Origin of the sequence: Nocardia sp. CA-128927 (genome assembly GCF_050955855.1) — a bacterium.
GTDB lineage: Bacteria > Actinomycetota > Actinomycetes > Mycobacteriales > Mycobacteriaceae > Nocardia.
This window is the reverse complement of sequence record NZ_CP192087.1, coordinates 6,985,328-7,098,455: the sequence shown is the minus strand read 5'-3', so window position 1 is coordinate 7,098,455 and position 113,128 is coordinate 6,985,328. Positions and strand designations below refer to the sequence as shown.

The 113,128-nt window shown below is 66.7% G+C and carries 114 protein-coding genes and 2 pseudogenes (2 of these 116 cut by a window edge); 59 read left to right on the top strand and 57 right to left on the bottom strand.

The genetic code is table 11. The features are described from left to right. Both ACQPW1_RS32590 and ACQPW1_RS32585 read left to right on the top strand, forming a co-directional pair. Positions 1-192 carry the 3' portion of an Ada metal-binding domain-containing protein gene (locus tag ACQPW1_RS32590; RefSeq protein ID WP_433655675.1) on the top strand. 93 nt of this gene lie to the left of the window's left edge, so 192 of the gene's 285 nt are visible here — the last part of the coding sequence; its start codon lies off the left edge, out of view; the stop codon is at positions 190-192. A gap of 63 nt (positions 193-255) precedes the next feature. Then, positions 256-765 (top strand): methylated-DNA--[protein]-cysteine S-methyltransferase, encoded by a 510-nt coding sequence (locus tag ACQPW1_RS32585; RefSeq protein ID WP_433655673.1) that lies wholly within the window; start codon positions 256-258, stop codon positions 763-765. Positions 766-803: 38 nt separating this feature from the next. Here ACQPW1_RS32585 and ACQPW1_RS32580 read toward each other — a convergent pair whose 3' ends face one another. Then, positions 804-1,196, bottom strand: coding sequence for a hypothetical protein (locus ACQPW1_RS32580; protein WP_433655671.1), 393 nt, complete (start codon positions 1,194-1,196; stop codon positions 804-806). A 112-nt stretch (positions 1,197-1,308) separates the two neighbouring features. Between ACQPW1_RS32580 and ACQPW1_RS32575 the strand changes: the two genes are divergently transcribed. After that, positions 1,309-1,956, top strand: coding sequence for a TetR/AcrR family transcriptional regulator (locus ACQPW1_RS32575; RefSeq protein WP_433655669.1), 648 nt, complete (start codon positions 1,309-1,311; stop codon positions 1,954-1,956). 55 nt (positions 1,957-2,011) lie between these two features. Here the strand turns inward: ACQPW1_RS32575 and ACQPW1_RS32570 are convergent, their stop codons facing one another. Further along, the gene (locus tag ACQPW1_RS32570; protein ID WP_069166293.1) at positions 2,012-2,215 is read right to left on the bottom strand and encodes a cold-shock protein; all 204 of its coding nucleotides are present in this window, start codon (positions 2,213-2,215) and stop codon (positions 2,012-2,014) included. A gap of 999 nt (positions 2,216-3,214) precedes the next feature. On the opposite strand from ACQPW1_RS32570, the pseudogene ACQPW1_RS32565 reads away from it, so the two are divergent. The 6 genes and pseudogenes from ACQPW1_RS32565 (at position 3,215) to ACQPW1_RS32540 (ending at position 7,725) form a co-directional block, all read left to right on the top strand. Further along, positions 3,215-4,109 (top strand): annotated as a pseudogene (locus tag ACQPW1_RS32565) (alpha/beta hydrolase). A 145-nt stretch (positions 4,110-4,254) separates the two neighbouring features. Beyond that, positions 4,255-4,851: a TetR family transcriptional regulator gene (locus ACQPW1_RS32560; RefSeq protein WP_433655667.1), complete on the top strand. Its 597-nt coding sequence runs from the start codon at positions 4,255-4,257 to the stop codon at positions 4,849-4,851. A 107-nt stretch (positions 4,852-4,958) separates the two neighbouring features. After that, positions 4,959-6,161 (top strand): cytochrome P450, encoded by a 1,203-nt coding sequence (locus ACQPW1_RS32555; protein WP_433655665.1) that lies wholly within the window; start codon positions 4,959-4,961, stop codon positions 6,159-6,161. Positions 6,162-6,173: 12 nt separating this feature from the next. Beyond that, a complete protein-coding gene (locus ACQPW1_RS32550) occupies positions 6,174-6,404 on the top strand; it encodes a ferredoxin (protein WP_433655663.1) in 231 nt (76 codons plus the stop codon). Between the two features lie 128 nt (positions 6,405-6,532). Further along, a complete protein-coding gene (locus tag ACQPW1_RS32545) occupies positions 6,533-6,892 on the top strand; it encodes a hypothetical protein (protein WP_433655661.1) in 360 nt (119 codons plus the stop codon). A gap of 53 nt (positions 6,893-6,945) precedes the next feature. Then, entirely contained in the window at positions 6,946-7,725 is a 780-nt protein-coding gene (locus tag ACQPW1_RS32540) for a MerR family transcriptional regulator (RefSeq protein WP_433655659.1), read from the top strand. Between the two features lie 28 nt (positions 7,726-7,753). Here ACQPW1_RS32540 and ACQPW1_RS32535 read toward each other — a convergent pair whose 3' ends face one another. The 6 genes from ACQPW1_RS32535 to ACQPW1_RS32510 all read right to left on the bottom strand — a co-directional run bounded on the left by ACQPW1_RS32535 (position 7,754) and on the right by ACQPW1_RS32510 (position 11,133). Next, positions 7,754-8,263: a DUF6879 family protein gene (locus tag ACQPW1_RS32535; protein WP_433655657.1), complete on the bottom strand. Its 510-nt coding sequence runs from the start codon at positions 8,261-8,263 to the stop codon at positions 7,754-7,756. Between the two features lie 56 nt (positions 8,264-8,319). Then, positions 8,320-8,766, bottom strand: coding sequence for an NUDIX hydrolase (locus tag ACQPW1_RS32530; RefSeq protein WP_433655655.1), 447 nt, complete (start codon positions 8,764-8,766; stop codon positions 8,320-8,322). A gap of 4 nt (positions 8,767-8,770) precedes the next feature. Then, on the bottom strand, positions 8,771-9,355 hold the full coding sequence (locus ACQPW1_RS32525; RefSeq protein WP_433665391.1) for a DUF5753 domain-containing protein: 585 nt from the start codon (positions 9,353-9,355) through the stop codon (positions 8,771-8,773). 74 nt (positions 9,356-9,429) lie between these two features. Continuing rightward, on the bottom strand, positions 9,430-10,272 hold the full coding sequence (locus tag ACQPW1_RS32520) for a helix-turn-helix domain-containing protein (RefSeq protein ID WP_433655653.1): 843 nt from the start codon (positions 10,270-10,272) through the stop codon (positions 9,430-9,432). Next, entirely contained in the window at positions 10,269-10,799 is a 531-nt protein-coding gene (locus ACQPW1_RS32515) for a DUF6879 family protein (RefSeq protein ID WP_433655651.1), read from the bottom strand. Before ACQPW1_RS32515 ends, ACQPW1_RS32520 begins: the two co-directional genes overlap by 4 nt. Next, positions 10,780-11,133, bottom strand: a complete 354-nt coding sequence (locus tag ACQPW1_RS32510) for a hypothetical protein (RefSeq protein ID WP_433655649.1) — start codon at positions 11,131-11,133, stop codon at positions 10,780-10,782. Before ACQPW1_RS32510 ends, ACQPW1_RS32515 begins: the two co-directional genes overlap by 20 nt. A 354-nt stretch (positions 11,134-11,487) precedes the next feature. Between ACQPW1_RS32510 and ACQPW1_RS32505 the strand changes: the two genes are divergently transcribed. The 3 genes from ACQPW1_RS32505 to ACQPW1_RS32495 all read left to right on the top strand — a co-directional run bounded on the left by ACQPW1_RS32505 (position 11,488) and on the right by ACQPW1_RS32495 (position 14,619). Further along, positions 11,488-11,823 carry a hypothetical protein gene (locus ACQPW1_RS32505; protein WP_433655647.1) on the top strand — a complete coding sequence of 112 codons (336 nt, stop codon included), beginning with the start codon at positions 11,488-11,490 and terminating at the stop codon, positions 11,821-11,823. A 221-nt stretch (positions 11,824-12,044) separates the two neighbouring features. Then, positions 12,045-14,072 (top strand): TerD family protein, encoded by a 2,028-nt coding sequence (locus tag ACQPW1_RS32500; RefSeq protein ID WP_433655645.1) that lies wholly within the window; start codon positions 12,045-12,047, stop codon positions 14,070-14,072. 235 nt (positions 14,073-14,307) lie between these two features. Further along, the gene (locus tag ACQPW1_RS32495) at positions 14,308-14,619 is read left to right on the top strand and encodes a hypothetical protein (RefSeq protein WP_433655643.1); all 312 of its coding nucleotides are present in this window, start codon (positions 14,308-14,310) and stop codon (positions 14,617-14,619) included. Positions 14,620-14,719: 100 nt separating this feature from the next. Here ACQPW1_RS32495 and ACQPW1_RS32490 read toward each other — a convergent pair. After that, positions 14,720-15,472, bottom strand: a pseudogene (locus tag ACQPW1_RS32490) (nucleotidyltransferase domain-containing protein). Between the two features lie 150 nt (positions 15,473-15,622). Beyond that, positions 15,623-16,216 carry a helix-turn-helix domain-containing protein gene (locus ACQPW1_RS32485; RefSeq protein ID WP_433655641.1) on the bottom strand — a complete coding sequence of 198 codons (594 nt, stop codon included), beginning with the start codon at positions 16,214-16,216 and terminating at the stop codon, positions 15,623-15,625. Positions 16,217-16,292: 76 nt separating this feature from the next. Here ACQPW1_RS32485 and ACQPW1_RS32480 point away from each other — a divergent pair, with 76 nt between their 5' ends. Then, entirely contained in the window at positions 16,293-17,318 is a 1,026-nt protein-coding gene (locus tag ACQPW1_RS32480) for an NAD(P)/FAD-dependent oxidoreductase (protein ID WP_433655639.1), read from the top strand. An 88-nt stretch (positions 17,319-17,406) separates the two neighbouring features. On the opposite strand, the gene ACQPW1_RS32475 is transcribed toward ACQPW1_RS32480, so the two are convergent. The 8 genes from ACQPW1_RS32475 to ACQPW1_RS32440 form a co-directional block, all read right to left on the bottom strand. After that, a complete protein-coding gene (locus ACQPW1_RS32475; protein WP_433655637.1) occupies positions 17,407-17,745 on the bottom strand; it encodes a DUF6247 family protein in 339 nt (112 codons plus the stop codon). 480 nt (positions 17,746-18,225) lie between these two features. Continuing rightward, a complete protein-coding gene (locus ACQPW1_RS32470; protein WP_433655635.1) occupies positions 18,226-20,340 on the bottom strand; it encodes an MMPL family transporter in 2,115 nt (704 codons plus the stop codon). Beyond that, positions 20,337-21,536, bottom strand: coding sequence for a peptide synthetase (locus ACQPW1_RS32465; protein WP_433655633.1), 1,200 nt, complete (start codon positions 21,534-21,536; stop codon positions 20,337-20,339). Before ACQPW1_RS32465 ends, ACQPW1_RS32470 begins: the two co-directional genes overlap by 4 nt. Before the next feature lie 27 nt (positions 21,537-21,563). Beyond that, complete coding sequence (locus ACQPW1_RS32460; protein WP_433655631.1) at positions 21,564-22,610, bottom strand: NAD-dependent epimerase/dehydratase family protein; 1,047 nt, start codon at positions 22,608-22,610, stop codon at positions 21,564-21,566. Then, positions 22,607-22,882, bottom strand: a complete 276-nt coding sequence (locus ACQPW1_RS32455) for a hypothetical protein (protein WP_433655629.1) — start codon at positions 22,880-22,882, stop codon at positions 22,607-22,609. The genes ACQPW1_RS32460 and ACQPW1_RS32455 overlap by 4 nt, the downstream gene beginning before the upstream one ends. Then, positions 22,879-24,552: a fatty acid CoA ligase family protein gene (locus tag ACQPW1_RS32450; RefSeq protein WP_433655627.1), complete on the bottom strand. Its 1,674-nt coding sequence runs from the start codon at positions 24,550-24,552 to the stop codon at positions 22,879-22,881. The genes ACQPW1_RS32455 and ACQPW1_RS32450 overlap by 4 nt, the downstream gene beginning before the upstream one ends. Beyond that, positions 24,549-25,451 (bottom strand): hypothetical protein, encoded by a 903-nt coding sequence (locus tag ACQPW1_RS32445; protein WP_433655625.1) that lies wholly within the window; start codon positions 25,449-25,451, stop codon positions 24,549-24,551. The genes ACQPW1_RS32450 and ACQPW1_RS32445 overlap by 4 nt, the downstream gene beginning before the upstream one ends. Positions 25,452-25,459: 8 nt before the next feature. Continuing rightward, positions 25,460-26,509 carry a 3-oxoacyl-ACP synthase III family protein gene (locus ACQPW1_RS32440; protein WP_433655623.1) on the bottom strand — a complete coding sequence of 350 codons (1,050 nt, stop codon included), beginning with the start codon at positions 26,507-26,509 and terminating at the stop codon, positions 25,460-25,462. 561 nt (positions 26,510-27,070) lie between these two features. On the opposite strand from ACQPW1_RS32440, the gene ACQPW1_RS32435 reads away from it, so the two are divergent. Further along, positions 27,071-28,564, top strand: a complete 1,494-nt coding sequence (locus ACQPW1_RS32435; protein WP_433655621.1) for a flavin-containing monooxygenase — start codon at positions 27,071-27,073, stop codon at positions 28,562-28,564. Here the strand turns inward: ACQPW1_RS32435 and ACQPW1_RS32430 are convergent. Next, positions 28,561-29,226, bottom strand: a complete 666-nt coding sequence (locus ACQPW1_RS32430; protein WP_433655619.1) for a TetR/AcrR family transcriptional regulator — start codon at positions 29,224-29,226, stop codon at positions 28,561-28,563. The genes ACQPW1_RS32435 and ACQPW1_RS32430 overlap by 4 nt on opposite strands. Positions 29,227-29,363: 137 nt before the next feature. Here ACQPW1_RS32430 and ACQPW1_RS32425 point away from each other — a divergent pair, with 137 nt between their 5' ends. Together ACQPW1_RS32425 and ACQPW1_RS32420 are read left to right on the top strand one after the other, a co-directional pair. Continuing rightward, positions 29,364-30,239, top strand: a complete 876-nt coding sequence (locus ACQPW1_RS32425; protein WP_433655617.1) for a metal-dependent hydrolase — start codon at positions 29,364-29,366, stop codon at positions 30,237-30,239. 41 nt (positions 30,240-30,280) lie between these two features. Continuing rightward, positions 30,281-31,306 (top strand): PDR/VanB family oxidoreductase, encoded by a 1,026-nt coding sequence (locus tag ACQPW1_RS32420; protein ID WP_433665390.1) that lies wholly within the window; start codon positions 30,281-30,283, stop codon positions 31,304-31,306. 224 nt (positions 31,307-31,530) lie between these two features. Here the strand turns inward: ACQPW1_RS32420 and ACQPW1_RS32415 are convergent, their stop codons facing one another. Next, positions 31,531-32,205 (bottom strand): TetR/AcrR family transcriptional regulator, encoded by a 675-nt coding sequence (locus tag ACQPW1_RS32415; protein ID WP_433655615.1) that lies wholly within the window; start codon positions 32,203-32,205, stop codon positions 31,531-31,533. A 172-nt stretch (positions 32,206-32,377) separates the two neighbouring features. Here ACQPW1_RS32415 and ACQPW1_RS32410 point away from each other — a divergent pair, with 172 nt between their 5' ends. Both ACQPW1_RS32410 and ACQPW1_RS32405 read left to right on the top strand, forming a co-directional pair. Then, a complete protein-coding gene (locus ACQPW1_RS32410; protein WP_433655613.1) occupies positions 32,378-33,949 on the top strand; it encodes a succinic semialdehyde dehydrogenase in 1,572 nt (523 codons plus the stop codon). Positions 33,950-33,980: 31 nt separating this feature from the next. After that, entirely contained in the window at positions 33,981-34,811 is an 831-nt protein-coding gene (locus ACQPW1_RS32405) for an SDR family oxidoreductase (RefSeq protein WP_433655611.1), read from the top strand. 3 nt (positions 34,812-34,814) lie between these two features. Here the strand turns inward: ACQPW1_RS32405 and ACQPW1_RS32400 are convergent, their stop codons facing one another. Together ACQPW1_RS32400 and ACQPW1_RS32395 are read right to left on the bottom strand one after the other, a co-directional pair. After that, positions 34,815-35,612: a putative protein N(5)-glutamine methyltransferase gene (locus ACQPW1_RS32400; RefSeq protein WP_433655609.1), complete on the bottom strand. Its 798-nt coding sequence runs from the start codon at positions 35,610-35,612 to the stop codon at positions 34,815-34,817. Positions 35,613-35,738: 126 nt separating this feature from the next. Continuing rightward, the gene (locus ACQPW1_RS32395; RefSeq protein WP_433655607.1) at positions 35,739-36,608 is read right to left on the bottom strand and encodes a YdcF family protein; all 870 of its coding nucleotides are present in this window, start codon (positions 36,606-36,608) and stop codon (positions 35,739-35,741) included. Positions 36,609-36,847: 239 nt separating this feature from the next. Here ACQPW1_RS32395 and ACQPW1_RS32390 point away from each other — a divergent pair, with 239 nt between their 5' ends. Further along, positions 36,848-37,699 carry a bifunctional 5,10-methylenetetrahydrofolate dehydrogenase/5,10-methenyltetrahydrofolate cyclohydrolase gene (locus ACQPW1_RS32390; protein ID WP_433655605.1) on the top strand — a complete coding sequence of 284 codons (852 nt, stop codon included), beginning with the start codon at positions 36,848-36,850 and terminating at the stop codon, positions 37,697-37,699. Between the two features lie 177 nt (positions 37,700-37,876). Here ACQPW1_RS32390 and ACQPW1_RS32385 read toward each other — a convergent pair whose 3' ends face one another. After that, positions 37,877-38,080, bottom strand: a complete 204-nt coding sequence (locus ACQPW1_RS32385; RefSeq protein WP_433655603.1) for a hypothetical protein — start codon at positions 38,078-38,080, stop codon at positions 37,877-37,879. A 25-nt stretch (positions 38,081-38,105) separates the two neighbouring features. Between ACQPW1_RS32385 and ACQPW1_RS32380 the strand changes: the two genes are divergently transcribed. The 5 genes from ACQPW1_RS32380 (at position 38,106) to ACQPW1_RS32360 (ending at position 42,593) form a co-directional block, all read left to right on the top strand. Then, a complete protein-coding gene (locus tag ACQPW1_RS32380; protein WP_433655601.1) occupies positions 38,106-38,825 on the top strand; it encodes a GntR family transcriptional regulator in 720 nt (239 codons plus the stop codon). A 126-nt stretch (positions 38,826-38,951) separates the two neighbouring features. After that, the gene (locus tag ACQPW1_RS32375) at positions 38,952-39,494 is read left to right on the top strand and encodes a thiamine pyrophosphate-binding protein (protein ID WP_433655599.1); all 543 of its coding nucleotides are present in this window, start codon (positions 38,952-38,954) and stop codon (positions 39,492-39,494) included. Between the two features lie 2 nt (positions 39,495-39,496). Then, a complete protein-coding gene (locus ACQPW1_RS32370) occupies positions 39,497-40,087 on the top strand; it encodes a thiamine pyrophosphate-dependent enzyme (protein WP_433655597.1) in 591 nt (196 codons plus the stop codon). Next, entirely contained in the window at positions 40,084-41,463 is a 1,380-nt protein-coding gene (locus ACQPW1_RS32365) for an aldehyde dehydrogenase family protein (protein WP_433655595.1), read from the top strand. Before ACQPW1_RS32370 ends, ACQPW1_RS32365 begins: the two co-directional genes overlap by 4 nt. Further along, positions 41,460-42,593: a mandelate racemase/muconate lactonizing enzyme family protein gene (locus tag ACQPW1_RS32360; protein WP_433655593.1), complete on the top strand. Its 1,134-nt coding sequence runs from the start codon at positions 41,460-41,462 to the stop codon at positions 42,591-42,593. The genes ACQPW1_RS32365 and ACQPW1_RS32360 overlap by 4 nt, the downstream gene beginning before the upstream one ends. Before the next feature lie 9 nt (positions 42,594-42,602). Here ACQPW1_RS32360 and ACQPW1_RS32355 read toward each other — a convergent pair whose 3' ends face one another. Both ACQPW1_RS32355 and ACQPW1_RS32350 read right to left on the bottom strand, forming a co-directional pair. Next, the gene (locus tag ACQPW1_RS32355; protein WP_433655591.1) at positions 42,603-43,361 is read right to left on the bottom strand and encodes a hypothetical protein; all 759 of its coding nucleotides are present in this window, start codon (positions 43,359-43,361) and stop codon (positions 42,603-42,605) included. A gap of 170 nt (positions 43,362-43,531) precedes the next feature. Next, positions 43,532-43,957: a MarR family winged helix-turn-helix transcriptional regulator gene (locus ACQPW1_RS32350; protein ID WP_433655589.1), complete on the bottom strand. Its 426-nt coding sequence runs from the start codon at positions 43,955-43,957 to the stop codon at positions 43,532-43,534. 84 nt (positions 43,958-44,041) lie between these two features. On the opposite strand from ACQPW1_RS32350, the gene ACQPW1_RS32345 reads away from it, so the two are divergent. Next, a complete protein-coding gene (locus ACQPW1_RS32345; protein WP_433655587.1) occupies positions 44,042-45,799 on the top strand; it encodes an ABC transporter ATP-binding protein in 1,758 nt (585 codons plus the stop codon). Between the two features lie 6 nt (positions 45,800-45,805). On the opposite strand, the gene ACQPW1_RS32340 is transcribed toward ACQPW1_RS32345, so the two are convergent. From ACQPW1_RS32340 to ACQPW1_RS32330, 3 genes are all read right to left on the bottom strand, one after another. Further along, positions 45,806-46,708: an alpha/beta hydrolase gene (locus ACQPW1_RS32340; protein ID WP_433655585.1), complete on the bottom strand. Its 903-nt coding sequence runs from the start codon at positions 46,706-46,708 to the stop codon at positions 45,806-45,808. A 203-nt stretch (positions 46,709-46,911) separates the two neighbouring features. Next, positions 46,912-47,631 (bottom strand): L,D-transpeptidase, encoded by a 720-nt coding sequence (locus ACQPW1_RS32335; RefSeq protein WP_433665389.1) that lies wholly within the window; start codon positions 47,629-47,631, stop codon positions 46,912-46,914. Between the two features lie 317 nt (positions 47,632-47,948). Then, positions 47,949-48,386, bottom strand: coding sequence for a winged helix-turn-helix transcriptional regulator (locus ACQPW1_RS32330; protein WP_433655583.1), 438 nt, complete (start codon positions 48,384-48,386; stop codon positions 47,949-47,951). Positions 48,387-48,452: 66 nt separating this feature from the next. Here ACQPW1_RS32330 and ACQPW1_RS32325 point away from each other — a divergent pair, with 66 nt between their 5' ends. Next, positions 48,453-49,373: an NADP-dependent oxidoreductase gene (locus ACQPW1_RS32325; protein WP_433655581.1), complete on the top strand. Its 921-nt coding sequence runs from the start codon at positions 48,453-48,455 to the stop codon at positions 49,371-49,373. Between the two features lie 4 nt (positions 49,374-49,377). Here ACQPW1_RS32325 and ACQPW1_RS32320 read toward each other — a convergent pair whose 3' ends face one another. Together ACQPW1_RS32320 and ACQPW1_RS32315 are read right to left on the bottom strand one after the other, a co-directional pair. Then, entirely contained in the window at positions 49,378-50,343 is a 966-nt protein-coding gene (locus ACQPW1_RS32320) for a TIGR03557 family F420-dependent LLM class oxidoreductase (RefSeq protein WP_433655579.1), read from the bottom strand. 68 nt (positions 50,344-50,411) lie between these two features. After that, entirely contained in the window at positions 50,412-51,071 is a 660-nt protein-coding gene (locus tag ACQPW1_RS32315; RefSeq protein WP_433655577.1) for a cyclodeaminase/cyclohydrolase family protein, read from the bottom strand. Positions 51,072-51,215: 144 nt separating this feature from the next. Between ACQPW1_RS32315 and ACQPW1_RS32310 the strand changes: the two genes are divergently transcribed. Further along, complete coding sequence (locus tag ACQPW1_RS32310; RefSeq protein ID WP_433655575.1) at positions 51,216-52,253, top strand: LLM class F420-dependent oxidoreductase; 1,038 nt, start codon at positions 51,216-51,218, stop codon at positions 52,251-52,253. Positions 52,254-52,347: 94 nt separating this feature from the next. Here ACQPW1_RS32310 and ACQPW1_RS32305 read toward each other — a convergent pair whose 3' ends face one another. The 8 genes from ACQPW1_RS32305 to mftR form a co-directional block, all read right to left on the bottom strand. Then, positions 52,348-52,686: an STAS domain-containing protein gene (locus ACQPW1_RS32305; RefSeq protein WP_433665388.1), complete on the bottom strand. Its 339-nt coding sequence runs from the start codon at positions 52,684-52,686 to the stop codon at positions 52,348-52,350. Positions 52,687-52,938: 252 nt separating this feature from the next. After that, complete coding sequence (locus ACQPW1_RS32300; RefSeq protein ID WP_433655573.1) at positions 52,939-53,568, bottom strand: flavin reductase family protein; 630 nt, start codon at positions 53,566-53,568, stop codon at positions 52,939-52,941. Between the two features lie 63 nt (positions 53,569-53,631). Next, complete coding sequence (locus ACQPW1_RS32295) at positions 53,632-55,977, bottom strand: SpoIIE family protein phosphatase (protein ID WP_433655571.1); 2,346 nt, start codon at positions 55,975-55,977, stop codon at positions 53,632-53,634. Between the two features lie 13 nt (positions 55,978-55,990). Beyond that, positions 55,991-56,626 carry a SpoIIE family protein phosphatase gene (locus ACQPW1_RS32290; protein ID WP_433655569.1) on the bottom strand — a complete coding sequence of 212 codons (636 nt, stop codon included), beginning with the start codon at positions 56,624-56,626 and terminating at the stop codon, positions 55,991-55,993. Then, on the bottom strand, positions 56,619-57,032 hold the full coding sequence (locus ACQPW1_RS32285; RefSeq protein ID WP_433655567.1) for an ATP-binding protein: 414 nt from the start codon (positions 57,030-57,032) through the stop codon (positions 56,619-56,621). The genes ACQPW1_RS32290 and ACQPW1_RS32285 overlap by 8 nt, the downstream gene beginning before the upstream one ends. Then, positions 57,022-57,411 carry an STAS domain-containing protein gene (locus ACQPW1_RS32280; RefSeq protein ID WP_433655564.1) on the bottom strand — a complete coding sequence of 130 codons (390 nt, stop codon included), beginning with the start codon at positions 57,409-57,411 and terminating at the stop codon, positions 57,022-57,024. The genes ACQPW1_RS32285 and ACQPW1_RS32280 overlap by 11 nt, the downstream gene beginning before the upstream one ends. A gap of 15 nt (positions 57,412-57,426) precedes the next feature. After that, on the bottom strand, positions 57,427-58,332 hold the full coding sequence (locus tag ACQPW1_RS32275; protein WP_433655562.1) for an STAS domain-containing protein: 906 nt from the start codon (positions 58,330-58,332) through the stop codon (positions 57,427-57,429). Between the two features lie 127 nt (positions 58,333-58,459). Further along, positions 58,460-59,053 (bottom strand): mycofactocin system transcriptional regulator, encoded by a 594-nt coding sequence (mftR, locus tag ACQPW1_RS32270; protein WP_433655560.1) that lies wholly within the window; start codon positions 59,051-59,053, stop codon positions 58,460-58,462. A gap of 77 nt (positions 59,054-59,130) precedes the next feature. Between mftR and mftE the strand changes: the two genes are divergently transcribed. Further along, complete coding sequence (gene mftE, locus ACQPW1_RS32265) at positions 59,131-59,889, top strand: mycofactocin biosynthesis peptidyl-dipeptidase MftE (protein ID WP_433655558.1); 759 nt, start codon at positions 59,131-59,133, stop codon at positions 59,887-59,889. Continuing rightward, a complete protein-coding gene (gene mftD / locus ACQPW1_RS32260; RefSeq protein ID WP_433655556.1) occupies positions 59,886-61,115 on the top strand; it encodes a pre-mycofactocin synthase MftD in 1,230 nt (409 codons plus the stop codon). The genes mftE and mftD overlap by 4 nt, the downstream gene beginning before the upstream one ends. 4 nt (positions 61,116-61,119) lie before the next feature. Here mftD and ACQPW1_RS32255 read toward each other — a convergent pair whose 3' ends face one another. After that, positions 61,120-61,590 carry a MarR family winged helix-turn-helix transcriptional regulator gene (locus ACQPW1_RS32255; RefSeq protein ID WP_433655554.1) on the bottom strand — a complete coding sequence of 157 codons (471 nt, stop codon included), beginning with the start codon at positions 61,588-61,590 and terminating at the stop codon, positions 61,120-61,122. Positions 61,591-61,886: 296 nt separating this feature from the next. Between ACQPW1_RS32255 and ACQPW1_RS32250 the strand changes: the two genes are divergently transcribed. Then, a complete protein-coding gene (locus ACQPW1_RS32250; protein WP_433655552.1) occupies positions 61,887-63,563 on the top strand; it encodes a fumarate hydratase in 1,677 nt (558 codons plus the stop codon). Between the two features lie 24 nt (positions 63,564-63,587). Here the strand turns inward: ACQPW1_RS32250 and ACQPW1_RS32245 are convergent, their stop codons facing one another. Next, positions 63,588-64,679, bottom strand: coding sequence for an alkane 1-monooxygenase (locus ACQPW1_RS32245; RefSeq protein WP_433655550.1), 1,092 nt, complete (start codon positions 64,677-64,679; stop codon positions 63,588-63,590). Positions 64,680-64,970: 291 nt separating this feature from the next. Between ACQPW1_RS32245 and ACQPW1_RS32240 the strand changes: the two genes are divergently transcribed. The 5 genes from ACQPW1_RS32240 to ACQPW1_RS32220 all read left to right on the top strand — a co-directional run bounded on the left by ACQPW1_RS32240 (position 64,971) and on the right by ACQPW1_RS32220 (position 68,487). Beyond that, positions 64,971-65,849 carry a class I SAM-dependent methyltransferase gene (locus tag ACQPW1_RS32240; RefSeq protein ID WP_433655548.1) on the top strand — a complete coding sequence of 293 codons (879 nt, stop codon included), beginning with the start codon at positions 64,971-64,973 and terminating at the stop codon, positions 65,847-65,849. A 361-nt stretch (positions 65,850-66,210) separates the two neighbouring features. Further along, entirely contained in the window at positions 66,211-66,678 is a 468-nt protein-coding gene (locus tag ACQPW1_RS32235) for a hypothetical protein (RefSeq protein WP_433655546.1), read from the top strand. Positions 66,679-67,323: 645 nt separating this feature from the next. Continuing rightward, entirely contained in the window at positions 67,324-67,584 is a 261-nt protein-coding gene (locus ACQPW1_RS32230; RefSeq protein ID WP_433655544.1) for a hypothetical protein, read from the top strand. 71 nt (positions 67,585-67,655) lie between these two features. Further along, positions 67,656-67,904 carry a hypothetical protein gene (locus ACQPW1_RS32225; RefSeq protein WP_433655541.1) on the top strand — a complete coding sequence of 83 codons (249 nt, stop codon included), beginning with the start codon at positions 67,656-67,658 and terminating at the stop codon, positions 67,902-67,904. Between the two features lie 52 nt (positions 67,905-67,956). Next, complete coding sequence (locus tag ACQPW1_RS32220) at positions 67,957-68,487, top strand: M15 family metallopeptidase (protein ID WP_433655539.1); 531 nt, start codon at positions 67,957-67,959, stop codon at positions 68,485-68,487. Between the two features lie 6 nt (positions 68,488-68,493). On the opposite strand, the gene ACQPW1_RS32215 is transcribed toward ACQPW1_RS32220, so the two are convergent. Then, a complete protein-coding gene (locus ACQPW1_RS32215; RefSeq protein WP_433655537.1) occupies positions 68,494-69,372 on the bottom strand; it encodes an NAD(P)-dependent oxidoreductase in 879 nt (292 codons plus the stop codon). 63 nt (positions 69,373-69,435) lie between these two features. On the opposite strand from ACQPW1_RS32215, the gene ACQPW1_RS32210 reads away from it, so the two are divergent. After that, complete coding sequence (locus ACQPW1_RS32210) at positions 69,436-69,576, top strand: hypothetical protein (protein ID WP_433655535.1); 141 nt, start codon at positions 69,436-69,438, stop codon at positions 69,574-69,576. A gap of 140 nt (positions 69,577-69,716) precedes the next feature. Continuing rightward, positions 69,717-70,886, top strand: coding sequence for a serine hydrolase domain-containing protein (locus ACQPW1_RS32205; RefSeq protein WP_433655533.1), 1,170 nt, complete (start codon positions 69,717-69,719; stop codon positions 70,884-70,886). Here ACQPW1_RS32205 and ACQPW1_RS32200 read toward each other — a convergent pair. Then, positions 70,866-71,426, bottom strand: a complete 561-nt coding sequence (locus ACQPW1_RS32200) for a YybH family protein (RefSeq protein WP_433655531.1) — start codon at positions 71,424-71,426, stop codon at positions 70,866-70,868. The two genes, ACQPW1_RS32205 and ACQPW1_RS32200, sit on opposite strands and share 21 nt — an antisense overlap. 358 nt (positions 71,427-71,784) lie before the next feature. Here ACQPW1_RS32200 and ACQPW1_RS32195 point away from each other — a divergent pair, with 358 nt between their 5' ends. The 3 genes from ACQPW1_RS32195 to ACQPW1_RS32185 all read left to right on the top strand — a co-directional run bounded on the left by ACQPW1_RS32195 (position 71,785) and on the right by ACQPW1_RS32185 (position 73,294). Then, a complete protein-coding gene (locus ACQPW1_RS32195) occupies positions 71,785-72,015 on the top strand; it encodes a hypothetical protein (protein WP_433655529.1) in 231 nt (76 codons plus the stop codon). Positions 72,016-72,060: 45 nt separating this feature from the next. Beyond that, positions 72,061-72,462 (top strand): nuclear transport factor 2 family protein, encoded by a 402-nt coding sequence (locus ACQPW1_RS32190; RefSeq protein ID WP_433655527.1) that lies wholly within the window; start codon positions 72,061-72,063, stop codon positions 72,460-72,462. A 310-nt stretch (positions 72,463-72,772) separates the two neighbouring features. After that, a complete protein-coding gene (locus ACQPW1_RS32185; RefSeq protein ID WP_433655524.1) occupies positions 72,773-73,294 on the top strand; it encodes a GNAT family N-acetyltransferase in 522 nt (173 codons plus the stop codon). A 43-nt stretch (positions 73,295-73,337) separates the two neighbouring features. On the opposite strand, the gene ACQPW1_RS32180 is transcribed toward ACQPW1_RS32185, so the two are convergent. Beyond that, positions 73,338-74,132: an SCO6745 family protein gene (locus ACQPW1_RS32180; RefSeq protein ID WP_433655522.1), complete on the bottom strand. Its 795-nt coding sequence runs from the start codon at positions 74,130-74,132 to the stop codon at positions 73,338-73,340. A 407-nt stretch (positions 74,133-74,539) separates the two neighbouring features. Between ACQPW1_RS32180 and ACQPW1_RS32175 the strand changes: the two genes are divergently transcribed. The 5 genes from ACQPW1_RS32175 to ACQPW1_RS32155 all read left to right on the top strand — a co-directional run bounded on the left by ACQPW1_RS32175 (position 74,540) and on the right by ACQPW1_RS32155 (position 81,045). Beyond that, entirely contained in the window at positions 74,540-75,757 is a 1,218-nt protein-coding gene (locus ACQPW1_RS32175; protein WP_433655520.1) for an MFS transporter, read from the top strand. 427 nt (positions 75,758-76,184) lie between these two features. Further along, positions 76,185-78,098, top strand: a complete 1,914-nt coding sequence (locus tag ACQPW1_RS32170) for a M61 family metallopeptidase (protein ID WP_433655518.1) — start codon at positions 76,185-76,187, stop codon at positions 78,096-78,098. 362 nt (positions 78,099-78,460) lie between these two features. After that, complete coding sequence (tnpC, locus tag ACQPW1_RS32165) at positions 78,461-79,852, top strand: IS66 family transposase (protein ID WP_433655073.1); 1,392 nt, start codon at positions 78,461-78,463, stop codon at positions 79,850-79,852. Positions 79,853-79,889: 37 nt separating this feature from the next. Continuing rightward, entirely contained in the window at positions 79,890-80,345 is a 456-nt protein-coding gene (locus tag ACQPW1_RS32160) for a hypothetical protein (RefSeq protein WP_433655516.1), read from the top strand. Positions 80,346-80,415: 70 nt separating this feature from the next. After that, a complete protein-coding gene (locus ACQPW1_RS32155) occupies positions 80,416-81,045 on the top strand; it encodes a PAS and ANTAR domain-containing protein (protein ID WP_433665387.1) in 630 nt (209 codons plus the stop codon). Between the two features lie 60 nt (positions 81,046-81,105). On the opposite strand, the gene ACQPW1_RS32150 is transcribed toward ACQPW1_RS32155, so the two are convergent. Together ACQPW1_RS32150 and ACQPW1_RS32145 are read right to left on the bottom strand one after the other, a co-directional pair. After that, on the bottom strand, positions 81,106-81,357 hold the full coding sequence (locus ACQPW1_RS32150; protein ID WP_433665386.1) for a winged helix-turn-helix transcriptional regulator: 252 nt from the start codon (positions 81,355-81,357) through the stop codon (positions 81,106-81,108). Next, on the bottom strand, positions 81,358-81,486 hold the full coding sequence (locus ACQPW1_RS32145; RefSeq protein WP_433655514.1) for a winged helix-turn-helix transcriptional regulator: 129 nt from the start codon (positions 81,484-81,486) through the stop codon (positions 81,358-81,360). Positions 81,487-81,608: 122 nt separating this feature from the next. Between ACQPW1_RS32145 and ACQPW1_RS32140 the strand changes: the two genes are divergently transcribed. Beyond that, complete coding sequence (locus tag ACQPW1_RS32140) at positions 81,609-82,442, top strand: enoyl-CoA hydratase/isomerase family protein (protein WP_433655512.1); 834 nt, start codon at positions 81,609-81,611, stop codon at positions 82,440-82,442. A 137-nt stretch (positions 82,443-82,579) separates the two neighbouring features. On the opposite strand, the gene ACQPW1_RS32135 is transcribed toward ACQPW1_RS32140, so the two are convergent. Further along, the gene (locus tag ACQPW1_RS32135) at positions 82,580-82,990 is read right to left on the bottom strand and encodes a hypothetical protein (protein ID WP_433655510.1); all 411 of its coding nucleotides are present in this window, start codon (positions 82,988-82,990) and stop codon (positions 82,580-82,582) included. 53 nt (positions 82,991-83,043) lie between these two features. Further along, positions 83,044-83,706, bottom strand: a complete 663-nt coding sequence (locus tag ACQPW1_RS32130) for a TetR/AcrR family transcriptional regulator (RefSeq protein ID WP_433655508.1) — start codon at positions 83,704-83,706, stop codon at positions 83,044-83,046. A gap of 145 nt (positions 83,707-83,851) precedes the next feature. On the opposite strand from ACQPW1_RS32130, the gene ACQPW1_RS32125 reads away from it, so the two are divergent. After that, positions 83,852-84,658 carry an oxygenase MpaB family protein gene (locus tag ACQPW1_RS32125; protein WP_433655506.1) on the top strand — a complete coding sequence of 269 codons (807 nt, stop codon included), beginning with the start codon at positions 83,852-83,854 and terminating at the stop codon, positions 84,656-84,658. 173 nt (positions 84,659-84,831) lie between these two features. On the opposite strand, the gene ACQPW1_RS32120 is transcribed toward ACQPW1_RS32125, so the two are convergent. Both ACQPW1_RS32120 and ACQPW1_RS32115 read right to left on the bottom strand, forming a co-directional pair. Beyond that, the gene (locus ACQPW1_RS32120; RefSeq protein ID WP_433665385.1) at positions 84,832-84,900 is read right to left on the bottom strand and encodes an FAD-linked oxidase C-terminal domain-containing protein; all 69 of its coding nucleotides are present in this window, start codon (positions 84,898-84,900) and stop codon (positions 84,832-84,834) included. A gap of 36 nt (positions 84,901-84,936) precedes the next feature. Continuing rightward, positions 84,937-86,106: a hypothetical protein gene (locus ACQPW1_RS32115; RefSeq protein WP_433655504.1), complete on the bottom strand. Its 1,170-nt coding sequence runs from the start codon at positions 86,104-86,106 to the stop codon at positions 84,937-84,939. A 133-nt stretch (positions 86,107-86,239) separates the two neighbouring features. On the opposite strand from ACQPW1_RS32115, the gene ACQPW1_RS32110 reads away from it, so the two are divergent. Next, positions 86,240-86,821, top strand: a complete 582-nt coding sequence (locus ACQPW1_RS32110; RefSeq protein WP_433655502.1) for a TetR/AcrR family transcriptional regulator — start codon at positions 86,240-86,242, stop codon at positions 86,819-86,821. Between the two features lie 28 nt (positions 86,822-86,849). Here ACQPW1_RS32110 and ACQPW1_RS32105 read toward each other — a convergent pair whose 3' ends face one another. The 5 genes from ACQPW1_RS32105 to ACQPW1_RS32085 all read right to left on the bottom strand — a co-directional run bounded on the left by ACQPW1_RS32105 (position 86,850) and on the right by ACQPW1_RS32085 (position 96,089). Next, entirely contained in the window at positions 86,850-87,242 is a 393-nt protein-coding gene (locus tag ACQPW1_RS32105; protein ID WP_433655500.1) for a hypothetical protein, read from the bottom strand. A 164-nt stretch (positions 87,243-87,406) separates the two neighbouring features. Then, the gene (locus ACQPW1_RS32100) at positions 87,407-91,591 is read right to left on the bottom strand and encodes a TIGR02680 family protein (RefSeq protein WP_433655499.1); all 4,185 of its coding nucleotides are present in this window, start codon (positions 91,589-91,591) and stop codon (positions 87,407-87,409) included. A gap of 4 nt (positions 91,592-91,595) precedes the next feature. After that, a complete protein-coding gene (locus ACQPW1_RS32095) occupies positions 91,596-93,008 on the bottom strand; it encodes a TIGR02678 family protein (protein ID WP_433665384.1) in 1,413 nt (470 codons plus the stop codon). Next, positions 93,008-94,684, bottom strand: a complete 1,677-nt coding sequence (locus ACQPW1_RS32090; protein ID WP_433665383.1) for a TIGR02677 family protein — start codon at positions 94,682-94,684, stop codon at positions 93,008-93,010. Before ACQPW1_RS32090 ends, ACQPW1_RS32095 begins: the two co-directional genes overlap by 1 nt. A 172-nt stretch (positions 94,685-94,856) precedes the next feature. Then, positions 94,857-96,089 carry an XRE family transcriptional regulator gene (locus ACQPW1_RS32085; RefSeq protein WP_433655498.1) on the bottom strand — a complete coding sequence of 411 codons (1,233 nt, stop codon included), beginning with the start codon at positions 96,087-96,089 and terminating at the stop codon, positions 94,857-94,859. A 235-nt stretch (positions 96,090-96,324) separates the two neighbouring features. Between ACQPW1_RS32085 and ACQPW1_RS32080 the strand changes: the two genes are divergently transcribed. Continuing rightward, on the top strand, positions 96,325-96,630 hold the full coding sequence (locus ACQPW1_RS32080; RefSeq protein ID WP_379290330.1) for a hypothetical protein: 306 nt from the start codon (positions 96,325-96,327) through the stop codon (positions 96,628-96,630). Here the strand turns inward: ACQPW1_RS32080 and ACQPW1_RS32075 are convergent. Together ACQPW1_RS32075 and ACQPW1_RS32070 are read right to left on the bottom strand one after the other, a co-directional pair. Further along, the gene (locus tag ACQPW1_RS32075; RefSeq protein WP_433655497.1) at positions 96,577-99,189 is read right to left on the bottom strand and encodes an AMP-binding protein; all 2,613 of its coding nucleotides are present in this window, start codon (positions 99,187-99,189) and stop codon (positions 96,577-96,579) included. The genes ACQPW1_RS32080 and ACQPW1_RS32075 overlap by 54 nt on opposite strands. A gap of 91 nt (positions 99,190-99,280) precedes the next feature. After that, complete coding sequence (locus ACQPW1_RS32070) at positions 99,281-100,165, bottom strand: PAC2 family protein (protein ID WP_107657725.1); 885 nt, start codon at positions 100,163-100,165, stop codon at positions 99,281-99,283. A 149-nt stretch (positions 100,166-100,314) separates the two neighbouring features. Here ACQPW1_RS32070 and metH point away from each other — a divergent pair, with 149 nt between their 5' ends. The 6 genes from metH to ACQPW1_RS32040 all read left to right on the top strand — a co-directional run bounded on the left by metH (position 100,315) and on the right by ACQPW1_RS32040 (position 110,636). Next, positions 100,315-103,911 carry a methionine synthase gene (metH, locus tag ACQPW1_RS32065; protein WP_433655496.1) on the top strand — a complete coding sequence of 1,199 codons (3,597 nt, stop codon included), beginning with the start codon at positions 100,315-100,317 and terminating at the stop codon, positions 103,909-103,911. A gap of 478 nt (positions 103,912-104,389) precedes the next feature. Further along, positions 104,390-106,126, top strand: a complete 1,737-nt coding sequence (locus tag ACQPW1_RS32060; RefSeq protein ID WP_433655495.1) for a protein kinase domain-containing protein — start codon at positions 104,390-104,392, stop codon at positions 106,124-106,126. A 116-nt stretch (positions 106,127-106,242) separates the two neighbouring features. Then, entirely contained in the window at positions 106,243-106,914 is a 672-nt protein-coding gene (locus tag ACQPW1_RS32055; RefSeq protein WP_433655494.1) for an HAD family hydrolase, read from the top strand. A 149-nt stretch (positions 106,915-107,063) separates the two neighbouring features. Then, positions 107,064-107,927: a HalD/BesD family halogenase gene (locus ACQPW1_RS32050; RefSeq protein WP_433655493.1), complete on the top strand. Its 864-nt coding sequence runs from the start codon at positions 107,064-107,066 to the stop codon at positions 107,925-107,927. A 61-nt stretch (positions 107,928-107,988) separates the two neighbouring features. Then, positions 107,989-108,825: a class I SAM-dependent methyltransferase gene (locus ACQPW1_RS32045; RefSeq protein ID WP_433655492.1), complete on the top strand. Its 837-nt coding sequence runs from the start codon at positions 107,989-107,991 to the stop codon at positions 108,823-108,825. Then, entirely contained in the window at positions 108,822-110,636 is a 1,815-nt protein-coding gene (locus ACQPW1_RS32040) for a choline/carnitine O-acyltransferase (protein WP_433655491.1), read from the top strand. The genes ACQPW1_RS32045 and ACQPW1_RS32040 overlap by 4 nt, the downstream gene beginning before the upstream one ends. Here the strand turns inward: ACQPW1_RS32040 and ACQPW1_RS32035 are convergent, their stop codons facing one another. After that, complete coding sequence (locus ACQPW1_RS32035) at positions 110,637-111,611, bottom strand: NAD(P)H-dependent flavin oxidoreductase (protein WP_433655490.1); 975 nt, start codon at positions 111,609-111,611, stop codon at positions 110,637-110,639. 71 nt (positions 111,612-111,682) lie between these two features. Between ACQPW1_RS32035 and ACQPW1_RS32030 the strand changes: the two genes are divergently transcribed. From ACQPW1_RS32030 to ACQPW1_RS32015, 4 genes are all read left to right on the top strand, one after another. Next, positions 111,683-111,964, top strand: a complete 282-nt coding sequence (locus ACQPW1_RS32030) for a phosphoribosyl-ATP diphosphatase (RefSeq protein ID WP_174412539.1) — start codon at positions 111,683-111,685, stop codon at positions 111,962-111,964. A 48-nt stretch (positions 111,965-112,012) separates the two neighbouring features. Beyond that, the gene (hisG, locus tag ACQPW1_RS32025; protein WP_433655489.1) at positions 112,013-112,864 is read left to right on the top strand and encodes an ATP phosphoribosyltransferase; all 852 of its coding nucleotides are present in this window, start codon (positions 112,013-112,015) and stop codon (positions 112,862-112,864) included. Positions 112,865-112,990: 126 nt separating this feature from the next. Continuing rightward, complete coding sequence (locus ACQPW1_RS32020) at positions 112,991-113,125, top strand: hypothetical protein (RefSeq protein WP_433655488.1); 135 nt, start codon at positions 112,991-112,993, stop codon at positions 113,123-113,125. Next, on the top strand, positions 113,125-113,128 hold the beginning of the coding sequence (locus ACQPW1_RS32015; protein WP_433655487.1) for a YeiH family protein. It continues 1,211 nt past the right edge of the window; 4 of the gene's 1,215 nt are visible here — the first part of the coding sequence; the start codon lies at positions 113,125-113,127; its stop codon lies off the right edge, out of view. The genes ACQPW1_RS32020 and ACQPW1_RS32015 overlap by 1 nt, the downstream gene beginning before the upstream one ends.

Sequence of the window (113,128 nt, the reverse complement as noted above, 5' to 3'; positions counted from 1 at the left end):
CGCGGCAGAATCTACGGTCGCCTGGACTGCCCGTCCGCCCTGCGTGCCCTGTCTCGCGGTGCTTACCGCGCCCACCGCGTCTTCTTCGCCGACGAACCCACCGCGATCAGCGCGGGCTACCGACCTTGCGCGGTCTGTTTGCCGGAGCAGTACGCGGCCTGGAAAGTCACCCAGCACAACAATTCTCAGTAGATCTCACGTTTGCGCCTCGGCCGTCGTCTACCAGATGACAAGAACGCCGAACAGGAGCACACCATGCAGACCTCCGCAGCCCGCACAGTTCACGCCTCGACACTCGGCAACCTCCGCATCGAAGCGAGCGCGACGGGCGTCACCCGGGTCGTATTCACCGATGACGCGCCCACCCCGCCGACTGCCGAGAACTCTTGTGCGCTCGAATATCTCGTCACCGCGATCGCCCAGATCGACGGATACCTGGCGGGCACCCGCCACGAATTCACGGTCCCCATGGACCGGTCCGCGATGAGCACCTTCGACCGCCAAGTCCTGGAAACCCTCGAAACCACAACCGGTTACGGCGATACGACGACCTACGGCGCACTCGCCCGCGCACTGGGCCGTGGACCCGAGGATGCCCGCAAAATCGGCGGCGCACTGGCCCGCAACCCACTGCTGATCCTGATCCCGTGCCACCGAGTCCTCGGCGCGGGCGGCGCCCTCACCGGCTACGCGGGCGGACTCCCCGCTAAGCGCACCCTGCTGGATCTCGAGTCCGCCGATCTCCTACTGCCCCTGGCCATCTGACCGACGACAGCTCGGCGAGGACAACTCGCCGGGCTCGTTCAGAAAATAACCCCGTAAGCGGTGGTGAGCAGCGCGATGGCCATCAGCAAGCCACCGACGGCGCTCAGCGTGTTCGCGGCCGACCACTTGCCCGGCTTGCCGATCGCGAGATTGAGGAACATGCCGCCGGATTGGGCGATCACGCCGACCGCCAGCAGCGTGCACACGACCCACAGCACACCATCGCCGAATCCGGTGTCCGCCAGAATCGCGAGCGTCGCCAGTGTCATCACCAGCAGCACGCCCGCGTGCGCGTGTCCGGCCCGGAAGTAGGTGCGCTGGTACTCGGTCAGCTTGTCGGCGGCGAGCAGGCGCAAGGCCATGACTCCGCCGTACATCACAGTGGGCAGCGAGATCAGCGCGATCGCGGTGAACAGTTTGATGGGGTCCATGGTCGTCCCTCGGTAGTTGTATCCGTTCCACTAATCTGAACGGCGTACAGAACGTAGGTCAGTATCTGGATGCCGTACAGATGATGTGGTGCGAATCACATTGAGGGGTTTTATGACTGAGCGCAGTTCGCAGGCCGCCCGGCGCACTACCTACCGGCACGGCGCACTCAAACCCGCGCTGATCGAGGCAGGCCTGCGTCTCGCGCGCGCCGGCGGTGGTCCGGACGCGATCGTGCTCCGTGCGGCGGCTCGACAGGCCGGTGTGGCGCCGAACGCGGCGTACACGTACTTCGCCGACCGGAATGCTCTCGTCAATGCCGTGGCGACCGCTGCGCTGGCACAGATGGCGACCATGATGGCGGCGGAGCAGGAGAATCTCACCCCGAGCGTGGATCCCGCGGTGGCCGCGCGACAGCGGTTCCGCAGTGCCGGCGTTGGTTACTTGCGATTCGCGCGTACCGAGCCCGGACTGTTCCGTACCGCGTTCACGAGCGGGCGGGATGCCACCGCGATGGGTGTGCCGGATGCGGCGGGTCCGACCGGCAGATCAGGCATCGAACTGCTCGGAGACGCGCTCGACGAGCTGGTCGAATCGGGGAGTCTGCCGCCGGAACGCAGGCCCGGCGCGGAGTACTTGGTGTGGTCGGCGGTGCACGGGATGGCGTTTCTGGCCATCGACGGACCGCTGCGAACCTTGCCGGACGATCAGCTCGACGCTATCGGTGAGCGGATGCTGGACATGATCGACCGGGGTATTTGAAGCAGGTGTGCCCCTCCCACCCGAAAAGTGGGAGGAGCGTCAATCCGGCCTGAAATCAGATGGCGCGGACGTCCGTGGCCTGCGGACCCTTCTGGCCCTGGCCGACCTCGAACTCCACACGCTGTCCCTCATCGAGGGACTTGAACCCGGACCCGCCGAGAGCCGAGTAGTGGACGAAGACGTCGGGACCGCCGCCGTCCTGCGCGATGAAGCCGAACCCCTTCTCCGCGTTGAACCACTTGACGACGCCCTGTGTCATATTTTCTCCTTGTACTCAGTGATGTTTCAGTCCACAGAAATGTTGCAAAATTACGGACTCAGTGGACAGCATTCCATGCGCGCTGGCCGCATGGTTAACGCGGGCGAGCGGAATGTGTGCAAAAGCATTCTCCGCTCACTGCTCTGCCAGCCTACTGCCGACAGCACTAGCGCCGCGTCAGCCTACCTTTTTCCCGCCGATTGTGGGTGGCTGCGCCTAGGCGGCTCGACGTACAACCGATGTCACCGTTCGGCGCGCCGCGGAATCTGAGGAGGGCCTGTGCGCGATTCGCGTGTCGGCGCGGCGGTGATCCGGGGTCATTTTCGCCGTCTGCGCAGCTAGTGCGGGGGTGTCGCGGGTGCCGTGCCCTGCGGACTCATGGTGGTGGGTATGTCCGCTTGTGCAATTTGACACGAAACCGCAGGGATTGAGTGTGATTTGTTCACCGTGTAGTCCGGCGCGGGTTCGCACGCCGACGGTGGCGCGCGCCAGCAGAATTTCGTGGTATGCGAATTGGCATCTGATGCAGGAGCGTTCGCCGGGCGCGTGCAGCTTATACGCGCTGAATACCTGGGTGTCCAGCTTGTGCGGATTTCCGGCGGAAATCGGTCGGGGATCGAATTCGTCTTGATCGGGGCCGGGGCGGTGACTGCGCGGCGGTACGGGGGCGGGTGGCCGTCGGTCGCTGCGATCCGGGGCATGGGTCAACGGGCGCGCTGCTGCTCGCGGATCATGCTGGGTATTCGCTGGACCCTTGATATCGCTGAATCAGCCAGTCGTGCTGCGGGTTCCGATCGCACTGTCCGGCTTCGCTCGATAGTGTTTGTCCCCGTTCAGGTTCGGCGTCATCAGGGCTGGTGAGCCAGCCGAAGGGGCATGCCTGCCCCGCTGTCAAGACCCGAATCTTGGTTCTCCACTTCAGGTTTTACCCCGGTCTTCCGGCGGTATAACGGAATAGTGGCGGCTGCAAAGTATTTGGTTTCGCTCGTCGGTGTGGTGATGGTTTCGGTCTTGTCCGTCGGGTCGGCCGCGTCGGCCCCGACGGGGGCGCGGTTGGTCGAGGAGGCTTCCCTTGGCGGGTCGGTCTCGCAGATGGATGTCTATTCGCCGTCGATGGATCGGGTGGTGACCAACAGGGTGATTCGAGCCGCGGGTGGTCCGGCGCCGACGCTGTACCTGCTCACCGGGATCGGTGGTGGCCAGGACGGCATCTCGTGGTGGGACGACACCGATGTTCGGGAGTTCTTCGCCGACAAGCACGTCAACGTGGTGATGCCGGTCGGTGGCGCGTACAGCCTGTACACCGACTGGCTCGCCGACGACCCGGCGGTCGGCCGCAACAGGTGGACGACCTACCTCACCCGGGAACTGCCGGGTGTCCTCGACGCACAGCTCCGCAGCACCGGACGGAACGCGATCGCCGGGGTATCGATGAGTGCGGGGTCCGCGGTCGACCTGGCGATCCAAGCGCCCGATGTGTACAGCGCCGTCGCCGCGTACAGCGGATGTCCGTGGACCGCTGACGCTCTCGGCGTAGCGATGGTCAGCGCCCAGGTGGTGCGCGGTGGCGGCAACACCGCGAACATGTGGGGCGCGCCGGGCGATGCGATCTGGCGGGCGCACGACGCGTTCGCCAATGCTGCTGTGCTGGCTGGAAAACGATCTATCTATCCGCCGCTACCGGTACCCCGGCGCGATCGACGAAGGCGGACTGCCGTTCCCGCCGATCGAGGCCATCGCGAGCGCGTGCACGGCCGCCTTCGCGGGCCGGCTCGACCAGCTCGGACTGCCCGCGGTGCACGTCAACCGGCCCGAGGGCGCGCATACCTGGGGTCAGTTCGAGACCGACCTGCACGATTCCTGGCCGCACCTGGCCGGGGCACTCGGCGCGTGAAACACCTGGCCTCGCCAAAGTGGTCGAAGTAGACAATCCTTAGCGGCAGTTGCGGACCGCTCGGTCGCGTCCGCAACTGGTGTCAGCGAAGGATCGGTTGCCTGCTTTACGCTGCTCTTCCGGAGATTTGGCAACCGGAGGATGCATGTCTACTGAGCACGAAACGGTCAGCCGCAAAAGGGATTCGACCGCCACCAGAGCCGCGATTCTCGCCGCGGCACAGGAGTTGTTCGCCGAGCGCGGGTACGAGCGCGCCACGGTGCGCGACATCGCGGCGCGCGCCGGGGTGAATCAGGCATTGCTGTTCCGGTATTTCGGCAACAAGGACGAGCTGTTCCGGGCGGCGATCGCGGATCAGGGACGCCGCAGACTGGAGGAGGGGCCGGTCGACGGGCTGTTGAGCAGGCTGCTCGCGGGCATGCTCGAGCCGAGCGGTTCTGTGGCGCAGGAACATTGGCTGCAGGCCGCACTGCGGTCCACCGGACACGATGAAGGCGCGTCGGCGATTCGCCGCGAACTGGGGGACGAGTACGTCCGTGCGATGTCCTCGCTCGGCGACGGCCCGGATAGCGAGCTGTGTGCCGACCTGCTGCTCGCCTGGTTGCTCGGCATCGGTCTGCTGCGCACGGTGCACCGCAGAGAGCCACTGGCCAGCGCGGAACCGGCCACAGTTGCCCGCCATGTGCTGCACGCCGCCCAAGCGCTGCTGCCCCGCACGGACGCGAATTTCCCGCCGCCGTAACGGAATCCGACCGTTGACGGAGCAGTGTGACCTCCCTAACATGAGGTGTTGTAAGCAATTGCTTACATCGCTACCGCGCCAGTCGGCGTCGGCCAAGGGAGACCCGCATGACCGTGAAAACTGAGGTGCGCCAATACCCTTTCGGTGAACCCATCCGCCTGGACATGGACCCGCTCTTCGCCAAGCTGCGCCGCGAGGAGCCGGTCTCCCGTGTCCAGTTGCCCTACGGCGACGAGGGCTGGCTGGTCACCCGTTACGCGGACGCCAAACTGGTGCTCGCCGACCCGCGGTTCAGTCGCGCGGTGACGGTGGACCGCGAGGACATTCCGCGGACCACACCGAACCCGTCGCGCCAGAACTCGTTGCTCAGCATGGATCCGCCGGAGCACAGTCGGCTGCGCAAGCTGGTCGCCAAGGCGTTCACCAGCCGCCGGGTCGAGCAACTTCGCCCGCGCGCACAGGAGATCGTGAACGAGCGGCTCGACGAGATCGAATCGGCCGGGCCGGTGGCCGATCTGGTGCAGAGCCTCGCCCTGCCGCTGCCGGTCACCGTGATCTGCGAGATGCTCGGCGTGCCAACGCAAGACCAGCATCGGTTCCGGGATTTCTCCGACACCGTGCTGTCCACCACCGCGCACACCCCCGAGCAGATCGATGACGCGCGTGCGGCACTCGAGGCGTACCTCGCCGAGGTGGTGGCGCAACGCAGGGAGCGTCCGGCCGACGACCTGCTCGGCGCGTTGGTCGCCGCCCGCGACAACGATGACCGGTTGAGCGAGGACGAGCTGGTCAATCTGGGTATCGGCCTGCTGATCGCGGGCCACGAGACGACCGCCAACCAGATCGCCAACTTCACCTATGTCCTGCTCAGCGAGCCGCGGCACTGGGAATTGCTGCGTGGTCGACCGGAATTGGTACCCGGCGCGATCGAGGAACTGCTGCGCTACGTCCAGCTGGGTTCCGGCGGATCGTTCGCCCGGGTAGCCACCGAGGACGTCGAACTCAGCGGTGTCACCGTCCGGGCAGGCGAGTCGGTAATCGTCAACACGCAGGCCGCCAATCGCGACGAGGGCGTGTTCGGCAACTCCGACGAGCTGGATCTCACCCGAAACAACAACCCGCACATGGCGTTCGGCCACGGTGTGCACCACTGTCTCGGTGCCCAACTCGCCAGACTGGAGTTGCAGGTCGCGTTAGGCTCACTGCTGCAACGCTTCCCGACGCTGCACCTCGCGGTCCCGTTCGAGGAAGTACCGTGGAAGACCGGCTTGCTGGTACGTGGGCCGAAAGCGCTTCCAGTGAGCTGTTAAGGGGAAACTGGTATGGCAGAACAACATTGGCGGATCGAGGTGGATCGTGGCACCTGCCTCGGATCAGGCATGTGCACCGGCCTCGCTCCTGAACACTTCACCCTCGTCGACGGCCGCTCCAGCCCGATAGCAGAGGTCGTCGTCCCCGACGACCTCCTCACCGACGCCGCCGAATCCTGCCCCATCGAAGCAATCCTCATCCGCTCGGCAGAAACCGGCGAAATCCTAAGCCCCGAACAGTAACCGCTCGCCCCAAAGTGCTGAATCCACGTTCAGTGGCACACCATGGCGGACCCTTCTCGACGTTTGCCGCCACCATGTGCCACTGAATATGGATTCGTCAGGGGGAGCGGCACGTTTAGGCTGGTTGCGTGATCGAGATCGGTTCGAGGGCGCGGAGGCTGCCTGCGCCGCCGTCTGTCGTGTGGGAATCGCTGACGGAGCCGCGGCGGCCACAAGCGCGGGCCTGGCTTGCGCTGCTGGCCGACGAAGTCGAACCCAGAGTTCTGGAGTCCGACAAACCCAACAGGGTTGTGTGGTCGTCACTGTGGCCGAGTAGACCTGACGACCAAGTGCACTTCGAGCTGACGCCGGTCATGGGCGGCGACACCTTGCTCAAATTCACCTTGCTCACCCCGGGCGACCCTCCGGACGAGAGCAAGACCGGCCACCTCCGTCGCCGCCTCAACCAGCTTCTCTTCGCCGATCTCAGGTTCTCCTACGGCCAGTGACCACTTGTTCCGCTCTTGACACTCACGTCACGTGAGGCTGCGCAGTGGCAGACATGGAGCCATTCGAATACACCGTCGGCGCAGTCGCCGAACTAACCGGCGTCTCGATCCGTACCCTGCACCACTACGACGAAATCGGTCTACTCGAACCATCCGCGCGCAGCAAGGCCGGCTACCGCCTCTACTCCGACGCCGACCTCCAACGCCTGCAACGCATCCTCTTCTACCGCGAACTGGACCTCGGCCTCCCGGACATCACCGCCGTCCTGGCCGACCCCGCAATCGGCGACGAGGACCACCTCCGCCGCCAACGCGAGCTGCTGACCGCGAAAACCACCCGCTACCAATCCATGATCGCCCTCATCGACAAGGAACTCACCGCCCGCCGAATCGGCATCACCCTGACCTCCGCCGAAAGACTACTGGTACTCGGCGTCGACAAACTCATCGACCGAGCCGACGAAATCACCGAAAAATGGGGCCACACACCCGAATTCATCCAACGCCGCGACCGCACCGTCCACTACACCGAACAAGACTGGCAAACCCTACGCACCGAACAGGCCACCATCCACCAACACCTCGCCGACGCCATGCACGCCGGCCTCCCCGCCGCCTCCCCCCAAGCCATGGACCTAGCCGAACAACACCTCCACCACTGGTTCCACGACTGCCCCCACGAAACCCACCGCAACCTAGCCACCGCCTACCGCACCAACCAACGCTCCGGCCTCAACTACGACGACATGGCCCCCGGCCTCTCCCAATACATCCACGACGCAATCCTCGCCAACTGCCACCGCCACGAACCCAACTCAGTCGACATCGGCTGAGTGAGCCCGATGTCGCCATGGAACTCAATTACGTTGTGACGTAGGTTGAATACGGTATTGACAACGGCCAGAACCGTTCTTTGACCTGCTGGCAGTAGCCCACGATGTTCGTGTCAACGGTCACCGCACCGGACCATGCGTTGGATCCACCGAACGCTGAGAAGATCACCAGTTGATCATCGAACAGCCAGAAGTCATCTGGCGGAACATCTTCGGCCAAATGACGAGGCAAGTAGCGGATGTCCTCCCCGGCCCGGGCGTTCAGCTCAGCCACCGCTAAAGAGAACCGGGTGTAGTCGGTATGCGGCACCGAGACGATACGAGTGCGTGTCACAGCCACACCCCGGCCCGTGGTTTCCCGTACAAGGTCCATCCACGGTTGAAACCACATATGATCGTCCGGCTCGTCCTCGAGGAACCGCCGAAACGGTTCGTGCTCATTGGGTTCGGCGTAAGAGTCGAGCAGTTCGAGATGAAACGCTTCGCGCTCACAGGACTGTAGGAGGTTCTTGAATCCGTCATCACCTACAAGCTGCACCTAGAAGGTCCTTTCACGTTGGGGTGAAATAGTCTAGTCCTGTGGATGGCGTTTGGTCAGTGAAGTTCGCCGGTTTCGTGGAGGTGATCGAAAATGAGTTGGTCGACTGTTGAGACGCGGGCGCGGTCGGCATAGGTAAGCCAGACGACTTCGTCGATTTCGCTACTGGGGGTTGCTGTTCCGTGGTGGTCGGCGGTGTAGCAGGTCATCTGGACGATGACGCCACCCGCGTGACCGTGGGCTTGGGCATGGAAGGTACCCACGTGGGTGGCAGTAGCGGGAATGATGGTGACGTCGAGTTCTTCAGTGATCTCCCGGGCGAGGGTGTCGAGGTCGGTTTCGCCGGGTTCGCGCTTGCCGCCGGGTATGTAGTAGACGTCCTTGCCGCGTGAACGGGTACTGAGGATCCTGTTGTGTTCCAGGTGGATCCAGGCAATCTTGTCGATCGTGTTGTTCATCGTGGTGCCCTCGTCGGTGGATTTCCGGATGCGTGATTTCGACAATCGGTCAGTGTCCCTCGGAGCTACATCGACGGTCCATGGCTGCCATGATCAGCGCTCGGGCTTCCGCGCCGATCACAGCCTGCTCAGCGAAAGTGTCGAATGCCCGTCTGTAGATCGCTACCTCTCGCGGTTGCGTAATGGTGAGCTCGGCCGCTGTGCCCTCCACCATGACCATGCGGTCATCGAACATCACGAAGCTGGTCGAGACCATAAGCACTTCGGCCGCGGCCGGTATGACTCCTAGCGTGATGCGCGGCATTCCTAGAGTCGACGCCAACCTATCGAGTTGTCTGCGCATCACGTCCTCACTGCCGACGGTCGAATGCAGCGACTGTTCGGAGATAAGGAAGTGGAATCGGTGGTCATCCTCGTGGAGGATGCGTTGCCGCGCCATCCGAGTGGACACACCCTGCTCGACGTCGTCCGGCACCCGGTGGAACTCGACAAGTCGCTGCATCAGAGCTTCTGCGTACTCAGCGGTTTGGAGCAGACCGGGAACGATCTGCGTTTGGTAGACGCGCAGCTCAGTCGTTTCTGCTTCGAGCTCGATCGATTGCTGCTGACGGCGCGTCAATCCGGTACTGAGCACCTGCTGCCATTCGTGACTGTCCTGGAGCTGCACCGTAACGTCCTCTCTGATGGGCACTTCGATGACTGCGTCGTCTAGCTGGTCGAGTGCCTCCGCTCGAGCGCTTCGCCGATCAGCGTCCGAGCGGCTGGTCCCGTCAGCGATTGTCTCGCGAGTATGTCGAAGGCGCGCCCGTAAAGCGCGAGCTCTCTGGGCTGCGTAATGGCGAGACCGGCCGTGCTGCCTTCTTCCTTCACCAGCCGGTTGTCGAACATGACAAAATTGTTCATCAGTACCTTGGCTTCGGCCGTCAACGGGATGATTCCGAGCGTGACGCGCGGTAGCCCGATGACGGACATCAGTCGATCCAGCTGTCCGGCCATGACCCCGTCATCTCCGACTGTCGTATAAAGGGACTGTTCCCCGATTAAGAAATGAAAACGCTTGTTGCGCCGGTACAGAACTTGTTGCCGTTCCATTCGCTTCGACACACCTTCGTCCAGATCGTCGGGTATATCATAGAACTCGATGACATTCTTGAGGATGGCCCTGGCGTATTCTGCGGTCTGGAGTAGTCCGGCAACGATGAACGGCTGATAGTTGCGGATGAACGTGGCTTCCGATTCGAGTTTGAGGGTTTGCTGTTGTCGACGCTTTACGCCGGTGCCGAGAATCTGCCGCCATTCGATATACGCAGAGTCGATGTTGTGGAGGGTGGCAAGTAAGTCGGGAAGTTGATGATTCGCGCTGGTGTGAGCGCAGTAGGCGTGAATATCCGTGTCAGATGGCTTGATTCGGCCGTATTCGATCTTAGAGACCTTCGACTCATGCCAACCCGCTCGCCGGGCGAGGTCGACGCCGGTTAACCCGGCAGTCCGCCGGATCTGCCGGAGCCTCTTCCCGAGAGCCTCTCGGGCCTCTTGTGCCGAGTTCGTCACTGCCCGGTGTTTGTCTTCGTGTCCTGGACGTACTCACGATAGGGCGTCGCCAATGGCCAGAGCCGGTCTTTCACGCTTCGGTAGTAGTCGACAATCCAGGGGTCGTTTGTTTCCGCAGAACCGCCGACGGCGCGCCCATCGCCATCTGCGAGGTTGAACGCGACTCGCTCATTGTCGAACAGCCACCAATCGTCAGAGGGCACTTCTCCGGCGAGATGACGCGGCAAATACCGAATGTCTTCGCCTGCTTCGACGTTGAGTGCCGTCAGAGTCAACATCCACCGGTGATAATCGGTGTGCGGGACGGTGACCACTCGCACGCGGCGGAAAGTAACCCCGCGCGCGGTGGCCTCCTGTACGAAGTCGTACCAATCCTGAAACCATGGTCGGAGATCGAACGGTTCGTTGTTCAAAAACCGCTCGAGCGGCTCGGATTCGCCCGACACGCCGTACGAGTCCTGGACCTCTAATCGGAACGCTTCATGATGACACTCTTGGAAGAGTGGCCTAGTTGGCCGGAACTCCACCGTAATAAGCCCTCTCGCTCTTGGGTACCTCGATCGCCGTTTCGTATTCTTCCATGGTCAGCTGATCGAGTGTGTCGCTGTCGATAACGGGTCGGCCAGCGAGTGTGAACGTGCCACGGCCGGTGTCTGCTAGCGGCACACCGATGAAGGTGTCCTTTTCCGCAAATCCGAGCAGGAGGTGTGGAATTTCGACTACCTCCGGTTCGTTGGTCCTCCAGCCTTGGATCAAATAGCTTTCCTGGTCGGTGGCGTACAGGGTCGGGCAGTCGTCCTTGCCGGACCCGCCTTTGCCGAGGAACTGCAAGCGCATGATCTTCCCCTTGTCGAGAATCATGCACGGTCTTTCCGTGCTCTCTACATGATTCCTCACTCGAACCGGATTCGTTCCCAGATAGTCGAATACGTGCAAGACCGTGCAAGATTGTGGCCCAGCCTCGAATCGCTTCCTAGCGTCGTAGACGGCGCTTGGGACTGGTGCCAGCCGACCCGGTCCCGAGCTGCCAGCCAACAACGACAGCTAGGGGTTCGCTGTGCCGCTCACCGAGACTCAAGCCGTGGTCCTTGCCGCACTGGCGGGATTGTCGCCGACGCGGACGGTGAAGCAGTTATGTGGCAGAACAAGTTTCGCGGCGTCGACGGTACGGGCTTCGCTGGGCGAGCCGTTCGATCGCACGAACCGGGTGAACCGATGAGGCAACGACCGACGGCGATCGGGTATCTGCGCCGTGACGTTTCCGGTGTCTCCCAACCGTGGCACGAGACTCAGATCCGAAGTCTGGCAAAGCGACTCGGATACGAGCTGGCGAAGACTGTGGTGTTCGGGCCGGATACCGATGAGCCGGTCGAGCGGTTGTTGAATGTGGTTCGCGCTGTTGAGGCCGAGGCTGTAGTCGTGCCGAGTGCGGAGCATTTCGGTGGGAAGGTGCCGGAGCGGGTGGTGCGAGTGTGTGACGTGATCACCGTGTCGCCGCAGTACACGTATGCGCGTTCGTACGCGTTTCCGTTCCTTGAGGATGGCGCATGAACTCCGCGGCGGACGGGTCTCTCGCACGCCTGTCCGGTGTTCAGCGGACAGACAGTGAAAGTCATTGCTGGGAAACTCATCAGGCGAGGATGTAGCTGCCGTAGGGCGTGAGGTCGAGGCGGTGCTGGGTTGCTCGGTGCTTCCTGGTTGGGGCTCGATGTGCGGTGTCGGCTGACCCTTCCGGTGACTCTGCTTGTCGAATCACGAGAAGGGTGATCGTTGTGACGTCTCCGATGTTGAGCAAGGGCCAGAATCTGTCGCTGCCTGATGATGTGGTCCGGATCGATGTGGTGATCGGGTGGACCGAATCGGAGATCGAGGTCGATGGGTCTGCGCTGCTGTTGGGGGCGGACGGGAAAGTCGGCTGTGACAGCGATTTCGTCTTCTACAATCAGCCGGAATCGGCGGAGGGGGCGGTGCGGTTTCTGGGGGCGAGCGCGACCGAGGAGGGTGCGCAGGCGAGGATCGCGCTCGATCTGTCGGCGATTCCAGGGAATGTGCACACTGTGGCGCTTGTCGGCAGTGTTGGCGTCGGAACCTTCGGGGACCTGGGCAAACTCACACTTCGGATCGTCGATGCGGCGGGGCACTCGCTGGCGGAGTACGCCACCGCCGATGCCACCACGGAGTCGGCATTCGTCTTCGGTGAGGTGTATCGACGTGGCACCGAGTGGAAGGTTCGCGCGGTGGGGCAGGGCTGGGAATCGGGTCTGGCCGGTTTGGCGGCACACTTCGGCGTCGATGTGGACGAGGATGCCGGACACGAGCCGACCGAAGCGCCTGCTGTGACCACTCCGGAACCGGCCGCTGCACCACATCAGGTGTGCGAACGCCCGTCCGGATCGGCAGCGCGGACGCCAGTGCAGAACCGCGGAGTCCGCACGGCCAAGCGGGCGCCGAAGAAGACCAAGCCGGTCGAGTTCAAGCTCGCTGAGCTCGATACCTGGCAGCGGGCTCCGTTGTTCTCGGTGATCGGGGTCGGCGTCGGCGAGGAGCAGGAGCGGCGTGCGACATCGGCCTTGATCGCCACCATGCAGGCGGTGCGGCCGTTCGCGCGGGCAATCTGTGCGCGGATGGGTGCGCCGGTCGGCGCCTTCGAGGGATACGTCGAGGTTCAGTTCGAGCGGGGTGACTCGAAGGTCATCCCGGACGCGGTCCTCAAGGTGTCGCGGGGCGGCCGGGTGTGGACCGGCCTGCTCGAGGTCAAGACCGGCAACGGCAAGCTCCGGCGGGATCAGCTGGAGAGCTACCTCGATGTGGCGCGCAGGAAGAAATACGACGTGGTTGTCAGCTTGTCGAACGACGTCCCGGCCAGTCCCGGCGAGCTTCCGGTCGAGGTCGACCGTCGCAAGCTCACCAGGGTCGCGTTGCGACATCTGTCGTGGGCCGAGGTGGCGCACGAGGCGCGAATGTTGCTCTCGCACGGCGGTATCGAGGAGGACCTGCATGCCTGGATCCTGAGTGAGTTCCTGCGCTACCTCGACTGCCCACGATCCGGGGCCTCCGAGTTCGTCGATATGGGTCGGCATTGGGTCGCTGTCCGTGACGCGGTGACGGCGGGGACGCTGCGTGCGGGCGACCAGAAGGCGTTGGCCGTCGCCGATACCTGGGTGTCGCTGTCGCGGCATCTCGCGCTGCGACTGACCGCCCAGCTCGGCGCGACCGTCAACCACGTGCTGTCGCGTCGACACCGTGCAGATCCGACCGTGCGTAGCGCGGCGGTCGCGGAAAGGCTTGCTGCCGACGGAACGTTCGAGGCGGTGCTCCGGATCCCCGATACCGCAGGCGATTTGGTGGTGGTCGCCGATGTGCGAACCAACAAGATTCGCTGCCGCACCACCCTTGATGCGCCGAACGAGGGGACCTCGGGTCGTCGATTGTCGTGGCTGATCAGACAACTCGAGGACGCACCTGGAGATGTTCAGGTCGAAGTGGTGTTCGCAGAGCGTGGCAACGAAGCGTGTGAACTCCTCGCTACGGTGCGCGCGAATCCGAAGGTGCTGACGGCCGGTCGTGCCGGTCCGATCGTGTCTTTCTCACTGGTGCAGAACTTTCCGATGGGTAGTCGGCGATCCGGGACTGCGGCCAGCTTCATCGCCAGCGTGAAGTCGGCGACCGACACGTTCTATGGATCGGTGGTGCAGCCGCTGCGCGGGTGGGTGCCGGCGGCTCCGAAGCAACCCGAACCGCCGACCCCGGACGATGGGACTGGTTCAGTCCCAGTTGATTTGGTCAGCCATCGCCAGTAGGTGTTGGTCCCCACTACGGCTGTAGCTCAGCGCTGGACGGTTTTGGTGCGATCGGATTCCCATCGCGTGTCCGCGTAACACCCTTTGAAAGGTTCAATTTACTTGGCGCGCTTCGATAAATGCGACGCGATGCCTCTGGTCTGCTTCGGCTTGTGTATCGCGAAGATCGGTTGATAACGTTCGGCAAAGTCGGCGCGGTATCGCCGAATTAGCTTTGAATGAAAGGAAATACGCTTTGAAGCGCGTAATCATCCTCGCTGTGGCGGGCATTGCCATCACCGGTTTCGCTGCGGGTGAGGCCGGTGCCCGGACGATCGACGGTGGGTCGTACTCCACCAGGGCGGCCTGCGAAAACGCCGGTAAGGCGCAGGTGCACGGTGAGGTTCTCGGCTACCGGTGCAGTGCCACCTCGCCGAATTCGGCGACCGGTGACTACAACTACGCGCTGTACCTCGAAACCAAGGATGCCAATCGGCCCTGCCAGACCGGTGGCACCGGTTCCGCGGCAGCGTCGTCGGAAGCTTTCTGCCTGTTCGGGCCCAAGTAGTTTCGACCGGAGTCGTAGCTACGTAATACTTCGGAAATCCCCGCTGCCAGCTCGGGCAGCGGGGATTTTCTTGATCGTAGCGCTGTGTCGGCGACAGTTGTCAGCCGTAATTCATGGCACCGTCGAGTAGTGTTTCCGTCTCGATGATCGCCTGGGTCAAGCACTTCGGGTCGAGGCGGGCGACGATCTCATCGATGCCACGTAGCCCAGCTCGTTGCAGCATTCGCTTTTCATTGATGGTCCATTCGCCGCGGGCAGCCAGGACCGCGTGGGCTGTCTGCATTGCGGCGATGGCGAGGCTTCCCGCCACCTCGGTGGCCTGACCGCGTTGGGCGTAGGCGTCTTTGCCGTATTGCAGGGTCATGGCTGCTCGGTTCTGCCATATCGGTGGTGCCGATTTACGCAGAGCTTCAGGGTAGGTGGGGCGGGGGAGCGTCCCGTGTAGGACCTGGTTGATGGCTAGTTCGGCGACCACCAGATAGCTGGGGATGCCTGCCAGGTGGAACATCAGTGGTTCCCAATGGAATCGGCCTTGTTCGGCTTCGGCGAGTTCGTGTTCGACGACGTCGAGGTCGCGGTAGTGCACGTCGACTTTGCGGTCGTCGATGGTGAACTAGGCGCCGCCGTTGAACACTCCACCGCCCCAGCCACCGAGCTCGGAAACTTCACCGGGCCAGCCGATTTCGCGTACGTCGTTGGGGTCGAGGGTTCTGCGGTAGTAGATGGCGAGGTCCCAGTCGCTGTCCGGAGCGTTGGTGCCCTGGGCGCGGGAGCCGCCGAGGGTGACCACCTGGACGCCGGGGACGGCGGCCAACCGGCTGGTGACGTGCGGAAGGAACGTTTCGTCGGTCATGGATGTCCTGGGTAGGAGGAGCGATGACGGATACGGGCAGCACCGCCGAGCGCTGAATCCACAACTGGGGCAGCGGTATACGGCGGGCGCACACGGTATCGGTCATCACTCCATACACGGATCGTACAGACCCGTCGGGGCGAACTCGACCTATTTTCCTGCGGGTGGTTTCGGGCGGGCCCGCACGTGCGCCCGTTCGCCTTGCGTGCCGAAAAGGCTTAGGAACTCGACGGGTTCGGCGTTGGCGGCGCCGAACCAGTGCGGCACCCGGGTGTCGAATTCGGCGGCTTCGCCGGGAGCGAGTATCAGGTCGCGTTCGCCGAGCACGAGTCGCAGTTTGCCGTTGAGGACGTATAGCCACTCGTAGCCTTCATGAGTCTGCGGTGACGGTACTTTCCGGCTGGAACTGGCCGGAAGCACCATCTTGAAGGCTTGGATGCCGCCCGCCCGGCGGGTCAGCGGGAGGATGGTCATGCCGTGGGCCATGACTGGACGCAGATGGATGCGTGGGTCGCCGGTCTGCGGGGCGTCGACGAGTTCGTCGAGTGTGACGCCGTGGGCTCTGGCAAGGGGGAGCAGTTGCTCGAGGGTCGGGCGGCGACCGCCCGATTCCAGGCGAGACAGGGTGCTCACCGAGATACCGGTGGCTGCGGACAAGGCGGCCAGGGTGGTTTGGCGTTCGCGGCGCAGCGCGCGGAGCCGTGGACCGACCGCGTCCAGCGCTTGATCGAGGTCATCATCCATGCATGCAGCTTGCCATATCGGCAACAAGGCTTGCGTATATGCCCGGTCCGGTCGCATGGTGGTCGCGGAGGTGGTCATGGTGACTGAACAGCTGAAAGATGGCTATGACGTGGTGGTTGTCGGCGGCGGCGCGGCCGGATTGAGCGGCGCGCTGATGCTCGGACGGGCGCGGCGGTCGGTGGTGGTGATCGACGCGGGCGCACCGCGCAACGCCCCGGCTTCGGGGGTGCACGGGCTGCTGGCCCGGGAGGGGATGGCGCCGAGCGAGTTGCTGGAACGCGGCCGCGCGGAGGTGCGTGGGTATGGGGGTCAGGTGGTCCCCGGTGAAGTCGTCACCGTGTCGCGCACCGACGACGGATTCGCGGTGACACTGGCCGACGGCCGTACGGTCCACGCGCGGCGACTGCTGGTGACCACAGGTTTGGTCGACGAACTACCGGAGCTCCCAGGCCTGCGGGAACGATGGGGACGAGACGTGCTGCACTGCCCGTACTGCCACGGCTGGGAGGTCCGCGACCAGGCCATCGGCATACTCGGCACCGGCCCGATGGCGGTGCACCAGGCGTTGCTGTTCCGTCAGTGGAGCGACGACATCACACTCTTCTCGCACACCATGCCGTCGCCCACCAAGGAAGAGGCGGAGCAGCTCGCCGCCCGCGGCATCACCGTGATCGACGGTGCGATGGCGTCTGTCGAGATCGTCGATGACCGACTGGCAGGCGTACGCCTCACTGACGGCACGCTGATCCGCCGCGAGGCACTGGCTTTCGCGCCGCGAATGGTGGCACGGACCGATTTCCTTGCGGCACTTGGACTGAGCTCGGTACTGCACCCGTCGGGTATGGGTGAGCACATCCCTTCGGACATGACCGGCCGTACCGATGTCCCCGGCGTGTGGGTCGCGGGCAACGTCACCGACCTGTCCGCTCAGGTCGGCGGTGCCGCTGCGGCAGGCGCTTTCGCGGCCGCGCAGATCAACGCGGACCTGGTCACCGAGGACACCCGTCGCGCGGTAGCCGCGTACCGGAACACGTTCTCCCCCGAAAACGAAGCACGCGTCAGCGAATTGGTATCGGCCGACCGTCGGCACGGCATCAGATGAGTTCGGCGAAATACACCAATGCCTCGGCGGGCAGACCGTCGACCTGCGCCCGCGCATCAGCGACGATCTCGTAGTGATACACCCGGCGCTACCGGTCGAGTTTGGCGTTGATTTCTGCTCGATGCTCGGAGGCACCGATCGTCGCCACGTCGTGGCCCTGTTGGAGATTCGTGACTAGCTCGAGCATCCGACGATGGGCGTCAGGACCGTGCCTCTGGGTGGTCTCGGCGACCTGGCGGAAGGTCGCCAGGATCGCCAGCACGCCTGTCAGATCCAGGGACGTGGCGGCGCCTGCCATCTCCTCGCGGTAGCGGCGCACGAACTCCTCCTGCTCGTCGCCGACGAGAGCATCGCGGATGGCGCTCGGAGTCGAGGCGGCGAGCAACGCAGGCTGGGATTGCGACCTGGACAACTCGGGTGATGCCATGGCAACACCATAACCCCTGTCATCTGCCGACAGGATCGAGGTGAGTGGGAATCGTCACATTGTGCCCGATGCCGGTGATGTTGCTGCTGCAGCGGCTCGCCCAGCCATCGGGGCAGACGACACCGTCGGTGCGAATGCCTCGGCCGCGCGATCTTGCGCTGCCGAGGCGATCGGCGGAGTGCGGGATCATCTCTCGGGCAACGGAATCAGCTCGAGGTGTTCGGCCACCTTGGGTGTGCCGCAAGCACTCCGACCGGCCACCAGGTTCACCCCGCCACCGTGCGAGACCAGAAATCTGCCACACACGCAGCGTAAATAGCGCACCGCCCCATGCGAAGAGACAAGCATCGGCGAGGGCCAGGAGCAGGAGGGGCAGGCGGCGGACATGGGAGCTAAGCCTGGGGAGTGCGCGGAGGTATTGCAATCTTCGCTGCGGTGTGGCGACCGATCGGTATGAAAATTAGTCCGCAAAAAGGACATTCATGGAATCCGAGCTGGTTCTTCCACGTGTTCGATCGTGGCGGGGATGAGCAGGGGGCGGGCGAACGGGGTCCACCAGTTGGCGGGGCCCATGAGTTTGACCAGGGCAGGAACCAGCAGCATGCGGACGAGGGTGGCGTCGATCAGCAGGGCGATGATCATGCCCAGGCCGAGGAATCGCATGGGGGTCAAGGGCGACAAGGTGAAGGCGCCGGTGACGATGACCAGCAGGGTCGCGGCAGCGGTGATGACACGTGCGGTTTTGAGGGTGCCGATGCGGACGGCGCCCGCGGTGTCGGCACCCGAGTTGTGCGCTTCCACCATGCGGGAGAGCAGGAATACCTCGTAGTCGGTGGACAGACCGAAGACGACGGCGATGATCAGCACGAGCATGCCCGCGGCGAGTGGGCCGGGGCTGATGCCGACCAGACCCGCGAGGTGCCCGTCGTTGAAGATCCAGGTGAGCACGCCGAAGGTGGCGGCGAGGCTGAGGAACGCCATCAGTACGGCCTTGAGCGGCAACACGATCGAGCGGAAGGCCGCGAAGAGCAGCAGGACGGTCGCGCCGACCATGACGAGGATCATCCAGGGCATGGCATGCACGATCGAGTGCACGCTGTCGACGGTGGCGGCGGTGTCGCCGCCGATCCGCAGGACTGTGCCGTCCGGGGGAGTCAGGGCGCGGATGTCTTCGACCGTGGCGCTGGCGTTTTCGCTGCGGTCGGTGGCTTTCAGGAACGCGTGGAAGACGACGAAGTCATCGGCGCGGCCCACCTGGAGCACCTGCCGGACGCCGTCGACATGGCTGAGGGCGGTGTTCGCGGCGTCGACCGCGGCCGACTGGGGTGGGCCATCGATGCCGTGCAGCACCGCGGTGACGCCGCTGCTCGCCGCAGGGAAACCGGTGGTGAGTTCTTCGACGGTGGTGCGCATTTCATTGCCCGCGGGCAACGCACGGTGATCGATGTCGCCGAGCTCGGCGCCGGTGAGCGGCACGGCCAGCAGTAGGAGCACAGCGCCGACCACGATGGTGACGAGGCCCGGCTTGCGCAGCACCGCGTCCACCACCTTCCCCCAGAATCGCTCGGTCCGATCCTTGGTGCCCGCCTTGCCGATTCGAGCGCCGAACAGCGCGAGCATGGCGGGCAGCACGGTGAGCGAAAGCCCGGCGGCGAGCGCGACCGCGGCGATCGCGCCGAAACCCAGTGACCGCAGCACGGCCTGCGGGAACACGAATGTGCCTGCAAAGGCGCAGATCAGCAGCAGCGCCGAGAACGCGACCGTCCGTCCTGCGGTGGCGCAGGTGCGTTCGATGGCCGACTCGACCCTGCGCCCACCCGCGAGCTCCTCACGGAAGCGGGTCACCAGGAACAGCCCGTAGTCGATCGCCATGCCCAACCCGAGCAGCGAGGCGATGTTCACCGCGAACGTGCTCACCTCGGTGAATTCGGTGAGCACCCGAATGGTGCCCATCGCGCCGAGCACCGCGAGCACACCGACCGCCACCGGCAGCGACGCCGCGACCACGCCACCGAACACCAGCACCAGGATCAGCAGAGTGAGTGGCAGCGAGATGGATTCGGCACGCACCAGATCGTGTTGCGACTGGCCGTTGATCTGCGTCGCGAGCGCGCTGTAACCGGACAGCTTGGTCTCGACGCCAGGAACCTTCAGTGCCGCTTCGATATCCGGGTATGCGGTGACGCGACGATTGTCGTCGCCCGCGAGGAACACCGCCGCCAGCGCCTGCCGGTTGTCGGCGGACTTCAGGAACTGCTTACGCGGCGGCGCACTGTTCCAATACGTTTCGATCGGGCGTTGCAACAGCGTGGGATCGATCTGGGCCAGCGATTGCTGAACCCCCGGGCCGATGTCATCCAGGGTCTGCCCGTCCGGCGCGGTATACAGCGCAACGGCATCGGGCGTCTGCGGGCCGAAATGCTCGCGGACCAGCTGATCGACCGCCGCCGATTCGCTGTGCGGGTCGTTGAATCCGGCCGCGCTGACCTTGTCGGCGGTATTCATGCCGACCAGCCCGAACAGCAGCATCACCCCGACGACCACGGCGAGCACCGTGCGCGGCCGGGCGATGACGAACCGTGCCCAGCCGGTCATCGCACCGGCGAATCATGCGGCGCGAGATCGGCTTCCAGCGTTGCGGTGATCTTGTCGAGCAACGCCTCGAGTCGCGGCTCGATGCCCGCACCGTTGCGACAGGACACCGTCAGTTCGATCTTCCCGCGCGACTCCAGCATGCCGAACAGCAGCGGCATCGCGCCGCTGTGCTGTGGCAGCACCCGCATCGTGCTGGGCGTCCAGCCGGGTACGGCGAGTTCGTCGAGGTCGAACTTGCCCATGTGGGAAACGGTGGCGGACACCATGTTCCGGTTGTGCCTGGCGCCGAGCCAGTTGCTGAACCGCAGCACGGCGCGGATGGCGGCGGGCGGGAACTTCGATAGGCCGCCGTTGTCCAGCTGGTTCAGTTCGGTCTTCTGCTGCAACCCGGTGCGCATGCGGGCGCTGATGGTTTCCCAGCTGTCGCCGGGCGCGACGTCGAGAAACAGTGGCAGCGCGAGGTTTCCGGTCGACCGCAGCGCTGGATCGTGCCTGCGCAGGTCGACGGGAACCATGAATCGCGACTTCACACCGGCTTCGGCGGCCAGGATCGCCGAGACCCGCGCGACCATGCCCTTGCCGGTCGCGTGAATGGTGCGGTGCCGCAACAACCATCGCGATGCCGTCGGATCCTGGCGGCCACGTCCGATCGCGGCCGGATAGGTCGGCAGCACCAGCGTCTGTTTGCCCGGCGCGCCCACCTGCTCGACCAATTCGACGTCGGCGATCGGGTCGGGTGCTCCGACCGGAGCCACCCCGCGCAGCGCGCGGAGCACATCGTCGACCCACATTCGCATGCCCATCCCGTCCATCACTCCGTGGAAGACACGGAACACGACGGTGGTTTGTTCACCGGTCAGCAGCAGCACCTCGGTGGTCCGGTCGGGAGTGGGCCCGATCGGACTGTTCAGCATCGCATCGTCTTCCAGCGTGGCGTAGTCGAGCGTCCACCCCGGCACCACCCGAACCTGGGCGGCGACACCGCTGTCCACCCAGTAGTTGCCATCGCGGACCAATCGAGAACCGGGGTTCGCCTCGGAGGCCACGTCCACCGCGCGCTGTACCGCGTTCGGGTCGAGGGTGCCGACGCCGTGCACGACCATGTGCATCAGGAACGGCGGCGACACCTCCCTGGTGAAGAAGTACAGGCGCTCCGTGGGCGAGATCTTCCGACGGAAGACGGTGTCAGTGGTCATGATGGCCTCCGGTGACGACTGAGAGTTTCAGCGCAGATGTCGAGTGAGTTCTACTGCGCCGCCCTGGGTTTCGAGCCACGCGAGTAAGGTGGTCAGTCCGCTGTCCCGGTCCACGACCGGGGTGTAGCCGAAATCGCGGGTGGCCGCGGCGGTGTCGTAGGTGGCACTGCGGGTCATGAGTGCGACCGCATAGCGCGACAGCGGCGGCGACCAGCGCGTCGCGACCGCCGGTATCCGCCAAATGGTTTCGATGACGTTCACTACGGCGTTGATCACCTTGGGGTTCGGCTTCCGGCTCGGCGGTTGGAAACCGAGATCGGTGGCCACCGCACCGAGGAACTCCCAGACATTGGTCTTCTCGGCATCGGCGACGAAATAGGCCTTGCCGCCCACCGCATCCGAGGCCGCCGCCTTGACGCACGCTTCGACGATGTTGTCGACGTGGCACAGCGAGGCGTACACGGTGCGACCGAACGAGATGTCCGGCAGCTTCCCGGTGGCGGTCTTGCCGAGCAGTCGCACGATCGGACCGGATCGGTCGCCAGCGCCCCAGATCGCGCGCGGCCGCAGGGCGCAGGTGGTGAATCCCTCGGTGTTCGCGGCCAATACGGCGCGTTCGGCCGCGGCCTTGGTCTCCGAGTACAGGTTCAGGTAGCGCCGCGGATAGGGGATCGACTCGTCGACGTCGAGCTGATCGCCGCCGTCGTAGTCCATCAACGCGCTCGGGCTGGAGATGAACACGAAACGGGAAGCGCCACCGCGCTGCGCCGCTTCGAGGAGTCGTTCGGTCGCTCGAACGTTCTCGTCCCAGAACTGCTCTCGGGTCCCGCGTTCGTCCACCCGCGCGGCGCTGTGGAACACGATGTCGACACCGTTGGTCGCGGCGACCAGCGACGCCTGGTCGGTCAGATCGCCGTAGACCAGCTGCACCCGATCCACGTCCGCGCCGAGGTCGGCCAGCTTGCTGGTGCGCCGCACCAGAATCGACACATCGTGCTCGCCGTCGCGCACCAGTCTGCGCACCAGCGCGCCGCCGAGGAACCCGGACGCACCGGTCACCAATACCTTCGTCATCGCGTCTCCTGCGTTCGCCACCAGGTCAATCCGAAGATCTGCGTCAATACGGCCGTCTCGACGGGGGAGCGCCCCGAACCCTCGGCCGCCCGCAGCGCGGGCCGGATCTGCGCCGCGTGCACCACGACGCTGAGGAACGCATCGATCCACCACGCGGCGCGCAGCACCCGGCTGTCAGGCACCCGCTCCGTCGCGATCGCCGCGACGCCGCCGGCCAGGTACACCCAGCCGAGCACGGGAATCGCCCGCAAGGCCGTCGTTTTCACGCTCACCGGTTCGTTCCGATCTGCTTGGCCGCCCACTGCGACAGTTGCTCCCGGCCGATCTTGGCGTTGTGCCGGATGTCGACCGGGAACCCGGGGTGAATCAAGAAGTCGGCGACCGCGCGGGTGAGCTCGAACTCCGCCGCGCGTGCCCGCAGCGCGGCCCCGACCGCCGCGCCGTCGGCATCGGACTTCACTTCGAAACACAGCACCGGCCGCTGCACACCCCGCGCACCGACACCGACCAGCGCCGTCCGGGCAACGCCCGCAACGGTATTGAAGATCTGCTCCACCTGAACCGTGAACATCGGCCCGTCGGCGGTATCGACCCGCTGACTCTTGCGTCCGCAGAACCAGATTCGGCCCTCGTCATCGATCCACGCGAGATCGCCGGTGCGATGCCAGATCCGGTCACCGTCGACGATCTTGCCCTGCCGGTTCGCCGCTTCCGGCCAGTAGTAGTGCGTGCTGACATTCGGCCCCGCGACGACGAGTTCGCCGATACCGCGCGAGCTTTCGAGCGCACCGGCCAACTCCTCGACCCGCGCCCAGGTCGGGATCGGGTCGTCGGTGATGGCGACCACCCGAGCCTCGATCTTGTCGGCCGCACGCCCGATGCAGGTGCCCTCGCCCTGGTGCGTCCGATCCACCAGACCGTCGAACAGTTCCCGAGATTCGATGAGCGACATCGGCAAGGCCTCGGTGGACCCGTACCCGGCGAAGATCTGCACGTCCTCGGCCAGCACCTCGCGCAGCCCGGCGATGCACCAGTCGGGCACCGGCGCACCACCGGAGTAGATGCTGCCCAACGTCTTCAGCTCGATCGGCTGCTGTTCGAGATGACGCAGCAGCGGGATCAACAAAGCGGGCGAGGCGAACATCGTCCGCACGCCGAACTTCTCGATCGCGTGCGCGACATGCGCCGGATCGGTGGAGCCGACCTTGCTCGGGATCAACGGCGGTAGCACACACCGCGATCCGAGCAGCAGATCGAGAATTCCGACCAGCGGCAACGTGATAAGCGAGGTCTCCGGCGCCACCTCGCCGCGGGCGGTATGGACCTGGTCGATCATCGACGCGAGATTGCCGTGGGTCAGCTCGACCGCCTTGGCGGGTCCGGTACTGCCGGTGGTGAATCCGATGACGAGCACGTCGTCCGGGTCGGCGGGCACCCGCTCGGGCGCGCCACCGGACGGCGTGGTGCCCCACGCCGCCAGCCGCTCGCCCCGCCAGAACCAGCGCTTGCCCACCGTCACCGTGGTGCGCACCTTGCGGAAGCTGCGCCGGAACAGCACCCGCACGGCGTGTGCGGGCGGGATACCGATGAACGCTTCCGCTTCGACCGCGCGCAGGCAGTGCACCATCTTCCGCAGGCCCATGCCCGGGTCGATCACCACCGGCACGGCGCCGATCTTCAACAGCCCGAACAGGATTGCGTACAGCTCGGGGCTCGGTAGCACGAGCACGATGGTGCGGGTGCCCGACCCGACGCCCGCCGCGGTGAGCCGCTCGGCGATGGTCTCGGACCAGTCGTCGAGCTCGCGGTAGCTGACGTGCCGATAGGACGGCAGCTCACCGGTCGTCGTTCCGTCGGGATAGATGACCGCCTCTCGATCCGGTTCCGTGCGCGCGAACGCACGGAACCGGTCGATGGCCGCCCAGTAGGTCGCCGAGGTCACGCAGCCGCCCCGGCGAACGCGGGCAGCCGGTACAGCACCGCCGCCGCGGACGGGCCCGCGCCCGCCGCGACGAACAGCACGTGCGTGAAATCCTTCAGGGTGTCCGTGATGACCGCCCGGTCGTAGGCCTGCGGCAGCGACGCGGTGTGCGGGTCGCCGTCGGTCAGGTCCGGCGTGCGCACCGAATCCTGTTCGATGCCAAGGACATCCGCGAGCTGCTTCGGGAACTCGGCGGTCGGCGTCGACGCGATGAGCGCCGTGCCCGCCAGGTCGGTGTGCCCGGCGAGCGCGGCCTGCGCGGCCTCGGTCGCCACGGTCAGCAGCCGATCGGCGAAGTCCGGCTCGCGATCGACGGTCATCAGACCGCGTCCGACGCTGCCCATGGTGGACAGGTCGACATACGCCTCGACCGCGGGGGTGCCCTCGCCGTTGACCGTGTGCACCCGGCCGAAGCCGTCCGGCTCGTCGGTGTGCTCCAGCAGCAACGCGGCTCCCGAAGTGGCGTAAGGGAAGTCGTCCGCGGCGGCGGTACGGCTCATCGACGGATGGCCGTCACCGGACACGATCAGCACGTGCTCGGCACTGCCCGTTTCCAGCAGCGAGGTGGCGACTCCGACGGCGTTGAGCACGCCGGTCGCGCCGTTCATCAGGTCGAACGAGAAGGTCCGCGGGTCGTCCTTGGCGTATTCCAGGCCGATGCCCGCCGCCTTCTGGATCAGCGCGGACACGGCCGGTTCGACGGTGTTCTGGTCGCGGAAGACACCGGCGTTGATCAGCACGCTGACCTGGTCGGGACGAACCCCGGCCCGCTCCAGGCTCTGCTTCGCGGCCCTGCCGCTGTTCTCCACACTGCTTTGCGTTTCACGGCTGATGCCGACGGATTTGATGCGCACGCCCATGGCTGACCTCAGACCTTCAGAGACGAGATGGTGGTGGACAGGAAGCCGGTCACGATGCCGGAGGCGGCCGGAATCATCAGCAGCTTCGAGCCCGCCGGGATGTTCTGGTCGCTGAGCTGATCGTGCAGGACGATGAAATGCGAAGTGGTGGAAGTATTTCCGTACTTCTCGATGACTCGCAGATCCGGCGGCATCGGGGTGCCGAACTCGCGCTCGCAGATGGCATTCATCCACGGGATCGCGGCCGCGCCGAACTGGTGGTGGATGACGTAGTCGAAGTTCTCGTCGGCGAAGGTGCGCCCCTGTGCCTCGAGGTAGTTGATCTGGCTGTTGGTGCCCAAAAGGAAGCGGTCTTCGTTGTGCATTTTGCGGTTATCGGTGTACAGCGCAACACCCTGGCTCTTGTCGCTGGGCATGCCGAGACACAGCTGCGAGTACTCCGCCGCCGTCATCATCTCGATGTAGTGGATCTTGTCGTTGTCGTCGACCGCCTCGTCGAGCACGACCGCGGCGCCCGAGTCGCCCACCGACAGCGACGCGAACTGCAGATCGTATTTCTCGGAAATCTCGGCCACCGCGGTGTCGGCGATGGGAGTAATGGCCTCACCGCTGACCACCATGCCGTTGCGCACCGCACCGGAGCGGATCATCCGGTCGAGAATGTAAGTGCCGGTGAGCATTCCGGCGCAGGCGTTCGATACGTCGAACGTAATGGCGTTCTTCGCCCCAATAAGGCGGCTTATCGAACCGGCGAAGGACGGCTCCATGTACATGCGGGTGGCGTGGTTGCTCCGCGTGATGGAGGTGGAGATGATCACGTCGAGCTCGGCTGCTTCGTACCGCGACCTGGACAGACAGTCTTCCGCGGCCTTCATGGCGATGGCGAAGGAGTCCTCGTAGCTGTCCGGGTTCGTGTCGTGCACCCGGCGTTCCTGCACCCCGGTAATCTTTTCGAGATCGAAAGACGGGGGTTCCTTCAGCCGGGAGAGCAGCTCCTGGGTTGTGACGATATTCGAAGGCAGATAGGCGCCGATGGATTCGAATCGAGAATGCGACACGCGCGCTCCTGGAAATCGTGGAAAGAAAACGGTTCCGGATCGTCTCTGATCTTCGGTGCGACGGACACTACCCGACGGTAACTAGGAATGCCTATGACGCGGATCCGGGCGTGAGAGGCGGTGTGGAAGTACATGTTCCGTGAAGTATCACTAACTGGTGATCGACTGGCTATGACGGGCTGTCGTAGCCCGATCGGGCCGAATAACGCGGGTCGCCAACGGTTTTCGGGTCTGCTGCGTGAGCGCGGGGCGGTGTTGTGTATTGCGACAGTCTCGCGAACGAGCGAATGCTCAGCTAACTTGCTGTCTCGGCGGAACAATGGTTGACGCGCCACGGTGATGTGAGTGACTTCACTGCGAGTTGCGCAGTTGAATACCGTTCGGTCTCGCCGGAGCACCCCTTTTTGTACAACGCTTAACTATGTTGCGCCCGAACAGAATCCGTGCAAAGCGGGCGACGGCAATGGGATAGATACATCCCACGATTCATTCGGCTGCGTCGGTGCAACTGTCTGGGTCGTAGGCTGGGGTCGCACGCCCCGCCTAGTCGAGGAGAGAACGATGACAACCGCTGCTGAGCACATCGATGTGCTCATCGTCGGCGCCGGACTGTCCGGCATCGGCGCGGCCTATCATCTGCAGCGGGCATTCCCGCGGCGGACCTACGCGATCCTGGAGGGCCGCGAGTCGATCGGCGGAACCTGGGATCTGTTCCGCTATCCCGGAATTCGCTCCGACTCCGACATGTACACCCTGGGTTACCGGTTCAAGCCGTGGCTGGGCGACAAGTCGATCGCCGACGGCGACTCCATCCTCGACTACGTGCGAGATACCGCCGCGGAGAACGGCATCGATCGGCACATCCGCTTCCAGCATCGGGTGCGGCGCGCCGAGTGGTCGACGGCGGACAACCGCTGGACCGTGCGGGCCGAGCGCACCGACACCGGCGAAACCGTCACGCTGACTGCCGATTTCTTGCTTTCCTGCGCAGGCTACTTCCACTACGACGAGCCCTACGTGCCGGATTTCGCGGGCACCGAGCGCTTCGCCGGACCCGTGGTACACCCGCAGTTCTGGCCCGCGGACCTGGACTACGCGAACAAGAAGGTGGTGCTGATCGGCAGCGGCGCCACCGCCGTCACGCTCGGCCCCTCGCTCACCGAGCAGGGCGCGCACGTGACCATGCTGCAACGCAGTCCGAGCTACATCGTTTCCCGGCCCGCTCGGGACAAGATCGCGATGAGGGTGCGCCGCTACCTGCCGCCGCGCGCGGCCTACGCGGTGGTCCGGGCCAAGAACGTGGCCTTCTCGACGACGATGTATGAACTGAGCCAACGTTATCCGGCCTGGATGCGCGAACGCATCCGCGGTCTCCAGCAACGCTGGTTGCCGCCGGACTACGACATCGACACGCATTTCACGCCCAGCTACAACCCGTGGGATCAGCGACTCTGCCTGGCCCCCAACAACGATTTCTTCCGCGCCATCCGCAAGGGCAAGCTGGACATCGTCACCGACCGGATCGAGACGTTCACCGAGACCGGGCTGCGCTTGGCCTCGGGCGCGACGCTGGACGCCGATATCATCGTCACCGCAACGGGATTGAACCTGCTCGCCTTCGGCGGCATGGACCTCGTGGTGGACGGGCGGACGGTGACGCTGTCGGACAGCATGGCCTACAAGGCGATGATGCTGTCGGATGTGCCGAACTTCGCGTACACCATCGGCTATACCAACGCGTCCTGGACGCTGAAGGCGGATCTTGTGTCCGAGTACGTCGTTCGGTTGCTGCGGCACATGGACGCGCGCGGCTATGTGCGCTGCACGCCGGTGCGTGACCCGTCGGTCGGCGCCGAATCGTTGTTCCTCAACTTCAATCCCGGCTATGTGCAGCGATCCGCGAGCCAGTTCCCGATGCAGGGCGACCGTGCGCCGTGGCGACTACGGATGAACTATCTGCGCGACCTGATCACGCTGCGGCACGGGTCGATCGCCGACGAGGCGCTGAGCTTCGAGCGGGCCGGGCACACCGAGCCGGTGGCGGCGCGGGACTAGGCGCCGGTGCTCGCCGAAGAGCGGGCCCTGGCAACGTGTTCCAGCACGGTCGCGGCGTGTTCGTCGAATCGTTCACGGGAAACCGGGATCTCGCCGTCCAGCCAGGGCCGGTAGAGGTAGGCCAGCGCGCCGAAGATGGCGCTGGCATTGAGTGCGTTGTCGTACTCGTCGGGTGCGGAATTCGAGTAGTCTCCGGCGCCGATCGTCAAGGCGATCGGCGCCGTGAATAACCCGATCAATTCGTTGGCGCGCGGCATCAGCACCGGGGTGGCTTGCGATTCGATGAACATGATCCGGCCGCGGCGGCGATCCTCGGTGAGGTAGTCGGTGAAGACGCCGACCATGTGGCGGAACATGGCGTCGCGTTCGATCGGCGCGGTGGGTAGCGCATCGAGTAGTCGGTCGCGGGCGCCGAGGACGACGGTGTCGAGCACGGTGATGAACAGCGCGTCCAGGTTCGCGAAGCTCTCGTAGAAATAGCGCTCGGTGAGCCCGGCCTGCCTGCAGACGCCGCGCATCGACGTCTCGGCGGCGCCGACGGTGGCCATCAGCTCGGTGCAGGCCTCGATGAGCTGCTCACGGCGGCCGGCCACCCGATCGGCGGGTGACCGTCCGCGCCAGCGGCGCATGCCCGGGATGGACCCGTCGTCTTCGGCGACCATGGCGTCATCCTCTCACAGCCCCGGTGTTGACATCAGGTGATGTTGACAGCAGTCGATGTCAGCAATAGGTTTGCCTGGATGCTGGGCTGTATTGCCCGGGTTGTTGGGTTTCGCCGATCAGAGATGAGGGATGCGAGATGGGCTCTTCTGTCTATGCCGATCAGGCGCACGCGATCAACGCACGCGACGTCACGTTCGACTTCGACACGGTGCCGATGCATTACATCCCCGGCGAGGTGATGGCGACCCACATCATCAACGTGATGCACCTGGTGTTACCCGAGGGGGAGCGGGCCATGGCGCAGGCACTGGCCGAGGCGTTACCGCTGATCGAGGACGAGCGGCTGCGCGAGGAGGTGCGCGGCTTCATCGGACAGGAGGCCATGCACGCGAGTTCGCATGAGCTGGCACGCAATCAGCTGGAGCGGCTCGGCCTCGACGTGCGCCCGATGGTGGATCGTGTTGCGTGGCTTGTCGATCGGGTGCTCGGCGACAACGACATGTCCGGTCGGGCCAAGCATGCGTGGTTGTGTGAGCGGCTGGCGTTGTTCGCCGGGATGGAGCACTACACCGCCGTGATCGGCGAATGGTTGCTGACCAACGACACTTTCGTGGCGAAGGGGATGCATCCGGCGATGCTGGATCTCATCCGCTGGCACGGCGCCGAGGAGGTCGAGCACCGCAGCGTGGTCTACGACGCGTACATGTACGTCGACGGTGGGTACGGTCGCAAGGCGCGGCAGGCGGTGATCGCGAGCACGGGATTGCTTGTGCTGTTCGTCATTTCGGGCGGCTACCTGTTCTACAAGGACCCCTCGCCGCAGAAAGGCAGATTCTGGCCACTACAACTGGCCAGTGCCTCACTGCGCGGCGTGGTGCCGAACTTCACCACCTTCTTCACCGAGATCCCGCGGTACCTGCGGCCGGGATTCCACCCCTCACAACTGGGTCCGATGGACAACGCCCTGCGCTACCTCGCGCAGTCGCCCGCGGCCCGGGCGGCCGACGCGTGACGGCCGTGGAGGAGGGCTATCGGCCGGGTCCCGGCCTGCGGATGATCGCCTCGGCGGCGGACGCGTACAAGCGGGTGTTCACCGAAGGAAGTACGGCGCAACTGCTTTCGCGTCCGCAGCCGGTACGGCACACGGGGTACGACTTCGCGGTCGTCATCGATCGGATCGAGGATGAGGCGGACGGAGTTGTCAGCCTGATCCTGACCGATCCGGACGGCGCGCTGTTGCCTGCCTGGACGCCAGGTGCGCACCTCGACGTGGTTCTCCCGTCCGGGCGGCAGCGGCAGTACTCGCTGAACAGTGATCCGGCCGATCGTCGGAAGTATCGAATTGCGGTGCGCTACAGCGCCGATGGTGGCGGCGGGTCGAAGGAGATCCACGAGCAGTTGCGCGTCGGTGACCGGCTGTCGGTGCGCGGGCCGCGCAACGCGTTCACGTTCATCGAGGCGCCGCGGTATCTGTTCGTCGCCGGTGGCATCGGGATCACGCCGATCCTGCCGATGGTCGCGGCGGCGGAGCGGGCCGGAATACGCTGGCGGCTAATGTATTTGGGTCGCTCGCGAGCGCGGATGCCGTTCCTGTGCGAGCTGGCGTTGCTGACCGGTGGCGATGTGGTGGTCCGGCCGGACGACGAATTCGGCATGCCGGACCCGCGGATGATCTTCGAGCAGACACCGACCGGCGCGGCGGTGTACGTCTGCGGGCCACCGCCATTGGCCGAGGCGGCGCTGCAGGTGCTGTCGCTGCACGACCCGACGGCGTCGTTGCACACCGAGCGGTTCTCGCCGATGCCGGTGCGCGATGGCGCGCCATTTCGTATTCTGTTGCGCCGCAGTGGAACCGAAGTGGACGTGGCGGCCGACGAGTCCGCGCTCGCCGCGATCCGGCGGCAGCTGCCCGGCGTCGCCTACTCGTGTCAGCAGGGGTTCTGCGGCACCTGTCGCGTAGGCGTGGCGGCGGGCGAGGTCGATCATCGGGACCGCTTCCTACCCGACAGTGAGCGTGACCGTTCGATGTTGACCTGCGTATCCCGTGCGCGCGGTACGGAACTCGAACTAGACCTGTGAACTCGTCGACCAACGACGCTCGCCGAGTTCGCGGGCCAGCCACCCGCTGGCCCACCCAGCCAACCCGGCACACGACCGCGCGGAGCGAAGCAGCCTTGGCCTGACGCGCACGTTTCGGTGCGCTGCGCACGAAATCGCTAGCGGATTCGTGCGCGGCTAGCGGATTCGTGCGCAGCGGGTGTCATCGCGCGGCGGGGCGCAAGTGTGCGACGTCGGGTGCGGCGTCAAGGACCAGGGAAGATGCCCGGCAGATTCATCGCGTATTCGAGGTCGGCGCGGGTGCCGAGGGTGGTCAGCAGTACGCGGATCATCGTAAGACGCGCCTCGGCAACGGTTTCCGCGTCCGGCTCGGCGCCGGGCGCGGTACCGGCGGAGATCCGGTAGACCACGTACTCGCAAACATGCAGTGCGGCATCGAGATCCAGCGGGCTCGGGACGGGGCGGCCCAGTTCGGTGAACGTCGTACGGACCAGCGCGCGGATATCGTCCAGTGCCCGTTCTCGATACGCCGACACCGGCGAGGCCGGGTCGTGCAGCTCGGCGAACAATGGGCGCAGCATGGCACCGTGGCCACCGGCCCAGTCCAGGTAGGCGTCGATCAGCCGGATGCCGAGCTCTACGGGTTCGTCGGTGCCGGTCAGCGCCGCCCCGATGCCGTCGACCAGTCCGTCGTTCGAGGTGTTGAGCAGTACGTGCAGCGGCTCCGTCGCATTGCCGAAGTAGCGGTAGAAGGTCGGCCGCGCCAGCCCTGCCTGCTCGATGATCTGTGCGACACTCAGCCCGCGGGACCCGTTGCGAGTGAACACCTCGGCGGTGGCGAGCACGATCCTGGCGCGGACCTCCTCGGCCTGCTCCTGCGTCTGCGGTGGTCTACCGCGCCGCGTCGTCGCCTCGGTCATCGTGCCCCTTGAAAGACATGGTGCTGGCTCACAGCCGACAGCCCGTCATGTCTGTGTTCCATGACGAAGAGCTTGACACGAGGTGTGGCACGCCTATTAATCTAACACTAGTGTTCAGTTAAAGGCGGGCGCGTTTCCGGCTCGTCCGACCGTCCCAACGAGAGGGCCGACAATGACGACCGCCCCCCAGCTCGCCGCCGCAGACGCGTTGCCGTCGTCGCTGGTCCAGCCGTTGCTCGACCGTGCGGTCGCGGGTGGCGCGCCCGCGGTCGAGGTGTTCGCGCCCGCCACCGGACGCAAGATCGCCGACCTGCCGCAGTCCTCGGTCGCCGATATCGACCGCGCCTTCGCGACGGCCCGCACGGTGCAGCAGGAGTGGGCGCGCCGCCCGATCCGCGAGCGCGCCGCGGTGCTGCGCCGGTTCCACGACATCGTGCTCGCCGAGCAGGATGTCATCCTCGACATCGTGCAGACCGAGACCGGCAAGTCGCGCGCGCACGCCTTCGACGAGGTCGGCGATGTCGCGGTCAACGCCAGGTACTACGCGCAGGTCGCCGCGAAACTGCTGGCCACCCGCAAGCCGCGCGGCGTGCTGCCGGTGCTCACCCAGGTCGACGTGCGGCACCGGCCGAAGGGCGTCGTCGCGGTGATCTCGCCGTGGAACTACCCGCTCGCGCTGGCCGCCTCCGACGCACTCCCTGCTCTGGTCGCGGGCAACGCCGTGGTGGCGCGACCGGACAACCAGACCGCGCTCACCGCACTCTGGGCAATCGACGCCGCCGAACGCGCCGGACTGCCGAGCGGGCTGTGGCAGGCGGTGCTCGGGCGCGGCTCGGTGATCGGCCGCGAGGTGATCGGGCGCGCCGACTACGTCGACTACACCGGTTCCAGTGCGACCGGCCGCACCATCGCGCAGCAGGCGGGGGAGCGGCTCATCGGCTACTCGCTCGAACTCGGCGGCAAGAACCCCCTGGTGGTGCTCGCCGACGCCGATGTGTCCCGGGCCGCCAAGATCGCCATCCGCGCCTGCTTCGCCTCGGCCGGGCAGCTGTGCGAAGCGATGGAGCGAATCTATGTGCACGACAAGGCGTATGACCAGTTCGTCACCGAATTCATCGAGCACGTTAAGGGAATCGCGCTCGGCGGCGGGCTGAACTACGACAACGACATGGGCTCGCTGACCTTCCCGCGCCAATTGGACACCGTCCGTTCGCATGTCGACGATGCGGTAGCCAAGGGCGCCACGGTGCTGGCCGGTGGCAAGCACCGCCCTGAGCTCGGTCCGTACTTCTACGAGCCGACGGTGCTGAGCGGCGTGCGTCCCGGCATGACCGTGTATCGCGAGGAGACCTTCGGTCCGGTCGTCTCGATCTACCGGGTCGGCAGCGACGACGAGGCGGTCGAGCAGGCCAACGACACCGCCTACGGGCTCAACGCCAGCGTCTGGACCAAGGACATCGGCCGCGGTCGCGAGGTCGCGGCGCGGATCAACGCCGGGTCGGTGAACGTCAACGAGGGCTTCATCGCGGCCTGGGGCAGCGCCGACGCGCCGTCCGGCGGGCTCGGCATCTCCGGCACCGGGCGCAGGCACGGCGCCGAGGGTCTGCTGAAATACATCGACACCCAGACCATCGCGGTGCAGCGGATGCTGCCGATCGCGCCGCTGCCCGGCATGTCCGAGGAGCTGTGGGCCAAGACCATGACCTTCTACTTCGGTCTCATGAAAACACTGCGCCAGAAGTAACTTTCAGCGACATCGACAGGGATAGGGACGGATGAAACTCGACACGGTTGCGGGTAAGAAGGTGCTCGTCACGGGTGCCGCGATGGGACTCGGCAAGCTGTTCGCCGAGCGCGCGGTGCGCGAGGGCGCGGCCGCGGTGGTGCTGTGGGATATCAACGAGGTCGCGCTGAAGGAGACCGCCAACGAGCTCACCGGGCTGGGCGGCACCATCCACCACTTCGTCGTCGACGTGTCCGCGCCGGACGCCATCGCCGAGGCGGCGGAGTCGGTGCGCGCCGAGGTCGGCACCATCGACGTGCTGGTCAACAACGCGGGCATCGTGCGCGGCAACAACTACTTCTGGGACACCGAGAACCGCGCCGACATCGAGAAGACGATGGCGATCAACGCGCACGCCCCGATGTACGTCACCCTGGAATTCCTGCCCGCCATGGTGGCCGGTTCGACCGAGGCGCGGGTGCTGACCATCGCGTCTTCGGCCGGGCTGGTGTCGAATCCGCGGATGAGCGTCTACGCGGCCTCCAAGTGGGCGGCGCTCGGCTGGTCCGACTCGGTGCGCATCGAACTGGAGCAGGCGGGCCACGAGCACGTCAAGGTCACCACCGTCTGCCCGACCTACATCAACACCGGAATGTTCGACGGCGCAAAGGGTTTCCTGTTCACCCCGATCCTGGAGCAGGACGAGGTGGTCGACACCTCGTGGCGCGCGATGAAGAACGGCAACCCGCTGGTGATCCTGCCGTGGACCTCCCGCCTCAACAAGGCGTTGTCCGGCATCCTGCCGATCAAGCTGCGCGACCTGTTCCTCAACACCGTCGGCGTGTACCACTCGATGGACGAGTTCACCGGTCGCAAGAAGTAGGGACTAGCGGGTGGGCCGGGTGCCGATGACGACCGTGGCGTAGTGCTCGTCGGATTCGGCGATCCGGCCCGTGAGGCCGTGCTCGGCCAGCACCTCGACGGCCACGGGTGCCTGCGCCTCGCTGGATTCGATCAGTAGCTGACCGCCCGGGGCGAGCCAGGACCGGGCGGCCGCGGCGACCCGGCGGAAGATGTCCAGGCCGTCGGGTCCGCCGTCGAGGGCGGTGCGTGGCTCGTGGTCGCGGGCCTCCGGCGGCATCCGCGCGATCATGTCGGACGGGACGTACGGGGTGTTGGCGAGCAGGATGTCGATGCAGCCGAGCAGTTCCTCGGGCAGCGGCTCGAAGAGGTCGCCCTGGTAGACCGGCGCGCCGATCGGGGTGAGGTTGCGGCGGGCGCAGTCGACGGCGGCGGGGTCGATGTCGGCGGCGGCGAGGGTGACCGGGGTGTGCTCGGCGGCCAGCATGGTAGCCAGCGCCAGACCCAATGCGCCTGAGCCGCAACACAAATCGACGACTACCAGATGACGTTTGCGGGCGCGGGCCAAATCTGCGGCCGCCTCGACGAGGAATGCGGAGCGCTGGCGTGGCACGAAAACGCCGGGCGCCACCGCGACCCGGAGGCCATGGAACTCGGCCCAGCCGAGCAGGTATTCGAGGGGAGTGCCAGCGACCCGCTGCGCCACCAGTGCGTCCAGCTCCGCGTCGGTTGCCGCGGCGGCGATGAGCAGGCGCGCCTCGTCCTCGGCGAAGACACAACCCGCCGCGCGTAAGGCCGCGACCACCTCGGTACTAACTGCCATCACCTGGACATACTGCCGTGCGAGGCCGCGCTCGGGCCACCGGTTTTTCCGGTGACCTCGGTCTCGACGGTCGGCGCGCACCCGGGATCCGCCTTGTCGCGCGGGTCCCGGGTGACAGCGCTGACCTCAGCGCGAAGTGTCCAACTCGAACGTGCGGGTGGCGTCGAGGTAGATGCCGCGCTGGGATTGCCTGGCCGGCGGCGGCAGCTGGGAGACCAGCTGTTCCAGCGAGGTGGTCGCGCCGACCACCTGGGTGCCCGCCACGATGAAGTCGGCGACGGCGCGCCGGATGTGGTTGGGCGAGGTGACCACCACCGCGCTCGTCGCGCCGACGTCACGCAGCAGCTTGGTGCTGAACAGGGCGTTCTGCACGGTCGACCCGGCGCGACCCTCCACATGGATCCGGGTCGGCGGCACGCCGTGGCCGATCAACCAGCCCGCCATCGCGTCCGCCTCGGTGATGCCGTTCTGCGGGTTGCCGCCGGTCACCACGATGGGAGACATGGGTGCGGCGATCGATTGCAGCCAGGCCGCGGTCAGCCGGTTCACCAGCTCGGGGCGCAGTGCGCCGTCGGGCAGCAGGCCGTAGCCGAGCACGACGATGCCGGTCTGCGGACCGATGAGAGCCGGTAGCGGATTCGGCAGGGTGCCGACGGCCGCGGTGATGGCGCTGAGCACGTTTGACGTGCCCGCCGCCATGCCGGGGTCGACGACGTTGAGCCGGGCCATCGCATCGGCGAGGGCGGGCAGGTCACCCGCGTAGTGCGACCAGATGGCCTGTAGCGAGAGGGCGTCGGCGTCGGCAGGATCGGCGCCGATGAGGTTGCGGAGGTCGGCGCGACCGGCGACGTCGTTGCCGTCGGTGAAGTTGCGCTGGGCGGAGTTGTAGAGGGCGTCGGTCTCACCGGCATGCGCCGGGACGCCGGCTAGGCCGGTGACGATGATGGCCGCGAACAACGTGGCGGCTAGATGTTTCCAGTGCCTCGATATCTTCACTACAGTCGACACCTTTCCGCAAAATGCTGTGGGCACGCTGGGTGCTCGGCAAGAATCGGGTAGGGCACGTGCTGGCAGTTAGCCGTGGCCAAGCATGATCACGATACGGCGGCGTGATCTGGAAATCGCGTATTTGCCGGGCGGATTCTGCGGCTTATTTCCGGCATCGGGACAAACCGGGCGCGGCTTGTCGGGCGCAGTCATCGCCACGTTCGGCGGCCCCGATAAGGTGTGACAACGTGGATACCGTTTCGCTGACCGGCAAGGAACTCGCCGCCGCCATCAACGCCGACACCAAGCAGCGCGCCGCCGCGCGCACCGAGGCGGGCGCCGCGCCGCGCCTGGCTCTGATCGTGGCGAACGACGACCCGGCCAGCGCCTGGTACGTGAACTCGCTGCGCAAGGCCGCCGAACGTCTCGGAATCGCCTGCGACACCGTCGATCTCGGCGCCGACGCGACCGCGGACACGATCCGCGCGGAACTCGCCGCGCGCAGCGCGGACAGCGCGACCGACGGCATCATGCTGCAGACGCCGCTCCCCGCGGGCATCACCCTCGAAGACGTCAGCTCCGCGATCGCCGCGACCAAGGACGTCGACGGCGTGAGCCCGCTGTCGCTCGGGCTGCTCGCCTCCGGGCTGGACGGCTTCGTGGCCGCGACCTCCGAGGCCGTCGTCGAGTTGCTGAAGCACCACGAGATCCCGCTGTCCGGTCGGCATGTCGCGGTCGTCGGCCGGTCCAACGTCGTCGGCAAGCCGCTCGCGCAGCTGCTGCTCGCCGAAAACGCCACGGTCACCATCTGCCACTCGCGGACCACCGACCTGCCCGCCGTCACCTCCTTCGCCGACATCGTCGTCGCCGCGGCGGGCCGCATCGGCCTGGTCACCGGCAAGCACGTGCGTGAAGGCGCGGTCGTCGTCGACGTCGGCACCAACGAGGCCGCCGACGGCAGCATCGTCGGCGATGTCGACGCAGACTCCGTGCGCGGCAAGGCCGCCGCGCTCAGTCCGGTGCCCGGCGGCATCGGGCCGGTCACCACCGCGCTGCTCATGCGTCACGTTGTCGTCGCGGCGGAGAACGCGAGCCGCTAACAATCCGGGGAGAGTCTCTCCGCACGCTCGATCACGGCCGGTCCGGGCCAGCATTGCGAACCCCGGACCGGCCGTCGTCGTTTCTGGGCCCGCTGCCCGGAGAACGACGGGCAGCCGACGGGTGGCGCATTTCCGCTATCTCCCTGCGGCACCTCTGCGAGACTCTTGTGCGTCAGGTCACAGCGTTAGTAGCAAGGACGCGTCCGGCGGGCACACCAGCTTCGCCATCGCGGTGATGATCCTGGCCAATGTCGGCGCGCTGATCGTGGTCGGCACGCTGGCCGTGCGGGCGCGGGCCCGTCGCGCCGCGGCGGTACCCGCTGCCTGAGCGGCTATGCTGGGGAATCGTCCGAGGTCGGTGTGCCACGGGCGATTTCCCATTGCTCTCGCTCCATGAAGAGGTGCCTTGTCGCAGGACGCGGTAGACAGCAAGTCCGAGCAGATCGCTGCCGAAATCCGGGACGCGATCCGGCAAGGGCGGCTCGAGCGCGGCATCCTCTACTCGTCCCGCGAGCTGGGTGAGCGCTTCGGCGCCTCGCGGACGCCGGTGCGTGAAGCACTGCTGAAGCTGGCCGATCTGGGCCTGGTCAAGATCGAACGCAACCGCGGCGCACGGGTGCTCGGGCAGGACGGTCGCGGCATCGTCGACCTCTGCAGCCTGCGCGTGCTGCTGGAACCGCCCGCCTGCCGCAGCGCTGCCGCGGTGATGACCAGCCGCGACGACGAAGCCATGATGACCGAATACCGGATCATGGAGCGCACGGCCGACGGCGGCGCCGAGTACTTCGCGGCCGATGAGCGCCTGCACGAGTTGATCCTGCAGGCCAGCGGTAATCGCAGGCTGGCCAAGTTCGTCAACGAGCTGCGTCAGACGCTTTCCCTGGACGGCAGGCGCAGTGTGCCGCGCTATCAGCCGGTCGATACCGCGTTGAAAGACCACTGGGCCATCATCGAGGCGCTGCGCAAGCGCGATGGTGTCGGTGCCGAGCGCGCGATGCGCAAGCACCTGGTGCGGTCGGGCGATCTGCTCGTCGCGCACAGTAGCGACGACAACCGCGGCCTGGTCGCGGAATGGCGGCGCTGGGTGTCGGTGTCGGTGCCCGAGGGCGATCAAGTCACCTACTGACGGTGCTGTTCGAAACTGGATAGGTGTCACTCGTAATCGAGTGTTGCATGCTACTCATGATGAGTAGTATGTTGCAGACACCAAGTGGGCTGCGATTCGGCAGCCGGTCCGGCGAAGGGACATTCGGTGAATTCCAACTCGTATGCGACGTCCGTCGCCAGAGGCATCTGGGCGGCGGAGGTCGATCTGGTCGGGTACGTGCCATCGGTCAGCGTGGCACCCGTCATCACGGCGCTGGTCGACAGCAGCGGCGGCGAAGCGGGCATCTCGGAGCGGGTGTTCCCGCTTTCCCGGGAAGAAGAGGCGGCCGGGCTGATCGGCGCGCTACCGCTGACCGGGAAGCTTGGCGCGATCGTTATGCAGGACAACGGTTTCGGCAATGCGCTGACCGCGTTGACCACGTTCAACCTGGCCTACCACCTGCCGATGCTGATCGTCGCGAACACCCGCGGCGGGCTCGGTGAGTACAACTCGATGATCCACACGTTCAGCCAGCACGTGCCCGGCATGCTCGACCAGTTCGGGATCCAGACCTTCCAAATCGACCGGCGCAGTGGTCCAGAAGATTGGGAAGCGGTGGTCACCGAGGCTGGGATGCATGCCCGCATGACCTTTCGGCCCGTGGTGGTGCTCGCGCACTTCTGGGCGACCGACGGTAAGGCGGCTTGATCGTGAAACGCATTGACGCACTGCGGATTATCGCCGCGCAGACCAGCGACCTGCCCGTGGTGGTGACCTGTGCCGCCTCCAGCCGAGAGCTGGCGGCGGTGGCGGATGGTCCGAATCACTTGTATCTGCTCGATGCGATGGGGCTGGCGGGTTCCGTCGCCACCGGGGTCGCGCTGGGTATCGCGGACACCGATGTGCCGAAGGTGGTGGCGATCGAGGGTGACGGATCGCTGCTGATGAACCCGAATGTGCTGCCGACAGCAGGCTTTCTGCGACCTTCGAAGCTGGTGATGGTGTTGCTGGACAACGATGTGTACGGCGCGACCGCCAATCTGCCGACCTACGGTTCGCGAATCGACTTGGGGGAGTTGGCTGCTGCGGCCGGTTGGACCGTGCGCCGCGCAGCTGATCCCGAGGAGCTGGGGGAGCGGTTGACGGAAGTGCTGACCCTGGACGGCCCGGTGTTCCTGCATGTGCGTATCGCGGTGGGCAATGCCACCGGCGTGCCGAAACTGCTGGAGAATCCGGTGATCCTCGGGCGGCGCTTCCAGGATTGGCTGGCGACTCGATCCAAGGTGAAGGCGGGCCGATGATCACGACGATCAATCCTGTCGACGGAAGCCCCATCGAGACATACTCTTTCACTCCCGACCATCAGCTGTCCGCGCTGCTGAACCGGGCCCTCGTCGCCGCACGCCGGGCCCTCGACGAGCCGGTCGTGGACCTTGCCGATCGGTTGCGGTTGCTGGCCGCCCGGCTGCGTGCAGATTCGCAGGTGCTGGCCGCGCTGATCACCATCGAGATGGGCAAACCGATCACGCAGGCGGTCGCCGAGATCGAAAAGTGCGCGCTCACCTGCGACTACTACGCCGACCGCGTCGCCGATCTCGTTGCGCCGCAAGCGGTCGACGTGTTCCCCGACGGCGGCCAGATCCGCACCCGGCCGCTTGGCGTGATTCTGGCGATCATGCCGTGGAATTACCCGTTCTGGCAGGTCTTCCGGTCGATGCTGCCCGCGATCGCGATCGGCAACACGGTGCTGCTCAAGCACGCCGACAATGTCACCGGTTGCGCGTTGGCGGTGCAGCGACTGTTCGACGAGGTGTGCGGCACGGGTGTGCTGACCAGCGTGCTGCTGCCGCCGGACCGGATCGGCCCGCTCATCGATGATCCGCGCGTCGCGGCGGTGGCGTTCACCGGCAGCAACCGCGTCGGCGCCATCGTCGGCGCGCGGGCGGGCCGGGCGGTCAAGAAGGTCGTGCTGGAACTCGGCGGGTCCGATCCGTTCATCGTGCTGTCCGACGCCGAGGTGACCGACGCGGCGGCGGCAGCCGTGCGTTCCCGGTTCCTCAATGCCGGACAGAGCTGCATCGCCGCGAAGCGAATCATTGTCGAGCGGAACATCTTTCCCGAGTTCGCCGAGGCGATGGTGGCCGAGCTCGGCAAGCTGGTCGTCGGCGATCCGGCGCTGCCGGGCACCGATCTCGGGCCGATGGCGCGTGCCGATCTGCGCGACGAGTTGCGCAGGCAGCTGACCGCGACGGTGGCCGGCGGTGCCGAGGTACTGGCCGGTGGCGCAGACGATTCCGGCCCCGGCGCGTGGTTCACGCCGACCATCGTCGAGGTGCCCGACACGTATTCCGTTGCGTTCCAAGAGGAAACCTTCGGTCCACTCGGCGCGCTGCTGCCGGTCGGCTCGGCGGCCGCGGCGCTGACCGCCGCCAATGCCTCGGCGTTCGGCCTCAGCTGCTCGATCTGGGGCCGTGACCTGGGCCGGGTCGAGCAACTCGCGGCCAATATCGCGACCGGATCCGTCTTCGTCAACCGCATCTCCGAATCCGACCCGCGCCTGCCCGTCGGCGGGGTCAAGGCCAGCGGGCACGGCCGCGAGCTGAGCAGCTACGGCGCCACGGAATTCGCCAACATCCAGGCGGTACGCACCGCCCAATCCGCGAGGAGCAGTCGATGACCATCACCCGAATCTCAGCCCGCGTCGTCGGCATCCCGGTCGACAAGCCGACCCGAATGTCCAACCGCGACTTGACCGATCGGCACTACGTCCTGGTCGAGGTCACCGACGACACCGGCGCGACCGGACTCGGCTACACCTACGCCGGAACCAGCGGCGGCACGCTGACCAAGTGCGCGGTCGACGACGTGCTCGCGCCGGTCTACCTCGGCGCCGACCACAACGACGTGCACGGACTGTGGAGCCTCGCGTACCAGGAGGCGCTGCTCGCGGGCCGCCGCGGCGCCGTGCTCCGGGCCTTGTCCGCGATCGACATCGCGCTGTGGGACCTACGCGCGAAACGAGCCGGGCTACCCCTGGTCAGCCTGCTCGGCGGCTCGACGAGCCCGCTGCCCGCCTACGCGTCCGGCGGCTACTACCGGCCGGACGAAGGCGAGTGGACCCAGGCCGTCCGCAAGGAGATCGAATTCAATGCGGGCCAAGGCTTTACCGATCACAAGATCAAGGTCGGCGGCCTGAGTGTGGCCGAGGACGCGCGCCGGGTCGCGGCCGCGATCGAGGCAATCGGCGACACCGGCAGGCTCGCGCTCGACGCCAACAACGCCTACCGCTCCGTGCACGAAGCACGCCGCGCCATCGAGGCTTTCGAGCGCGCGGCCGGTGACCGGGAGCTGTGGTGGTTCGAGGAGCCCCTCTCGCCGGACGCGATCGCCGGGCACGGCGAGCTCGCCAAGCAGATCCGCACGCCGGTCGCCACCGGCGAAATCCACCAGACCCGTTGGGAATTCCGGCAACTCATCGAGGCGGGTTCGGCCTCGGTGTTGCAGGCCGACGCAGGTGTGGTCGGCGGGGTCACCGAGTGGCTGCGGGTCGCGCACGCCGCCGATGCCTTCGGCCTGCAGATGGCGCCGCACTGGCATCACAACCTGCACGTCCACCTGTGCGGAGCGGTCAGCAACACGCTGGTCGTCGAGTACTTCGCGCTGGAGAAGGGCATCTACAACTTCGAGCAGCTGCTCACGCTCGAGACGCGGCTGCAATACGGGTCCAATCAGGTGTTCGTGCCGCAGCGTCCCGGGCTCGGCATCGAACTCGACGAGGAAGTCGTCGCCAAGTACGAGTTCGCCTGAGCGCCAAGGCTATTGGCCGGGGCTGATGGCGCTGATGAGGGTACGTCCGTCGTCCTTGGTGGTGGTGACGAGCTGCGGGTTGTAGGTGACCGGCGTGCGTCCCGGGCGGTTCTCGGTGACGACGACCATGTACTGGCCGGCGAACGCGCCCGGGGTGATCGCGACGCAGTAGGTGGTGCCCGCCGGAACGGTGTCGATGCCCCGCTGGATGGCGTCCGCGGGTTCCACCGCCGCGTCAGGGGTGGTCGCGGCGCGGGCCTCTTCACCGGATCGCGTGACGTAGTACGCGTGCTGGAAGGCGAAGATCGCGCCGGGGCCCGAGTCGAAACTGCCGGGATCGTTGCCCTTGATCCGGTTTCCGACGCGCTCGGCCGTACACGGTACGCCCGCGGAGGCGGCGGGGTCGGCGATCCGCGGGGTGCTGGTCGCCACCGAGGACGGTTCGGCGCCGCCGCTGAAGAAGACGAAGGCGGCGGCGGCCACGGCTGCCGCGCCGAGTACGCCGAGCACCGGCACCGCCCAGCGGCGGGCCGATCGGTTCCGCTTGGACCGATCGATCAGGCCGCTGAACTCGTCCTCGAAGTGGTCCGGTTCGTAGTCCGGTTCCGGCTCCGGTTCGTAGCGGGGCGCCCGGTCGACCCAGTCGGAGTACTCACCCTGGTACCTGTCATCCGGCGCGTACCGCTGTTCCGGCACACCACGATTCATCATCTGCGGCCCCCGCCCATAGTCGTATCCGGGCTGTGAGCCCATCTCCGGTCGATCCATCGCCCCGCCTTCGTCAGGTCATATCGCCAGGTTATCCGCACCGTTCCCGAAATGCAGCAACGCGTAGACGCGTATGTCCAGCCGACTCGCTGTCGCTTGAGGCAGAATACTGCCCGTTTGCTGACAACGGGGTACCCCCGGGGGATACCGGCCAGTAAGTCCGGATTGCGCTAGACCGTAGCGGAATCCAAAGTGGCCAGTAGGTCTCGCAGGGTTTCGCGTTGGTCGGCGGTGAGTGTGGCGAAGAGTTCCTCGGCGGCCTCGCGGCGGGCCTCGGCCATCTGGGTGAGGGTGGCGCGGCCGGATTCGGTCAGTGTCACGAGGGTGGCGCGGCGGTTGGCGGGGTCGGGGGCGCGGGTGACCAGGTCGGCGGCGGCGAGGGCGTCGACGACCGTCGTTGCCGAGCGGGGCACGATGCCGAGGCGGTCGGCCAGTGCGGTCATCCGCAGCGGTTCCTCCTGGTGCGCGATGATGCGCAACGCCCGCGCCTGGGCGGGGGTGAGGCCGAGCGGGGCGAGCCGGCCCACCTGGTTGCGCCGGATCCGTTTGGCGGCGCGCAGGAACAGTTCGGGCAGGTCGGTGTCGGCGGACTCCATGATTCTGAGCATAACTCATTGTTTCGGGAACAATTATGAGTCATGCTCAGTTTCATGACGTAGTTTCCTCGGAAGGAGGCGCCTATGCAGCCCCCACATCATCTTCGCCGGATCGTCCGGTTGTTCCGGCCCTATCGGGCCCGGCTGTCCCTCGTGGCCGCCCTCGTTTGCCTGTCCTCGGTCGTCGCCCTGGCCTCGCCGTTCATGCTGCGCGCGGTGCTCGACGACGCGCTCCCGCACGGGCGCACCGGTCTGCTGACCCTGCTCGCCGCGGGCATGATCGCGGTCGCCGCGCTGACCAGTGTGTTCGGCGTGCTGCAGACCTACATCTCGACCACGGTCGGCCAGGACGTCATGCACGACCTGCGTTCCGCCGTCTACGCGCAGCTACAGCGAATGCCGTTGTCCTTCTTCACCAAAACCCGCACCGGCGAGGTGCAGTCGCGCATCGCCAACGACATCGGCGGCATGCAATCGACCGTCACGTCCACCGCGACGTCGCTGGTCTCGAACTTCACCACGGTGGTCGCGGCGGTGACCGCGATGATCGTGCTCGACTGGCGGCTCACCCTGGTCTCGCTGGTCATGCTGCCGTTCTTCGTCTGGATCAGCCGCCGTGTCGGCAGTGAACGCCGCAAGATCACCGGTCAACGGCAGGAGAAGCTGGCCGGGATGTCGGCGATCGTGGAGGAGTCGCTCTCGGTGAGCGGCATTCTGCTCGGCCGCACGATGGGGCGTTCGCCCGCGCTGGTCGACAGTTTCGCGCGGGAGTCGCGCGGGCTGGTCGATCTGGAGATTCGCGCCAGCATGGCGGGACGGTGGCGGCAGTCGACCATCACGATCGTCATGTCGGCGATGCCCGCGGTCATCTACTGGGCGGCGGGGCTCAGCGTGACTGCTGGGAAGCCGCTGGTTTCGATCGGCACGCTGGTGGCGTTCACCACGCTGCAGACCACGTTGCTGCGGCCGATGGTGCAGTTGCTGTCCACCGGCGTCGAGGTGCAGAGCTCGATGGCGTTGTTCGGCAGGATCTTCGAGTATTTGGATCTGAAGCCCGATATCGAGGAGCCCGCTCGGCCCGTCGCGCTCGGCAAGGTCACGGGAGCCGTGCGGTTCGACCACGTCGGGTTCTCGTATGGGTCGGGGAACCGAGATGTGCTGAGCGACATCGACATCACCGTGCCTGCCGGGTCCAGCCTGGCCATCGTCGGCGAAACCGGTTCCGGCAAGACCACTCTCGGTTATCTCGTGGCGCGGCTCTACGACGTTAGCTCCGGTCGGATCACCATCGACGGAAAAGACGTGCGCGACTTGTCCTTCGCCGATCTCGCCGCCGCCGTCGGTGTGGTGTCCCAGGAGACCTACCTGTTCCACGCCACCGTCGCCGACAACTTGCGGTTCGCGAAACCCGATGCGACGGAACAGGAATTGCACGACGCGGCCCGCGCCGCGCAGATCCACGAGCACATCATGAGCCTGCCCGACGGCTACGACACCCTGGTCGGTGAGCGCGGCTACCGGTTTTCCGGTGGCGAGAAGCAGCGGCTCGCCGTGGCCCGCGCCGTGCTGCGCAATCCACCGATCCTGGTGCTGGACGAGGCGACCAGTGCCCTCGATACCCGGACCGAGCAGGAGGTGCAGCAGGCCATCGACGCGCTGTCGGTCGATCGCACCACGATCACCATCGCGCACCGTCTGTCGACCATTCGCGATGCGGACCAGATCGTCGTGCTCGATCACGGACGCATTGTCGAATGTGGATCGCACGACGAGTTGATGGAGCTCGACGGTCGCTACGCCGCGCTGCTCTCCCGTGATGATGCGTTGATCGAGGCGGCTTAGCCGGGTTCAGCTCGGGCGTAGGTGTTCGACCAGGAAGGTGGTCTCGTCGGCCACCACCTTGTCGAAATCGGGGGATACGTAGATGTCGAAGTGGCCTGTCGGGTATTCGTGCACCTCGACGTTGGGTCCGGCGGCTGCCGCATAGCGCAGGGTGCGGCGGGCCGGGGCAACGGAGTCGTTCAGGCAGACGCCGAGGAAGACCGGGACCTCGATCTTGCGCAGGCTGCGGCCGGGGCGATAGAGGGGGACGGCCAGCCCGATCCGGGAGGCGACGGCGTTGGGGTGGGTGAACCCCGCGGGTACCAACGCGTTGTATCCGGTGGCGACGTCCGGTGCGTTCATCAGTGCGGTCTCGCCCGGCTTGCCGGTGAGCGGGACGGTGACCGGCGGCCTGCGCAATACCGCCGCGCCGAGGTCCAGGACCGCGCGGGTGGCGACCGCGAGCAGCGGCCGAAGTCCGACGCCGGGGGCCGAGGCGGGACCGTCTGTGAACGGGCATTGTGCGACGACAGCGGCGATCCGGCGGTCCTGCGCGGCCACCCGCAACACATGGCCGCCGCTGAAAGATGTTCCGAACAAAGCGATTCGAGACGAATCTATGCCGTCGAGAGTGGCCGCGTAGTCGATCGCCGCCGACCAATCGGCGAGCTGGCGGCCGATGCTCAACAACTGTCGTGGTTCGCCGTCGCTCGCGCCGAAATGCCGATAGTCGAAGACCACCACGGCAATTCCCGCGGCGGCGAACCGCTCGGCAAACGCATCCAGCCGCATTTCCTTCACGGCGCCCAGGCCGTGCGCCATGACCACGACCGGTAGCGCGTCGCCCGTGGTCGCCGGGCGATACAACCAACCCCGGATCGTGCTGCCGTCCGACTGGAATTCGATATCCGAGCGGGGTGCGGTCGTCATCTGTCAGCTCCTGCCACGTCACAGCAACTGAGACCTAGTGTCTCATTCACTCGATCATGTCATGAGCGGGAGCCGCGGGCGATCCGACGATCATGTCATGAGCGGGAGCCGCGGGCGATCCGAGCGATGGTGCCCGGCCCGGACCCGCGGGCCGCCGAGGCGGTGCGCAGGGTCACGGGTGCGAGATACGGTCGCCGCGATTACTAGTGCAGCGTGACCGGGTCGCCGACATTGATGGTGTGGTACACCCATTCGGCGTTTTCCGGGGACAGGTTGAGGCAGCCGTGGCTGACATTCGTATTGCCCTGATCCTCGACCGACCATGGCGCGGAGTGGATGTAAACGCCACCCCACGTGAGGCGTTCGGCGAATTCACCGTTGATCACATAACCCTCGGGTGAGCTCAGCGGAATGCCGATGGTCCGGGAGTCGAACACGACGTTGCGCGCCTTCTCCAGCACCGGGAAGGTGCCCGACGGGGTCGGGTACTTCGGCTTGCCGTACGAGGCGGGCATCGTCCTCGGGATGCCGCCGACGGTGAGGGTGAACGTATGTGCAGACATGTCGCCGTCGCCGAAAACACCTGCGTTGGTGTTGAATTCGGTGCGGGCATTACCCGCGCCGACGGTGATGCGGGCGTTCGCGGGCAGGAAGCCGGTCGGCGTCCACACCGCCTCTCGGTCATTGGTCCACGCGAACGTCCCGGTCAACGGTTCCGTAGCCCTGATACTGATACTTTGCTCAGCTTTGGCGCGGTCAGCGATTTGCGCCGCGAATCGAATGGTTATCGGGTGGGCAACGCCCACCACCTGCCCATCCGAGGGTCCGATCGCTTCGACCGAACTCGCTGTTGTGGTGTTTCCGATCAGCGTCGCTGTTGCCGTTCCCGACCAGAACACGGCCAAAACCGCAATCAAGATCATTAGGAACAGATATCGGATTACATTTCTCATGAGCTCCACCCCTTCGAGGTGGTGGGTAGGCAAGCAAACTAAATTCTAGGCCGCATGATCAACTCGATCTACGAATCGATCCCAGCCGTGCCGCAGTCGTAACCGACCACCATGCCCCTCCCTATGCTGCCTACCCCCGCCCTGCACTACCAAACCCACCCCTTCCCTTATCGCACGACCGTTCATACAGAACGACATCGTGCGGCCCATCAAGATCAAGGGGAAATGGTGCTGGCATCGGTCGAGAGAGCTCCGGCATCAGTTCCCCATGATCTTGAACGAGGCGGTCAGGAGGTGAGGGGTTGGGGGGTGGGGCGGGTGTCGAAAGTTGCTCGGGCGGCGAGGATTTGGTGTTGGTGTTGGTCGGACCAGGTGCCGAGGGTGTGGGCGATGGCGCCGAGGCTTTCGCCAAGAGGGGTGAGGGAGTATTCGACTTTGGGTGGGACGGTGGGGTAGACGGCTCGGTGGACGAGGCCTTCGCGTTCTAGGTTGCGGAGGGTGCGGGTGAGCATCTTCTGGGTGATGCCGTCGAGGCGGCGGCGGAGGTCGTTGAAGCGGACGGGGGTCTTGTTGTCGCGTAGGACGCTGAGGACCAGCAGCACCCACTTGTCGGCGAGCACGGCGAAGATCTCGCGGGCCGGGCAGTTGTGCAGGTAGCTCTCGACCAGATTGGGAGCGAAGGAGCAGTTGCTCTCGTCCAGGTCGGGCGTGTGGGCAGTATCCATTGGGTACCTCGGGATCATGAAGGTGCCTTCTTTCCAATTGATACTAAGCGCCGCAGAATCGTTGGCATGTTGGCAATCATTCAACGCACACACGGCGGTCCGGACGTTCTGGAGACGGTCGAGGTGGCTCGGCCGCAGCCGGGACCGGGGGAGGTGTTGGTGCGGGTCGCCGCGACCAGCGTGAACGCGGCGGACTGGAAGGTCCGGGAGGGGCAGGTGCGCGAGCTCGGAAGTATGCCGCTGACACTGGGATTGGACGTTTCCGGGATCGTCGAGGAGGTCGGGTCCGGCGTGGAACGGTTTCAGGTCGGCGACGCCGTCTATGGGATGGTGATGGGCGGTGCGAACGCGGAATACCTAGTGGCGCAGGCGTATACGTTGGCGCTGAAACCGGCGAGTCTGGACCACATCCACGCGGCAGCTTTGCCCGTGGCGGCATCGACCGCGTGGCAGGCGCTGGCCGCCGTCGGCGCGGGGCAGCGAATCCTGGTGCACGCGGCAGCCGGTGGTGTCGGTCATCTCGCGGTGCAGATCGCCAAGCACCGTGGGGCTTACGTGATCGGCACCGCACGCACCGCTAACCACGAGTATCTGCGGGAGCTCGGCATCGACGAGGTGATCGATTACACCGCAGTCGATTTCGCTGACACCGTCGGTGACATCGATGTCGTGCTCGATCTCGTCGGCGGCGAATACGGATCGCGTTCACTGCGCGTGCTACGTCCGAACGGCCGCTACCTCGACATGCAAGGCTCGGCTGCCGAGGCCGATCCGCGCGTTGAGACCGATCCGCGCTACGAACGCTTCTATGTCGAACCGTCGGGCGTCTCCCTGCGCGAGATCACGACCATGGTCGACCGCGGCTACCTCCGCGTCACGATCGATCAGGTCCTACCCCTCGCCGACGTCGCAAAAGCCCACCAGCTCAGCGAATCCGGCCGAGTCCGCGGCAAAATCGTACTGACAGCGTGGAATTCGCCCGCCTAGCTGATCAGCGAGGCGTGAGCTGCCGGAAGCGCGGCTCGAGTTCCTGCTGATAGAAGTCGATGAACCCATCCGGATCCGGCCCGGCGTTCTGCATGACGAGATGATCGAACCCCGCGTCGACGAACTGCTGGGCCACCTCGACGTAGCGGGCCGGGTCCGGACCGCAGGCGAACTGCTGCACCACATCCTCGATCCGCACCGTCTTGGACGCGGCATCGAAGTTGACCGGGTTCGGCAGTTCGCTCATCACCTTCCACCCGGTCAGCGCCCACCGGCTGGTCTCGAGCACGGCCTTGGCGGCGGTCTCCTCGTCGGTTGCCCAGGCCATCGGGACCTCCGCATACATCGGCCCGGAACCACCGGCCGCTCGATACCGGTCGACGATCTCGGATTTCGGTTCGGTGGCGAACAACCCGTCCCCGAGCTCGGCGGCGATCCGCGCCGAGGGCGGTCCGCTGGCGGCCACCGCGATCACCGGCAGTTCGTCGGGCAGATCGAACACCCGCGCATCCGAGAGCGACAGGTAGCGACCGTCGTAGGAGTGATACCCACCGCGCCACAGCAATCGAATGATCTCCAGCGCCTCGCACAGCATCTCCTGACGCTTGCGCACCTCCGGAAACTCCCGCGCGACCACGTGCTCGTTGAGCCGCTCACCGGAACCGACACCGAGGGTGAACCTTCCATCGGACACCAAAGCCAGCGTCGCCGCGGCCTGCGCGATGATCGCCGGGTGGTAGCGGACAGTCGGACAGGTCACCCCCGTCGCCAGCCCGATCCGCTCGGTCTGCGCGGCGATCGCCCCCAGCACAGTCCACGCGAACGGCGAATGCCCCTGCACATCGAGCCAGGGATGGTAGTGATCGCTCATCTCGACGAAGTCGAAACCGGCGGACTCCGCCCGAATCGCTTGGCGCATAAGCTCTTTCGGTCCGAAGGCCTCCGCGGCCAACTTGTATCCGATCTGCACGGCTACCTCCTCGGCTTGTCGGCTGCTCTCGCCGACTTACCCGGCCGCGCGGTCCGGAAACCCGCGAACTATCCGCGAACCGCGTGCACCACGTCGGCATGCAGGCCATCGGCCCGCGCCACGAGTTCTTCGATGCGCAGCAAAACGGGGGCGAACCGGTCACCCTCCTCGGCGGGCAGCGAGGTCACGTTGATCTCGATATTGAGCTGCGAGCTGGCGGCCGCGGCACGGCAGGCGTCGGCGGCGGCACCGATATCGGTGACCACGTTGGGGTTGCCGATCGGGAAGAGCTCGGTGGCGAGCGAGAGCACCTCGTCGGCCTCGTCGACCACCGCGGCGGGCACGCGCGCGGCCTCGACCAGTGCGGCATTGATCGTCGCGGTACGTTCGGCGATCTCCTCGGGCGTGGTCTTCGGCAGCTTGTAGGCGGCACCGACCGCGGTGAACGCGGCGGCATCGGCGTCGGCCAGGGCCAGCGAGCGAGCGCGGGCGGCGTCGGCGGCCTCGATGATGCGGTCGACCACCGGCCGGTTGTCGGCGTCCTTGGCCCGGGTGGTGTAGCGCGCGACCATCGCGACGAGCGCGGCGGCCTGCGCGGCATGCAGCGCGGCGACGGCCCCGCCGCCCGGTGCGGGAATCTTGGCGGCCAGGTCGGACAGGTACTGCGCGAGCGTTGCCTCGCCGAAGGAGGACACAGTTTCCTGGGACGAAGTGCTCGGCTGCGACACGGGGTGATGGCCTTTCATAGTGCGGCGAGGATAGGGAGTGCGCGGTCAACGCTACCGGTCCGGCCGCCGCCACTCGTTGCTGGACCGGCTCGGTACAGCGGTCCGGTGCGGCGCCGACCCGTAGCCGCCGTTATGTTGAGTGCTATGCGGATCGGATTGGGCATCAACTACTCGGGCGGTTTCAAAGAGGCGGCGGCGGAAGTCGCCGACCTGGAACGGGCCGGCCTGGACATCGTGTTCGTGCCCGAGGCGTATTCCTACGACGCGGTGAGCGCGCTCGGCTACCTGGCCGCGAAGACCACCCGGCTGGAACTCGCCTCGGGCATCTTGCAGATCTACACCCGCACGCCCAGCCTGACCGCGATGACCGCGGCCGGCCTCGACTTCGTCTCCGACGGCCGGTATATCCTCGGCCTCGGTGCGTCGGGCCCGCAGGTGATCGAGGGCTTCCACGGCGTGCCCTACGACGCGCCGATCGGGCGCACCAGGGAACTGGTGGAGATCTGCCGCAAGGTGTGGCGCCGGGAGAAGCTGGAGTACCAGGGCAAGTACTACCAGATCCCGCTGCCCGAGGGGCAGGGCACCGGCCTCGGCAAGCCCTTGAAGCTGATCAATCACCCGGTGCGCGAACGCATTCCGGTGCTGCTCGCCGCGATCGGCCCGAAGAACGTCGAGTTGACCGCCGAGATCGCCGAGGGCTGGCAGCCGATCTTCTTCCTGCCCGAGCAGGCGAAGCAGATCTGGGGCGAGTCGCTCGAGGCCGGTTTCGCCAAGCGTGATCCGCAGCTGGGCCCGCTCGAGGTCTACGCGAGCCCGGCGCTGGCCATCGGCGACAACGTCGAGCCGCTGCTGGAGTTCGTGAAGCCGCAGCTCGCGCTGTACATCGGCGGCATGGGCGCCAAGAGCAAGAACTTCTATCACGCGCTGGCCACCAAGTACGGCTACGGCGCCGAGGCCGACCGCATCCAGGAGCTCTACCTGTCGGGCAAGAAGGAAGAGGCGGCCAAGGTCGTCCCCGACGCGCTGGTCCGCGACATCTCGCTGGTCGGCCCGGCGAGCTACGTCAAGGAGCGGGTCGCCGCCTTTGCCGAAGCGGGCGTCACCGTGCTGAATGTGTTGCCGATGGCGGCTACGCCGGCCGAGCGGGTCAAGCTGATCGAGCAGCTCCGCGAGCTCTGCTGATCCTGCGCCGGGCGAAGGTGGGGGCCGAGAAGTGGATCCCCGCCTTCGCGCCGCGCGGAGCGATCGATCCGGGTTGAGCGCCCGAGATGTCGGGTCAGCGGTCGCGGAAGCCCGCGAGTGCCGCCTCCAGGGTGGAATGCACGGCGAAGACCTGATCGAGGTTGGTCATCCGCAGCTGCCGACTGGTGGCGGGGCCGTCGGCGACCACGGCGATCGCGGTCGAGTCGCCCGCACGCTGGTGGGTTGCGACGAGCACCGCCATGCCCGCCGAGGCGAGGAAGCTGACCGCGGTCAGATCGATGATCAGCGCCGCGGGCTTGCCGTTGAGGATCGCCTCGATCGAGCTCTCGAGTGCGGGGGCTGTTGCCAGGTCGACCTCGCCGGCCACGGTGAGGACCGTCACACCGTCCCGTGAAGCGACGGTGGTGGTCATCGTGTCCGCAAGGGGATACGCGTCTCCGGAAGTGTTGGTCACAACTCCACCTCGCTGGCGCTCGGCTCCGTTGCGCCCAACGGGGTGCTGTGTCCTCGGTTCACTCGCTGTCGCTCGTTCACAACACCACAACACACAAATAGCGGCGAATTCGCAACCTCGGCGCGTTCATAAGGACAAACCCTACCGTAGGACGCCGAACGAAGTTGCCGTTGTGGCGCTTCAGAATAGGAGCGTTACCGGCGGTTCTGCTCAACGGCTGGTCGCCGGGCTCGGTATCTGCCACGCGGTGGCCAGCCGGGACGGGTGCAGCTGCGTGCCCTCGCCGAAGAACTCGCAGAACTTCATGATCAACGGATCCCAGCCGATCGGATCGATATGGTCGGTGCCGGGGATGATCAGGTCCTCGGCGACGTGCGCGCGCAGTACGCGGACGGTGTGCGCGATGGCACCGGTGTCGATGCCGAACGGCGCGGCGGCGAGCAGTTCGCATTTGAGCTGAATCGGGCACTCGGCCACCCGCGGCGCCGCGACGAGGTCGCCGGTCAGCGGGCTGAGCCCGGCTGCCCCGAACTTGTCCGGTTCGTACCGGTACCCCTTCGCGATGCGATGTGGCGTCCGCTCCGGCGAACCGGTCAGCAGCGCAAGCCGATCCACCGCCGCCACCAGGTTCGAGGACGGCAGATTCAGCACGCACTCCCGCTCGCGCGCCATGTTCTGCGCGGTCTGCGACGCCGTATTCATCCCCAGCATGCATTGATCACCCAGCCACCACGCCGACGACATCGGCGCCACATTCGGCGTCCCGTCCGGATTCCGGGTGCCGATCAACACCACCGGCGTGCCGAAATAGAGAACCTTGAGATCAACAACTCGATGCATGCAGCCCACGATGCCGTGCCCGCACGGCTCACTGCTGGCGGTAAATCGACTCGGCGTTCGCTGTTACCCCGTGATGCGACGGTTGGTGCCGCGCAACGGATTTGCCACCGGGAAGGCGATCGCGGGGAGGGTTACCGACATGCGGACGCGGGTGCCGGGGCCGGTGTGGTCGATGTCGAGTTCCTCGGTGAGGGCGCGCATCATGTCGATGCCGCGGCCGCGATATCCGGGGTCGGCCGAGCGTGGCTTCCAGCTGCCCGAGTCTGCGACGGTGATCACCACCGTCTCGGTGTTGCAGGTGGCGGTCAGCTCGACCCGGTTGGTGTCGGCGGCCGGGTCGCGCAGCGATCTGGCAACCCGGCCCATCGAGCGGTCCGTGCTCTCCGGACGGCCGCTCGGCACCGCGCCGTTGCGGTAGGCGTGCTCGATGCTGTTGCTGCACGCCTCGTTCGCGGCGGCCACCAGATCGGAGGCCAGATCGTGCGGCACCGCGGCGGCGGCCAGCCAGGCCTTGAGCGTATGGCGCAGGGCCGCAAGCTCATCCGCGTGCGCGGGCACCTCCAGCCGCAGCGGCGCGGGCGGCTGGCGATACACCACCATGGCGACGTCGTCGTCGTAACCCGCGGCGGGCCGCAGCCGGGACAGCACCGCGTCGGCCACTTCCCTCGGCAGCTTGGCCGACGTGTCGGCGAGCACGTCGGCGATCTTGGCGAAGCTGTCGTCGATGTCGACGCCGCGCTGTTCGACGAGCCCATCGGTGAACAGCACGAGCGTCGAGCCCGGCGTCAACGCGGTGGTCGCCTCCGGACGGCGCGGCGGATCGAAGGTGGCCAGCGGGAACGATCGCCCGCCCTCCAGCAGTCGGCCGGTCGCGTCGACGTCGGCCAGGATCGGCGGCATGTGGCCCGCGCTGCTGTAGCGGACCAGCCCGCGCACGGGATCGAGGACGGCGGCGCAGACGGTCGTGCACATCGCGCCGGGGATCCGGCCCGCGACGGTGTCCAGCTCGGCGAGCAGCTGCGCCGGACCTGCCCCGCGCAACAGCAATGCCCTTGCGGCCGTTCGCAATTGGCCCATCACGACGGCGGCGGAGAGGCCACGGCCGACGCAGTCGCCGACCACCACGCCAATGGTGCCGTCGCGCAACGGGACAACGTCGTACCAGTCGCCGCCGATCTCCAGCGGCGGCAGCGCGGGCTCGTAGTGCACCGAGAACCGCGGCGGCAGTTCGATCGGACCGAGCATGGCCCGCTGTAGCGTCAGCGAGGTCGAGCGCGCCTGATCGAAGTTGCGCGCCCGCTGCACCGCGAGGCTCAGGTGTCCGATCAGCAGCGAGAACAACGTCCAGTCGGCGGCGCTGACCGCGCGCGGCGCGGCGAAGCGCAACCACAGTGCGGCGTCACCGGTTTCGCCGAGCGGGGCGACGATGCCCTCGGAGCTGTCGGTGCCCTCCGGAATCGCGATCAGGCTGCGGCCGGGTCTGCGTCTGGCCCGATCCAGCATGGCCCGTGCCCGCGCGTCCAACTCGGCGCTGTCCGGGCCGTTCGCGCTGCCTTCGGCGCCGGAGACGTACACCTCCGGCTCGACGTGTCTGCTCGGCCACACCGACACCACCGCGGTCTGCGCGCCGACGGTGCGGCGCAGTTCGTCGAGGCCGACCGCGAGCACCTCGACCACGCTGGTTGCCGCGCCGACCGCGGTGGCCAGCCGGGAGGCGGCCTGATCGCGGGCCTGCGCGTCGTGCTCGGCGGTGACGTCGCGGATGGTGCCGACGAAGATGCGTTCGCTGTTCTCCGGCTTGATCAGCGAGCTGGTGCTCACCGCGAGCCACACGTCGCGGCCGTCGCGGTGTCGGATCGGAATGACGAAACGCACTGCCTCCGTGCCGAGGTCGGGATACCGCGGCCCCTCCGGCATCGACCACGGATGCGGCAGCGGATAGGGCACATCGGCGGCGCCGTATCCGGTCAGCGCGCCGAACGCGGAGTTGACCTCGACGATGGCGCCGTGCGAGTCGGCGACGAAGAAGCCGTCCTGTAGCGATTCGACCAGCGCGGTGCGGAAGGCATCCCGGCCCGCGAGATCGTCTGCGCGCGTGCGCTGTTGCTCGTAACGACCGACGCCGTCCAGGTAGCCGCGCGTCGCGATGTCGAGCGCGGCAAGGGTTTGCAGCAGGAACTCCAGCGCGGACTCGGCCAGCCGGGAGTCCGGATCGCCGATGCCCGCGTCGTGCTCGGCGGCCTGCACCACCCGGAAGTGGTTTTCGTTGAGATCGAGCAGGCTGATGCCCTCGACCAGGGCCCGCCGGCCGAGCTCGTACCCTTCGGCGAGGGTGCCCTGGGTCGGTGAATCCAGGTGTCGTCGTAGTGATTTCGCGTACTCGTCGAGGAAATCGGCCAGTGCTGTCATAGGGCGCGGCCCCTCATGATGTCGGGTCTTGCGACGAGCCGCGGTGGCGGGCGACGAGCACCAGCGCATCGTCGGTGTCCTTGGCGTGCTTGGCCAGGATGTCGGCGGTGATGTCCGCGGTGGACTTCGACAGGTCGATCGCATCGGCGGATTCGCTGACGATGCCGTCGGTGGACATCAGCAGCAGATCGCCGGGGCGCACGTGAATGGTCTGCGTCTGCAGATTCGGCGGTAGTCGATACCCGACGATCCCGGCGGTGAGCAGGATGGTCGCGCGGCTGGTGAGCCCGGCGGGAGTCACGGTGAGCACCCGGGATTCGACATTGCCGACGCCGAGCCAGCGCACCGTGTCGCTCGGATCGAACAAGGCGAGCGATACCGCGGCGCCTCGGGTGTCGGCCATGGCGCGATGACAGAGCACCATCAGCACGTCCAGCGGTTCGGCGCGGTTCTCCGAGAGCACCTGCGCGGCCCGGTCGGCGGCGTCGGCCGCGGGGGCGCCGTGCCCGAGTCCGTCCAGTACGGCGAAAAGCACGGTGCCGCCGCCGGTGTCGAGGATGAGGCCGCGATCACCGGAGACGCGTTGACCGGGCAGGGCACGACCCGCCACCGCCCACTCGATTCGGCCGATGAACCCGTCGTCATGCACTGTTGGGTACCCACTTCCACATCTCCACCAACGTGCCCTTACCCGCTGCCGAATCGATGATGAGCCGGTCCATCAGCCTGCGGGCGCCGGGGAGACCGAGTCCTAGTCCGCGACCGGTCGAATAACCGTCCTCGAGCGCGCGGGGGATGTCGATGATGCCGGGTCCTTGATCCTCGGCCTGAACGACCAGTGCCTGACGACCCTCCCGATCGTCGACCATCAGGCGGATCTCGCCGCTGCCTGCGTAACTGGTCATATTGCGGGCGATTTCGGAGATCGCCGTGGAGATCATGGTCCGGTCTGTCAGTGTGAATCCGAGCTTCGCTGCTAGTTCGCGGCCAGCCTGACGTGCGATCACAATGTCGCCCGACACTTTGACCGCGATCACCAGGTTCTCAGCGGCCACTGTCACGACCGTCTCGCTGGCGTGGGGTCGCGGTCTTCCGGTTCAGCCAGGCCAGGCCCTCCTCCAGATCGAGGGCGGTGTGCATGCCCTCGAACGTGAGTCCGAGTTGCACCATGGCGAAGGCGACTTCCGGTTGCAGCCCGACGATCACCGTTTCGGCGCCGCGCAACTGCGTCATGTGCGCGATGGTACGCAACGATCTCGCGGCAAAGGAATCCATGATGTCGATCGCGGTGACGTCGACGATGATGCCGTGTGCTCGGTATTTGCTGACCTGTTTCATCAGGTCGTCCTGCAGCCGTTCGGTATCGGCATCGGTCAGCGCGGATTGAACCGATGCGATGAGATAGGTGCCTTGTTTGAGAATCGGTACCGGCATGTGCCCGCCCTGGTCTCAGCGACCGTCGCGTTCGGCGACCCGTTCGGCGACTCTGGAAACCTCATAGCCCAGCAGGCGTTCCGCTTCCTCGATGCCGCCTTGCAGGTCGCCGACGGCGTTCATCTTGGACAGGTCGAGGCCGATGGTCACCAGGGTCAGCGCGATCTCCGAGGACAGGCCGGTGATGATCACGTTCGCGCCCATCAGGCCGGACGCGTCGACGGTCTGCACCAGGTGGTTGGCCACGGTGGAGTCGATCTGCGGCACACCGGTGATGTCGATGACGACGACCTTGGCGCGATTGGCGCGGATCGCGCGCAGCAGCTGCTCGGTGAGCTGTCGGGCCCGCTGGCTGTCCAGCACGCCGATGATCGGCAGGATGAGCAACTGCTCGCGCACCTGAAGAACCGGCGTGGACAGCTCGCGGATCGCCTCCTGCTGCTGGCGGATAACGCGCTCGCGCTCCTGGACGAAGGAGACGCCCACGGTGTTGGCGATGCGGTTGGCGGCCGGTTCGTAGGCGTCGAGCACCGCGTTCAGTAACTGGAAGTCGGCCTGGTACTTCTCGAACAGCGAGCGGGCCAACACGTCCCGCAGCAAAAGCACGATGCCGAGGATCTCGTCGGTCTCGACGCCTCTCGGGATGATGCGCTCGGACAGATCACGTGCGTAGGCCTGTAGCGCCTCGACGCTACCGGTCTCCAGCACCTCGACGTAGTTGTCATAGACAGACGTTGCCTCGGAAAAGATTTCCTCCGGGGTCATCGCGGTCAGCAGCTGTGCGTCGGTGATGCGCCGGGCCCACACTTCGCGCAGCGCGGTGCGGTTCTGGCGCAGATGCTCCACCAATTGTGGCAACAGCTTGTCGACCGGTCCCGTGTTCAGCGAATCCGCCGAAAGGCTCATGGACACCTCGGACATGGAAACTCCTGCCCCTTTCGACGGTTTCAGTCGTGATCATCGTGCGTATCGGCCGTGTGGCCGACACCGAGCCTAGTCATACCCCAAGGGAGTTGCCGACGAAACCTGCCGGTTGTTCTCCCGTGGTTCACGGCGGGGCGGCGAAACCGCGTTCTAGACCTAGCAGCGCCGCCTCCAGATAGACGGTGAGATCCGCGTCGGCACGGGCCAGCCAGGCGTCGAAGGCGGCGCGGGCCGCGGCCAGGGTGGTGCGCCCGACAGCCAGCGGGATCAGGGCGTGCTCCGGTTCGCCGAGCCTGCGCGCGGCGAAGTCGCTGACCGCGCGTTCCCAGGCGTCGTAGTGTGCGCCCGCGGTGGCGGCCAGCGCCGGAATGGTGGCGACCAGTTGCATGCGGGTGCGTAGCTCGGGCACGTCCTCGGCCCGATACCGATTGGCGTTCACGACAACTCGACGCACCGCGGTCATCATCGGAACATCGTCGGGCACGTCAGCGAAGGCGGTACGCAGAGCGCTGACTTCGTCATCGAACTGGTACCAGAGCACCTCCGCCTTGGTGGGAAAGTAGCGGAAGAAGGTGCGGCCGCTGATGCCCGCCGCGGCGGCGATCTGCTCGACGGTGGTGTCCTCGAAGCCCTGCTCGGTGAACAGCCGCATGGCGATCAGTTCGAGTTCGCGTTTGCTGGTCCCGCGCGGGCGGCCGCGGGTGGTCCGTGCTGTCACGTATTGATTATGTCAGTGACTGACGATAATCTCCGGATATGTTCGAACCGGGGACGGCAGCCGGCGGAGCCGGCGGGGTGGGTGAACTCAGTGTCGCAGGCCACAGTCGAGCCGCGGCTGAGCCGGTCGGCGCGGCGGCCGATCTCACCTGGCCCGAGGCCGGGGAGCGGGCCGAGGCGGACGCGATTCTCGCCGTCGCGGTCGGCGCGACCGAACAGCACGGCCCGCATCTGCCGCTGTCCACCGACACCGACATCGCCGCGGCACTGTGTGCGCGCCTCGCCGCGCTGCGACCGGATGTGCTTGTCGCACCGGCGATCCCGTACGGGGCCAGCGGCGAGCACGCGGGGTTCCCCGGCACGCTGTCCATCGGACAGGCCGCGCTGGAACTGCTGATCGTCGAGCTGTGCCGTTCGGCGACGGACACTTTCGACCGCATCCTGCTGGTCAACTGGCACGGCGGCAACCTCGAACCGCTGCGGCGCGCGGAGACGTTGTTGCGCAGCGAGTCCCGCGACGTGCGCGTGTATCTGCCGCGCTACCAAGGCGATCTGCATGCCGGTCGCTCGGAAACCGCCGTGCAACTGGCACTCACACCGAACCGGGTGCGTCTGGATCGCGCTGAAGCGGGCGACGTCCGGCCGCTCGCGCAACTCATGCCGCTGCTGCGCGGCGCCGGAGTGCGCTCGGTCAGCGCCAACGGCGTGCTCGGCGACCCGACCGGCGCCAGCGCCGACGAGGGCACCGCGCTACTCGACCACCTGACCACCGACTTGCTCGACCGAACCCGGCTCTGGTGGCCGGCAGCTTCCCCGGAAAGGACCCTCCGACCATGAACCCGTGGTTCGAAACCGTTGCCGAAGCGCAGCGACGTGCGAAGAAGAGACTGCCGAAATCGGTGTACGGCGCGCTGATCGCCGGATCCGAGCGCGGCCAGACCATCGAGGACAACCAGCAGGCGTTCACCGAACTCGGCTTCGCCCCGCACGTCGCCGGGTCCATCGGCGACCGCGATCAGTCGACCACCGTGCTCGGCCAACAGCTTTCGATGCCGGTGCTGATCTCGCCGACCGGCGTGCAGGCGGTGCATCCCGACGGTGAAGTGGCCGTGGCCCGTGCGGCGGCGGCGCGCGGCATCGCGATGGGGCTCAGCTCCTTTGCCAGCAAGCCGATCGAAGAGGTGATCGCGGCCAACCCGGCGACCTTCTTCCAGATGTACTGGTGCGGTAGCAAAGACGAGATCCTGGAGCGGGTGGGCCGGGCGAAGGCAGCCGGTGCGGTCGGGCTGATCTTGACCCTGGACTGGTCGTTCTCGCACGGCCGGGACTGGGGGAGTCCGGAGATCCCGCAGCAGATCGACCTGCGCACCATGCTGAAGTTCGCGCCGCAGACCCTGGCCAGGCCGCGCTGGCTGGCGATGTACGCGAAGTCCGGGCGCATTCCGGATCTCACCGCGCCCAACATGGCGGTCGGCGGCGGCCCCGCGCCCGGGTTCTTCGGCGCCTACGGCGAATGGATGGGCACGCCGCCGCCGGATTGGGCGGACGTGCAATGGATTTGCGAGCAGTGGGACGGTCCGGTGATGCTGAAGGGCGTCATCCGGGTCGACGACGCGCTGCGTGCGGTCGACGCGGGCGTCGCGGCCATCTCGGTGTCCAACCACGGCGGCAACAACCTGGACGGGACGCCTGCGGCCATTCGCGCGCTGCCCGCGGTGGCCGAGGCGGTGGGTTCGCAGATCGAAGTCGTGCTGGACGGCGGCATCCGGCGCGGTAGCGACGTGGTGAAGGCGGTGGCGCTCGGCGCTCGTGCGGTGATGATCGGGCGCGGATATCTGTGGGGCTTGGCCGCGAATGGCCAAGCGGGCGTGGAGAACGTCCTCGACATCCTGCGCGGCGGGATCGATTCGGCGCTGCTCGGTTTGCGCAAAACGAGTGTCGCCGAGCTCGATCGGAGCGACCTCGTGGTGCCCGCGGGGTTCGAGCGCGCACTGGGATTGCCCACCGCCCCCCTCGAATCAGCCGATGGGGCAACCGAATTGGCGGCCAGCACGTCCGCCTGAGCGGTCAGTTCTCGCTCGCCGGTTGTCGATGATGCGCGAGCAGCGTGTCGTAGATATCGGCGAGCGCGGCCAGCTGCTGCCGGTCCAGCACGTCGATCATGTGCTTGCGCACACTCACCACGTGCGCGGGCGCCGCGCCGGTCAGCACCTCGGCGCCACGCGGGGTGAGCCGGGCCGCGGTACGGCGCGCGTCGTCCGGAATCGGCTCGCGGACAACGAGTCCGCGCTTCTCCATCCGGGTGATCTGATGCGAGAGCCTGCTCTGCGACCACTCGAGTTGGGCGGCCAGCTCGGCGAAGGTGCAGCGCTGGTCCGGAACTTTGCTCAGGAACGCGAGCACCGAGTATTCGACATAGGTGAGGTTCGACTCGCGCGTCGAGTCTCGCCCGACCGCCGCGGCGATGAGGTCGCGGGTGCGCACAAAGCCCACCCAGGCGCGCATTTCGACGTCATCGAGCCAATGGGGATCGGTCACGATAGCGCTCCAAACTCTGGCGTTCATACATTGTCGCGCGTCGTTGTGTGTCGCGCGACGGTTGTTGCGGCGTCGGGACGCTTGGACGTCCTAACGCTTTTGTGTGGAACGACAGGTAGCACTCTCGGGGTTGAACGTGCAACCTTTTGTGTCAACTGCTAGGGATAAGCCTTGCCTAACCATCGTGTGACGTAGCGGGGTGGATACGCTCGCTGTGCCTGTGACCAGGCCCGCTGAGCGACAACGCAGACCCGCGCTCAGCTTTTGGCCCCGACCTGCCCAAAGGAGTGCGTCCCGTGACCGCGCCGGACTTCCGCTATTCAGACCTGCTGCCGATCGGCGCCGACGACACCTCGTACCGGCTGCTCACCACCGAGGGCGTGCACACCTTCGAGGTCAACGGCCGCACCTTCCTGCAGGTGGAGCCCGAGGCCTTGCGCCTGCTCACCGCCGAGGCGATGCACGACATCAGCCACTACCTGCGGCCGACGCACCTGGCGCAGCTGCGCAAGATCATCGACGACCCGGAGTCCAGCGGCAACGACCGCTTCGTCGCGCTGGACCTGCTCAAGAACGTGAACATCTCCGCGGGCGGCATCCTGCCGATGTGCCAGGACACCGGCACCGCGATCGTCATGGGCAAGAAGTCCGAGGGCGTGCTGACCGGCGTGGACGATGCCGAGTGGATCAGCCGGGGCGTCTTCGACGCCTACACCAAGCTGAACCTGCGCTACTCCCAGCTCGCCCCGGTCACCATGTGGGACGAGAAGAACACCGGGTCCAACCTGCCCGCGCAGATCGAGTTGTATTCCACGCCAGGCGATCCCGCGCATCCGGCGTACAAGTTCCTGTTCATGGCCAAGGGTGGCGGGTCGGCGAACAAGTCCTTCCTGTACCAGGAGACCAAGGCCGTGCTGAACCCCACGCGCATGCTGGAGTTCCTGGACGAGAAGATCCGCTCGCTCGGCACCGCGGCCTGCCCGCCGTACCACCTCGCGGTCGTGATCGGCGGCACCAGTGCCGAATTCGCGTTGAAGACAGCCAAATACGCCTCGGCGCACTACCTGGACAACCTGCCCACCGAGGGATCGCTTGCCGCGCACGGGTTCCGGGACCTGGAGCTGGAGGAGGAGGTCTTCAAGCTGACCCAATCCTTCGGCATCGGAGCGCAATTCGGCGGCAAGTACTTCTGCCATGACGTGCGCGTTGTCCGGCTGCCCAGGCATGGTGCCAGCTGCCCGGTGGCCATCGCGGTGTCCTGCTCGGCCGACCGGCAGGCGCTGGCCAAGATCACGCCCGAGGGTGTGTTCCTGGAGCAGCTCGAGCGCGAGCCCGCGCACTACCTGCCGGAGCAGACCGAGTCGATCCTCGGCGGCGACGTGGTGCAGATCGATCTGAACCGGCCGATGTCGGAGATCCGCGCCGAGTTGTCGAAATACCCGGTGAAGACCCGGCTTTCGCTGACCGGTCCGCTGGTGGTGGCCCGCGACATCGCGCACGCGAAGATCAAGGAACGCCTCGACGCGGGCGAACCGATGCCCGAATACCTGCGCGACATGGCCGTTTACTACGCGGGCCCGGCCAAGACCCCCGAGGGCTACGCGTCCGGCTCGTTCGGACCGACCACCGCGGGCCGGATGGACTCCTACGTCGACCAGTTCCAGGCCGCGGGCGGCTCCTTCGTCATGCTGGCCAAGGGCAACCGCTCCGCGCAGGTGACCAAGGCATGCCACGAGCACGGCGGCTTCTACCTCGGTTCCATCGGCGGACCCGCCGCCCGCCTCGCACTGGACTGCATCAAGTCGGTCGAGGTGCTCGAATACCCCGAGCTCGGCATGGAAGCGGTCTGGAAGATCGAGGTCGAGGACTTTCCGGCGTTCATCGTCGTCGACGACAAGGGCAACGACTTCTTCGCCGAAACCCAGAAGCCCATCGCCCTGCGGGTTCGCACCCGCTCGGCGGAACGAGTCTGAGCGAGGCGGTCTCTCGCCGAGAGATCAGCTGGTTGCGCGCCGGTACGCCAGGGTGGCGCGCAACCGCCCCTGCTTGGGCGGTTGGACGTTGGCGAGGGTGATGTCGCCGCCGTAGTGGGCGAGCACCCGGTGGTCCATCACCATGCGCCACAGCGGCGGGAGCGCGGCGAGTACGACCATCGTCGCGTATCCGGCGGGCAGCTGCGGTGCCTGCGCCGAGCTGCGCAAAGTCTGGTACCGGCGTCCAGGATTGGCGTGGTGATCGCTGTGCCGTTGCAGATGGAACAGGAAGATGTTGGTGACCAGCCGGTCGCTGTTCCAGCTGTCCCGCGGCGAGCACCTGGCGTAGCGCCCATTGCTGCGGAGCGCCCGCAGCAGGCCGTAGTGCTCGACGTAGTTCACCGTCTCGAGCAGCGCGATGCCGATCACGGCTTGCAGCGCGAGCCAGGGCAGGATGTGCCAGCCGAACAGCGCGACCAGCGTGCCGAACAGGACCAGGCTCATCGCCCACGCCTGCAGGATGTGATTGTCCACATCCCACCAGCCCCGCTCCTTGCGCGCGAGCCGCTCGCGCTCGAGCCGGATCGCCGAGCGGAACCCGCCACTCACACTGCGCGGCAGGAACTCCCAGAGCGACTCGCCGAGCCGGGCGCTGGCTGGATCCTCCGGGGTGGCGACCCGCACGTGATGTCCGCGGTTGTGTTCGACGAAGAAGTGCCCGTAACCCGATTGAGCCAGCGCGATTTTGGCCAGCCAGCGCTCCAGGTGCTCGACCCGGTGCCCGAGCTCGTGCGCGGCATTGATGCCGATGCCGCTGACGAAGCCGAGCGTCGCGGCCAGGCCGAGCTTGTCGACGCCGCTGAGCTCGTCACCCGCCCACAGATAACTGGCGATGCCGAGCCCGAACAGCTGGATCGGCAGGAAAAGATAGGTGCACCAACGGTAGTAGCGGTCCCCGGAGAGCAGCTCGTAGTCCTCGTCGCGCGGATTCGCGCCGTCCTCGCCGACCACCCAGTCCAGCACTGGTATCACGATCAACACGATGATCGGGCCGATCCACCAGAAGACGGGCGCGCCGGTGTGCAGCACGAGCTGCGAGGGGAGCAGTGCACACATTGGAGCGATCAGGCCGAGCACCCACAGCGGGCGTTTTCGATCCTGACCTCGGGGTTGTCGACGGTTGATCTTCCTGCTTCTTTCCGTGAGATTCCGGCGACGGGCAACCGTAATCTGTTGTGACCGCTGAATTATCCACGGTGCGTTTGTTGCGTGTGATAGCAGAGTCGCCGAGACCATGGATCTTGTTACCGATGTGGAGCGAAAGTGTTCCGAATCGTGACAGGCGGCTCATCTCGGCGATGGGCAACGAGTGAACTGGTAGTGGGCGGGCCGTGCCAAACTGGCGGCATGGCTGGAGGGCAAGCACCGATCTCGAACGTGTCGGACACCGCTCGATGGGTGGCCGCCTACCGGGCGCGCGAGTCCGCTCGCCCCGACGCGCTGTTCCGAGATCCGCTGGCCGACCGGCTCGCCGGAGTACAGGGATACAGCATCGTCGACCTGGCGCCGCGGGTCATGCGCAACGGCTGGCCGGTGGTCACCCGCACCAAGATCATCGACGACCTCATCGCGAAGTCCATCGCCGAGGGCTGCGATCGGGTGCTGAATCTGGCGACCGGGTTGGACACCCGCCCGTACCGTCTCGTGCTGCCCGCCGACTTCGTGTGGGTCGAGGCGGATCTGCCGGAGATCCTCGCGGAGAAGGAGAGCATGCTGGCGGGGGAGACCCCGCACGGTGTATTGATCCGCCGCCCAGTCGATCTCGCCGATCCGTCGGCGCGCGACAAGTTCCTCGACGAGGCGCTCGGCGCGATCGGACCGGTCAGCACACCCGCCGCCAAGGCGCTGGTGCTCACCGAGGGACTGCAGTTCTACCTTGATACGGTGACCGTCACCGACCTGGCCCGGGCCTTGGTCAGGCCCGAAATCGCTTGGTGGATGGCAGATATCACCTTCCGGATGGACCGGATGCGCACCCGCGGGATGTTCGAGAACGCGCCGATGAAGTTCGACCCGCCCAACGGGCTCGCCTTCTTCGAGGAGCTCGGCTGGCAGCCGGTGCAGACCGAGAACCTCCTGGTGCAGGCGCGCAAGCTCCGTCGTGCACCGTTGTACCTGCGCCTGGCCTCCTACTTACCGCAGCCCGATCCGCGCCAGCCGATGCGCAACCCGTGGTCGGCCGTCATCCGTTTCGAGCACGAACCGGGCACCTTCGAACCCCGATAAGCTGGTGGTTTCGCTAACAAAGGGGTTGCTGGGCGGCATCTGCTCGAATTCGCCCGCCGATCGGCGGTCTGATCTCGGATAAGCCGAGTTTCTGCGCCAGATAATTTCCGGGCTTTGTCGGCATCGTCGGCAAAATAGCGCAGCCGGTTTCGATCAGCCGCGTGGATATTACGGCCGTGCGGCGGCGAGTATGGGGTCTGAACTGGGCGTTCGATTTTCGTGGAGGCTTTTGTGCGGACACACAAATGTCACCCCGATCGCCGGGGTGATGTCGCCCTTTCGCGATGCACCCTTAGCGATGTACATCGTTGATTCCAAGGGTGCCGTTCATCGCAGATGCCATTGAAGGTCGAGGAGGGCAATGAGTACGTCCAGGGTCATCACGACAACACTGCGTCTCTCACAATCCGCCAGCCGCCGGTTGGCCGCACGCGCCGCACGCGAGGGTACTACTTCTACCGCATTGCTAGACCAGCTGATTCGGGAGGGCGTCGATCAGCTCGACCATCCCGGCATAGTCTTCCGCGGGCCGATGCACGATCGCCGTGCCGCGCTGGTCGCGGGCCCCGACGTGTGGGAAGTCGTTGCCCGCCTGCAGGAATTGGACGGGCCGGTGGAGCGGCGCATCGAGGTGCTGAGCGCGAAGTCGAGCCTGCACACCGGCAAGATCAAGATCGCCATCGCTTATGCCCGCGATCACGGCAGCGAGATCATCGAGCGGATCGGGCGCAATCGCGAAGCGGCCGAAGCGATTCGCCGCCCGGCGCCGGTGCGTGCGCCGGTGGTCGAGCGGGACTACCTCACGCTGGTCACGCCGCTGCGCGAGTGATTCGGTCGAATTGTCCGGTGTCGTAGTCGAATTGTCCGTTGTAGTGGCTGTTCACATCGATGGGGAGCGAATGTGGACACCTTTTCCGCCCTGTGCACAACCCGCTCGGTCTGCGGACGAACACCCTTCGAGTCAGCCCGGGTGCCGTCCGCGGCCTGATCGGAGGTGTTCGGCAGCAGTTGGGGGGCAGGGGGTTTCGTCGGGTGGGGGATCGTCGGCAACCTGGGTCGGGAACCGGGGTGGGGGTTCGTCGCCGTACTGGCCGAATCCGTTGACAAGATCATCGTCCCTGGGGGACACGCCGACGCCGACTCGCCGGGGTCTGCAGGTGGCTCCAGCGCCCTGTCATCGCTGAAAACGGTACGGTCGTGAAACTTGTGAAACCACCCCAATTTTCGCGAATCGGACTGGTAGCGACTGCCCGCACATTGTGATCCACAGCACTGGGATAGATTGTGGATAACGTGCGTTCCTTGTGGATGAAGCATTTGCCAGACAAGGGAATTCGGGTAAGCATGTGCCATGCCCATTGACTATGACTCCTCGTCAGCCCATCCATCCCGCCGAGTGTCGGCATCGAACGTGACTGAAACTCGGCCATCGATGCCGCCGGTTCGCGGTATGGCCGATGGTATGGTGAGACGTATGGCCACGCGGAAGATCACCCTCACGGTCGACGAGGCGGTGCTTGCCGATCTCCAGCAGGGCGCCGCAGCGGCCGGGATGCAGCTGTCGCCGTATTTCGCGCGCTGCGCACGCAGTTGGATGCTCTATCAGGACGCCATCCGCTCGGCGGCTCGCGATCGCAACCTCGGCATGCACGACGTCGAAGTGGCCGAGGCGGAGCTCGCAGACCTACACGCGGCGGATGCCGACGCTGAGACGCGTCGCGGCCCGCGCGCATGAGGCGGGGCGAGGTATACCAGTTCGAGCGCGATCGCCCTTCCCGCGAGAATGATCCGCGCACCCCATACCGCGTGATCGTCTCGGCGGACTATCGCCTGCCCGACGAGCGCGTTCGGGTGCTGACCGCGCCCGTCGAACGCCTGGATCCGCAGTCGATGGTCGCGGTCCTGCTCGGCAGTGCGGACCCGGTGCCAGGGTGGGTACGGGTCGACCTGATCACCAGCACGTATCGGCCGTGGCTGTCCGGGCCGATCGGCGAGCTCAGTGTCGAGACGATGGAGAGCCTGTCGTCGAAGCTGCGGATCGAACTAGATCTCTGAGTGTCGGCGGCGACTTCCGCGACTGCCAGCCGGGGCCACTAACATCGCCGCCATGGTGTTGCGGAGTGGTGTGCGGAATCGACTAGCGCTCGGTCTACCGGTGGTGATGCTGCCCGCGCTGGTGGCGACCGGGTTGATGGCGCCGCAGGCGGTGGCGGGAGTGGGGGTGCAGATCGATCAGCGGGAGGCGCTGGGGTCGGCGGCCGGGGCCGAGGGGCTGGAGCCCGGACTCGCGGTGGCGTACACGCTGGCGGAGACCGAGGCGCACGCGCAAGGGGTGCCGTTGTCGATCACCTCCGGGTATCGCACGCACGAAGAACAGCAGCAGTTGTGGGACAACGGCGTGGCCACCTACGGCAGCCCCGACGTGGCGCGCCGGTGGGTGCTGCCGCCCGCGGAGTCGACGCACGTGTCGGGCCGCGCGGTCGACGTCGGCCCGCTCGCGGGGGCGCAGTGGCTGGAGGCCAACGGGACTCGCTGGGGGCTGTGCCGGATGTATGACAACGAGTGGTGGCATTTCGAGTTGGCCACCGCGCCCGGCGGGGTTTGCCCGGCGATGCGGCCGGATGCGAGCAGTCGGTAGCTGGGGTCAGCCCTGGTCGCGCAGTAGATCGATGACCTTGGTTTCGTTGAGATCGCCGTAACCGGCTGCCACCAGTCGGCTGAAGATGTCGTAGGCCGCATGACCCAGTGCGGCCGGGCCGTCGATGCTATCGGCCAGTTCGACGCCGATGCGGGTGTCCTTCAGGCGCAGGGCGGCAGTGAAAGCGATATCGCGGTCGTGCACGCCGTCGAGCATTAGCTGGCTGACGCGGGTCACCGTTGGGCTAGCGGCGACGCTGCGGGAAAGGGTGTCGACCACGGTCGCCAGGTCGAGCCCGGCAAGTTCGGCGACCCGCAGCGTCTCCGCCGTCGCCGCGATCTGGATGGAACCGAGCAGGTTCTGCAACAGCTTGTACGCGGTGCCCGCGCCGACATCGCCGAACCGAACAATGCTGGCGCACAACGGTTCCAGCAGGGGACGGGCAGCCTCGAGATCGACGGGGTCGGCACCGACCAGTAGCCGCAACTCGCCTGCCGCGGCCGCCGACGGTAGGCCCGTCACGGGGGAGTCCAGGTACCGAAGACCTTGCGCACCGGCCTGTTTCGCCAACTCCAGCACCCATGGCCGGGAGATCGTCGAGCACTCGACGGCGAACGCGCCCGGTGCCAGATCGCCCGCCAACGCGCCGTGCTCGCCGAGCCAGACCGCGCGCGAGGCATCGTCATCGGCCACCATCGAGAAGATCGCGTCGGCCTGATCCGCCGCTGCCCGCGGCGTCGCCGCCGGCACCGCTCCGGCCGAAATCAGTTCCGCTGCTTTCTCCGGCGACCGATTGAACACGGTCACTTCGTGCCCGGCGGCCAGCATTCGTGCCGCCATCCCCGACCCCATGCGACCCACCCCGAGAAAACCTATCTTCGCCACGTTGCCACCCTACCGAGCCCCGCCGAGTCATCCGGCCGACCTTCGGACAAGCCGGATGCGGCCATGCGGGCCGTCGCGGAGCGGCTGTCGAGCTCGCCGATGGCGATCTACCGGCACGTCCGCGACAAGGACGAACTGCTGTTGCTGCTACTGGACCGCGTCGCGGCCGCGCTCGAGCGGCCGGAGTCTGCCCCAGTGCGGTAGCGGAACCCGGCGTCGCGTGTGCCGAACCTGCTGCGGGCCAAGCGGTTCAGCGCGTCGATCCGGCAGCCGCCGGGATCGATCCCGCTGCGCTGACCGACGCGATCGACTTCGGAACGGCCAAGGGCGCCTTCGCGATTCAGGTGTACCGGCACGGCTGCCTGGTCGGTGACCGCACCGGCACAGGCAACCTGCCGACGCCGCTGGCCAGCTCGTCGAAGGGCGTCGCGTCGGTCGCGGTCGGCCGCGCGATCACCCTCGGCTACTTCGGTCTGGACGATCCGCTCGGCAAGTTCTTCCCGCAGGCCGACCCCGCGCATGCCGCGCTCACCGTGCGTCAGGTGCTGAATCAGACGACCGGACTGCACTTTACCTGGGCCGCCGACATCGCGGGCATCGCCACCGACGAGGTGCTGCAAACCCTCGAAACCCCGCAGGCGTTCGAGCCGGGCACCACCTTCCAGTACGCGCAGGCCGTGCTCGCGCTGCTGCCGAAGATCGTGGAAATCACCACCCGGATGGACTTCCAGGACTTCGTCCAGCGAGAAGTCCTGCAGCCGTTGGGCATCGCCCGCGACCAGTGGGTCTGGCTACGCGACCGCAGCGGAAACACCGCCGTCAACGGCGGACTCGCCATGCGCGCCGACGACCTGGCCCGGTTCGGCCTGCTCCTGCTGCACGAAGGTCGTTGGGGCGATAGCCAACTCATCGATCCCGACTACATCCGCCAGGCCCGTCAACCGACCGACGCCAACGGCGGCTACGGATTCCTGTTCTGGCTCAACGCCGGTGACTCCTACAAGACCGCCACGGTCCCGACGGCCAAGGTGTTCGACCACCAGATGTTCCCCGGCGCACCCCGCGACCTGTACGCCTTCGTCGGCGCACTGGGCCAGTTCAACGTGGTGATCCCCAGCCGCGACATGGTGATCGTCCGCCTCGGCGTCCCCGGCGGAATCGACACCGGCAACGTCCAGACCTCCCTCGCCGCCGAATCCAATCCGGACAACAAGGAATTCCTGCGCCGCGTCGTCGCGGCAGTCTCCGACGCACCCGCCGAGCCGATCGACGACCCCTACCACTACGGCGACAACTTCGGCCCCATCATCGGCGGCCTGGACGACCTCGCCTTCTGGATAGACCCCGAACACACCGCCCAAATCCTGCTCGGCGTAGGCCCTTACGCCCCCTCGAACTGCAACGTCCTCTGGTGCAACGGAAAACTCGTCCCCCAAGACATCTTCGCCGCCATGCTCGACTCCACCAGCCAAATCGTCACCGCCCTCCTCGGGCTAGGACACGGACCCCGGTAAGCAGTCGCCGCGCCCGGGCAACGAGTCCATCAGGGCTGCAAGGGTTTTCCCATCCACGGTGACCGACGAGGTGTGGTCCCATACGATCCGCCAGCCGGTGGCCGCGCGCCGCCAGGTCAGTGAACTGGTCGCGCACAAGCCGGTCTCGGTGCCGTCGGCGGATACCAGCCGCGCGATGAAGATCAACCGCGAGGTGGCGAGGTCTTCGGACACCAGCACGTGCGGACCATCGGCGAGCCGGTGGTCCGCCGCCACCAGCTGGTCGAAGACCGGCTCCCACAGCGACCGGTATTCCTCGACTGTGCGCGCCACGCGGTGCTCGGGGTCGGCGTCGTCGTAGAGCAGCATGTCCTCGGCTTCCCAGTCGTAGAACTCGCCCTGGACTGCACGCAGGTCGAACGGCGGATCACCCTGCTCGCGGTCCCAGCCCCACAGCCACCGCAGATGGGCCGCCGCCACGGTTTCCACGGCGGTCATATCGCGAGACTCTTCCCGCATGGGCCCGGTCTGCTGCGTCATTCGCTGTTCTGTCCGTCTCATCCGTCGATGATCGGCAGAGGACAGCAGGACTACCAGGCCGTGCGCCTCCTGATATCGGAGCACCTACCCACGGTTGGCGAAGCGACGAACTCGGAGGGTAAGCTGAGCCGACTCCGTCGGCGCTCCACTTGGCAGCGTCCAGATATGTTGGTAGACAAGGCTTCCCGAAGCACACATATGCCTAATGTCGGATAATCGATCCGTCGCAGGGCTTGCGCGGAGACGGCTCCGCGCAGACTGTCGACGGGGTCGGGGGCTGCTATCGGAGTGTGGTTGTGCCGAACAGTTCGGCGCTGGATCGCTCGGCCGGCGACAGTCCATCGAGCGCCTCTGCGATGCAGCGTTCTTCCCATTGGAAGTGGGATTCGAGAATTGCGGCCAGGCCTGCGATTTCGCCTTTGATGCGGTCGAGGTTGCCGGAGTCGAGGTCGGCGAGGAGCGTGCGCAGGCGCTGCAGAATATCGGCGACGAGCTGATGGTACGTCGGCGGGAATTCACGAACCCGCCGAAACAGACTGAATGGTATGTACCATCAGCTTGGACATCGCACCTGTACCGGTGCGGACGGCGGCACCTTCTCGACGGCTGAGCGAACTCGACGTGACAGCGCAGAACCAGAGACGGAGGACGAGTTATGAGTGCCGATGACAACAAGCAGCTGATGATGGCGGCTTTCGCCGACCTCGCACAAGGCAACACCGCGTATCTTCACAAACTTATCGCCGAGGACTGCCGATGGACCGTACTCGGTACGACACCCTGGTCGGGAACCTATGCCGGTAAGCAGGCGATAGAGAACTTCCTCGGATCCGTCGACGGCCGATCCACCGGCCCATTCGTCGCCACCGCGGACCGGTTCATCGCCGAGGGCGACTACGTGGTCCAATTCCATGGCCATGCCACCACGGAGGGACGCCCCTACGACAACATCTACTGCTGGGTCTGCCACATGTCCGACGGACAGTTGCGGGAGTTGACCGAGTACAGGGACTCACAACTGGCGATGACGACGCTGTTCGCTGGCTCGACGCAGTAGAAACTCTGTCCGGCATCAACCAGGTGGCCGACGATTACGTTTACAGCCACGCCGATGGACTCAGGGCGCCAACGTGCGAAATGCCGTGTGGCGCGTGTCGGTACGTCTTCCAGATCTGTTGGTAGACACGGCTTTCCAATGCACGCAGATGCCGTTGACGGGATAATCGGATGCGCGGGCCGAGGGCGTGTGGGAGGTTTGCCGCATGTCTCATGGTCAGGTCGCTGCGGATGGATGTGGTTCTCTACCGAATGTGCGTGTAGTGCACTTGAACCGCCGAACGTTCGAAGCGCTCGCCGCAGGCGACCTCGTGGCAGCGAACGCGGCCAGCCCGGTCCCGCTGACGACTCATTTCGCGGGCCCCGAGTGGCGACGAGTGTGGTTGATGCGTTGTGCACAGGTAGAGCAGGAACCGGCCAGCGCAGGTTGGGTCACCGGTGTCATCTGGGACGAACAGGAGCGAATTGCCGTGGGCCGGGCAGGCTTCCACGGGCTTCCCGATGCATCGGGGATGGTCGAGATCGGGTATGCCGTCCAGCTGAGGTACCGACGACGCGGCTACGCGCGCGCGGCGCTGGAGCGGCTGTTGCACCGCGCCGCTCGCGAACCCCAGGTGCGAACGGTTCGAGTCACCATCAGCCCCGACAACCTGGCCTCGTATCAGTTGGTATCGCAGTACGGCTTCGTCGAGGTCGGAGAGCAGTGGGACGACGAGGACGGCCTCGAGATCATCTACGAGGTCGCCGCAGATGAGTTGGTAGCCGATTCGGCGCCCGGCTCGCTTCGACGAGTCCCGGGTCCGGGTTTGGTGGTCGGTCAGACGAGCGGTTGAGCGTTTTCTCGGTGGCGCGGTGACACTCTCATGCCGCCACCGCTCAGTCGTCGGCGGCCTGTACCGCGGCGGCGATCGGCTCGAGCCTCGCGACCAGTTCATCGAGCTCGTCCGCGCTGAGCACGTCGTAGGCCGGCGCCGCCAACTCGTCGGTGCGGGCCTCGATCCGCTGCTTGGTCTCCCGGCCAGTGTCGGTGAACCCGCCGGCGGCGTTCACGAGGCCGCGGTCACGCAGCCCGTTGACGACAGCGGCCAGCTGGGCCTCGGGCAGGTGGTGGATCCGGCCGAACTTCTCCGCCCGCATCCCGAGGGCGAGAGCCATGAGGACGTGGGCCGCGGTACCGCTGATCCCGTGGGCGAGGAGAGCGGCGTTGTGGCCGTCGCCGCGGTACTCCCGCAACAGCGTGGCCGCGTGCCAGAGCCTGGCCACCGGCTCCTCGGGCACGTCGAGCGCCCGGAGCCCGGCGTACAGCACTCGCCCCTCGGTCGGCGCGCTGACCGCTGCTCGGGTGGCGAGGTCGGCGACCCGCACCAGATCGGGAGACTCCGCGAGCTCCCCGATCCGCTGCCGCAGCGCGGCGGCGCTGGCTCGCTCGCGCACGGCGATCGCCTCCTGCGGGGTGATCTTGCCCCAGACCCATGGGATGTGGCGTGCCACTTCGCCTTCGGCGAAGTTGTAGAAGACCGCGTGCACCACGGCGGCCGGTGCCAGCCCCAGCGGTGCGGCCCGGCCAGCGAAGTATCCGTCCCAGTAGTTGCGCATGCCGAGGGCCAGGAACGCCTCGTTGGGCACCTCGGAGAAGGTGACGGTGGCTATCGGCTCGACGAGCTCGAACATCCGGTGGATCCTGGCTTGTGAGTGCGGCATAGGTCGGCATCTCCTGTGGTCGTGACAGCGCCCTCGTGGGCGGCTGAAGGTTCGTTGTGCTGACTATGACCGGTCGCGCTGGTCGAACTCATCGGTGAGGCCCCACCGCGTCATCCGCGCATGCCGAGTGGCGCGCGTTGGTCGGCCGTTTGGGGGAGTGGACCGAGGTGGCGAGTAGTTCCGGTGATTGTGTTCCGCGGCAGTCGTTTTGGCTTGTCGCCAGCGGGGCTTCGGTGATCCGAGTCACATGCGCATTCGGCTGCCACGGCTCTGCGCGATCGATTGTATTGTTTCCACTCGGAATCAGGGGGACGAGGAGTGCGTTTGCTGTCGCACTTGTTCGAGGCGTTCCCGTCGTATGCGTGCGAGGTGTGCCGATGAGTCAAACCCTGGGCCAGATACCCGGTTTCGGCAGGCTGATGCTCGGGCGCACGCTGTCGTTCCTGGCTACCGCACTGGTGCCGATGGCACTCACCCTCGCGGTGATCGATGCCACCGGCCGGGCCGGCGACCTGGGCATCGTCCTAGCTGCGGAGTTGTTGCCGCAGTTGGTATTACTGCCGATCGGCGGAGTGCTGGCTGACCGATTCCCGCCGCAGAAGGTGGCGTTCGCCGCGGACCTGACGCGCGGGCTCGCGCAGCTCGGGATCGGCCTCGAATTGCTCAGCGGCGTAGTGCGAATCACCGATCTGGCGATTCTCTCGGCGATCACCGGCATCGGCGTCGCCTTCGGCACCCCGACCATGTCACCACTGATCTTCGCGACCGTCCCGCAGGCACATCGGTTGCAGGCCAACAGTTATCTCGGCGTGGTGCGCGGCGTGACCCTGGTCGCCGGACCGGGTGTCGCCGGTGTGCTCGCGGTAACAGTCGGCCCCGGTTGGACATTCATCGTTACCGCCGCGGTATTCGCAGTGGCGGCCTGCACCCTCGGCGGGCTCCGGATAGCACCGCGCGCGGTGGTCGAGCATCCGGTCTCGTTCCTCCGGCAGCTGGCCGAGGGCTGGTTCGAGGTACGCAGCCGCGCGTGGTTCTGGTCCAACCTGATCGGGCACGGCGTCTCGAATCTCGCCGCGGGCGTACTCATGACGCTCGGCCCGCTCATCGCGGTGCGATCACTCGGCGGCGAGGTGTCCTGGGTGCTCATCTATCAGGCAGGCATGGCCGGGGTGGTGCTCGGCGCGCTGATCGCACCGCGGCTGCGAGTGCAACGCCCGCTCGTACTGACATCGTTGTGCGGCACCCTGTTCGCCCTGCCGATGATCAGCTTCGCGACGCTGGCCCCGGTGTGGGTCGACGCCATCACCTACGGTGCCGCGATGCTCGGCGTCGGGCTCCTGAACACGGTGTGGCAGACCGCAATACAACGCGAGTTCCCACCCGAGGCTCTGGCCCGCGCCGATTCCTATGACGTCCTACTGTCACTCGCCGCCCGCCCCCTCGGCACGGCCTTCGCCGCACCCATCGCCGCCGTCACCGGCAACACTGCCCCTCTCCTGACCATGGCGGTCCTGGTCGCGGTGGTGAACCTGGCGATCATCGCCCTCCCCGATGTCCGGTCGATGACCACTGAGAAAGCAACGACACGCCAGTAGCGTGCCCGGGCCGAGGACCGGCGGCCTGACGAGCACTGCCTTCGAGCACCAAAACCAGTGCCTACCAGCGGGGCTACGCCATATCCGCCCGATTCGCCAGTCGGCGACCACACCGCGCGACAGGTATGACGCAGCCCACACTCACTCCTCGCACGCTGCGATACCAACCCTCGTAGGATCGACAATTAGTTCAGTATAGAAGGGACGCTCGCCGACCCGAACAAACTATTCGAAGCGTTGACGTCGGAGGAGGGGGTAGGGCAGGCGGTTGCGGTGACCGCACCGTACGCGAATTTGTTGCCACTATAAGCTGCATTGTTTATAACGGCAATCGGTAGGTCCTATTCTCGGCCGATGAGCATCAGTCGCCTTGGGTGGGTATTGCGTCTATTTCGTAGTGACGACAAGATCGTCTGTGACTTGGGGAGTGTTGTTGTCCAAGATTCGTATTATCGGCGTTGTCGGCGTCGTCGTTCTCATTCTCCTGGCAGGCTCGCTTTACTTCGGCTTGCGCGACAAGCCTGATGGAGCTCCGGCGAATCAGAAAGCGATCTCGGTGGCGGTCGACATGACCAATCTGCCGCAACGCGTGATTCAGGTGAAACAGACGATCCCCGTTGAGTCGGGCGAGGTAGATTTACTTTATCCGCAGTGGCTGCCCGGCAGCCACTCTCCGTCCGGTCCGATCGACAAGATCGCAGGAATCACCTTCACCGGCGCCGGGAACAAGCTGGAGTGGAAGCGTGATCCGCTGAATGTGTATGCGCTCGAGGTTACTGTGCCCGACGGCGTGGAATCAATTGACGCGAGCTTCCAGTACCTCACCCCCACCGATTCCACGCAAGGGCGCGTGGTGATGACGCCGAATATGCTGAATTTGCAGTGGAATGCCGTGGTCCTCTATCCGGCTGGTGCTCCCGCCAGTGAGATTCCCTTCGTCGCGAGCGTTACCTACCCGCCGGGATTCGAGGCCGGAACCGCGCTGGAGGTCGCCGACAAGGCCGGCGACACCGTGAATTACAAGCCTGTTCCGCTAGACATCCTCGTCGACTCGCCCGTGTATGCGGGGCGCTATCACCGGGAGTTCGACCTGGCTCCTGGCGCGAAAACCCCGGTGCGGCTGCAAGCATTCGCAGACGCACCGGAGCAACTCGAAGCCAAGCCCGAGCACATTGAGCTGCATAAGGCTCTGGTGAAACAGGCTGTGGCACTGTACGGCTCACAACACTATGACCACTACGACTTCCTGCTGTCGTTGTCGGATCAGCTCAGCTCCAACGGATTGGAACACCAACGATCCAGTGAGAACGGCCAACCCACGGACTATTTCACCGGGTGGAACCCCGCGGTCGGCAGCGCCGATCTGCTCGGGCACGAGTACACCCATTCCTGGAACGGCAAGTTCCGACGCCCGGCAGACCTGTGGACACCCAACTACAACGTCCCGATGCAAGACAGCCTGCTGTGGGTCTACGAGGGACAGACACAGTATTGGGGCAACGTGCTCACCGGCCGGTCCGGCTTGCGACCTGCGGAAGTCTCGCGTGATGCGTTGGCTTCGGTAGTCGCCGTATACACCGATAACCGGCCCGGACTCAGCTGGCGCACTCTGCAGGACACCACCAACGACCCCATCATCGCTCAGCGGCGTACGAAGCCGTATCGGTCGTGGCAGCTCAGCGAGGATTACTACTCGGGCGGGCAACTGGTGTGGCTGGGGGTGGACGCGCGTATCCGCGAATTGTCGGGGAACGCAAAGTCACTCGATGATTTCGCGCGCGCGTTCTTCGGTGTCGACGAAAGTAAGTGGGAGTCGCAGAACACCTACGACTTCGACGACGTCGTCTCGACGCTGGATGGCGTGGTCTCCGACGATTGGGCGAAGTACCTGCGCGATCGCCTCGACGGAAAGGAACCGTTCGGCGCAAGTGTCGAGAAGACGGGGTGGAAGTTGGTCTACGACAACAACCCAGGTGCCTTACTCGCGGCTCAGATGAAAGACGCTAAGGGCGCCGTCAACTACACCTACTCGATCGGTATCAACGTGTCCGGTGAAGGCAAGGTCACCGACGTGCGATGGGACGGACCCGCATTCAAAGCGAAAGTCGGCACCGGGATGACGGTGGTTTCGGTCAACGACGCCCCCTATTCCCAGGCCACGATGGAAGCCGCAATCGAGGCGGCCAAGACAGCCCCCGCACCGATCCGGCTGCAGGTGAAAGACTTCGATCAGACACGGACCGTTGAACTGAACTATCACGACGGACTCCGTTTCCCGCATTTGCAACGCATCGACGGCACCCCGGACTACCTCACCCAGATCCTGGCGGCGCGGAACTAGCACCGCACGGTCTGGCGAGGACGCGTTCCTCGCCGTCACCGCGGACCGACGTCACGGTCTTCCGGCCCGCTCGTGCCGGTACGAGCGGGCCAGGAGCCCCGGGCGATAGTGGGTCCGCGACCAAATCCCCACTCGCGCAATGCTTATCGCTATCGGTCGCGCCAGCAGGGCGTGGGCCTTCCGGCGCGGGCATTCCCCACATGGGTGCATTGACGTGGTTTGTTACCGCGGCGGAGCCTGGTCGCATGAATCACAAGCCGTTCTTTCTCGTAACCATTCAGCCTGTGTGACTGATGGTTTGAGTGGTGTGGCGGCTTGACTATGGGCCCGGCTACTGGTCAGCTTGCTGGGTGTCCGATCCCGTGCCCACTGTTGAGCAACTGCTCATGGTTGTGGCCGAGCAGGCGCGGTTGATCGGGGAGTTGCAGGCCAGGATCGTTGAGCTCGAGCGGCAGTCGAAGCAGAACTCGAAGAACTCCAACCGTGCGCCCTCTGGTGATCGGTTGAACCGCAGCCTGTCTCGTGCCCAGCAGCGCAAGGCTGGTCGTAAGCCGGGCAAGCAGTCCGGCGATCAGGGTGTCACGTTGCGTCGCAAAGAGATTGCCGATGATTCCTGCGATTACGTGCCGGGTGCGTGTGGTAGTTGTGGCGGCGGTCTGGCTGGTCGAGAGTCGGTGAAAGTGGCTGCGCGGCAGGTGGTCGACATTCCCGAGGTGATCGCGGCGTCGGTGTTCGAGCACCGCCTGCACTCGGTGCGGTGCGGGTGCGGTCATGTCACCGCGGCGACGGCCCCGGACGGGGTGAGTGCACCGGTTCAGTACGGCCCGAATCTTCGGGCGTTGGCTTGCTATCTCGTGGTATATCAGCATGTTCCGGTGGCGCGGGCCGCGGAGTTGATCGCGGATGTGACCGGGGCGCGGCCGTCGACGGGGTGGATCAGTTCGGTGATCGCCGCGACCGGTGAGGCACTTGCCGACACCGACGCGTTGATCCGGGCGCAGTTGATGGCGGCGTATCTGCTGCATGTGGATGAGACCTCGATCAATGTCAACGGCTCGAAGATGTGGCTGCACGTGGCCTCGACCGCGACGTTGACCGCCTATTTCCTGCACAAGTCCCGGGGACGGGTCGCGGTGGATGAATTCGGGATCCTGCCCGGCTATACCGGTGTGTGCGTGCATGATTCGCTGTCGGTGTATGACGGCAAGGACTACGCTGGCGCCGTCCACGCCTTGTGCGGGGCGCACATCGCGCGAGAGTTGGTCGCCGCCGGTGAGGCCGATCCGTCCAACGCCTGGCCCACCGCGGCGCTGGACGCGTTGTACGGGCTCAACACCGCCGCCCACCAGGCACGAGCGCTGGGCCGGTCGGCCATCGCGGCCGAGGTCCTCGACCCACTGCTGCACCGGTGGCGCCATGCGGTGTTGTGCGGGTTGTCCGATAATCCCCGTCGCGCCGGCCTGAAACAGTCCAAGACCCGGAACCTGTTGACCAGGTTGAAGTCCCGCGAGGACGAGGTGTTGCGCTTCGCCCGCGACTTGCAGGTCGGCTTCACAAATAATCAGGCCGAGCGCGATCTTCGACCCGTCAAAACCCAGCTGAAGATCTCAGGCTGCCATCGCTCGAGCGACGGGGCACGAGCGTGGCTGCGAATCCGCAGCTACATCTCCACCATGCGCAAAAACGGCGCCCCCATCCTGGATGGTCTCCACGCCACCATCAGCGGAAACCCTTGGAACCCAGCCACAGCCTGAATGGTTACTCTTTCTCGGCGCCGTTGCCGCCGTTCTATTGATTCCGGCGGCGCCCGCGAGCGCCGCCGAACCCATCTATGCCGCGGGGACCTTCGCGCCCTGGCGGGACGGCGCCGACGCCGTTACCTACGACGAGAAGCTTGCCCCCACTGGCAGCCGTGCCATGGTTGTCGTCGCCAGCGACGACGAGAAGACTACGGCCGTCCTGCTCGTCAGCGGTTTGCTCCCCAACCGCGTCTACGGCTCGCACGCGCACCTGAAGCCCTGTGGCGCGAAACCAGCTGACTCCGGTTTCCACTACCAGAATGTGGAAGACCCGAACGCCAAGGACAAGATGTCCATGGACGCGCGATATGCCAATCCACAGAACGAGCTCTGGCTCGACTTCACCACCGACAAGGGCAATCGTGGACCGTCGCGGGTTGGGGGCCGATTCTTCCTAGTGTCCCGAGGTATCGATGGGTGCCTGCGGTTGGGCGAGCACGGCTCGTAGTGGCCATACTGGAGCGGTGAGGCACACAGGTGAAGCCAACTCGCCCGCGGCGAGTGACGCCGTGCGCGTCATGGGTACCGGCAAACCACAAGCGAGCGGAAACTTCCGCTTCTGGTACGACGAACAGCGGTGGGAGTGGTCCGACGAGGTCGCTGCCATCCACGGCTACCCGGCCGGCTCGACGACCCCGAGCACCGAGCTGCTGCTCTCGCACAAACATCCCGACGATCGAGACTACGTCGCCGACGCGATCGCCAAATCCGCCGCAAACCACGAACCGTTCTGCAGTCGCCACCGCATCATCGACGCCACTGGAACACTTCGTCACGTGATCGTGTTGGGCGACACCATGACCGACGAGAACGGCACCGCGATCGGTAGCATCGGCTACTTCATCGATCTCACCGACTCCTTCGATCAACAGCGTCAGGAAACACTCGACACCGCACTGCCGGAACTGTTCGAAGTCCGCGCGGTGATCGAGCAGGCCAAGGGTGTACTGATGCGTATTTACCGGATCAACAGCGACCAGGCATTCCGGGTGCTGCAATGGCGCTCCCAGGAAACCAACGTCAAATTGCGTTCGCTCGCCACGCAGTTGATCGCCGAACTCAACGATTTGCCGCCCTGCCCGCCCCAGGAGCAGACCGCTTTCGATCACCTGCTGCTGACCCTGCACGAACGCATCCCCGCCCGTTGACCGGCACACCGTGTTCGCGGACCTACGCCCGGTCCCGCCGACGATGTAGTGGCATGCCTGTCACGGGTTCGGCGCGGGTTCTCTTCGGTCGTAATCCATTTGGCACGCTTGGATTTCGTCGGCATTGGCGACCGTCCACGCGTATAGCCGGTCGAACGGCTCCTGCAGGGATTCGCCGAGCGGGGTGCGCGAGTACTCGACCCCGACCGGGGACGTCGCCAGCACGCGGCGAACGATCATCCCGTTGCGTTCGAGACGGCGCAGGGTCTGGGTCAGGACCCGCTGGGTCACACCTTCGAGGCGGCGCTTGATCTAGTTGAACCGGCGGGGCTCCTCGAGGATCGTCATCACCATCATCGACCACTTGTCGGCGATCTGATCGAGGATCGGGCGGCTCGGGCAGTCGGATCGGAAGACGATGCCGGGGTCAGAGCTGGTCATATCGGTATCCTTCGCAATCCTTACGATGCTGAAAGTGCGTTATTGACGCCGGTCTCCCGTCGCCGCAGGGTAAGTATGCATCGGGAACCTAGATGCCTATCGGGTACGGATCGGAGATCTCCATGAACCAAGACGCCTACACGACCCTGCGAGTGCGCCGTGCGGCAGGCATCGCCTACGTCACGCTCGACAACCCGCCGGTCAACGTGCTGAATGTCGCCCTGATGAGCGACCTGCGGAATCTGCTGGCCGCACTGCGGGACGACGATTCGATTCGGGTGATCGTGTTCGACAGCGCCGACCCGGAGTTCTTCATCGCGCACGTCGACATGTCGCTGGTCGACACACCGGACGCTTTCGCGGAACTCGCGGCCGACCTGCCGGACGGCGTCAACGTCTTCCAAGCCCTCGGTGAATTGCTCCGGCACCAACCCCAGGTGACCATCGTCAAACTCGCCGGGATGGCGCGCGGCGGCGGAGCGGAATTCGTTGCGGCCGCGGACATGTCGTTCGCGGCGATCGGTCGCGCAGGGATCGGTCAGATCGAAGCGCTCATGGGCATCGTCCCTGGTGGTGGTGGCACACAGTACCTGGCCGCCCGAGTCGGGCGGCACCGCGCGCTGGAGGCGGTGCTGGGTGCCGAGCTGTTCGACGCCGAGACCGCGCAGCGCTACGGCTGGGTCAACCGGGCTGTTCCCGCCGACGAGCTCGACGACCTGGTCGACCGCCTCGCCCGCAACATCGCGGCCCTGCCCGAGGGGGTGATCGCGGCGGCCAAGCGTGCCGTCGCCCCCGAGGACCTCGGCGAGGGCCTGCTGCGCGAGCACCTCGCCTGGGCGGGCACGTTCGCCCGTCCCGCGGCCGAGCGATTGATCCGCGGCGGAATGGCCAACGGTGCCCAGACCCGCGCGGGCGAGCGCGATCTGGAGGGTCTGCTCCGTGGTCTGGCCGGATAGGACCCGGCTACTACGGTGAGACGCGGCGGCGACGGAATGGGTGGGTACTGCGGTTCGGGTTCGTCTCGCATGTGGTCGGTGACGGCGACGCGGCGGGGGAGTCATGGGGCGATTGATATTGGCGTGGATGCCTCGATTCACGAACTCGCGCGCCGCATGTTCGTGAAATGCACCGCCGGTTCCCGCGTGATCAGCCCGTAGCCGCTGTCCGGAGTCGCCGCGAACGGAGCGGGCAGATACAGCACCGGCAGCACCTCACCGATCAACGGCCGCTTCTCCCGCGCGATCCGATAACCGATCTCGACCACCTCTGGCACGTCATCATCCACAACCGCACCGCTGTCGCGCCGGACGCACCGATACGGTTCGAGCCGCACCGTCCGAATCGCCGTCCGCGCCCATCGGAACAGCACGCACTCACTTGCCCCCGGCCGCGCGTACTCCACCAACCCCACACCATCACCCCAGAAGACGAACTGCTCGTCCTCCATCGAGTTGTGATACCCGGCCTCCACACTCCACTGACCGAGGATCTCGTCACCACGCATCGAGCGATTGAACCACCGCGCCCCCGCATTCGGCGAGCACGATGCGGTAGCGCCTATTTCTGCATCTGGATCGTGCCTTGTTCAGGGTTGTGGAGGGTGCTGGCGATGTTGGTGCCGGACAACAGCATTGCTGCGATGAGGGCTGTGAGGTGTTCGCGGCTGGTGATGAATTCGCCGCGCACCCAGGCCGCCACCAGTTCCATGGTGCCGCTGACCAGGGTGTATGCGGCCATGTCGGTATCGAGTGGGGCGGGTGCGGCTTCACCCAGTGCGTCACGAGTCATTGCTGACATCACGTTGGCGATCGTGCGGATGCTCGATTGGCGGGCGCGTTGGAGGACCTCGGCGGTGTAGGAGCCGACCAGCAGCTGCCCGCGCCGCGGGTCTGCGGCCACGAAGTCGAGTGCGGCGACGGCGGCGGCATTGACCTGGGCGGCAAGATCGGGTTCGGCTTGCATGGTGGCCGTGACGACGGCTTCGAGTCCCTGTGCGGTGACGTCGGCCGCGGCCGCTTCGATCAGCGCGTCGCGGTCGGCGAAGTGTTCGTAGAAGTAGCGGTCGTTGAGGCGGGCGCGAGCGCAGACGGCCTTCTTGGTGACCTGGTTCCAGCCGCCTTCGCAGAACAGATCCAGGGCGGCCTCGAGCAACGCCGCACGACGAACCGCGCGGCGTTCCTCCGCGCTGACACCGCCGTAGGTCCGGGTCGCTGCTGCCATCCTCAGCATTCTTCCTCACCTCTTGACCGAACTCTCAATGTGGTGCACTCTGACACCACATTATTCTGGTGTTTGTGTGCACCAGAATTGCGGATGTGGCGCAGTCAGCTGACCTGGTCGGGCGCCGGAACAAAGGAGTTCACCGATGACGTGTCCCATGGGCCACCAGATGGCAAGCGCGGTTTCCATGACCTCGCAACGGCCCTCGGCCGTCAACGACATCCCGGCGGGCGGAGTAGCCGAACGCTTCGAGCGGTTCGGCGGATCGGTGTTCGCGGGGTTGTTCGCGGCGGCGCTGTTCGATCAAGCGATGCTGCCCGAGGTCTCGGCGGCGTTGGAGAACACCGGCCGCATCCGCAACGCACCATGGGACCGGGCACTACGCACAGCCGCGTCCGAGCAGATCGCCTTCGCCGCTGAGGATCTCGACCGCAGAGCGGAGATGCAGCGACTCAAACAACTGCACCGTGCGGTCAAAGGCGTCGGCTACAACGGTGTCCGCTACAGCGCGCTCAATCCCGAGTCCTGGAACTGGATCATGATCAGCACGTTCTTCATGCATCTGGGCGGATACCTCGCCGTCACCGGCGAACAACTCGACGACGACCAGAAACAAGCCGCCTGGGACCACTACCGGGACATGACCGACGAACTCCAACTCCCCGGTCGTTCCCGACTCGTCGAAAGCTACCCCGAGCTGTGTGCCTACTACGACCGGATGGTCGCCGAGAAGCTGGAAACCAACATCACTGTCCAGAACGTGGTGGACTTCCTCCGACGACCGTCCCCACCCACCTTTCTGCCCGCCGCCGCTACGCCCGTGTGGGCCGCTGTCGGGCCGCTGGCGGGCTATCTCGGTTTCGTCCTGGGCTTCGGCGTCATGCGCCCCGGTGCCCGCGCTGTTGCCCCATTCGATGGACGCGCCGCCACGACCTCGAATTCGCCATCCTGACAAGAGGACTCCGAATCGCCTACCGCTGGCTACCCGATGTGCTCGTCGACGCCCCGATGACCCGCAACCGGCGCAAGTACACACAGCTGATGAACCAATATCGCGGAATAGGACTCATGTCCTTCGCTGCGGAACATGGCGTCTCCGCTGCGAAGTAGCAGCGCCTAGGCCGATCAGTCGAGGATCTTGCCCGGGTTCAACAATCCGAGGGGGTCGAGGGCACGTTTGACCGCGGTCATCAGCTCTGCGCGAAATGGACGATATCGAGGAATATCCAGTTATGCGGTTGTCGTGGTCGCTTCGGTGGGTGCGGGCGTAATGGTGTGCGGCACTGCACGTTTCCGGACGAGTACGGTGGCCGCCGCGACGGCGAGCAGCACCAGCGCGGCGGCGATGACGGCATCCTGCATCGTGCCGACGGTGGCGACGACGCCGAAGCCGATGGTGGCGACGGCGGCGCAGAGGTAGGCGACAGCGGCGTAGCGCGAGGCCACCCGCGCATGCTGGTCGGGCGGGGTCGCGGCGCTGACAATGCGCAGGCCGGTGCGGTAGGCGATGCCTTGCCCACAACCGGCGACCACCGCACCCGCCAGCAGCAAGGCGAGATTCGGCGCCGCGGCCACGGTCGCGGCCAGCGCTACGCCGACGATGATGGCCAGCTGGCCGACGATCGGTTCGCCGGGCAGTGCACCGGGTGGCACCGCGCGCTGCACGATCCACGCGCTGACCAGATACAGCGTGACCGGCAGCGCCAGCAGCGGCAGGCTGCTGGTATCGAGCAGCTCGGCGCCGTAACTCGGCAGCAGCGCGACGACCAGTCCCGCCGACACCCAGGCGGCAATTCCGTTGAGATATCCCGCGATTGGCGGCTCGACGGACGGCTGTGCCGAGCCGCGCGCACCGACGACAACGCGATCGCGCGCACTCCGATCGAGCACCACGACTATCGCGACAATGCCGAACAGCACCGCATGGCCGAGATAAACCGTCACGCCGGGTGCGGGCAGATACTGGGCGACCCACGCGGCGGCAATCGTGCCGAGCGCCGATCCGAGCACGGTCGCGGTGGCCATCGCGGTCCGGCCCCCTTCGCCGGACCGCTCCAGGATCAGCCCGGCCGGCGAGCCGGTGACCAGCCCGACCGAGAGCCCGGCGAGCACCCGCGCCACGCAGGCGGGTCCGGCCGAATCGGCCAGGCTCATCGCGAGATCCGCGCCGATGCCGCAGGCGCTGCCCAGCCCGATCCGCCACCACCAGGCCGCGCGCGAGGGCGGGGTGCCGATGAAGGAGAGCGTCGGCGTCAGCGCGAACAGGTACGCGGCGAAGATGACGGTGGTGAGCAGCGGTGCCAGGTCCCAGGCATGGCGGTAGTACGGCATCATGCCGGTCGCCATGTTGGGCTGAGCCATGATCAGCACGAGCAACATGCCGGGAGCAGCTGAGCGCATCCACCCTCCCAAGTGAGGAGATCTTCTCGATTGATAGCGTAGCGAACTGAGAAGATCTTCTCTACTCGAGCGTGCCGATCCGGTTCGGCGGCATTGCCGCCGGGTCGGCGGGCAGGATGGAGGTGTGCCAGCGGTGAACACCCGAAGTGATGCCCAGCGCAGCCGGACCGTGCTGGTCGACGCGGTCGGTAACCTGCTGGACGAGGGACGGATCGGGTTTTCGATCCCCGAACTGGCGGGTGCGGCGGGCGTCGGCGTGGCCACCGCCTACCGGCACTTCCCGACCCCGCAGGACGCGATGCAGGCGTTCCACCGCAGAGCGATCGAGCAACTCCTGGAGGCGCTCGCGGCGATCGATCGGACCACCGACCCGGTCGAGCGATTCCACCGCTTCTGCCGCACCTGGGTGACCCAGGCGCGGCAGTGGGGCCCTGCGGTCCGCCACATCCGCAGTCACTTGGGCTTCATCGAACGCCTCGCCGCGGGCGACCCCTCGATCACCGCGATGCACGACATCCTCGCTGACGTGCTGGACGCCCTTGTCCGGGAAGGCAAGACGACTCTGGATGACCGCACCTACGCGGTCCTGCTGTGGATCACCATCTTCGACGAACGCGTCGTCTACGACCTCAGCGTGCACCAGCACTGGTCCGCCGAGCGGGTGACCGACCAGCTCACCCGCGCGGCCGCAGGCGCACTCGGCATTCGGGTCTAACGGCCGTAGTGCGGTCCGGAACTACCGGTCACTCCACGAAGCCGAAGGCCAGCAGGGCGGGGTTGGTGCCGGGAGCGTCGGTCGGCGTGGGGAGGAGGAGCATGACGGAGACCTCGCCCGCGGGGGAGGCGGCCGACGCGGCGACCGCGCCGGAGAAGTCGGCGTAGTACGCGTTCTCTTCATCGGCGAGGGGGATGACGATGGCGACCCCGTTGGCGCGCCACAACGGATCCAGCAGTCCGGGCAACGGCGAATTGCGCAGCGCGACGGACTCCGAGTGGTCCAGTCCCACGCCGTAGAGACCGAACTCCGGTATGTTCAGCGGTGTGACCGCAGCGGCCTGGCCGGCCCCGGCCGACACGGCGATCGCGGCGAGTCCCGCGCCGATTCCGAGCGTAGCGACGGCAGCACGAATATGCATGACGAACCCCAACTTTCCTACACGCCAACGGAAATGGTGTTGGACCCCCAGCTGCGCCGAGCCTGAACGCAACGACCAAACATAGCAAGAGGAACGCGCCGCCGACAGCTTGTTGTCGGCGGCGCGTATGGGACACGGCACGTGGATGCGCGCCGCATTCGGGTCTAGCTGACCGGTGACAGCTCGATGCCGCCCTCGATCGTGGTGTGTACCCGGCGGCGGTTGGGCGAGCCGAGGGCGGCGGTGAGGTCGGTGCCGTCGTGTTCGGCGAGCAGGTCGCCGCTGTCCCAGACCAGAAGGGTTGCGCTGACGGTGTTTTCGGCGGCGGCGTGCGCGAGGTCGTAGTGCGCGCAGCCGGGGACGTGTGAGTAGGTGATCCAGAGGTCGTAGCCGGTCATGAACAGGTCGAGGTCGAATTGCACGCTGAGGCCGAGCAATTCGCTGCGGCCGTTGTCGTCGACACCGGCGAACGCCTCGTCGAGCGCGAGCAGGCGCGGGGCCTGCGGGTCGGCCGAGTCCAGCATGACGTGCGCGGCGGCGAACAGCGGCAGGTGCAGCGAGACCGACTGCTCGCCGCCGGAGAGCGCGCTGTGCCTGGCCACGGTGAGCTTGTCCTCGCTGCCGTCGGCGGAGATGAGGGTGAACGAGAACACCCGCCAGGTGCGGTAATCCAGGGTGGCCGCCAGGATCTCCGGGTAGGAGCGTTCCGGGTGTGCGGCGCGGGCCGCGCGGATCTCGGACGCGAAATGCGCACGGATGGTGGCGAGTTCGTCCGCGCCGAGGACCGACGCGTCGCGGTCGAGCAGCTTGCACATGGCCCGTGCCGGATCGGACAGCGTGTCGGCGAGTATCCAGTGCACGCCGATGGTGTTGCCGGAGGACATGCGGCGCTGCTTCATCTCCGCGCCCATCCTGGCGATGAGATCGCGTGCGTCGCTGGTGCGTTCGTAGATCTGCTGGGCCAGGCCGGTCAGCAGCGCGTCCTCCAGGATGCGCCGCTCGGCGTCGGTGAGCAGCAACTCCTGATCCTTGCGGGCACCGTCGATGCGGGAGGCGAAGTCGGCGAGCGCCGACATGCCGTCGTCGTCCTGCACCTGCACCACGGTCAGCCCGTCGGCGGCGTCCCACTGCAACCGGTAGTCGCGGCCGGACCCGGAGAGCGCGGCATCGAACTCCTGCAATGCCGCCGTGACGGCGCTGCGGGTCGACTTGCGGGTCGCCTCGCTGGCACGCACCGAAGACGTTGCGGTGGTGAGGCTTTCGAAGAGTTCGGCGACTTCTTCCGGCAGTACCTGCGGCTCGGCCTCCGGTCCCGCCTGGGAAATCCGGTAGAGCAGTTGCTCGGGCGTGGACCAGGCGGCCTCGCTGCTCGGCCAGCGGCCCTCCGCCGACGCGCCGAGCAGCCGGAGCAGGTCCGGCCGGGCATACGGGGCAAGGGCTTTCACGTCGGCGAGCACCTCGGTCAGTGCGGTGCCCAGTGATTCGTGCGCGGTCCGGTAGGCGGCCTCGGCATCGCCGATCGCCTCGATGGCCTCGTTGGCGGCCTTGCGCGCGGCCTTCTGCTCGGCCTTGGTCGCCTCGATCTTCGCGCGTGCCTTCTCGAGTTCCTGATCGATGTCGGCCGCGCCCGCACCCAGTGCCTCGCGCAGGGTTTCGAGCTTGCGCAGCTGCTCCTGGTAGCCCGACTTGGCCGCCTCGGCCTCCTCGGCGAACGCCTCGGCCAGATCCTTGGCCTCGTCGTGCCGGTCGGTGCCCTCGCGTTCGCGTTCTTTCTCTCGGTCGTGTTCGGTGCGCAGGCGCAGCAGGCCGGTGCCGGTGTTCTCGAAGTGCCGGATGGCCGCGGCCAGTGCGTCGAGTTCGCGTGGTTCGCGCGGGGTCCGGTGTTTGGTCGCGGCGGCGCGCAGCTTCTTCTCGACCGCGGTGGTGTCGGCGACGGCCTGGTCGAGGTCGCGCTCGGCCTGGGTGGCGGCCTCGGAGCGGGAACGCATCATGCCCGCTGTCTCGGAGACCGCGCGCAACGCGGTGGTGACCGCGGTGGCGCGCGGCAAGGCCTTGGCGGCGGCCGAGATTCGCGCGAGCTCGGCGGTGGCCTCGGCCTCCTGGTCCTGTGCCCCGCGCTGGGCTTCGCCTGCCGCCTCGAGGGCGGCGGCGAGTTCGGTCAGCCGGAGCTCGCGGCGGCGGGCCCGGGCGGTGGCGCCGATGAACTCGGCGTCCGCCTTGTGGTGCCTGCCTACCTGCACGCCCTGCCGGAAGCCGCCCGCCGTGCTGACCGCGATACCGGCGGCCGGATCGCCCTTGCCCTCGTGCAGGGCGATGGAGGCGAGCACATCGGCGACGGCTTGCCGTGGCACCTTCAGCCCGTCCGAATCCTCCTCGACGACAAGGACATCGGCGAGGGTGCGGCCCTTCGGCCGTTCCTTGGCCGGGAGCGGGACGAGGAACTGGTCCGAGTCGTACTTCGCGGGTGGCTCGGCGCAGATCCAGCCGTCGAGCAGATCGGCGGCGTGCAGGGCGGCCTCGATACCGGCGGCCACCGGTCGCTTCACGTCATCGGCGAAGCGCACCAGCCGCCACAGTGGGGCGCCCGGGCGGTCGTCGGTGTCGCGCACGCGGGCGGCGAAAGCCGGTGGCGCGTCGTCGCTTTGCGCGGCGACCCGGTCGCGTTCGGCGGTCAGCTCGGCGATCTGCTCGCCCGCCGTCGCCGCGCGCCCGCGCGCTTCTTGGCGGTCGTTGCGGATCTCGTCGATCAGTGCCTCGGTGCGCTCGGCGAGCACCTCCGCGACCGTCGCCTCCTCCGAACCCGCCTGGGCGAGCGCGGTATCGAGGTCCTCGAACAGTCCGTTACCGATGGGGGAGTAGACCTCGCGGTGCTCCTCCCACCAACTGCGCAGTGCGCTACCGGCTTCGGTGCGCGCCAGCACGACCGCCGCCTCGGCGTGCGCGACCTCGGCGGCCGCCGCCTCGCTCAGCTCGCGTGCGCGTTCGGCGAGCCGTTCGGCCCTGGTGCGTTCGGCGGCGGCGGTCTCCATGATTCCCATGGCCTGCCGCACCGCGCGCACGTCGGCGTCGCGTTCCTCGGCATGCGCGCGCACCGTCGCGGTGAGCTGGTCGGCCCGGGCGCCCTCGGACAGCGCCGTCCAGTCGATCCCGGCTTCCTCTGCGGCGGAACGCAATTCGTCCTCGCCCCGAGCCAATGCCGCGGCGGCCGTGCGAACCGCGGTGCGGGCGCGTTCGGCTTCCTGTGCCCGCTGATCGAGGGTCTGCCGGGCCTTGAGTGCCTTGTCGCCGTGCACGCCCGCCGAGGTCTCCAGCCGACGGACCGCGTCGGCGAGATCGTCGAGCTGCTGCTTGCCCTCGTAGGCGCTGGAGCGTTGCAGGTTCTCCCGGTCGCCGAGCGCGTGCTCGTAGGCGCGGTCGGCGTCCTCGGCGCGCGCCTCGGCGGCGGCGCGTTCGCCCTCGCGACGTTCCCGCAGCGCGGTCGCGGCGAACAGTGCGGTGCTCGCGTGGGTGACCGCGTCGAGCCGGGTGCGCAGCTGGTCGACGTCCGTCTTGGCCTGCACCGCAAGGTATTTGCGGTAGACGTCGACGAAGGTGCGGGTGGCGCTATCGGCGTGCACAAGCCCCTCCAGGGTGCGGCCGACCTCCTCCATGTCGCTGAACGAGCGGGCCGCGTCCAGGATCAGCTGCTCGTCGAGCGGGCGCAGACCATCGGTGAGGGCCTGCGAAAGTCCGCGCGGGTCCAGGTTTTTCGCCAGCTGCGGGCGGCGCAGCGTGAGGATCAGGTTGATCAGCTGGTCGTAGCGCTGGGTGCCGAGCCCGAACATCCTGGCGTCGATGGCATTTCGGTATTCCACCGGACGATCCACGATGGCGTCGGTGCCGATCTGCTCGGCCAGCTGCTTGCGGGTGAACGGCCGATCGTCGGGCCCGATGAGGGAGAAGTCGATGCCGACCCGGCCGTCGGCGACGAAGTACCAGCGGGTCACCTTGTCCGAGGAGCGGGTGGCGCGCATGCCGATGCCGACGGTCACCGCCTCCGCGTCGTCCCAGTCGCCGCGCGCGAACTCCATCCAGACATAGGAGTAGGCCGATTCCTGCTTGCGGTACAACAGGTTCGACTTCATCGTGCGTTCTTCACCGGCGAACGGGTTGAGCCTGCGCGGCTCGATCCGCCCGTCCAGCACGAACGGGAACAGCACCTCCAGGGCCTTGGTCTTGCCGGACCCGTTCGGTCCGCGCAGCACCAATCTGCCGTCGGCGAAGCAGAATTCCTGGTCGCGGTAGTCCCACAGGTTGACGATTCCGGCGCGGGTCGGGATGAACCGCACTCCGCCGTGAATGAGCGACATCGCCTCAGTTCCCTTCCGTGCCAGTGCTGTCCGACCCATAGGTGTCGGCCGCGGTGACGAACAGTTCCTCGGTGCGCTTGGCGCGAACCGTGACGACCGCGCCCCGATAGCGGGCGAGGGCAGGCATGATCAGCAGCCCGTCGTCGACCGTCCGCACCAGGCGCAGCCGCTCCAGCAGGGCGACCACCTCGGTGGTCAGGCCGGGCACATCGGCCTGCCATTGCGCGGCGAACGTTGCGCCGTACCGATCGGCGAGTGCCTGCACGGTCTCCCGTACCCACGATGAGTCGATCAGCGGATACGTCGTCTCGACCTGTTCTTCAGCGTCGAACTCCGAATCCGATTGTGCCGAAAGGTCATCGAGCGCCCGCAGCTCGGCCAGCGGCGCGAAGACCGTCGACTCCGGGATCGCGCCGTCCAACTGCGCCGCGAGCGCTTCGCCCGCGTCCGGCGCGGCCGTCCGGCGCTCCACCGGACTGTCGATATCGAGCACCCGGTCGGCGATCTCACCGGCCAGCAACAGCCCCACCTGCGCCAAGGTACCGGTGCTCGGGAATCGAATGTCCGAGAGCCGCCCGGAGGTATCGATCAACGCGACCCCTTCCGCCCGGCGTTCGGCCTTCAGCCCGGTGAACAGCTCGACATCGGCGACGATCCGATCCTGCCCGAGCACCGGCCGTTCCTCCGGCGCGAGGTCGTCGAGGTACACCACCGGTCGCTCGACCAGCGTCCGGCGCACCCGCCGGGCCAGGTCGGCCGCGGTCGGCGCGTGCCCGGGACCGGCTGCGCCCGCGGCCTCTTCGGTGAGCAGCCCGCGCACGCTGTGCAGATGTTGCAGCGCGCGCGGCGGCCGGAACAGCGCGAAGACCACCGGCCGGTCGATGTCGTAGAGCGCCTCGCCCGCCTCGGGATCGCTGGCCCAGCCGCCCGCGTCGCCGTCGGCCAGGGTGAGCGCGCCGCGATGGGTCAGCCAGCCGACCGCGTCGACGAACGCGTCCCGATCCGCCGCGCGATCGGTGGACAGCTCCAGACCCTCGACCCGGCCTGCGTAGGCGGCGACCTGATCGGCCAACTCCGACAACGTGATCTGATCGCCCGCCCGGCCGAGCGCGGCGATGGAGAGCGCCAGGTACGCGTACCTGCGCCGATCGAAGAGACGGTCGGCCGGTGTGCGGGCGGGCTTGCCCGCATCGAGCCGGTCGATGATCGGGAACACTCGCGCGGTGGTCTCGGTGACCTCCAGCCGGTAGCCGAACAGCTCGGCCAGGTCCTCCCGCAACTCGGTGGCCCACCGCCGGATCAGCGGCAGCGCGATCCGATCCGGATAGGTCCTGGTCACCAGGTGATTGGCGAGGATGACCCGGGCGGCGCGCTGATAGTTGTCCAGCGCAAGGGAATCGATCTTGCGTCCGTGCATCATGCGCGCCCCCCGTTGCCGCGCGGCCGGGTCCGCATGGTCTGACGTACCTCGAGCCTGCGGTTGTTCAGGTGCAGCAGTCCGTGCGCGGTCTGCACGATGGTCGAACCGTCGTGCTCCGAGACGGTCAGGGTGACGCCGCTGTCGGATCCGGTGGTCCCGGCGACCCGACCGCTCACCGGCACCCACGCGGTGGAGGCGGCGTCGAGCAGTCGCAGCAGCACCTCGGTCTCCCGTTCGTCGAGCACGCGGTCGTGCACGTCGGCGGAGGCGAGGGACTTGGCGGCGTCGGCGCGGGCCCGCTGCGCGTCCAGCTGGACCTCGCGCAACCTTCGAATACCCGCGTCGTTGCGATGGATTCGCGCGGGCGCCCCGGCCGAGGGCGGTCGCCCAGTCTCGGCCAGCGTGCGCGAGATCTCCAGCGGCGGTGCCTCCCACCAGGATCGCTGGGCGGGTATGAGGTCCGCGTCCGGGTGTTCCATGGCCAAGTGGCGCGGCCTGCCGAGGCCGAACACGGCGTCGAAGAGGGCGTGCGCGCTGTCCGCGCTCGGTGCGGCGGTGAACCAGCCCGCCAGATGCCGCAGCGCCGACTCCCGGCTCACACCACCGCGCCGCGTCTCGGTGACCCGCCGCAGCAGCGAGAGCACGGCGGCGATGGCGCTCATCGTCGCCTCGCGCAGCCGTTCCGCCTCGGTGGTGCCCGCGTGCTCGCCGGTGCCTGCGGCGACGAACCAGGTCCGCAGGCCGTCCCAGCGCGCGTGCCAATCCGCCTGCCGCTCGGCGAAACTCAGCAGCACCCGTTCGTCGCACCCGGCGGCGCGTTCGATCAGCTCGTCGACGCCGGTCTCCTCGATCTCGGCGATCGCGCCGGCCAGCCGCGGCACGAATCGGGCCAGGTCGAGGCTGAATTCGCGCATGTGCGCGAGCAGCGCGTCCTTGTGTGCCAGAAACGATTCCGGGGTGATCTCGGTGGTCCGCACGAGATCGCCCAGCGACAGATAGAAGTGGGCCGCGCGGGCCGCCATGTCGGTCAGTGCGGCGTCGAGGCGGCGCAGCGTGCGGTAAACCCGCTCGGCGTCGCCCTCGCGATTGGCCGTGGCGAGGGTGTGCAGGTCGGCCAGCAACTCCGGCAGCACCAGCCGCGACAGCGACGCCTCGTCGAGCCGGGCGTTGAGAACCCCCGCGACCGCGCGGTAGGCCTGGAACCCGGCCTGGGAGAACTGGTAGACGAAGTGCCGGTTGCGGTATTCGGCCAGGGTGGCGGCGCGGGTGCCGTCGTAACTGCGCTCCAGCACGCCCCATTGGTGGAGTTGATCGAGTAGCGGACCGATTTCGGCGGCGGTGAGCCGAGGCGCGTTCTGCCGGGTCCCGCGCTCGCTCGACCAGGCCTGGGCACTCGCGGGACCTTCGTCGGCCTGCGGTTTTGCAGCAGACTGACTGGACTCCTTGTCCTCTGTATGTTGCTGGCCCTCGACGTCAGGGGCGGGTACGGGAGTCGGCTCGGCGACCTCGGGCGAATCGGGTGTCCGCAGGTTGTGTCCGTTGCGCTCGATCCACTCCGCCACGTCGTCGGCATGCAGCAACACCACATAGGCGGCCCGCGCGCTGTCGAAGGCGCGCAGCACCCACAGATAGTCGGCACGGCGCTCGGCGGTGGCGAAGGAAAACAGCCGCAGCCGGTCGTCCCACAGGACGGAGGCGCTCGCGGCGGCGTCGACGGAGTCGGTCACCGGGAACAGGGTAGTAGCGGGCCGGTCGCCGACAGCGGGTACATGCCCAGTTCGGCGTGGCCGTGTCCTGTTTGCCGGGTGTTCGCCGATGAAACGGGCTGTGCCGGTTCGCTACCGGTCACTCGCTCGACAGCGAACGCAGCTGGTCGAGGTACACGCGGGCGCGCGGATCGCCGGGGTAGCGGGCGATGATTTCGCGCGCGGTCTCGCCCGCGATCCACATCAGCGAGGGCAGTGAACGACGTTTACCCGCGAACGCGCGCAGTCCCTCATCGACCGCGAGTTCCAGATCGCGATTGCGCACCGCGACCACCGCGAGGGTGAGATGCGCCTCGGACACCCGCATCGGATTGCGGACGGTGCCGTCGGCCCTGGTCGAGTTGCGGATGACCTCGTTGGCGTAGGTCTCGGCGAGCCGATCCTCGCCCGCGACGCGGCAGCAGTCCATCGCGTAGAAGTCGAACTTCTGTGGGTCGACCACGAAATGGTTGTCCAGGTTGATCGGATGGTCGAGTCGCTGCAAAATTGCTCGGCCCTCGCCGAGGGCCGTTTCGACCTCATGTCGGTCGCCGAGACGCGCCCACGCCTTGGCCCGTTGCGCGGCGAGTTGGACACCGACACCGAGGTTCTGGCTGATGTCGAGCACCTGGTCGACCGCATCGATCGCGCCACGGTAGTTGCCCTGGGTCAGTGCGAACCAAGCGGCCATTTCCGCACTCCAGCCGGTGATTTCGGCGTTCTCGGCCTCCTGGCCGAGGGAGAGTGCCGCGCGTCGAGTGGCCTCGGCGGCGGTTCGCCTGCCGAGGTCGTAGTCGACGCAACCCACCAGCAGCGCAACCCATCCCGCGAGAACGAGGATGTCGCGATGCTGCGCCAAAGTCAGTCGACCGTCCAGCAGCGAGGTAATCCGCCGCAACCATCCGGTGCCCTCGGCGTGCAGCTCGTGCGGATCGGCGTAGGAGTACTCGCAGCACAGGCGTTCCGCGGTGATGCGGATGGCGTCCAAGGTGGCGGGCGAGACGTCCGACATGCGCAGGCGCCCGATGAATTCCAGCGTGTCCATGCCGGTTGCCGAGAGCACCTCGTCGTCGCGATTCGGCCTGGCTTTGGGGAAGAACGCCGCTGTGACAGTGTCGAAGGCGGCGGAGATTATGGGTGCGTAGAAATCATCCGGCCGCGACTCGCCCGATTCCCAGCGGCGCCAGTTACGCAGCAGTGTACTGTCTGTCGGCAGGTTGTGGGATGACTTGGCGCGCATCACGCGGACGGCATCGGCTTGTGACCACCCCCGCGCATCGCGTTCGGAGCGCATCCGGACTGCCCAGACGGGTCGATCGTCTCCAGCGGCCACGTCAGTAGTATCGCACCAGTTAACGCCCGGTGGCCGAGATAGGGCATATAGGTGTCAGTGGGTTGACATCTACATTCGCAAGTTGGCGTTGTACATGCTGGACATGAGAGCGGAAAGTTAGCCGGACACATCTCATCTCAACCAGATGCAATTGCATCTGTCCTTGCAAGGCGCAGTGCCCCACAATGGGGAGATCCACATAAGGACAGCGGTACCCAATCCAACGGAGGTTCGGGTGGAAGCGTTGATCTATGGATACTTGCGTGACGATCTGGCCGATGGCCACAGCGAAGAGCTAGAGGATGCGATGAGCACCCTCGCCCGTGAAGAGGGGCTCTGCTTCGCCGCAACGTTCCATGAATCGACTTCCGGTGACGGCGCGGCGTTTGTCGAGCTGACCCAGGAGCTCAAGCGGGCGGACGCGCACCACGTAGTGGTTCCGTCGCTCGATCACCTTGCCGGCCAGACGATCCCGCGGGATATTCTGCTAGCGAAACTGGCGCGCGAGGCGGCGGCGCAGATCTGGACCATCGAGACCTGATCGCAACGACGGCACGCCCGACCACCGGGGCAACACCCAGCGCTGGGGCAATTCCATCCGCCGTCGCACTCCCGCAAGCATCCTCGTCGCGGCCACACCGGCCAGCAGCGAGGCGAGCAACGCCGCAACATGGTGTTGCCCGAACAGCGGATATACCTGCCAATGCAGGAGATACACGAACAACGAGCTGTCGGCGAGCACCGCCGCGACGATGGCAACCAGGGCAGGCACCCGGATCGCGGGCAGCCAGATGAGCGCGAGCAGCCCGGCCATGACCAGTCGTTCCCGGTCCGGGGCGTCGAAATAGCCGGGCACACAGGCCAACAGGACAGCACTCACCAGCAGTCGCTGCCACATCGAGGTCGCCTTCGCGGCGGCCCAGCCGAGGGCACAGAACCATACGGCCAGCGGTGACAGCGGCACATCCAGCGCCGGGTAGAGCCCGAACGACTGATAGCGCAGCACCAGGGTGATGACGAGCAGGCCCATGCCGAACCAGAACGGTTCGCGCCGCTCGAGCATGTCCACCAGTGGGATTCGGATCAGCAGCGCCGCGGCGACCATGAAATAGACCAGCACCTCGATGAACCAGAGGTGCCCCGCGGTGTCGCTGTGGAACGGGCCCAGAATCTTGTTGAGCAGCAGCACGTTCTGCCAGCTGTAGTAGTCGGTGAACAGCAACGTGATGGCTACCCATGCGGCGGTCGGCACGGCGATCAAGGCCACCGTGCGCAGCGCGTGTCGCAACCGTTCGGCACGCGGCGCGGTGGTCACCGCGAAGCGGGCGAAGTTGAATCCGGCGACGCCGAGCAGTACGTGCGCGGCACCCAGCAGTAGGTAAATGCCGATGTGCGAGCTCGCGATCAACACGATGGCGGTGGCGCGCAGCAGGGTGCCGGTGTCGAGGGTGCGGCCGAATCGGGTGCCGCCGTGCGGGATCCGGTCGAGCTCGACGATCGTCATGGTCGGCCAGCCGGTGGGCAGCCTGCCGAGCGCGCGTTCCACCCGGGCCGCGGTGGTCACGTAGGTCAGCGAATTGCCGCCGAGATCGACGAAGGTACTGTCCGGGCGGATCAGCGCCGGATCGATGCCGAGGGTAGTTGCGTAGAGCGCGCGGACGTCTCGGGTCTGCGGTGCGGGCGCGGACAGGGTGCGGACGGCGGGGTAGTCCGGCTTGCCGTTGGGCAGTCGCGGCAATTCCTCGACGGCGCAGACCCGTACGGATGCGGTGGGCAGCCCGGCCAGTTGTGCCGCGGTGTCGGTCGGATCGGTGACGGGGCGTTCCACGGCGACGACCAGGAGTTCGTCGTCATCGGTGCAGCAGACGGTGAAACCCGCTGCGGTCAGGCCGGATTCGAGGCGTTGCAGGTCGATGCGCAGGCCGAAGATCTTCGCGAAGCGGCTGCGTCGGCCGGTCACCTGGTAGAGGCCCTCGGGGGTGCGGCGCGCGAGATCGCCGGTGCGCAAAGAGGTTACGGTGCGACCGAGGGCGAGATCGGCGGGGCACTTCGCGTAGCCCAGCATGACGTTGGGGCCGTGATAGACCAGCTCGTGCGCGGTGGCCTCGGTCGCGGGTCCGCCGAGATCGATCCCGCGTACGTGGCCGCCCGTCTCCTCGATCGGCTCCAGGCTGAACTCGCCGCCGGGGATCGGCACGCCGATGCAGTCGGCATGTTCGACGGCCAAATCTGGTGGCAGATAGGCCATTCGGGCCGTCGCCTCGGTCTGGCCGTACATGACGAAGAAGTCCCAGCCCGCATCCGCACCGTGCCGGGCGTACTCGCGGACCCGCTCAGGAGCGAGCCTGCCGCCCGCCTGGGTGACGTAACGCAGGTCGGGTAACTCCATGTCGGAGAAGCCGATTCGGTCCAGCAGGTCGATGGTGTAGGGAACGGCCGCGAAAGACGTTGCGCGGTAGGCACGGAACTCCTCCCAGAACGCGTCGTCCAGCACCGACCGTTCGGTGAGCAGCAGGCTGGCGCCGCGCAGCAGGTAGCTGTGCACCACCGACAGCCCGTAGCAGTAGAACATCGGTAGCGTCGTCGCCGCCCGGTCGTCCGGACCGATGGTCAGGTACTCGGCGATGGCGGCCGCGTTGGCCAGCAGGTTCGCCGAGGACAGCCGGACCAGCTTCGGCGAGCCGGTGGAACCCGAGGTGCTCAGCAGCAGCGCGAGATCCGGATGCAATGTGTGCGCGGAGGTTTCGCGCCGCACCTGCGCGTTGCCGTCCTCGATCACGACATCGGGATCGTAGGTGGTGCGCAGCTCGTCGGTGACCGCCGCGGTGAGCAGCACGACGCAGCCCGCGCTGAGCGCGCCGAGATACCCGACGAGCGAAGGGAGATCGTTGCGGGCGGCCAGTGCGACGAGTCGCCGGGTCGGTCCGAGCTCGGCCGCGAACTCCTCGACGAGCGTCGCCAGCTGCGCGTAGGTGACCCGCCGCAAACCTTCCGCCACCGATGCCGCCGCCGTGCCGTTCGCCGAGGGAGATTCCGCGCAGAGGACGGCGATCCCGTCGTCGAAACTGCGTAAGTGCGCGACGATCGGGTGAAAGGTCACCCGGAAAAGAATAGGGGGCAGCCACTTTCTGGCCGCGATGCGACCCCCCGGTGAACACCGGGCAACCAAAGTTGTGCGCGCTCAGGCGCGCTCAGAGACCGAAGCTGCCCGGACCTCGCCTGCGCAGGTACTTCTCGAACTCGGCCGCGATGGCGTCGCCGTCGATCTTGGCCATCGCCTCGTTCACGTCGACCGCCGCGTCGCCGCGCTCCTCCAGCGAGCGCACGTACTCGCTGACCTCGTCGTCGCCCGCGGTCATCTCGTTGACCGCGGTCTCCCATTCCTCGGCCTGCGTGGGCAGTTCGCCGAGCGGCACCTCGATATCGAGCACGTCCTCGACCCGGTGCAGCAGCGCGATGGTGGCCTTCGGGTTCGGCGGCTGCGAAACGTAATGCGGCACGGCCGCCCAGAACGACACCGCGGGCACGCCCGCCTTCACACACTGGTCCTGCAGCACGCCGGTGATGCCGGTCGGTCCCTCATATCGGGTCTGCTCCAGGTTGAACCGCTCGGCCGCCTCCTTGCTATAGGCGGACCCGGTGACCGGAACGGGACGGGTGTGCGGTGTATCGGCGAGCAGCGCGCCGAGGATGACGACGGTTTGCACGCCGAGTTGTTCGATGAACTCCAGCAGGTCCTCGCAGAAGCTGCGCCAGCGCATGTTGGGCTCGATGCCGCGCAACAGCACGATGTCGCGATCGCTACCCGGGGGCGAGCAGACCGAGAGCATCGTGGATGGCCACTGGATTTCCCTGGTCACGCCATCTACCTGCCGTACCGTCGGCCGGTTGACCTGATAGTCGTAGTAGTCCTCGGAATCGAGTTCGGCTAGCGGCTCGGCGTCCCAGATCAATTCCAGATGCTCTACGGCGCCGCTTGCGGCGTCGCCCGCGTCGTTCCAGCCTTCGAAGGCCGCAACCAGCACCGGTTCCCGCAATGTCGGCAGTTCCGGATCGGGAGTTTCACTGGGGTTCACTCGGTCAGCCTAATGTGTGCGGGGAACTGGCGTGTCGTATGCCGGGGCCGGGCCCGGCGTGTTCGACAGCGGCGGCGGTGACCAGGTGTGTCCGTGCACACGCGACGCGGCGGGCTGCACTGTCGCACCCGACCATTACGCTTGATCGCATGTCTGCGTCAATGCCCGCCGAGTTCGACACCACGCTACTCGACACGTTGCGCCGCCGTGTCGTGATCGGTGACGGTGCAATGGGCACGATGCTCCAGGCGGCCGATCTCACCCTCGACGACTTCATCGGGTTGGAGGGTTGCAACGAGATCCTCAACGACACCCGCCCCGACGTGCTGCGCAGCATTCACCGCGCCTACTTCGAGGCGGGCGCCGACGCGGTCGAGACCAACACCTTCGGCTGCAACCTGCCGAACCTGGCCGACTACGACATAGCGGACCGCATCCGCGATCTGTCCGAGCGCGGCACCCGGCTGGCCCGCGAGGTGGCCGACGAGATGGGACCGTCCGCCGACGGCACCCCGCGCTACGTGCTCGGCTCGATGGGCCCCGGCACCAAGCTGCCCACGCTGGGCCATGCTCCTTATACCGCGCTGCGCGACGCGTACACCGAATCCGCGCTCGGCATGCTCGAGGGCGGCGCCGACGCCATTCTCATCGAGACCTGCCAGGACCTGCTGCAGGTCAAGGCGGCGGTGACCGGCAGTCGCGAGGCCATGCGCCTGCTCGGCCGGCGCATCCCGATCATCACGCACGTGACCGTGGAGACCACCGGCACCATGCTGGTCGGCAGCGAGATCGGCGCGGCCCTCACCGCGCTGGAGCCGCTCGGCATCGACATGATCGGGCTGAACTGCGCGACCGGCCCGGCCGAGATGAGCGAGCACCTGCGGCATCTGTCCAGGCACGCGCAGATCCCGGTGTCGGTGATGCCGAACGCGGGCCTGCCGGTGCTCGGCAAGAACGGCGCCGAATACCCGCTCACCCCGGAGGAGCTCGCGGTCGCGCTGAGCGGTTTCGTCTCCGAGTTCGGGCTGGCACTGGTCGGCGGCTGCTGCGGCACCACCCCCGAGCACATCCGGCAGGTGACCGAGGCGGTCCGCGAGATCGAGCCGAAGCTGCCGCCGCTCGACGAGCGCCGCACCCCGTTGCACGAGCCCGCCGTGTCCAGCATGTACACGGCGGTGCCGTTCGAGCAGGAAGCGTCGGTCATGATGATCGGCGAGCGCACGAATGCCAACGGCTCCAAGGCCTTCCGCGACGCGATGCTGGCCGAGGACTGGCAGAAGTGCCTCGACATCGCCAAGGACCAGACCCGCGACGGCGCGCACATGCTCGACCTGTGCGTCGACTACGTCGGCCGCGACGGCGCCAAGGACATGGAGGCCCTGGCCGCCCGCCTGGCCACCTCCTCGACGCTGCCGATCATGCTCGACTCCACCGAAACCCCGGTACTCAAGGCCGGTTTGGAGCACCTCGGCGGCCGCTGCGCGGTGAACTCGGTGAACTACGAGGATGGTGACGGCCCGGAGTCCCGGTTCCAGCAGACCATGCAGCTGGTCGCCGAACACGGTGCCGCGGTGGTCGCGCTGACCATCGACGAGGAGGGCCAGGCGCGCACCGCCGCGAAGAAGGTGGAGATCGCCGAGCGTCTCATCGCGGACATCACCGGCAACTGGGGGGTGCTGGAAAGCGACATCATCATCGACACGCTGACCTTCACCCTCGGTACCGGCCAGGAGGAGTCGCGCAAGGACGGCATCGAAACCATCGAAGCCATCAGGTTGCTCAAGACCAAGCATCCGGCCGTGCAGACCACCCTCGGCCTGTCGAACATCTCGTTCGGCCTGAATCCCGCGGCCCGCCAGGTGCTGAACTCGGTGTTCATGCACGAGTGCGTGCAGGCCGGGCTGGATTCCGCGATTGTGCACGCATCGAAGATCTTGCCGATGGCGCGTATCCCGGACGAGCAGCGCAAGGTCGCGCTGGATCTGGTGTACGACCGCCGTGGCGAGGACTACGACCCGTTGCAGGTGCTGATGGGTCTGTTCGAGGGTGTGTCGACGTCGTCGTCGCGGGCCTCGCGCGCCGAGGAGATGGCGTTGCTGCCGCTGTTCGAGCGGTTGGCCAGGCGGATCGTGGACGGCGAGCGCAACGGCATGGAGGCCGACCTCGAAGAGGCAATGCAAGAGGTGCCGCCGCTGCAGATCATCAACGAGACGCTGCTGTCCGGCATGAAGACCGTCGGCGAGCTGTTCGGTTCCGGCCAGATGCAGCTGCCGTTCGTGTTGCAGTCGGCCGAGGTGATGAAGGCCGCGGTCGCCTACCTGGAACCGCACATGGAGGCCACCGACGACAGCGGCAAGGGCCGCATCGTGCTGGCCACCGTCAAGGGCGACGTGCACGACATCGGCAAGAACCTGGTCGACATCATCCTGTCCAACAACGGCTACGAGGTGGTCAACCTCGGCATCAAGCAGCCGATCGCGACCATTCTCGATGCTGCCGTGGACAAGAAGGCCGACGTCATCGGCATGTCCGGGCTGCTGGTGAAGTCGACCGTGATCATGAAAGAGAACCTGCAGGAGCTCAACACCAAGGGCGTGGCCGAGCAGTTCCCGGTGCTGCTCGGTGGCGCGGCGCTCACCCGCGGTTACGTCGAGAACGACCTGACCGAGGTGTACGAGGGCGACGTGCACTACGCCCGCGACGCCTTCGAGGGCCTGCGGTTGATGGACGACATCATGACCCGCAAGCGCGGCGGCGGCATCGATCCCGACAGCCCCGAGGCGATCGCCGAGCGGGAGAAGGCGGCCCAGCGCAAGGCGCGTCACGAACGGTCCAAGCGGATCGCCGAGCAGCGCAAGGCGGAGGAAGTGCCGATCGAGGTGCCCGCGCGCTCCGACGTCGCCGCGGATGTGCCGGTGCCGACGCCGCCGTTCTGGGGCACCCGGGTGGTGAAAGGCCTGGCGCTGCACGAGTATTCGGGGCTGCTCGACGAGCGCGCCCTGTTCCTCGGTCAGTGGGGTCTGCGCGGCCAGCGTGGCGGCGAGGGTCCCAGCTACGAAGAGCTGGTGGAAACCGAGGGCAAGCCGCGGTTCCGCGCCTGGCTCGATCGGCTGAGCACCGAGGGCGTGCTGCAGCACGCGGCGGTGGTGTACGGCTACTTCCCGGCGGTGTCCGAGGGTGACGACGTGATCGTGCTCACCGAACCGAATCCCGGTGCGCCCGAACGCTATCGGTTCACCTTCCCACGGCAGCAGCGCGACCGCTTCCTCTGCATCGCCGACTTCATCCGCTCGCGCGAGCAGGCCGAGGCGACCGGTCAGGTGGACGTGCTGCCGTTCCAGTTGGTCACCATGGGCCAGCCGATCGCCGACTTCGCCAACGAGCTCTTCGCGGCCGACAACTACCGCGACTACCTCGAGGTGCACGGCATCGGCGTGCAGCTCACCGAGGCCCTCGCCGAATACTGGCACCGCCGGATCCGCGAGGAACTGACCCTGGACGGGCACGCGGTCGCCGACGACGACCCCAGCGACGTCCTGGAATACTTCAAACTGGGCTATCGAGGCGCGCGCTACTCGTTCGGTTACGGCGCCTGCCCAGACTTGGACGATCGTGCCAAACTGGTCGACCTGCTCGAGGCCGACCGGATCGGCGTGGTGCTGTCCGAGGAACTCCAGCTGCATCCGGAACAGTCCACCGACGCGTTCGTCCTGCTGCACCCCGAGGCGAAGTACTTCAACGCCTGAGTCCGGAGCGGACATCGTTCTCAGTCCGCGCTCCCGCTGAGTTAGCCGCATACTCGCTACGGCGAGTGTGCGGCCGAACGCGCGTGCGGTCGCCGTGGAATCAGTTATCGGACCGGTCGGTGGAAAGTGATTGTGGTCACCGTGTGGCGGAACACTGTTCGCGTACCGCAAGGGCCTTGGCTACCTGCTCGTATGTCATGATTTGGGCAAATCCCGACGCGCCGACCGGATTTCGTGCTTCGGCGTGGCGGAGCGCTGACCTGGGGTATCACCCGGGGAGCTTTGGTGAGGTGGATGTGTGTCGGGTGGGTATGCCATTGTCGGAAGCGTTGCAACTGCATCCGGGGCAGTCGGCGGGTGCGTCGCCATCGCTGCTTACGGGTGTAAAGGACTACGGCGCGTAGCATTTTCGGGGATTTCCCGGTGTTACGCGCCACTGCAGTACCAGCTCGGCGCGTAAGCAGGAAGGCACAACAGCATGACGGCGGACCGATTGATCGCGGGACGGTATCGACTCACGGATCCGATCGGCACAGGCGCGATGGGCGTCGTCTGGCGCGGCACGGACGTCCGCCTGCGGCGCACGGTCGCGGTGAAACAGCTGATACTCGGGCCGGGATTAACGCGCACGGCCGCGCTGGAGGCGAAGCTGCGCGCCATGCGCGAGGGCCGCATCGCGGCCCGGCTGCATCATCCGCACGCGATCACCGTCTTCGACGTCGCCGAGGAAGACGGCCAGCCGTGGCTGGTCATGGAATACATGGACGCCCCGAGCCTGGCGGCCAAACTCTCCGGCAAGCGCACCCTGTCGCCGGTGGAGGTCGCCCGCATCGGTGCACAGGCCGCCGGGGCGCTGGCCGCCGCGCACGACGCGGGCATCATGCACCGCGACGTGAAACCGGCGAACCTGCTCGTCGGCGACGACGGCACGGTGAAGATCACCGACTTCGGCATCTCCCGCGCCGTCGGCGACGTCACCGTCACCGCCACCGGATTCCTCGCGGGCACCCCGGCCTACCTGGCGCCCGAGGTGGCGCGCGGCGAGAACCCGGAACCCGCCTCCGACGTATTCGCCCTCGGCTCAACGCTTTACGCCGCCGTGGAGGGCCTGCCGCCGTTCGGTGAGGGCGACAACCCCCTAGCAGTGCTGCACGCCGTCGCGCGCGGGCAGGTGCCGGTGCCCGAGCACGCCGGCGCGCTCGGCCCCGTGCTGATGCGGCTGCTCGCCCCGACGATCGACGCGCGCCCGACCATGCGGGAGGCGCAGCAGGCGCTGGAAGCCGTTGCGGAGGGCCGGGTTCCGGGTTTGCGGACGCGGACCTCGCTCACCAAGGCGCTACCCGCCCCCAGCGGCGACAACGCGACGACCGTGCTGCCGCAACCGAGCCCGCCGCCGGGCACGGATGCCGCGGGCAGCACCGCGAACGCGAACGCCGCGACCGCTTTGGTGTCGACCGCCGCGCTGACGAATCCTCCTGTCGCCGAATCTGTTTCCGTGCAGCCGCCGATCCCGCCGCGCGGTGGCGCGTCCTCGACCCTGCCCGGCGGCGCGGGACCCGGCCCGTCGCGCAACCGTTCCCTCGCCATGGCCGGGGCCGCGTTCGTCGTGGTGCTGGCCGTGATCGGGCTCATCGCGTTCGTCACCAACGATCGCAACAAGGGGGACACTGCGGCACCGCCCGCGACCAACGTGGTCTCGTCCTCGGTCGGCGAGGTCCCGCCGTCGGCGCCCAACGCGGCGGGCCCCGGTCAGCAGGAGCCCGCGGCACAGGTCCCCACCCCCGCCTCGTCGGCGCCGCCGTCCTCGACTCCGGCACCGTCCTCGGCCCCGCCCTCCTCGTCGGCCCCGCCCTCGTCCGCGCATGCGACGACTCCGTCGCCGACCGTCAGCGCGACGCCTTTCGGTCCGCCGACGCCGGAGAAGGTTTCCCAGTTCGTGTCCGGTTACTACGGCATGCTCCCCGGCAATCCCAGTGCCGCGTGGTCTCAGCTCTCGCCCGCGTATCAGGGCGTGGCCGGTGGCTACAACGAGTACGTCCGCTGGTGGGGCACGATCAGCTCGATCACCGTTCGCTCGGTGACACCGAACGGCGACAACCGCGCGGTTGCTTCGCTCACCTATGTGAAGAAGAGCGGCGAGACGGTGAACGAGACCCGCTGGTTCCAGGTCGCCGCCGAGAATGGCCGCATGCTGATCATCGCATCGGGAACGTAAGCAAAGCTTTCGTCCCGGCGTGGTAGAGGCCACAACTGCGCAACTGGCCACGGTGGTGCATCGGGTGCGGCGGTTATCGTGGCTACGGCCTGATCGGTAATCGAACGAGGAGATGTGTGACGGCGCGACCAGTTGCTGTTCTGTGGGATATGGACGGCACGCTCCTGGATTCGGAAAAGCTCTGGGATATCGCGATGCGCGAGCTCGCCGGTAAGCACGACCGTGAGCTGACCGCCGAGCTCCGGCACACCTTCATCGGTGCGTCCGGACCGGACGCGCTGCGGCTGCTGTTCACCGGTATCGGCATCGAGCCGACACCCGAGGCGGTGCGCGCCGCGCGGGAGTTCATCGAGCACCGGGTGACCGAGTTGATGACCGGCCCCATCCCGTGGCGGCCGGGCGCGAAGGATGCGCTGGGGTTGGTCCGGGCCGCTGGGCTGAAGTCGGCGCTCGTCACCAATACCAAGCGGTCGCTTGCCGAGTATGGGCTCGACACCTTGGGTCGCGACTTCTTCGACGTGTCCGTCTGCGGTGACGAGGTGGCGCGTGGCAAGCCGGAACCGGACGTGTACCTGCGGGCCGCCGAGCTGCTCGGCCTCGATCCGCGCGACTGCGTCGCGATAGAGGATTCGCCGACCGGCACCCGCGCGGCACAGGCGGCGGGCTGCGCGGTGATCGTGATCCCGTGCGAGATTCCGGTGCCCGACGGACCTGGCCGCAGCTTCCGCGACACCCTCGTCGGCCTCACCGTCGATGACCTCGAACAAGCGCTGAAGCAGCGCGGCTGACCGGTCGCCGCTCGACACTCCCGACCGCGCTCCAGCGAGAGTTACTGTGCCGCAACGGGAGTGCGTGCTGCTGGTAGGTGTGACTGCGATCACCGGCAATCTCGCCCAATCCCGGGCGTGTCGGCGCTCCGCTCTACCAGAATGTCGCCATGGCAGCGTTGGGTGTCCTCGACGAGATCGTTGATACCGCACGGTATCCCCTCGCGAATTCCGCGGATCCCGGCCGCCGTGCCGCCGTGGACCGCGCCAGGGCGGAATTGGGTGCGATCGGCTGCACCGTGCTGCGCGGTTTCATCCGCCCGGAACTGACCGAAACGCTGCGCGCGCAGGGCGAAGCAATCGCACCGCACGCGTACTACGAGGTCGAGCGGGTGAACGCCTACAACATTCCGCTGGATACCGAACTGCCAGAAGACCATCCGGGGCGCATCGTGCTCGACCGTGGCAACGCGTTCGCGCCGCGCGACCGCATCCCCGGCGACGCGCTGATCCACCAGCTGTACACCGACACTCGATTCCAGCGTTTCGTCGCGGACTGTTTCGGCCTGGCCGAGTTGCACGAATTCGCCGACCCGCTGGCCGGCCTGTGCCTGAACGTGGTCGCGCCCGGTATGTCGCATCCGTGGCACTTCGACACCAACGAATTCACCGTCAGCATGCTGACCCAGCCCGCCGAGTCGGGCGGAATCTTCGAGTACTGCCCCAACATTCGCACGACCGAGGCCGAGCACCTCGACGACGTGCGCGACGTACTCACCGGCTCGGGCGAGCGCTTGATCCAGCGGCTCGACCTGCGCCCCGGCGACCTGCAGCTGTTCCAGGGCCGCTTCTCACTGCATCGTGTGTCGCCCGTCGCCGGTGCCACGCAACGACATTCGGCGATCTTCGCCTACACCGACCGGCCGGGCGTCATCGGCACGGTGGAGCGCACCCGTCAACTCTTCGGCCGCGTACTACCCGACCATCTGGCCGCCGCGGCCGACGTTGTCCGCGGCGACCGCTTGCTCGACTGAGCCGAACGGCCCGATCGATCCCACTGATCGGGAGTTACCGCTCGACCCGAGAGGAACGACTGTGGCAGTGCCGTTACATACGACCGGGAAAGCCTCCTTCGACGATATCTACGACCGTCCCGATCCACGCGACTACTACGCCCGCATGTCCGACCTCGACTACCGCATTCCGGAACTGGCGAAACCCGTTTTCCAGCAGCAGATTCGGGAGTACCGCGCCTCGGCCAGGGTCAGCACCCCGACCGTGCTCGACCTCGGCTGCTCCTACGGCGTCAACGCGGCGCTGCTGCGCTTCGACACCACCATGCCGGAACTCGCCGAGCACTACCGCACCGCGGACGGCGATCGCGCGGCCCTCATCGCCCGCGACCGCGAGGTGCTCGGCGCCAGGGACGGTCTCGGCGATGTCCGCTTCCTCGGCATGGACGCCTCCGCGCCCGCCCTCGCCTACGCGCAGCAGTCGGGTCTGCTGCACGACACCGTGTGCGCCGACCTGGAGTCCGGCGAACCGACCGAGGAGCAGCGTGAGCTGCTGGCCACCGCCGACATCATCATCTCCACCGGCTGCATCGGCTACGTCACCGAGAAAACTCTGACCCGGGTCGCCACCGCGCATCCCCGTCGGCGACCATGGATGGCACACTTCGTGCTGCGCATGTTCGACTTCGCGCCGATCGCCGCGGATCTCGCCGCGCTCGGCTACCGGACCGAGCAGGCGCCCGGGCTGTTCGAGCAACGCAGGTTCGCCTCCGCAGCCGAGCAGGACCAGGTGCTGAACACCCTGTCCGCCAAGGGAATCGACACCACCGACCGGGAAACCGAAGGCTGGCTCTATGCCGGCCTGTACCTATCGCGACCGTTGCCGAAGCACCACGCCGACACCGAGGACCAGCATTGACCGAACGCACCTTCGCCGCCGACGACACCCTGCCCCGGGTTCCCCTGCCGACGCTGGAGGACAGCTGCGCCCGATTCCTACAATGGTGCGTACCGCTGCTGACCGCCGACGAACTCGCCACCACCGAGGCGGCGGTCGCTGACCTGCTGCGCGCGGACGGACCGGGCCGCACCCTGCACGCGGCGCTGGCGGAGTACGACGCCACCCCCGGCGTCGGCAGCTGGCTCGACCTGTTCTGGCCGTCGCGGTACCTGGGCAGGCGCGACCGGATCGCGTTGAACGCCAACTTCTTCTTCCTCTTCCGCGACGAAACCACCCTGGCCACTTCGACCGCCGCTACCCAGGTGGATCGGGCGGCCGGAATCATCGCCGCCGCGGTGGATTACAAGCTCGCGCTGGATGCCGAGGCGATCCCGCCGGTGTTGCAGCGCGGACAGGCGCTGTCGATGTGGCAGAACAAGTACCTGTTCTCCGAGACCCGCATTCCCGGCGAAACGCAGGACAGCGTCCGGGTGCCCTACAGCGAGGAATGGCCCGGCCCGTCCGACGCCAAGCACGTGGTGGTCTTCTTCCGCGGCAGCATCTTCCGGATGGACGTGCTCGGCCCGGACGGTGCGCCGCACTCGCTGGACGATCTGGCCTGCGGGCTGCGCGAGGTGCTGAAGGCGGGCGCGCGCTCGACCCGAACCGATTCCGCGGTAGGGCATCTCACCACCAAGGCGCGCGCCGAATGGGCGGCGAGCAGGCAGCAGTTGCTCGCCGAACCGGCCAACGCCGCGGCACTGGACACCATCGAGACCGCGCTGTTCTGTATCTGCCTGGAGGACTTCGCCCCGCGCGACGAACTGCACGCCTGTGACCAGCTGTTGCACGGCGACAGCGCCAACCGGTGGTTCGACAAGGCGGTGTCGTTCATCGTCTTCGGAGATGGCCAGGCGGGCATCAACATCGAGCACTGCGGACTGGACGGCACCACCATCCTGTCCTTCGTCGACGCCATGCTGGAGACGACGGCGCAGGAGCACGCCGACCGATCCGGGGCGCAGGCGCAGGGGCTGCCCGCGGTCGAGCCGATCGACTTCGTGCTGGATGCGGCGCAGCGCAACGACATTGCCGCCGCCGGTGCCGACTTCGCTCGCTACGCGGCGGAAAACGCCACGCAGACGGTCTCTTTCGCGGACTTCGGCACCACCCGCGCCAAGCAGCTCGGCATCTCCCCGGATGCCTTCGCGCAGTTGAGTTATCAGCTGGCGCATCGGCGCAGCAAGGGAATCACCGGCGCCACTTACGAATCCATCGCCACCCGGCAGTACCGTAACGGCCGTACCGAGGCCATGCGGGTGGTCACCCCGGAGATGGTGGCGTTCGTGGACGCGGCGCAGGACCCGGCGGTCGACCAGGCAGCCAAGCTCGCCGCGGCACGCACCGCGGCCGCCGCACATGTGGCCCGCGCCAAGGAATGCCAGGCGGGTGCCGCACCCGAGCAGCACCTGTGGGAACTGCAATGGATTCAGCGTCGTCGCGGCGCGGAACTCGGTGTCACCGAGCCGATTCCGCTCTACGACAGCCCCGGCTGGCTGATCATGCGCGACGACTACCTGAGCACCAGCTCGGCGCCGTCGGTCAACATCCGCTACTTCGGTTTCGGCTCGACCAGTCCACGCTGCATCGGCGTGGCGTATGTCCTGCTGCCGGATCGCTGGAATCTGTACCTGGCCACGCCGACCACGGTCGCCGACCAGATGCACGAATTCGCCGAGCACCTGCGCACCGCGGTCGCCGATCTGGAGGCCCTGCTCAGCGAGGCGTGATCAGTCGCCCCGGACGCGTTGCGCGGCAGCGCGTCCGAAGGCGGCGTCCGCTTCGGCGCTGATCCTGGTCAGGACGTCGGCGGCGTAGTCGATCGAGCTGATGAGATCGACTGCCTCGCCGGCCCAGACCGCCAGCGCCGCCGGATCGCCGTGGTCGACGGCGTCGAGGTAGTCGGTGCGCGCCGTGGTGTCGGTGCGCAGCTCGTCCTCGCGGTCCTGCCAGCTGTCGAAGAACTGGTTGCGCAGCATGCGCGCGGTATACCGGTTCGGCCACGGGGACTGGCGCGCGATGTCGAATACCCGGTTGCGCGAGGTGTCGTCGCCGCGCGCGGCCACAATCGCCTTCGCCTCCTCGGGGGCGAGCAGCGCTTCGTGCGTCGCCTCGAAGCGGGTGCCGATCAGCGCGCCCGCTGCGCCCAGCGTCAGTGCGGCCGCAAGCCCACGGCCGTCCGCGATCCCGCCCGCCGCGAGCACCGGCGTCGGATGGACGAGATCGACGACCGTGGGGACGATCGTCAAAGTCGAACGCCCGCCACCATGACCACCCGCCTCACCGCCCTGTGCGATGACGACATCGGCGCCGACATCGCCGGCCCGCCGTGCCTCGTCGAGGTCGGTCACCTGGACCAATACCTTCGCGCCCGCGGCGCGCACCGCCTCGACGAACGGGCTCGGATCGCCGAACGACAACACCACCGCCCGCGGCTGATACTCGTCGAGCACCCACTTCAGCCGGTCGAGTTCGAGCGCCCAGCACAGAAAACCGACGCCCCATGGCGCCCGCGCCTTGTCCTTGGCGATGGCCAGCTGCGGGCCCAGCCACTCGCGGTCCCCGCCACCGGCCCCGATCAGTCCCAAGCCACCGGCATTCGAGACCGCGGCGGCGAGTTCACCGCCCGCCACGCCGCCCATCGGGGCCAAGGCGATCGGGTGACGCAGGGCGAACATCTCGGTCAACGCGGTGCGAAACGGCATGCACCCATCATGCCCACCACCGCGGTCGCCGAAAGCCGGGATGGGCCGGAGCAACGGTCCCGCACACCGGTCTGAAACAATGGCTCATCGTGAAGAACTTCGAAACCCTGTTCGCCGAGCTGCAGGATCGTGCGGTTACCCGCCCCGAGGGGTCCGGAACCGTGGCCGCGCTGGACGCGGGCGTGCATAGCCAGGGTAAGAAGGTGCTCGAGGAGGCCGGCGAGGTATGGCTGGCAGCCGAGCACGAGAGCGACGAGTCGCTCGCCGAGGAGATCTCGCAGCTGCTGTACTGGGTGCAGGTGCTGATGGTGGGTCGTGGATTGAAGCTGGAAGACGTGTACCGACATCTGTGATGGCCGCGTCTTACTCCGTAGTTTCTCCTCCCGAAAGGACCCCATCCCATGCTGCGCGTCGCAGTCCCCAACAAAGGCGCCCTGTCCGAAGCCGCCACCGCCATCCTCGTCGAGGCCGGTTACCGCAGACGGACCGATTCGCGTGACCTGACCGTGCTCGACCCGGCCAATCAGGTCGAGTTCTTCTTCCTGCGGCCCAAGGACATCGCCATCTACGTCGGGTCCGGCGAACTCGACCTCGGTATCACCGGCCGTGACCTCGCGCTCGATTCCGGCGCGCCGGTCAGCGAACGACTCGGCCTCGGCTTCGGCCGCTCCAGCTTCCGCTACGCCGCGCCGGCCGGACAGGCCTGGCAGGTCGAAGACCTCTACGACAAGCGCATCGCCACCTCCTACCCGAACCTGGTGCTCAGCGATCTGCAGCGGCGCGGCATCGAGGCCGAGGTGATCCGCCTGGACGGCGCGGTGGAGATCTCCATCCAGCTCGGCGTCGCCGACGCCATCGCCGACGTGGTCGGCTCGGGACGCACGCTGCGCCAGCACAACCTGGTCGCCTTCGGTGAGTCGCTGTGTGACTCGGAGGGCGTGCTGATCGAACGCGCCGGCTCCGATCAGCAGGAACGGGCCCGCAATCAGCTCATCGCCCGCGTGCAGGGCGTGGTCTTCGGCCAGCAATACATCATGCTGGATTACGACTGCCCGAAGGAGCTGCTGGAGGCGGCGGTCAAGATCACGCCGGGTCTGGAGTCGCCGACGGTCTCGCCGCTGGCCGACGACGGCTGGGTCGCGATCCGTGCGATGGTGCCGCGCAAGCAGGGCAACGAGGTGATGGACCAGCTCGCCGAGCTCGGCGCCAAGGCCATCCTGGCCTTCGACATCCGCTCCTGCCGGGCCTTCTGAGCCGGATTATCGCTGTCTGGTTTGTCTTGTATGCGTGAATAACTCACGCTGAACGCAACCGGTGTGCCGGGTGACCGGGTGTTGCTACCGTGCGGCCTCTCGATGAGGAACGCAAGGAGCACGCCCGTGTCACAGACATCGCCCGAGGAACGTTCGGGGAGCACATTCGCCTGGAGTGAGGACTGGCTGGCGGCGATCGTCGGACTGGCGCTGATCGCGCTGGTTCTGGTCGGCGTGATCCCGGATTGGCTGGTGCCGTGATGT

Bases quoted from the DNA above. Each gene is read 5' to 3' on its own strand.
- mftD (WP_433655556.1), top strand. From the start codon at position 59,886: ATGAACCCGTGGTTCGAAACCGTTGCCGAAGCGCAGCGACGTGCGAAG.
- ACQPW1_RS32470 (WP_433655635.1), bottom strand. From the start codon at position 20,340: ATGACCGGCTGGGCACGGTTCGTCATCGCCCGGCCGCGCACGGTGCTC.
- metH (WP_433655496.1), top strand. From the start codon at position 100,315: ATGTCTGCGTCAATGCCCGCCGAGTTCGACACCACGCTACTCGACACG.
- ACQPW1_RS32555 (WP_433655665.1), top strand. From the start codon at position 4,959: ATGACCGTGAAAACTGAGGTGCGCCAATACCCTTTCGGTGAACCCATC.
- ACQPW1_RS32345 (WP_433655587.1), top strand. From the start codon at position 44,042: ATGCAGCCCCCACATCATCTTCGCCGGATCGTCCGGTTGTTCCGGCCC.
- ACQPW1_RS32050 (WP_433655493.1), top strand. From the start codon at position 107,064: ATGGCAGCGTTGGGTGTCCTCGACGAGATCGTTGATACCGCACGGTAT.
- ACQPW1_RS32335 (WP_433665389.1), bottom strand. From the start codon at position 47,631: ATGATCTTGATTGCGGTTTTGGCCGTGTTCTGGTCGGGAACGGCAACA.
- ACQPW1_RS32145 (WP_433655514.1), bottom strand. From the start codon at position 81,486: ATGACCAGCTCTGACCCCGGCATCGTCTTCCGATCCGACTGCCCGAGC.
- ACQPW1_RS32310 (WP_433655575.1), top strand. From the start codon at position 51,216: ATGCGGATCGGATTGGGCATCAACTACTCGGGCGGTTTCAAAGAGGCG.
- ACQPW1_RS32585 (WP_433655673.1), top strand. From the start codon at position 256: ATGCAGACCTCCGCAGCCCGCACAGTTCACGCCTCGACACTCGGCAAC.
- ACQPW1_RS32280 (WP_433655564.1), bottom strand. From the start codon at position 57,411: ATGCCGGTACCGATTCTCAAACAAGGCACCTATCTCATCGCATCGGTT.
- ACQPW1_RS32445 (WP_433655625.1), bottom strand. From the start codon at position 25,451: ATGGGCGTGCGCATCAAATCCGTCGGCATCAGCCGTGAAACGCAAAGC.
- ACQPW1_RS32475 (WP_433655637.1), bottom strand. From the start codon at position 17,745: ATGGCATCACCCGAGTTGTCCAGGTCGCAATCCCAGCCTGCGTTGCTC.
- ACQPW1_RS32235 (WP_433655546.1), top strand. From the start codon at position 66,211: ATGAGTACGTCCAGGGTCATCACGACAACACTGCGTCTCTCACAATCC.
- ACQPW1_RS32400 (WP_433655609.1), bottom strand. From the start codon at position 35,612: ATGGCAGTTAGTACCGAGGTGGTCGCGGCCTTACGCGCGGCGGGTTGT.
- ACQPW1_RS32340 (WP_433655585.1), bottom strand. From the start codon at position 46,708: ATGACGACCGCACCCCGCTCGGATATCGAATTCCAGTCGGACGGCAGC.
- ACQPW1_RS32330 (WP_433655583.1), bottom strand. From the start codon at position 48,386: ATGGATACTGCCCACACGCCCGACCTGGACGAGAGCAACTGCTCCTTC.
- ACQPW1_RS32485 (WP_433655641.1), bottom strand. From the start codon at position 16,216: ATGGATGATGACCTCGATCAAGCGCTGGACGCGGTCGGTCCACGGCTC.
- ACQPW1_RS32425 (WP_433655617.1), top strand. From the start codon at position 29,364: ATGGGCTCTTCTGTCTATGCCGATCAGGCGCACGCGATCAACGCACGC.
- ACQPW1_RS32405 (WP_433655611.1), top strand. From the start codon at position 33,981: ATGAAACTCGACACGGTTGCGGGTAAGAAGGTGCTCGTCACGGGTGCC.
- ACQPW1_RS32305 (WP_433665388.1), bottom strand. From the start codon at position 52,686: ATGACCACCACCGTCGCTTCACGGGACGGTGTGACGGTCCTCACCGTG.
- ACQPW1_RS32135 (WP_433655510.1), bottom strand. From the start codon at position 82,990: ATGCGTGGTGACGAGATCCTCGGTCAGTGGAGTGTGGAGGCCGGGTAT.
- ACQPW1_RS32190 (WP_433655527.1), top strand. From the start codon at position 72,061: ATGAGTGCCGATGACAACAAGCAGCTGATGATGGCGGCTTTCGCCGAC.
- ACQPW1_RS32350 (WP_433655589.1), bottom strand. From the start codon at position 43,957: ATGGAGTCCGCCGACACCGACCTGCCCGAACTGTTCCTGCGCGCCGCC.
- ACQPW1_RS32410 (WP_433655613.1), top strand. From the start codon at position 32,378: ATGACGACCGCCCCCCAGCTCGCCGCCGCAGACGCGTTGCCGTCGTCG.
- ACQPW1_RS32155 (WP_433665387.1), top strand. From the start codon at position 80,416: ATGGGTACCGGCAAACCACAAGCGAGCGGAAACTTCCGCTTCTGGTAC.
- ACQPW1_RS32060 (WP_433655495.1), top strand. From the start codon at position 104,390: ATGACGGCGGACCGATTGATCGCGGGACGGTATCGACTCACGGATCCG.
- ACQPW1_RS32175 (WP_433655520.1), top strand. From the start codon at position 74,540: ATGAGTCAAACCCTGGGCCAGATACCCGGTTTCGGCAGGCTGATGCTC.
- ACQPW1_RS32130 (WP_433655508.1), bottom strand. From the start codon at position 83,706: ATGGCAGCAGCGACCCGGACCTACGGCGGTGTCAGCGCGGAGGAACGC.
- ACQPW1_RS32505 (WP_433655647.1), top strand. From the start codon at position 11,488: ATGAGGCAACGACCGACGGCGATCGGGTATCTGCGCCGTGACGTTTCC.
- ACQPW1_RS32300 (WP_433655573.1), bottom strand. From the start codon at position 53,568: ATGCATCGAGTTGTTGATCTCAAGGTTCTCTATTTCGGCACGCCGGTG.
- ACQPW1_RS32325 (WP_433655581.1), top strand. From the start codon at position 48,453: ATGTTGGCAATCATTCAACGCACACACGGCGGTCCGGACGTTCTGGAG.
- ACQPW1_RS32365 (WP_433655595.1), top strand. From the start codon at position 40,084: ATGATCACGACGATCAATCCTGTCGACGGAAGCCCCATCGAGACATAC.
- ACQPW1_RS32200 (WP_433655531.1), bottom strand. From the start codon at position 71,426: ATGAGACGGACAGAACAGCGAATGACGCAGCAGACCGGGCCCATGCGG.
- ACQPW1_RS32105 (WP_433655500.1), bottom strand. From the start codon at position 87,242: ATGCATATTCGTGCTGCCGTCGCTACGCTCGGAATCGGCGCGGGACTC.
- ACQPW1_RS32580 (WP_433655671.1), bottom strand. From the start codon at position 1,196: ATGGACCCCATCAAACTGTTCACCGCGATCGCGCTGATCTCGCTGCCC.
- ACQPW1_RS32430 (WP_433655619.1), bottom strand. From the start codon at position 29,226: ATGGTCGCCGAAGACGACGGGTCCATCCCGGGCATGCGCCGCTGGCGC.
- ACQPW1_RS32180 (WP_433655522.1), bottom strand. From the start codon at position 74,132: ATGTTCGAGCTCGTCGAGCCGATAGCCACCGTCACCTTCTCCGAGGTG.
- ACQPW1_RS32550 (WP_433655663.1), top strand. From the start codon at position 6,174: ATGGCAGAACAACATTGGCGGATCGAGGTGGATCGTGGCACCTGCCTC.
- ACQPW1_RS32460 (WP_433655631.1), bottom strand. From the start codon at position 22,610: ATGACGAAGGTATTGGTGACCGGTGCGTCCGGGTTCCTCGGCGGCGCG.
- ACQPW1_RS32540 (WP_433655659.1), top strand. From the start codon at position 6,946: ATGGAGCCATTCGAATACACCGTCGGCGCAGTCGCCGAACTAACCGGC.
- ACQPW1_RS32220 (WP_433655539.1), top strand. From the start codon at position 67,957: ATGGTGTTGCGGAGTGGTGTGCGGAATCGACTAGCGCTCGGTCTACCG.
- ACQPW1_RS32035 (WP_433655490.1), bottom strand. From the start codon at position 111,611: ATGCCGTTTCGCACCGCGTTGACCGAGATGTTCGCCCTGCGTCACCCG.
- ACQPW1_RS32245 (WP_433655550.1), bottom strand. From the start codon at position 64,679: ATGTGTGCACTGCTCCCCTCGCAGCTCGTGCTGCACACCGGCGCGCCC.
- ACQPW1_RS32435 (WP_433655621.1), top strand. From the start codon at position 27,071: ATGACAACCGCTGCTGAGCACATCGATGTGCTCATCGTCGGCGCCGGA.
- ACQPW1_RS32360 (WP_433655593.1), top strand. From the start codon at position 41,460: ATGACCATCACCCGAATCTCAGCCCGCGTCGTCGGCATCCCGGTCGAC.
- ACQPW1_RS32140 (WP_433655512.1), top strand. From the start codon at position 81,609: ATGAACCAAGACGCCTACACGACCCTGCGAGTGCGCCGTGCGGCAGGC.
- ACQPW1_RS32575 (WP_433655669.1), top strand. From the start codon at position 1,309: ATGACTGAGCGCAGTTCGCAGGCCGCCCGGCGCACTACCTACCGGCAC.
- ACQPW1_RS32385 (WP_433655603.1), bottom strand. From the start codon at position 38,080: ATGGGAAATCGCCCGTGGCACACCGACCTCGGACGATTCCCCAGCATA.
- ACQPW1_RS32465 (WP_433655633.1), bottom strand. From the start codon at position 21,536: ATGACCACTGACACCGTCTTCCGTCGGAAGATCTCGCCCACGGAGCGC.
- ACQPW1_RS32560 (WP_433655667.1), top strand. From the start codon at position 4,255: ATGTCTACTGAGCACGAAACGGTCAGCCGCAAAAGGGATTCGACCGCC.
- ACQPW1_RS32100 (WP_433655499.1), bottom strand. From the start codon at position 91,591: ATGTCGCTCATTCACGGCGGAGTGCGGTTCATCCCGACCCGCGCCGGA.
- ACQPW1_RS32095 (WP_433665384.1), bottom strand. From the start codon at position 93,008: ATGCACGGACGCAAGATCGATTCCCTTGCGCTGGACAACTATCAGCGC.
- ACQPW1_RS32570 (WP_069166293.1), bottom strand. From the start codon at position 2,215: ATGACACAGGGCGTCGTCAAGTGGTTCAACGCGGAGAAGGGGTTCGGC.
- ACQPW1_RS32510 (WP_433655649.1), bottom strand. From the start codon at position 11,133: ATGATTCTCGACAAGGGGAAGATCATGCGCTTGCAGTTCCTCGGCAAA.
- ACQPW1_RS32420 (WP_433665390.1), top strand. From the start codon at position 30,281: ATGATCGCCTCGGCGGCGGACGCGTACAAGCGGGTGTTCACCGAAGGA.
- hisG (WP_433655489.1), top strand. From the start codon at position 112,013: ATGCTGCGCGTCGCAGTCCCCAACAAAGGCGCCCTGTCCGAAGCCGCC.
- ACQPW1_RS32240 (WP_433655548.1), top strand. From the start codon at position 64,971: ATGGCTGGAGGGCAAGCACCGATCTCGAACGTGTCGGACACCGCTCGA.
- ACQPW1_RS32210 (WP_433655535.1), top strand. From the start codon at position 69,436: ATGCGGGCCGTCGCGGAGCGGCTGTCGAGCTCGCCGATGGCGATCTAC.
- ACQPW1_RS32355 (WP_433655591.1), bottom strand. From the start codon at position 43,361: ATGGATCGACCGGAGATGGGCTCACAGCCCGGATACGACTATGGGCGG.
- ACQPW1_RS32295 (WP_433655571.1), bottom strand. From the start codon at position 55,977: ATGACAGCACTGGCCGATTTCCTCGACGAGTACGCGAAATCACTACGA.
- ACQPW1_RS32480 (WP_433655639.1), top strand. From the start codon at position 16,293: ATGGTGACTGAACAGCTGAAAGATGGCTATGACGTGGTGGTTGTCGGC.
- ACQPW1_RS32415 (WP_433655615.1), bottom strand. From the start codon at position 32,205: ATGACCGAGGCGACGACGCGGCGCGGTAGACCACCGCAGACGCAGGAG.
- ACQPW1_RS32230 (WP_433655544.1), top strand. From the start codon at position 67,324: ATGGCCACGCGGAAGATCACCCTCACGGTCGACGAGGCGGTGCTTGCC.
- ACQPW1_RS32125 (WP_433655506.1), top strand. From the start codon at position 83,852: ATGACGTGTCCCATGGGCCACCAGATGGCAAGCGCGGTTTCCATGACC.
- ACQPW1_RS32275 (WP_433655562.1), bottom strand. From the start codon at position 58,332: ATGTCCGAGGTGTCCATGAGCCTTTCGGCGGATTCGCTGAACACGGGA.
- ACQPW1_RS32115 (WP_433655504.1), bottom strand. From the start codon at position 86,106: ATGCGCTCAGCTGCTCCCGGCATGTTGCTCGTGCTGATCATGGCTCAG.